This is a genomic window from Brevibacterium sp. FAM 24630 (assembly GCF_049804075.1).
Taxonomy (GTDB): domain Bacteria; phylum Actinomycetota; class Actinomycetes; order Actinomycetales; family Brevibacteriaceae; genus Brevibacterium.
Window position 1 is genome coordinate 1 of record NZ_JBNBZD010000008.1, and the last position, 115,343, is coordinate 115,343.

Consider the following 115,343-nt stretch of genomic DNA (forward strand, 5'->3'; position numbering starts at 1 on the left):
GGCGCCCAGCAACCTCGCGCGAGGTTGCTGGGCGCCCGTCGGGTAGCAAGTGGTGGGGGTTAGCGGATGCGGGCGAGGCGGCTGACCTCGGAGACGAACCATTCGACGGCATACACCGGGTCGCGTCCGCCACCTTTGACGGCCTCATCGGCCTCGGCGGCGGCGATGAGCGACTGGCCCAGCGCCACTTCGTTCCACCGCCTCACCTCGCGTCGGGCGCGGTCGACCTGCCACGGCGCCATCTTCAGCTCCGAGGCCAGCTCCCCGCTGGTGCCGGAGAACCCCTGCACCTTCGCCATTCCGCGCAGCTTCATCGCCACAGCGGCCACGAGCGGAACCGGATCGGACCCTGTCGACAGGGCATGCCGGAGCAGGCTGAGCGCCTTCTTCACATCCCCGGCCACGGCCGCATCGGCGACCTTGAACCCGGTCGCTTCGACCCGCCCGCCGTAGTACTGGTCGACGACTTCGGCGGTGATGGTGCCTTCGGTGTCCTCGATGAGCTGATCGACACCGGCGTTGAGCTCGGCCAGATCCGATCCCAGCGCCGACATGAGCGCAGCCATCCCCGCCTCATCGATCCGACGCTTCGCCGTTTTGAACCGGGTCTGCGCGAACTTCGCCCGATCGCTCTCGTTCTTCAGCACGGCCGCATCGATGCGCGGGAATCCGGCGGCGTCGAGTTTCTTCACCAGCTTCGCACCGCGGTTGCCGCCGGCGTGCAGGAGCAGCACGACGGCATCGTCATTGGGTTCGTCGAGGTAGGCCAACGCATCGTTGAGAAAGTCCTCCGAGCATTTCTCGACGGCGTCGACGACGATGAGCTTCGAGGAGGAGAAGAGGGAGGGTGAGGCCGCCATGGCCAGCTCACCGGCCTGGTACCCGGCCGCGTCGAATTCGATCTCCTCGGGATCGGACTTCCGTGCCGCTGTGACGATCCGGTCCTTGGCCATGCGCACAAGCACCGATTCGCCGCCGGAGATCATGACGACGGGGGCCGGTTTCGCCGAACTCCACGGGACCAGGGTCTTCTTCACTGCCATGGTCCCCAGCCTATCGCGGTCGACAGACGCGAACCGCACGCACCGGCCCGTGCGACCACACCGAGGCGGTCGCCCCCGGAACCAGTCCGCTCCTTCTCATCCCGGGCTCTCCGGGCAGCCGCGGCCCGTGCTGAACCGTCCTTCGGCATAGAGGGCGACCGAACCGCAATGGTCGGTCCGCAGCACCGGCACGGGTCCGAAAGCCCGCAGCGATCTGCCGGTGGGGTGCCCGTAGCTGTTCTCCCCGACGGACACGACACCCAGGCGCGGGTGCGCAGCGGTGAAGAACTCCGTCGCCAGATCGGACGAACCGTGGTGCGGGGCGATGAGCACATCGACCGGTTGCACACTCTGCGCGAGCACGAACTGCTCCTCGGCCCCCACGTCCCCGGGCAGCAGAGTGCTCAGCCCCTCCTGCTCGATGCGCACGACCAGCGAGTCCTCATTGCGCAGCTCCTCGTCGTCTCCAGCAGGCACTTCCCGCCGAGGCGGCCACAGCACCTGCGCCGTAATCGCACCGAAGCTCAGCGTCTGCCCGCGATGGGTCGGGACCACCTCGGCGCCGGTGTCGGCGACCATCCGCTTGGCCTCGGCCGAGTCGGCGACGTTCGCGGACACGAAGAGCCGGTCGATCTGCCTCCCCCAGGTCGTTCCCGCGTACCCGGCGAAGTGGTCGGCGTCGAAGTGGGAGATGAGCAGGTCGAACTCTTCGACCCCGGACTCGTCGAGGCAGATGTCGATGGGTTCGGATTCCTTGCCGGTGTCGACGACGAGCCCCCGACCATCGCCGAGGTTGATGACCGCTCCGGATCCCTGCCCGACATCGCAGACGAGGACGAGCCAGTCGGCGGCGGGAGGTTTCGACCGCACACTGATGACGACGGCGGCGGTGAGGACGAGGCACAGGACGAGGACCGGCAGACCCCATAGGCGACGATGCACGAGCAGCCAGGTCCCCACCGCGGCGATCCCGAGCAGCCCCACAGCCAGCAGGGTCCCCCAGGGTGGGACCGGCCAGTCGAGAGCCGCTCCGGGCAGGCCCGCGCAGAACCGGGCGATGAGGACGATCCACCACGCGGGCAGAGAACCGAGCCCGGCGAGCACGGCCGCGACGAGGTCCGGGCCGAGCAGTCCGGTGGAACCGATTCCGGAGCTCACGAGGCTGAGGAACCCGGCCACGGTCGCCGGAAGAACGGCGGGCGCGGCCAGGGCGTTGGCGGCCACGGACCAGAGCCCGATGCGCGGGTCGATGGCCACGAGCACCGGGGTGCAGGCCAGTTGGGCGACGAACGGGACGATGACAGCGGTGACGAGCACGCTCGGCAGCAGCGGGAAATGGACGGCGAGTCGGCGCAGCAGGATCGGGACGACGAACATGATCGCGGCCGTGGACACCACGGACAGGACGAACCCCACCGAGGTGGCCAGGACCGGGACGAAGGCCAGAAGCAGGCTCGCCGTCGAGCACATCACCGCCACCGGTGAGATCCCTCCCCCGCGCAGGAACACGAGCGCCGCGGCGATGGCCATGCCGGCGGCCCGGATCGCGCTGGGTTCGAAACCGACGATGAAGACGTAGCCGATGCAGGTGAGCACTCCGATGCTCACACGCAGGCGCGGTCCTGCCCGGCAGGCGCCCGCGAGCAGGCCGGCTCCGAGGCTGACGATCGTGACGTTGCTGCCCGAGACCGCTGAGATGTGGGTGAGCGAGACAACTCGCATCTCCTCGGCCATCCGCGCGTCCTGTGGTCCGGTGTCCCCGACGACGAGTCCGGGCAAGAGGCGTCCTCCGTCGTTGCCGGCGGCCAGCGCGTTCGTGCGCAGCTCGGTGCGCAGATGCTCACGCCATTGCCAGGTCCCATTCGGTGCGATGAGCACTTCGGGGGCGGTCTCGGTCGTTCGGATGTCGTCGAGGCGTTCGGTGCGCATCCGCACCTTCGCCCCGTCGTCGACGGCTTCGGGGCTGAGCACCTCGGTGAACCCGGTGCCGCTGAGCAGGGTCAGCCGGGTCCAGCCGGTGGCACCGGGCTGGCTGTGACCGACGACGATGCCGACGCTCTCGTCCTTCCCGTCCGGTCCCCGTGCGGCGGTCAGGGCGGTGATCTGTATCGTCAGCAGGCACGCGAAGACGACGAGACCCACGCCGAGGTGGTGGTGCCGTCGCAGGAGGAGAAACCCGAGGGCACCGAACAGCGGCGTCAGTGTCAGCGCCCAGGGTCCTGGGGCGAAGAGGGCACTGGTCCACAACCCTGCCGCGCAGCACAGGAGCCGGACCGACCCCGGCCACAGTTGAACCCGCGATCGCAGCCAGGCCGACACGGCCGCTGCGCGTTCAGCCCACCGTGACAAGGTCTTTGAGGCTTTCGAAGGTCTTCGGTCCGATGCCTTTGACGAGCAGCAGATCCTCGACGCTTGCGAACGGTTGGCTCTGCCGATGGCTGATGATGGCCTCGGCGGTGACCGGACCGACCCCGGGCAGGGTCTGCAGGGTGGTGAGGTCGGCGGTGTTGAGATCGACCTGTCCTGCCGCTTCAGGGCCACCGGCGGCCCCGCCTGCTCCTGCTGGGTCCGGCCCGGTGCCGCTGGAACCGTCTGCGCCGGTTCCGGCCTCGGCGCCGGCGCCTTCGGCCGCGCCCGCGGTGTTGCCGGCCGACTCCGGTTCTGTCCCGGCGGGTTCTTCTCCTTCCTGCGGAATGTGGATCTGTTCGCCGTCGGCGAGCACCCGGGCCAGATTCACCGATTCGGCGTCGGCCCCCTCTTTCAGACCGCCGGCGGCTTCGACGGCGTCCTCCACTCGGGCCCCGCTGTCGAGAGTGACCACGGACGGTGATCTCACGGCTCCCGTGACATGGACGATGACCTGTCCGGCTGCCTTCGCCGAGGCGGTTCCCGCCTCCCCATTGCCGGTTCCCGCCGCTGCAGCCTGGCCGGACTCATCGTCCCCGGCCGTCGTCGAGGACCCGACCGGTTCGGAGGCTGCTTCCCGACCGTCGGCCTGCTCTGCGGGGTGTTCGCCGGTGGCTGTCGGTGTGTGCCGGTCGGCGGGGCGGAAGAGGAAGAATCCGAGGACGAGCACTCCGACCGTGGCGATGGCGACCGCGACGAGGACAGGCAACCGCACCCGCCGGGGTGCCACAGGCTCTTCTTCACCGGCGGAGTCAGCGGTGAAGACATCGCCCGGCACCCACCCGCCGCGCTCGGCGCTGGCGTTGAGGAGCCCGGCGAATCGATCATCCGGAGACACAGCCATGGTCCGAGGCTAGGACGCGTCCCGGCGGCGAGCGAGACACAGAAAAGGGCCTGTGGACGGCGCTTCTGCGTCCCCAGCCCCCAGGCGCCTGAGTCAGGCGCCCGTCCCCACGATTCGGTGGCGGAGTCGGTGCTGCAACCCTCAGGGGGTCGTCTGGACGCTCACCCCGATCGTGCCGGGCCCCACATGCGCGGTGATGATTGTCGACAGCGTCCGGAACCGGGTGTCGAAGCCGAGCTCGCGCAGGCGGTCGGTCAGGGTCGCGACATCGGCATCGTCGGTCTCACCTTCGGCCTGCTGGATCTCCACGGCCACATGCGCACCGGAGTCGGAGAGCTCATCGGCCGCGGCGACGCTGAGCGCCACCATCTTCTCGAGGGCCTTGGCGCGGGTGCGCACTCGAGCCAGGGGCACGACGACGCCGGCATTGAGACCGAGCACCGGCACGATCTGCAGGGCCCTGCCGAGCAGCGATTCCGCGGCTCCGATGCGGCCGCCTCGGCGAAGGTGTTCGAGGGTGCCGGGGGCGAAGAAGGTGCGGGTCTCCCCCGCACACCAGTCGGCGACGGTCCCGGCGATGGATTCGACGTCGAGTCCCTGCCGGATGCCGGCCACGGCGATGTCCAGGGCTCCGGCCTGCCCCGCCGAGGTGGACCGGGAGTCGACGACGTCGATGAGCATGTCTTCGGCTTCGGCGGCCTTGACAGCCGAGTCGCAGGTTCCCGAGAGCTCACCGGACATGGTGATGACGATGAGGGCTTCGGCCCCGCGGCTGCGGAGACCGGAGAAGGCCTGAGCGAATTGGTCCGGGGTGGCCATCGAGGTCGAGACCTCGGCGCCGGCGGTCATCTTCGCGCACAGCTGGCCGGCGTCGATCTCGCCGTCGGCGAAGGCGACTCCGCCGACGAGGACGGTCAGCGGGACCACAGCGAAGAGACCGTCGGTGGCTTCTTCCAGCGCCTTCGATTCGGCTGGCGACAGCTGTGCCGTGGAGTCGGTGACCAGCCCGATCCTCATGGACGGCCCAGAGCTCGATACGTCCACCCGGCCTCGCGCCAGAGCGCGGGAGTGAGCACATTGCGGCCGTCGACGAGGACGTGCCCGTTGACCAGCTGCGCGGTCTCCGCCGGGTCGAGATCCCGGTATTCGCGCCATTCGGTCAGCAGCAGCACAGCATCGGCACCGGTCAGCGCCTCCGCGGTGTCGGCAACGTAGTTGAGTTCGGGGAACGAGATGCGGGCATTGCCGATCGCCTGCGGATCGGTGACGGTGACGACTCCCCCTTGGGTGGCGATCAGCCGGGCCACGGCAAGTGCCGGGGAATCGCGGACATCGTCGCTGTCGGGTTTGAACGCCGCACCGAGGACCGTGATCTTCTTGCCGATGAATGACCCGCCGAGGGCGTCGCGGGCGATGTCGACCATGCGTACGCGACGACGCATGTTGATCGAGTCGATCTCCTTGAGGAATGCCACCGCCTGATCGGCGCCGAGTTCACCGGCACGGGCCATGAACGCGCGGATGTCCTTCGGCAGGCAGCCGCCGCCGAAGCCGAGGCCGGCGTTGAGGAACTTGCGCCCGATCCGATCGTCCATGCCGATGGCATCGGCCAACTGGGTGACGTCGGCACCGGAGGCTTCGCAGAGTTCGGCCATGGCGTTGATGAATGAGATCTTCGTGGCCAGGAATGAGTTCGCCGCGGTCTTGACGAGTTCGGCGGTGGCGAAGTCGGTGACCATGCGCGGGGTGTCCTCGGCAAGAATTGCCGCGTACACCTCGTCGAGGACCGCCGCCGATTCCTGCCCGGCGGCACCGGGCGCGACGCCATAGACCAGACGGTTCGGGTGCAGGGTGTCTTCGACGGCGTGGCCTTCGCGGAGGAACTCGGGGTTCCACATCATCGCCGCACCCGTGTCGGCGATGACACCGGCCAGTCGGTCCGCCGTGCCGACGGGAACGGTCGACTTGCCCACAACCACGGATGTCGGAGTCAGGTGCTCGTGCAGGGATTCCACGGCGGCGTCGACGAAGGTGACGTCGGCGGCGAACTCGCCGGGCTTCTGCGGAGTGCCGACACAGACGAAATGCACGCGCGCACCGGCCGCGCGGGAGGCATCGGTGGTGAATTCGAGTCTGCCCTTGTCCTGAGCCTTCACGAGAAGTTCACTCAGTCCCGGTTCGAAGAAGGACGGACACCCGGAGGTCAGCGCCTCCACCTTGGCTTCGTCGACGTCGACACCGATGACCTCATGTCCCAGAGAGGCCATGGCCGCCGCATGCACCGCGCCCAGATATCCGCAACCGATGACTGAAATCTTCAAGCTGAGCTCTCCTGCGAATAGGCATGCGTTTTCGCACCACACTATATGCCACCCGGTTGCACGATATGTGGAGGTTGAAACAGTAGGCTGGGAAATGTGAAGCGTTTCCTGGATTTCCTCACCAACTCACCGGCCGCCGTGACGTTTGCGGTGCTCACCGTGCTCGGCATTGTGGCCTTCGCCATCCCCGCACTGCACCCTGCCGCGTGGATCATCGGGCTCGTGCTGTGCCTGGCAGTGATCGTGGCGCTGCTGATGTTCCACGGTGAATGGCGGCGGTCCCAGCGGCAGATCGATGCGCTGCGCCAGCAGCTGAGCACCGAGCGCGGACGGATGGACACACCCGGTCTCACCCCGGTCGAAGACACGATCGAACTGCTTCCCGACGAGCGACGCGCCCGACGGATCCTCGAACTCATCCCGGATTCAGGCGGCCTCGTCCAGTCGCTGCGTCTCGATGCCACCTTCGGCACTCTCGCCGTCGACGAGCTCGAGCCCCTGTACACGTTCTGCGAAGAGTTCAAGAAGACCAGTTTCGACAATCCGCGCTCGCACACCGCGTTCATGAACCTCTACCGGGCCGCAGAAGGTCTGTCGCTGTGGGTCAAGGACGAAACGCAGGTATCGGACGAGGATTCGACGACTCGTGAGATCCGGCCCGGTGACGCCCGGAACGAGGGCTGGCGCGAGTACACGGAAGCTCGCAGCCGCGGCGAACGCCTCAGCGACGAATTCGTCTCCTCCCGCTGGGAGTTCAACCAGACTGCGCTCGAACTCGGACTCGTCTCCGGAACCCCACCGTTCACCGACTGAGTGGGCATCTGCCGGATCCCGACGGCAGCTCCCGACGGCAAAGAGTCCTGACTCCGGAAACATCTGACCGCCGCTGACGCAATCGTCAGCGGCGGTCAGATGTTTCGCCGATGCCTCGGTTCTGCAGAAGTCCTCAGTGCCGGATCCACCAGGTGTCCGTCGGGGCCACCGGGGTGCGCCTCTTGTGTTCGGAGCGCCGGTACTTCTCGATGAGCGCCGAGGCGGCCGCCGCCTCGATCTCCTTGCCTTCGAGGAAATCGTCGATCTGGTCGTAGCTGAGACCCAGCGAGGATTCGTCGGTCTGCCCGGGTTCGTCATCGAGCAGATCCGCCGTCGGGACCTTGACGATGAGGTGCTCGGGAGCGCCGAGGTGGGCCAGCAGGGCCCGACCCTGCCGCTTGTTCAGTCCGGCCAGGGGGACGACATCGGCCGCACCGTCACCGAACTTCGTGAAGAAGCCGGTGACCGCCTCGGCGGCGTGATCGGTGCCGACGACGAGCGCGCGCTTCTCCCCCGCCAGCTCGAACTGTGCGATCATCCGCATCCGGGCTTTGACATTGCCCTTGCCGAAATCCGTGATCGGTGTGCCCGTCGCCTTCTCGTACTCATCAGCGGCCGCATCCGTGGCGGCACCGATGTTGAGGACGACCTCATGGTCGGCACCGATGAAGGACATGGCGTCCTGAGCGTCCTGCTCATCGGTCTGCACATGGTGGGGCAGGCGCACCGCCCAGAATTCGGCCTCGGCACCGCGGCGGCGCAGATCCTCCACCGCCAGCTGACACAGCCGACCGGCCAAGGTGGAGTCCTGGCCGCCGCTGATGCCGAGCACGAGACCCTTCGCACCGGTGGTGAGGACATAGTCGACGAGGAACTCGACCCGGCGTGCCACCTCGGTGGCGGGGTCGATCGTCGGTCTCACTCCGAGCTGAGAACGGATCTGCTCCTGAACGGTTTCGACTCTCATTGACTCTCGATCCTGCGATTGGCCGCGCCGTTTCTCAGGCGTCGGGAACGATGTTGACCAGCTTCGGTGCGCGCACGATGACCTTGCGCACTCCCGCACCGCCGAGCGCCTTCACGGCATTCGGCGATTCGAGCGCCAGCTTCTCCAGGTCGTCGGCGCTGATGTCCGGGGAGACCTCGAGACGGGCGCGCACCTTGCCCTTGACCTGCACCACGCAGGTGACGGTGTCGTCGACGAGGTGCTGCGGGTCCGCTTCGGGGAAGGTCGCATAGGTGACCGTCGATTCGTGACCGAGACGCTGCCACAGCTCCTCCGCCATATGTGGAGCGAAGGGTGCGAGCATGACCGTGAGCGGCTCCAGCACCTCACGGCTGGCCCCACCCTGTTTGGTCGCATGGTTGGTGAGCACGATGAGCTTGGAGATCGCGGTGTTGAACCGCAGATGGTCCATATCGTCACGGACTCCGTCGATGACCTGGTGGAGAACCTTGAGCGAGGCGTCATCGGCGCCGCCCTCCCCGACCACGGACTCACCGGTGGATTCGTCGACGAAGAGTCGCCACACACGCTGCAGGAAGCGGTGAGCGCCGACGACGGCGCGAGTCTCCCACGGACGGTCCTGCTCCAGCGGCCCCATCGACATCTCGTAGACGCGGAAGGTGTCGGCACCGTAGGCGTCGTACATCTCGTCGGGCATGACCGAGTTCTTCAGCGACTTGCCGATCTTTCCGTATTCGCGGTTGACCTGCTCGCCGTTGTACCAGAACGTCAGCTCGCCGTTGCTCTCGGTCCTCTCCTCCACCTCGGCGGCGGGGACGTAGACACCGCGGGAATCGGTGAAGGCATACGCCTGGATGTACCCCTGGTTGACCAACCGGTGGAAGGGCTCCGAGGAGGAGATGTGCCCGAGGTCAAAGAGCATCTTGTGCCAGAACCGGGCGTAGAGCAGGTGGAGCACGGCATGCTCCTGACCACCGACGTAGAGGTCGGCGCCGCCACGCGGCTTCGACTTCCGCGGTCCCAGCCAGTACTTCTCATTGACCGGGTCGACGAGACGCTCGTCGTTGTGCGGGTCGGCGTAGCGCAGCTGGTACCACGAGGATCCAGCCCAGTTGGGCATCGTGTTCGTCTCGCGGTGATAGGTCTTGAGACCATCGCCGAGGTCGAGCTCGACCGTGGTCCAGTCCTGGTTGCGGCTCAGCGCGGGTTCCGGACGGCTGTCGGCGTCATCGGCGGCGTAGGTGCGCGGGGCGAAGTCGTCGACCTCGGGCAGCTGCACGGGCAGCATCTCATCGGGCAGGGCGATGGGCGTGCCGTTCTCGTCATAGACGATCGGGAACGGTTCGCCCCAGTAGCGCTGCCGGGAGAACAGCCAGTCCCGCAGTCGGTACTGCGTCGACTCCGTGGCCAGGCCCTTGTCCGCCAGCCACCGCGTCACCGCGGCCTTGGCCGCATCGATGTCGAGTCCGTTGATGTCGAGCTCGGCGTTCGCCGAATTCACCATCACCCCGGTGCCGGTGTACGGAGTGTCCTCATCGTGGTCGGCCGGAGGCTGCACGGTGCGGATATAGGGCAGGCCGAACGTCTTCGCGAAGTCCCAGTCGCGGGCGTCTTCGGCCGGCACGGCCATGATCGCTCCGGTGCCGTAGCCCATGAGGACGTAATCGGCGATGAACACCGGAACTTCGGCCCCCGTCGCCGGGTTGAGCGCATAGGAGCCGGTGAAGATCCCGGTCTTCTCCCGGCTCTGCTGCCGGTCGGCGTCGGTCTTGGCCGCCGCGGCGCGCTGGTAAGCGGCGATCGCCTCGGCGGGGGTCGCCTCTCCCCCACGCCAAGAGGCGGGTACGGACTCTTCCCAGGCCGCGGCGGTGAGCTCGGCAACCTGCGGATGTTCGGGGCTGAGAACGAGGTAGGTGGCACCGAACAGGGTGTCCGGACGAGTCGTGTACACCTCGATCTGCCGGTCATCTTTCCCGGCCACGGGCAGGCGCAGCAGCGCACCCTTCGACCGACCGATCCAGTTGACCTGCATGGCGTGGATCGCATTCGGCCAATCGAGGCCGTCGAGGTCGTCGATGAGACGGTCGGCGTAGGCGGTGATGCGCATGTTCCACTGGCGCAGCCGGCGAGTGAAGACCGGATAGTTCCCGCGTTCGGACAGGCCCTCGGCCGTGACTTCCTCATTGGCCAGCACGGTGCCCAGACCCGGGCACCAGTTGACCGGGGATTCGGAGACATAGGCCAGCCGGTAGCCCTGCAGGACGTCTTCCTGCTCGGTCCCGCTGAGGGCGGACCAGGCGCGCCCGTCCGGGGTCGGACGGGCACCGGAAGCGAACTGCTCGATGAGAGTTTCGATCGGGCGGGCCGCCCCCTTGGGCTCGCCGTCGGGGGTGGTCGCCTCGGGGTCGTACCAGGAGTTGAAGATCTGCAGGAAGATCCACTGCGTCCATTTGACGAACTCGTCGTCGGTCGTGGCGAAGCGGCGGCGCACATCGTGGGCCAGACCCAGACGACGCAGCTGTTCGGTCATGTTCGCGATGTTCGCATCGGTGGTGATGCGCGGGTGCTGACCGGTCTGGACGGCGTAGAGGTCGGCGGGCAGTCCGAAGGCGTCGTACGACAGGGCGTGCATGACATTGTGCCCGCGCATGCGCTGGTACCGGCCGTAGACATCGGTGCCCAGATACCCCAGAGGGTGGCCGACGTGCAGCCCCACACCAGAGGGGTAGGGGAACATGTCCATGATGTAGAGGGATTCGCGCTCACTGAGATCCGTCGGCGGACTGTAGGGCGAGGAGGCGTCCTGGGAGGCGAGCTCGCCGAGGTCTCCGGTGGGGTTCGGGGTGTGGAACGTGCCCGATTCCTCCCATGTGCGCTGCCACGACTTCTCGATCTTCTCGGCCAGCGCCGCATCATAGCGGAAACCGGTCTCCTCAGGGTTCGTCGTCATTACCTTCCTTCGCTGGACAGACGTGAGCGGGTTCCGACCATCGTACTCTGAACACCCCTCGATTCGACTTGGTTAGACTGCCCACAGAGCGTTCAGTGACGACTTATCACAGCAAACGTGATTGATTTCACTGTGCACCGGTCGAACGGTAGGATAACCGGGCAGTAACTTACGTCCTCGAAGGAGACCCATGAGCCCAACGACAATGCCGCAGGCGACGACGCCAGTCGCCGGATTCGAAGTCGATACCGTCTCGTCGACGACCGATATCTTCCTCAAGACCGTGGCCGACGGACCGCAGCGGCCGCTCGTGGCCACACCGAACGGTGACGGTTGGGACGAGATCCCGGCACAGCAGTTCCTCGACGAAGTGCGCGCTGCAGCCAAGGGACTCATCGCCATGGGGGTCGAAGCCGGCGACAGGATCGCGATCTTCGGCCCCACGTCATATGAATGGACGCTCAGCGACTACGCCGTGTGGTTCGCCGGCGGAATCTCCGTGCCGTTCTACGACACCTCCTCCGAGGAGCAGCTGGCCTGGATGCTCGAGGACGCCGATGTCGCCCACGGCCTCGTCTCGACTCGCGATCATGCGAAGCGTCTGACCACCGCAGCGGCGGCAGCCGGCCTGCCCGAGCCGGAGCTGCGTGTCTGGGATGCGGACGCCTTCGCCGAGCTCGCCGAGGCCGGGCGCGGGATCAGCGATGAACAGCTCGAGTCCGCCCGGTCCCAGGCCACGGGCGACTCGGTCGCCACGATCATCTACACCTCGGGCACCACCGGCAAGTCCAAGGGCTGCGTGCTCACTCACGGCAACTTCGTGCAGACGGTGCAGTCGGCACAGTCGCAGATCCCCGACGTCTTCGCCGAAGGCATGCGCTGCCTGCTGTTCCTGCCGCAGGCCCACGTGTTCGCACGCTTCATCGAGGTCCTGGCCATCAGCTCCGGTGCGGTTCTGGCCCACCAGTCGGATCTCGCCAAGCTCACCGACGCCATGGGCAGCTTCCGCCCGTCGTTCATCCTCGGTGTGCCTCGCGTCTTCGAGAAGGTCTTCAACGCCGCCCTGTCCAACGCTCAGTCCGGGGGCAAGGAGAAGATCTTCCGCCGCGCCGAACAGGTCGCCGTCGCCTACTCGAAGGCGCTCGACACCGGCAAGGTGCCGCTGAGCCTCAAGCTCCAGCACGCCGTCTTCGACAAGCTCGTCTACTCGAAGCTGCGCGCGGTCATGGGCGACAACGTCTCTCATGCCGTCTCCGGCGGCGGCCCGCTCGGCGCGCACCTGGGCCACTTCTTCCGCGGTCTGGGCATCGTCGTCATCGAAGGCTACGGTCTCACCGAGACCACCGCCCCCATCACCGTCAATGTGCCCGACAAGTCAAAGATCGGCACCGTCGGCGTACCGCTGCCGGGAGTCACGGTGGCGATCGCTCCCGATGGCGAGATCCTGGCCAAGGGCGTGCCGATCTTCCGTGAGTACTGGAACAACCCGGAGGCCACGGCCAAGGAGTTCCACGACGGCTGGTTCGGCACCGGTGACCTCGGATCCCTCGACGAGGACGGCTATCTGACGATCAATGGCCGCAAGAAGGAGATCATCGTGACCTCCAGCGGCAAGAACATCGCCCCGGCCCCGCTCGAAGACCGGCTCCGTCGACACCCGATCATCGGTCAGCCGGTCGTCGTCGGAGACAACCGGAAGTTCGTCTCCGCACTCATCTTCCTCGATTCCGAGATGCTGCCGACCTGGCTGAAGAACCACGATCTGCCGCAGATGGAACTGCGCGAGGCGGCTGCCGACGAAGCGATCCGTGCCGAGATCGAGAAGGCCGTGGACTCGGTCAACAAGACGGTCTCCCGCGCTGAGGGGATCAAGAAGTTCACGATCCTGCCCGTCGAGCTCAGTGAGGAGAACGGGTATCTGTCGGCCAAGCAGTCGGTCAAGCGCCATCTGGTCAGCAAGGACTTCGCCGCCGATATCGACGCTCTCTACGCGGACTGACCAGTCCCGCTTCACAGACGCGGTCCGGGCGAGGACTCAGAGGAGTTCGCGCCCGGGCCCGCCTCTGCATTCACTCGGATGCGGTCACACCGCACTTGCCGGATTCGCCGCGACAGGTCGTAAGCTGAGGGCAGAAGTCTCAACTCACCGACATCGACGGAGGGGCACGACATGTCCGAAGACACCGATCACACTCCCGCTTATGTGACCGAAGGGCAGGAGTTCAACCGGGACACGAACTACATCGACGATCGCATCCTCAACGATCCGAATGCGCAGTGGCCGGTCGAACCCGGTCGGTACCGCCTCGTCGCCGCCCGCGCCTGCCCGTGGGCGAATCGCACGATCATCGTCCGCCGTCTGCTCGGCCTCGAGGACGTCATCTCCATCGGCATGCCCGGGCCCACTCATGATGCCCGCTCGTGGACGTTCGACCTCGATCCCGGCGGAGTCGACCCGGTGCTGGGCATCGAACGTCTGCAGCAGGCCTTCTTCGCCCGCTACCCGGACTACCCGCGCGGAATCACCGTCCCGGCCATCGTCGACATCCCCACCGGCGCCGTCGTCACCAACGACTTCCCGCAGATCACCGAGGATTTCTCCACACAATGGTCCGACTACCACCGTGAGGGTGCCCCGGACCTCTGGCCCGAGGAGTCCCGGGAAGAGATGGCCAAGGTGATGCGCCACATCTACACGGAGATCAACAACGGTGTCTACCGCTGCGGTTTCGCCGGCTCCCAGGACGCTTACGAGGCGGCCTTCGATCGTCTGTTCAATGCTCTCGACATCGTCGAAGATCGGCTGAGGCGTTCACGATTCCTCATGGGTGAGACCATCACCGAGGCGGATGTGCGACTGTTCACCACTCTGGTTCGCTTCGACCCCGTCTACTTCGGCCACTTCAAGTGCAATCGTCAGCCGCTGACGGCGTTCGAGAATCTCTGGGGATACGCCCGCGACCTGTACCAGACGCCTGGGTTCGGCGACACCGTCGATTTCGAGCAGATCAAACAGCACTACTACATCGTCCACCAGGATGTGAACCCGACGCAGATCGTGCCCAAGGGTCCGGACCTCTCCGGCTGGCTCAGCGATCACGGCCGTGACCGAAAGTTCGGTGGATCGCCCTTCGGCGACGGGTCTGCTCCCGGCCCGGTCAAGCCCGGCGAAGAGGTCTCAACTGCACATACGGCATCAGCCTGGGTCAGTTGATACCCGGGTGGGCTGATTCCTGGGTGGGCTGATTCCTGGGTGGGTTGATTCCTGGGTGAGCTGAGAACTCGGACTCAGGAATCGAACTGGCCGGCCTCGATATGATCGTCTCCGGTCATATCGAGTCCGGCGGCCTTCTTCCGCCGCTGTTTGCGGACCTTGAACACGACCCACACGATGACGAAGCCGACGACCGCGACGATGACGAGATTCTGGAAGTAGCCGGCGTATTCCTCCACGATGGACCAGTTCTCGCCGAGTGCGAATCCCGCGACAATGAGGATCGTGTTCCAGATCGCACTGCCCACGCTCGTCAGGAGCACGAATTTCGGCAGACGCATGTCCCTCATACCTGCGGGAATGGAGATCAGAGACCTGAAGATCGGGATCATCCGTCCGAAGAAGACCGCTTTGTCACCGTGGCGGTCGAACCAGTCGACGGTCTTGTGCACATCGTCGACATCGACCAACGGCATCTTCACTGCCACACGCGCAATGCGCTCGATGCCGATCCACTTGCCCAGCGCCCACAGCAGAACGGCTCCGACGAGCGAGCCCACAGTGGCGAAGACGATCGCAAGCACGATGTTCATCTGCCCCTGGCTCGCGGTGAAACCGGCCAGGGGAAGAACGAGTTCGCTGGGGATCGGCGGGAAGATGTTGTCGAGGAAGACCATGATCCCGACGCCCACCGGGCCGAGCGCCTCCATAACGGTCACCGTCCATGCCGAGAACCCGCTGAGGTTGTCTGCCGCGCTGCCGCCGGCGGCGAGAGCGTCACCGGCGGCAAGAGTTCGACCGGCAGGATCGCTGCCGCTCGCGGTGAGGGTGAAAACGGCAGGCGAAGTAGTCGAAAAGCTGATCGGCATGGTCAAAAGTCTAGATAAGGGCGCGGCCTGCCGCTCACAGTGCGCTCACAGCGGCTAGTGTGGAAACGGACACCTCCGGGCGGGAATCGAAGGCACCTTCCGGGCAGATATCTATGGGCAGACATCGAAGGAGCAAACACGTGGCACCTGCCAAAGTATTGGCCTCGCGCAACAACGTCGCCGAGGCCGGGCACAAGGCCGTCAACAGACCGGGCCCGGCGCACCTCATGCGCGCGGTCCAACGTTTCGGTCAGCGTCTGGGCAATCAGTTCGGTGCCGCGATCACCTACTTCCTCGTCCTGGCCGTCATGCCGATCGCCATGGTCAGTCTCGCCGGCCTTGGCTTCGTCCTCGACATCGCCCGCCCGGATCTCCTCTCGCAGGTCACCGAACAGATCGAGACGTTCGCCGCCGGCAACTCCTCACTGGCCGAACAGCTTGAGAGCTACCTCCTCCAATGGCAGGCAGTGGGAATCATCGGTATCATCACCGGTCTCTACACGGGGCAGGGTTTCATCGGCAACCTCGGAGCCGCCGTTCGGGCGCAGCTGCATGAAGACTTCGACGATGTCGTGGAGAAGTCGTTCATCAAGAAGATCCTCGGAAACGTTGTCACCCTCATCGGTCTCATCATCGGCCTCCTGCTGGCAGTGGCACTGACCGTCGTCGGCACCGGTCTGCGGTCGATGATCGCTGACTTCCTCGGTCTCTCCGGATTCCTCGCGAGCCTGCTGTTCGTTGTTCCGCTGCTGCTCACGTTCGGTGCCGCCTGGCTGATCTTCTGGTTCCTGTTCACGATGCTGCCGGAGAAGCCGGTGGACAAGCAGGCGAAGAACCGCGGCTCCCTCATCGGCGCCACCGCGTTCCTGCTCCTCATCAACTTCTCCACTGTGCTCGTCAACCTCTTCTCCGGGAACAAGGCCGCCGGCGTGTTCGGATCGATCATCGCGATCATGCTCACCCTCAACGTCTTCGCCCGCATCGTCCTCTTCGTCGCCGCATGGATCGGCACCGCAACCCCGCCCCGCCCGCAGGAGGAAGAGAGCCCCGAGTACCGCTTCGTGGAGCCGAAGGTCCAGGCGCAGAGCCTCGGTGCTCTGTTGGCCGGTGCGGGCATCGTCGCGCTGACTCTGCTCGGATTCCGGCGACTCGAGGAGCACCAGTCCGAAAGCGACTCGGTGAGACGTTAGACTTGGCTCGAATCCGCTAACTGATCGAGGAGACACGACCTTTGACTGATGCAACGACGGCTCGCCTGGACGACTGGGCGAAGAAGCAGACCGCCGCCGAAGAACTCATCCCGCTCGTCGGACGCCTGTACCGCGAGAATGACGTGCTGCTGACACTGTTCGGGCGGTCTCTGCTGAACAAGTCGGTGACCGGCATGATCAAGGCCCACCGCTACGCCCGCCACTTCCTCGGTGAAGACCTCGATATCCAGGTCACGCACCGGATCGTCAAGGCGCTGTCCGGCCTCAATCTGGCGCCGGCTCACATCGATCTGGGCCGCCTCATCGAGAAGCTCGATGATCCGAATGCCGATGTCGATGCCTTCCTCGCAGCCGAACTGGCCGAAGTCGTCGACTCCCAGGCCGGTCAGGGCGAAGTCCGCGACGTCGTCCTCTACGGCTTCGGCCGCATCGGTCGCCTGCTCGCCCGCATCCTCATCGACCGTGCCGGCGGCACCGGAATGCGTCTGCGCGCCATCGTCGTGCGCAAGGGCGGTGAGAACGACATCGTCAAGCGTGCTTCGCTGCTGCGCCGCGATTCGGTGCACGGGTCCTTCGACGGCAGCATCGTCGTCGACGAAGAGGCCAACACCATTCAGGCCAACGGCACCCTCATCCAGGTCATCTACTCCGATGATCCCTCGCAGGTCGACTACACCGCTTACGGAATCAACGACGCGATCATCGTCGACAACACCGGCAAGTGGCGCGATGACGAGGGCCTGTCCAAGCACCTCGCCAGCCCCGGAGCCTCGAAAGTCCTGCTCACCGCACCGGGCAAGGGAGATGTCAAGAACATCGTCTTCGGTGTCAACGACGACGCGATCGCCGACTCGGACACCATCGTCTCGGCAGCTTCGTGCACGACGAACGCGATCACCCCTGTGCTCAAGGCGATCAATGACAAGTTCGGTGTCCGCAACGGACACGTCGAGACGGTCCACTCGTTCACCAACGACCAGAACCTCATCGACAACTTCCACAAGGGCTCGCGTCGCGGACGTGCTGCCGGGCTCAACATGGTGCTCACCGAGACCGGTGCTGCCAAGGCCGTGGCCAAGGCACTGCCGGAGCTCGCCGGGAAGCTCTCGGGCAACGCGATCCGCGTTCCCACCCCGAACGTGTCGATGGCGATCCTCAACCTCAACCTCGAGAAGGCCACGAGCGTCGACGAACTCAACACGTTCCTCCGTGAGGTGTCGATGCATTCGCCGCTGCGCAACCAGGTCGACTACGTCACCTCCCCCGAGCTCGTCTCCACCGACCTCGTCGGCTCCAAACGAGCCGGTGTCGTCGACGGACTGGCCACGATCGTCGACGAGGACCGCGTCGTCGTCTACGTCTGGTACGACAATGAGTTCGGCTACTCCTGCCAGGTTGTGCGCTGCGTGGCCAAGATGGCCGACGTCGACGTACCGGCATATCCCTGATTTCGCCGAGGCGGCCCACCGAATCCTGAGATGATTCCTTGGTGAGATGCTGAGACAGGCGCTCGGAGTCTTCGGACTCCGGGCGCCTTCGTCATTCCCACCGGCGCCGCAACCACCCACCAGCGTCACAACCTCTCGTCGACGACAATGCCTCCCGCAGGACCGGGAGGCATTGCAGCCAGCGGGAGGAATTGCTCACTGAGCGTCGTCGGACTCCATGGCTTCGTGCAGCCAGATCGGGGTGAAGTCAGCGAATCGAGCCGAGAGCTCCTCGTCGCTGTCGAGGATGACGGCCAGCCGGTCATCGGCGCCGCCGAGCTCGCTCGCCCAGATGGGCCCCAGACCGGCGAGCAGCAGACACGCGATGACGACGGCGCCGGCCAGCACCGGTGTCTGTGCCCACAGCAGCGCTGCGAACACGATCCCGATCACGACGAAGCCGATGGCCACGGCCATTCCCGCGTTGCGGGTGCGCGGCGCACGGGCCTTGGCCGGACGGCTCGCCGCGACCGAGTCGAGGATGTCTCGATTGATCCGCGTCCAGGCGATGATCGCGCCCAAGGCACAGACGATGCCGATCATGATGAGACTGAAAGCGGAGAACAGGAGCACGGCGTCGATGTGTTCGCCTTGGGCCTGCAGTGCCGCGCCGAGTCCGGCTACGAGCATCGCCGCGGCCAGGACCAGCATGCTCAGCAGACGGGCACGACGCACGGCGATGAGTTCGGCGAGCACACGGGCCAGGAAGGCGCGCTGGGCGGCGGGGTCGTCCGCCTGGTTCAACGCACGTACCCGAGTTTCTTGTCCACCGTGTGAGGGAACTCCTCACCGGCGAGATACTGTTCGAACAGGCGGTGGAACTGCTGGGCCAGACGCTTCCTCCACCCATCGGTGTCACCGCTCATGTGCGGGGTGATGATGACATCGTCGAGCGTCCACAGCGGATGTCCGGCGGGCAGCGGCTCCTCGTCGAAGACATCGAGTCCTGCTCCGGCGATCTGCCCGGTGCGCAGGGCGTCGACGAGGGCATCGGTGTCGACGGTATCGCCCCGGCCGACGTTGATGAACACGGCGGAGTCATCCATGGCGGCGAACACCTCGGCGCCGATGAGTCGTTCGGTCTTCTCCGTCAGGGGTGCGATATCGATGACCCAGTCGTATCCGGCGACGTGTTCGGCCAGGGTCGCGGAGTCGATGACCTCACCGAAGTCGACATCGCCGCTGCGGGCTCGCGAGCCGGCGCCGGTGACCTCGATATCGACGGCCGTGAGCAGCTGGGCGATTCCCCGGCCGATCGATCCGGTGCCCACGATCATCGCCTTGGTCCCGGCGATGTCGCGGGTCGATCGGCGGTTCCACGTCTCCTGTGCCTGGTCGGCCAATGATCCGATCGAGTTCTTCGCCTGCATGAGGATGAAGCTGAGGACGAACTCGGCGATCGGACGGTCGAAGATCCCCCGCGCATTCGTCACCGTCACCGGTGCCTCGACGAGTTCGTCGAAGAGGAGGGAATCGACACCGGCCGCCGCGGCATGGACCCATCGGAGCCGGTCGGCGCTGCCGTAGGCATCCTTGAGTGCTGTGGAGAAGAAGTCCCACATCAGCAGCACATCGGTGCCCGGCAGCGCCTGGCTCAGCGTGTCCGCCTCGGCGATGCGCAGTTCGATTCCCTCCCGGTCACCCAGCTCAGTGAGCAGGTCGGGAATCTCTGTCCCGGGTGAGTTGAGTATCGTCAGTACCGTCATTCCTCGTCTCCTCCAGCAGTGGGCTTTCTGCCAGACTAACCGATGAGACCGCACCGGGGGCCGAATCGGCTGAGGGGGCCGATTCTGCGATGTCGAGGCTCTGCCTCTTCGTCGGTTCGTTCGACAGCGTCTGCGCCAACGGGGTGTTGGGCAGGAAGCAGAGGAAGACGAAGCCGAGCACGGCCAGCGGAGCCACCCACAGGAACAGCGGCACGAGAGCGTCGTTGTAGGAGTTGATGATCAGCGAGTGCAGCGGATCCGGCAGGTCGGCGACGATGCCCGGAGTCAGTCCCTTAGAGGAGACCTTCGGCAGCGGCGTGTGCGGAGCGGACTTCGCGATGTCGGTGATTCCGGACTTGATGTTGTCCATGAGCCGTTGGGTGAACACCGAGCCGATGAACGCCATGCCCAGGGTCGCTCCGACTTGGCGGAAGTAGTTGTTCGATGCCGTCGCGGTGCCGACCATGGACACAGGGAAGGCGTTCTGGACGACGAGGACGAGGGTCTGCATGCTCAGACCCAGTCCCAGGCCGAGCAGGGCCAGGCAGCCGATGGTCTCCCAAGCCGAGCTCTCGGCCTTCAGCTGCGAGAGCAGCACGAGCGAGGCGGCCATGATGAGGATGCCGGTCAGCGGGTACTTCTTGTACTTGCCGGTGCGGGAGACGATGAACCCGACGAGCGTTGAGGACACGAGCATCGTGCCCATCATCGGCACCATCATGAGGCCGGCGACCGTGGCGTCGATGCCGTGGACCATCTGCAGGTAGGTCGGCATGTAGGAGAGCACACCGAACATGCCGATGCCGACGAAGAGGCCGGCGATCGTGCACAGGATGAAGTCGCGGTTGGCGAACAGGCTCATCGGGATGACGGGTTCGCTGACCCTGAACTCGACGAAGACGAAGGCCACTGCGGCGATGGCACCGCCGATGATGAGGCCGTTGATCTGCCAGGAGCCCCATGCGTAGTCGTGCCCGCCCCATGCGGAGACGAGGACGATGCAGGAGGTGACGATCGAGATCAGAGCCATGCCGATGACGTCGATCTTCGGCCGCGGGCCGGTTCCCTTGGCGCGCTTGGGCACCTTGAGGAAGATCGCGGCGGCGATGAGTGCGATGATGCCCAGCGGGAAGTTGATGGCGAAGGCCCAGCGCCAGCCCGGGCCCTCGGTCAGCCATCCGCCGATGAGCGGTCCGGCCACCGAGGACACGGCGAAGGCGGAGCCCATGATGCCCATGTACTTGCCGCGTTCGCGGGCAGGGACGACGGAGGCGATGATCGACTGCGAGAGGATCATCATTCCGCCGCCGCCGATGCCCTGGAGGACGCGACCGAAGATCAGGGTCGACATCTCGTTCGCGATGAGGGCGAAGACCGAACCGAGCAGGAAGCAGCAGATTGCGAACATGAACAGCGGTTTGCGCCCGAACAGGTCGCCGACCTTGCCGTAGACGGGCATCATGATCGTCGATGCCAGCATGAATGCGGTGGAGACCCACAGCATCTGGTCGACGCCGTCGAGTTCGCCGACGATCGTCGGCAGGGCGGTGGCGAGGACCGTCTGGTTGAGCGAGAACATGAACATTGCGATCATCAGGCCCACGAAGAGCAGGATGATCGCCGAGGTGGCCATCGGCGGCGTGTCATCGCCGTTTGTCGCCGGTGCGGTTGTTCTCTGCGGTGTCGCTGTCATCGTCTCGGGTTCGATATCGTGGTTGCTTCTCATCACGGCTTTCGTTGGATTCGTCGTCTCATTCGTCATTCGCGGCCCGTTCGTCCTGTCACTCACTGCGCTCGGTGCCTCGTCTCGGTCGGTCTCTCACTGCAGTCGGCCGAGGACCTTGAGGAAGAGGCCGAGGGAGTCTTCGAAGATCGCCTTGGTCCCGACTCGCTCGTCGACCGCCTCGGGCGTCTTCTTGATCGTGTGTCCGGCATGGCTGAGCGGCACGCGGCAGAGTTGGGTGAGCATGCGCGCGCTGCGCCACGCCGAGTCCTCGGTGGAGAATTCCTGCCCGAGGTGGCGCAGCCGAGCCAGGACGTGACCGGCGACGATCTCCTCCAGGGCTTCGGCCCGGTCGAAGCTTTTGCTCACAAGCTCCGGGTAGAGCGCGAAGAGGCGACGGCGCCTGGCCGGCAGCTCCGGATCGACGGAGCCGATGAGCAGCGCTTCGCGGACGAAGCGCGCCGTGTCCTCGGCAAGCGTGTCCAGGCCGGCCGGTGAGTGGACGTAGTCATCGGCGAGGGCCTCGTCGACGCCGGCTTCGACTCCGAGGCCGACGATCGCGTCCTCTTTCGTCTCGAAGTAGTTGAAGAACGTGCGGGTGGACACGCCCGCGTCAGCGGCGATGGTCGCCACGGTCGCACAGGCGAGGCCGTCTTCGAGGACTCGGGTGATCGCCGCCTCGTGGAGGGCGCTGCGGGTCAGCCGAGCCTTCTTTGAGCGCAGGGATTCTTCAATGGGCATGAGTACATTTTGCACCTCATGCAAACTTTCATCAAATGCAAATATGCAATTGTGCACTATTTCACTGTGTGCAGAGTTTCACGGGGATGCGGTTCCCACCGCGGGTGCTCACATGAGCAGTTTGAGTCGGGCCCGATGCTGTTCGAGGGTCTGCAGCTGACCGAGCAGCGCCGCCTGCCCCGCCCCGTCGCTGGTGTCCTGCCGTTGCAGACGTGAGTGCAGCTCCTTGGCGATGCGTTCGAGGTCGTAGTCGAACAGGCGTGCGACGATGCCGCGGGCGAACGGCTCGATGCCGGTGCCTTCGATGATCGGCAGCGGAGTCACGATCAGCTGTGCGATATAGGGTTTGAGATCCTCGGCGCTGGCTTCGAGGACGCGTTCGGCCCATTTCGATTGGACGGGTCCCGCCGACCCCAGTCCCCCGGCCGCCTTGATCGCCTCTTGGATCCGCCGGTAGCCGGGGTGTTCGAAGGCCTTGGCCGACAGCGAGTCGAAGAGCTTCGCATTGACGGCTTCCGGGTGCTGCAGGGCGACCATGAGCACGCCCTTCTCCGTCTTCAGACGTGCGGGACTGATCGGGGCCGAGAGGTTCGAGACGTCGGGACGTTCTTCGTAGACGTATTCGATGCCGCGGTCGTCGGTGATCTCCCCCGCCGAGGCGGGACCGGCCCCGCGCGCGTCCCCGCCCGATGCGGGCCCCGTCCCGGCTCCCTGTCCCGGCCCTGATGCCGGTCCCGAGGCAGGTGCGGGTGGTGCCGGTGGCGGACCATTGCGGAAATTCGTCTGCTGTGCCGGTGCCTCGGCGGTCTGGCGGTTCTGCTTCGGCTGCCGCTGTGCGGTGCGCACCGCGGCCTCCACCTCGTCGATGTCGACGCCGATGCGACCGGCGACGAACCGGTAGTAGTGGGTGAGGCTGTTGCGGTCGCGGATTCCGGTGAGCACCTCGGCGGCGGCCTTGACCGCGGAGATCCGGCCTTCGACGGTGTCGAGGTCGAAGCGGGCGATCGCTGTGGTGATGACGAACTCGAACAGAGGTTTGCACTCGTCGATGAGTTCGCGCAGGGCCGCGTCACCCTTCTGCATGCGCAGATCGCAGGGGTCGAGCCCGTCGGCTTCGACGGCGACGAAGGTCTGCGCGGTGAAGAGGTTCTCGAATTCGAAGGCCTTGAGCGCGGCCTTCTGCCCGGCGGCGTCGCCGTCGAAGGTGAAGATGACCTGTCCGGTCGGATCATCGCCCAAGAGCCGCCGGATGATCTTGACGTGTTCGGTTCCGAAGGCTGTTCCGCAGGTCGCCACGGCCTGGTCGACCCCGGCGAGGTGAGCGGCCATGACGTCGGTATAGCCTTCGACGACGACAACGCGTTTGGTCTTCGCGATCGACTTCTTCGCCAGGTCGAGGCCGTAGAGGACCTGGTTCTTGTGATAGAGCGCGGTCTCCGGGGTGTTGAGGTACTTCGGGCCCTTGTCGTCCTCGTAGAGGCGGCGGGCACCGAAGCCGATCGTCCGGGCGGTCATATCCTTGATGGGCCAGATGACACGTCCGCGGAACCGGTCGTAGATGCCGCGACCGCCTTCGCTGGCCAGCCCGCCGGCGAGGATCTCCTCCTCGGTGAAGCCGGCCCGGCCGAGGTGCGAGGTCAGTGCGTCCCAGGATTTCGGGGCGAAGCCGATGCCGAACTCTCGGCTCGATTCGGCGGGAAAGCCGCGCCCGGTGAGGAATTCGCGGCCGATCCGGCCAGCCTCGGACTCGAGCGCCTGGGTGAAGAACCGCTGCGCGACTTCGTGCATCTCGAGCAATCGCTGTCGCCGGCTGGCCTGCTCCCGGTCCGGACCTTTGCCATCCTCGTAGCGCAGATGCATGCCGGCCTTGCCGGCCAGGGTCTCGACGGCTTCGACGAAGCTGAGCTGCTCGACCTTCTGCAGGAAGGTGAACACGTCGCCGGACTCTCCGCAGCCGAAGCAGTGGTACATGCCGACCTGCGGACGCACGGTGAACGAGGGAGTCTTCTCGTCGTGGAAGGGGCACAGCCCCTTGAGCGAACCGATGCCCGCGGTCTTGAGGGTGACGAACTCCCCGATCACCTCGTCGATGCGGGTGCGGGTGCGCAGTTCGTCGATGTCCTCGCGCTTGATGAGTCCGGCCATGGTCTAGAGCCGATCCTCCGCCCCGGCGTTGAGGTGGTGGTACAGGGCCCACGCGGAGTGGTCGGTCAGGGACGCGATCTGGTCGACGATGACGCGCAGACGGGCGGCATCGTCGGCCGCCTCGGCGTGGTCGGCGCGGAACATCGGGTCGAGGTTCTCCGGTTTCTGCGCATACCACTCGGCGAGGTCGCCGATCACCGCGGCCTGGATGTCATGCAGGCGCAGGCGGTCCTCGGCGACCATGACGGTCAGCGTAGCCATGCCCTTGAGCACGGCGATCTCGACCACGGTGGTCTCCGGCACGACGAGAGATGCCGAGTAGCGGGCCAGCGGCTCCCACCCGAACTCCTCGCGCGTCGCCGCTTCCGCTGCCCCGACGAACCGCCCGATGAGCTGGCTGGACATGTGCTTGAGGCTCGCCTGGGCCCGGCGGGACCCGTCGAAGGTCTCGCTGGGCCAGTAGGCGGCGGCCTGGAGTCGGCTCAGCGCCTTGTCCATCTCCGCATCCGTCGTCTCCGGCAGGTACCACTGACGGGTGATCTCGAAGAGCTCGGCCCGACGGGATTCGGAGGCGAAATCGGCAAGCTCGAGGTGGCCGGCGACGATGGCGTCCTCGACGTCATGGACGGAATAGGAGATGTCATCGGCCAAGTCCATGACCTGGGCTTCGATGCATCTGCTGCCGTTGTCGATTCCGGAGCGGTAGAAGTCGAAGACATCCGTGTCGTCATCGTAGACGCCGAACTTCCGCACTCCGGAGTCGCGGCGCCCGGACGTGGCCTCGCTGCGCGGCCAGGGGTACTTCGTCAGCGCGTCGAGGCTCGCCCGGGTCAGGTTGAGGCCTGCCGGGCGACCGTCTGCGGCGATGACCTTCGGTTCGATCCGAGTGACTAGGCGCAGGGTCTGGGCGTTGCCTTCGAACCCGCCGATGTCCTTGCACAGGGCGTCGAGGATCGTCTCCCCGTGGTGGCCGAAGGGCGGATGGCCGAGATCGTGGGACAGACACGCGGTGTCGACGATATCGGGGTCGCAGCCGAGGTAGCGGGCGAGTTCGCGTCCGACCTGAGCCACTTCGAGAGAGTGAGTGAGGCGGGTGCGGACGAAGTCGTCGGTGCCGGGCGCGACGACCTGCGTCTTCGCACCGAGGCGGCGCAGGCCCGAGGAATGGAGGACGCGGGCACGGTCACGCTGGAAGGCCGAGCGCCGTGGATTCTTTGCCGGTTCGCTCACCCACCGTTCCTCGTCCCACGGCGTATAGACCGCCACGGTCCCCGTCCGCACCGAGGTGTGCGGGTGAGTGTCGAAGGGCATTCTCATCCTCCAGAGATGTCGAGTTCGGCCTCCGACAGCAGCGATCGTCCGCTGGGGTCGAAGATACGGGAGTCCAGCCAGCCTTCGGGCAGGTGCGGCTTCTTCGGTCGGGTCGTGCGACCCCGCGATCCTTCTGCGGCCTCCCCCGGATAGGGGGCGTTTTGGTCGAGCTGGGCAAGCAGTCCGGCAAGCTCCTCGAGCGATGACACCATGGCCAGCCGACTGCGCAGGTCTCCCCCGACCGGGTAGCCCTTGAAGTACCAGGCGATGTGTTTGCGCAGGTCCCGCACACCGTAGAACTCGTCTTCGAAGTGATCGACGAGGTATTCGCCGTGTTTGTACACTGCCTGCCCCACCTCGGCGAGGCCGGGACGGTGACGCTCCTCGCTGCCGTTCAGGGCATTCGCGAGATCGCCGAACAGCCACGGACGGCCCTGGCAGCCGCGACCGATGACGACGCCGTCGCAACCGGTCGTGGCCATCATGTCCAGCGCATCCTCGGCCGCGAAGATGTCGCCGTTGCCGAGCACGGGAACGGTATCGCCGAGGTGGTCCTTGAGTCGGGCGATCGCGTCCCAGTCGGCCTTGCCCGAGTAGAGGTCGGCGGCGGTGCGCCCGTGCAGGGCGACGGCGGAGACACCCGCGTCGCGTGCGGTCTCGGCAGCGTCGAGGAAGGTCGTGTGGTCGGCGTCGATGCCCTTGCGCATCTTCACCGTCACGGGAATTCCCCCTCGAGAGGCCTCGTTGACGGCCGTGGTGACGATGGCTTCGAACAGGTCCTGCTTCCACGGCAGCGCGGAGCCGCCGCCCTTGCGGGTGACCTTGGGAACGGGGCAGCCGAAGTTGAGGTCGATGTGGTCGGCCCGGTCCTCCTCGACGAGCATCCGCACGGCCTGGCCCATGGTGACCGGGTCGACCCCGTAGAGCTGCACGGAGCGCGGGGTCTCGTAGGGTTCGTGGTGGATGATGCGCATGGTCTTGGGACTGCGCTCGACGAGGGCCCGGGTGGTGACCATTTCGGTCACGTAGAGGCCGGCGCCGTATTCGCGACAGAGGCGACGGAACGCGGTGTTCGTGATCCCGGCCATCGGGGCGAGCACGACCGGAGAGGACAGCTCGATGGGGCCGATGCGCAGCGGTGCTGCGGCGGCCGGGGACACGGTTTCTGGGCTGGGGCTCATGACACTCACGACCCCATTATCCCAATGCAGTCAAAATCGCACATTCTCGCCCCTCTTCGCCTGTCTCCGATGCCGTGTTTCCGGTGTCCGTTCGGACGTCAGTCTCGCCGGGAGTTCGATTCTGCTCCCCCGCTTTCCGGTTCGGCACTGTCCTGTCCAACGGTCCCCGCACGGAGAAATTCCCGGACGTCCCATTCGGTGTCCACGGCGAGTTCGGCGGCGAGCCGGTCATCGTGGGTGACGACGACCATCGCCCCGCCGAATCCCTCGAGCGCGGTGACGAGCGCCTCGAGCGAGGACAGGTCGAGATTGTTGCCCGGCTCGTCGAGGATGAGCAGCTGCGGGGCGGGGTCCTGGAGCAGCTCGGAGGCGAGGGCGACCCGGAAGCGTTCGCCGCCGGAGAGGGTCGAACAGATCTGGTCGGTGCGACCGGCGCGCAGCCCCATGGCCGCGAGCACTTCATGGACGCGGTGCGGGTTCAGATGCGGATTTCCCGCGCGCACGGCCTCCATGACGGTGAGGTCGGGCGGGAGCCGATACTGCTGGTCGAGGTGGCCGACAGGGACCGAGACGGTGACCGAGAGGTCACCGAAGAGCGCAGCGATCGGAGCGGAAGCCCCGTCACGGCCCGCGGCCGACATCATCGCTGCCAGCAGAGTGGATTTCCCTGCCCCGTTCGGTCCGGTCAGCCGGATCCGTTCGGGTCCGACGATCAACTGCGGTCGCTCCAATCTCGCCGAGGAGGCTTCGAGCACCCGCTTCGAAGCGTGCACCGTCGTCTCCGGCAGGTCGAGGCGCACGCTCGAGGACCGCCGCAGGATGTCTTTGGCCGCCTCGAGAGAATGCAGCGTCTCAGCTTCGTCTGCGGCTGAGTCGCCGCGCCTCTTCGCCGCGGACTTCTCTGCGGAGTTCCTCAGCCCGTTCATCGCGATCTTCGGTCGGCGCTTGTTCTCCTTGTCCTTCGCCGCCTTTCGGCCGGCTCGTGCGAGTTTCGTCTCGAGTTCGATGCGCTGCCGCTTCTCGATCGCATGGGCCTTCTTTGCGTCGATGACTCTCTGCTGCTTCGCTTCCTCTTCGGCCGCGACCATCTGCTCATAGTCGTCGAAGTTGCCGCCGTAGAGCCGCAGGCGATCGGTCATCTCGACGATCGCGTCCATGTGTTCGAGCAGGGTGCGGTCGTGGGAGATGACGAGCGTGGGACCGCGGCGTGCGGTGAGCATTGCACTCAGCAGCTGCCGCCCGTCCTCGTCGAGGTTGTTGCTCGGCTCGTCGAGGATGAGCCACTCGTCTGCGACCATCGCCGCACGGGCCAGTCCGATGCGGCCGGCCTGTCCGCCGGAGAAGCGGCTGAGGCTGCGGTCGAGGTCGGCCGCCTCGAGGTGGAGGCCGAGTTCGGCCGTGGCCGCCAGGGCCTGCTCTTCGATGTCCCAGGCCTCGCCGATGAGTGCGAAATCGGATTCCGCTGCTTCGCCGTTCAGAGCACGATGCAGTGCTGAACGGACCTTCGCGATGCCGAGAGCTTCATCGACGCGCTGAGCCGAATGCGGCAGCAGCTGGTCGATGTAGACGGCGTTGTCCGCGCCGGTGATCGTGCCGGCGGTCGCGGGCAGGTGGCCGGCGAGGAGTTTCGCGAAAGTGGATTTGCCGATCCCGTTGTCACCGACCAGCCCGATGAGTGCGGAGGGGATCGTGGCGGTCAGCTGGGAGAAGATCTCGGTATCGTCGCCGAGGCGGTAGTCCAGTCCGGACACAGTGATTGCTGTAGGCATGAGGATCCTCATTTCGTGGACGCAGAAGCGCTGCGGGCCCGTGGCACCCGCATATCACGGCATGAGGATTCACTTCACTGCGGAGATGTCCTTCGTCGGAAATGGGACAGCACAATGATCGCCGAGGCGGTTCGCCGCGTCAAGAGCACCTCCCGGCGGCGACCGTCGAGGCCGGGCCCGGAGAGCCTCAGACGATGATGAGCATGAGCTCGGCGGGCTCGTCGTGAGGATTCGTCAGCTGGTGCGGGACGTCACCTGGGGCTTGGGCACAGTCGCCGGCGTGGAGAGTGGTGCGGCGATCGATGGTGACGACCTCGATGGTTCCCGACAGAACGAAGAAGCTCTCACGCGAGCCGCTGCGGTGGGCGGCGAAGGCAGAGGTTTCGCTGTGCGGGTCGAGGCGGTAGTGGACGACGTCCATGTTCTCGATCGCCGAGGGCAGATCGCGGCGCCGGATTCCCTCGCCGAAGGTCGTTGTGGTGGGGATCGCCTCGGTGCGGGTGATCGTCACTTCGGGGGCGGCGAGGAGCTGGCCGACGTCGACGCCGAGGGCGCGGGAGAGACCCATCGCATTCGAGACCGAAGTGTCCTGCTCTCCTCGTTCGATCTTCGACAATGCAGCCCGCGAGAGGCCGGCCCTCACGGCCAGCTCGTTGAGCGTGAGGTTGTTGAATTTGCGCCGAGCTCTGATGCGGGCACCGAACACGCGAGCGCCGAGATCCTCTTCTTTCGCCATTGTCGAATCATAATCTATTCTGGGATAGTAGAATACGATCCCTCAAAGGAAATTCGCGTATATGTTGGCGATGCTGGCGCTCGGTCCGATCCTCGTTGCCATCATCCTGCTCCTGTTCAAACAGAGAGCCTGGGTATCAGCGATTGCCGGCACCGTCGTCGCTCTCATCGTCGCCTTCGCCTTCCCCACCCCCGCCTCGGTGTGGGTGGATTCCGGTATCGACTACTTCCCGCTCATCCTCGAGGTCGCACTCATCCTGCTCTTCGGGATGCTCCTGGCCCGGCTGCTCGAGGCGGCCGGTTCGATGTCGCAGATCTCCTCCTGGGTATGGTCCCAATCCCCCAGCCGACCGCTCGGCGTCGCACTCGTCGTCTTCGGCCTCGTCCCCTTCGCCGAATCGGTCACAGGATTCGGCATCGGCGTCACCGTCGGGGTGCCGGTGCTGCGCCACCTCGGATGCACCCTGCGGCAGTCGGCGATCCTCGGACTCCTCGGACTCATCGCCGTCCCCTGGGGCGCCCTCGGGCCGGGCACCACGGTCGCAGCCGCGCTGGCCGGGCTCGATGTCGACGAACTCGGCCTGGCCACGGGATGGCTCAACGCGATTCCGGTCATCATCGTCACGATCGCGGTGGTTGCGATCATGCGCCCGGGTCCTGCCTCGGCGCTGGGCATCATCGGGGCCGCCGCGCTGATGTGGGCGGGCATCCTCGGTGCCAGCATCTTCGTCGGCATGGCTCCGGCGGGAATCATCGGCTCGCTCATCGTCATCATCGCCATGGGCGCCCTCTTCGCTCTCCGTCGTCGCACCACCGGCTTCAGTCGGAGCCTGGGACGGGCCGCACTGCCCTATGCGTCGCTGACCCTCGGGCTGCTGCTGGCGCGGGCGCTGCACTCGGCCCTGCCGTCGCTTGTCACCCAGATCATCGCCTCTCCCCCGTTCTGGCTGGCCGTGGCCTGTCTCATCGCTGCGATCTCCGTCGCCGGGCGACGCAGCGTCGCCGCATCGGCGGCCCGATCGTGGGTGCCCATCGGCGTGGGAACGGCAGCGTTCATGGTCATGGGCTGGATCATGACGACGACGGGAATGAGCGCGGCCATCGGAGCGGCGATTCCCGCCGGCCTCCTCGTGCTCACCCCGCTGCTCAACTCGGCCGGCGCGGTGCTCACCGGGTCGAACACGGGGGCGAACTCGATGTTCACCGGCACGCTGACCGCGGTCGCCACCGCCTCACAGGCATCCGCACTGCAGGTCGTCGCCGCCGGCAATGCGGCCGGCTCACTGGCCGCCCTCGCCGCTCCCCCGCGGGTGGCGATGGCCGTGCAGATGGCCGATTCCTCCGGGCCCGCCTCGGCGCGCGATATCAGCTGGGCGCAGGGTCGGGCACTGGCCGTGGCCGGAATCAACGCCATGTGCCTCGGACTCTGGATCCAATTCTTCGCCTGAGGGCCCCGAACGTGCGGTCGTCGGAGGGGCGGCTCTCGCTCAGACGCGGATGATCTCGCGGGGGAAGTGCGTGAACGGTTCGCACCCGGTGTCGGTGATGAGGACCGGTTCGGACAGTTCGATGCCGTAGCCGTTCATCCACATTCCGCCGATGAGGTGGAAGGTCATTCCCGATTCGAGGATCTGATCATCCTCGGTGCGGATCGAGATCGTCCTCTCGCCCCAGTCGGGCGGGTATCCGATGCCGATCGAGTAGCCCAACCGGCTCGGCTTCTCCAATCCCGACAGCGCGAGCACACGATTCCAGGTGCGGGCGAGCTCGGCGGTGGGCACTTCGGGGGCAGCGACGTCGAGGACCGCGGTGAGCGCCTCGGCGACGACGCCCTCGAGTCGGACGAGCTCCTGCTTCGGTCGACCGGTCACCGCGGTCCGGGCCAAGGGCACGTGGTAGCGCCGGTGGACACCGGCGAGTTCGATGCTCACGGACTCATCGGCCTTGAACTGCCGATCGGTCCAGCTCAGATGCGGGGTGTCCGCGCTCTCTCCGGTGGGCATGAGCGGAACGATCGAGGGATAGTCGCCCCAGACCCCCTCACCGCCGCGGGTCTGCGCCTCGGAGATCGCTGCGGCCACTTCGTGCTGGCCGACTCCGACGCCGATGGTGCCCAGGGCCGCGTCCATGGCTGCCGTGGTCACCTTCGCCGCCTTGCGCATGATCGCGATCTCGGCCGGGGACTTCACCGCACGGATCCAGTTGACGAGTTCGAAGGAATCGACGAGTCGCCATTCCGGCACCCCGTTGACCAGGGCCCGGAAGGCGCGCGGAGAGAAGAAGTGCGAATCCATTTCGACTCCGACCGGTGAGGTCGAGGCGCGGGCGACCTCCCACCGCTGGCGCAGCGCGAACGCCACCCAGTCGAAGGGGTGGATATGGGGGCGCTGCACATAGCGCTCGGGGTAGCCGACGATGTCCTCCGGCGGAAGCCAGGAGGTGTGTGAGGCCCCGCGCGCGTCCATGTCGCGCATGAACAGCGTCATCGGACCCGACGAGGGCACGAAGAGCAGCTGCGGGGTATAGAAGGACCAGGCGTTGTAACCGGTGAGGTAATAGATGTTCGCAGGGTCGGTGACGATGAGTGCGGCCAGGCCCTGATCGACCATCCGGTTGCGCACCGACGCGATCCGGCCGAGGTACTCCTCGGGACTGAACGACAGCTCGTCGGCCCCGATCGTATCGACCTCACCGGGAACCGGCTGCGGGCGAGCTCTGACCTCCTGGCCCGCCTGCCCCTGTTCGGCACCGGGCCGCATACCGTAGACATCCGGGCGATTCTCTTCGCCGCCGTAGAACAGCTCACCCTCATTCATGACACCAGTCTGGTGACCTGTCTCACAGCCTGTCAATCACTGTCGACGCGCGTGTTGTCGGCATCGGTCGAGCCGCGGGTGGTCGATGGCGATTCTCGACATTTCTGACGAATCGAGAATCAATCTTTTTCACTTTCGACGAAATTCGCATCTCGCACGGCGCATTTCAGTCGAATCGGTGATAGATTGGGCCGAGACACACATCACGGAGGTGAAGAATGGACCAGTTCCTGCCGAACGGCAGCGGTTCCCGACTGGGAAATCTCGACGAGAAATCTAAGGCGATCATCGTCGAACTGCAGCACGACGGAAGGAAATCGTATTCGGCCATCGGCAAATCCGTGGGATTGTCCGAGGCCGCTGTGCGTCAGCGGGTCTCAAGGCTCATCGACTCCGGAGTCATGGAGATCGTCGCCGTGACCGACCCGCTGAGTCTCGGTTTCGCCCGGCAGGCGATGGTGGGGCTGAAGATCCGCGGAGACATCACCGCGGTCGCCGATCGGCTCCACGACTACGACGAGATCGACTATCTCGTCGTGACTGCAGGGTCGTTCGACCTCCTCGTCGAGATCGTGTGTGAGTCGGATCGGCATCTGATCGAGTTCGTCAACGAAGAGCTCCGCTCGATCGATGCCGTCGTGGATACGGAGCTCTTCATGTACCTCTCACTGGAGAAGCAGAAATACAATTGGGGGACACGATGACAGAGAATGTCACCAGGGCTGGCACTCCTTATCAGGAGGCCATCCGCAACAACGTGTGGATGCATATGTCACCACACCAGGCACTGTTCAACGGTGGTGAAGCGCCGGTCATCGTACGCGGCGAAGGCCACCACATCTTCGACGACAAGGGAAAGAAGTACCTCGACGGTCTCGCCGGCCTGTTCACCGTCCAGGTGGGCCACGGTCGCGAGGAGATCGCGAAGGCGATGTACGACCAGACGCTCAAGCTGCCGTTCATGCCGCTGTGGTCCTACACCCACCCGCAGGCCATCGAGGTCTCGGAACGTCTGGCCAACTACGCGCCGGGCGATCTCAACCGCGTCTTCCTCACCTCCGGCGGTGGAGATTCGGTCGAGTCGGCGATGAAGCTGGCGAAGAACTACTTCAAGCTCGTCGGCAAGCCGGGCAAGCACAAGATCATCTCGCGTGCCACGGCCTACCACGGCACACCGCATGGTGCGCTGTCGGTGACCTCGCTGCCGGGCCTGCGCGAGCAGTTCGCTCCGCTGGTGCCCGGCGCCCACAAGGTGCCGAACACGAACTTCTACCGGGCTCCCGAGCACCTCGCCCATGACGAGAAGGCCTTCGGCCGTTGGGCCGCCGACCGCATCGGCGAAGCCATCGAGTTCGAAGGCGCCGACTCCGTTGCCGCCGTCTTCCTCGAGCCCGTGCAGAACTCCGGTGGCTGCTTCCCGCCGCCTCCCGGATACTTCGAGCGGGTCCGTGAGATCTGCGACGAGTACGATGTGCTGCTGGTCTCGGACGAGACGATCTGCGCCTACGGTCGCGTCGGCGACATGTTCGCCTGCAACGACTTCGGCTACGTCCCCGACATCATCACCTCTGCCAAGGGCATCACCTCCGGCTACGCGCCGCTGGGTGCGATGATCGCCTCCGATCGTCTCTTCGAGCCCTTCGGCCCGGGTGGGGATGAGACCTTCTACCACGGCTACACCTTCGGTGGACACCCCGTCTCCTGTGCCGCGGCCATGGCGAACTTCGACGTCTTCGAGACCGAGAAGCTCAACGATCATGTGCATGAGAACGCCGCCGCGTTCAAGTTCACGCTCGAGAAGCTCAAGGACCTGCCGATCGTCGGCGATGTCCGCGGTGAGGGATTCTTCTACGGGATCGAACTCGTCAAGGACAAGGACACCAAGGAGTCGTTCACCGAAGAGGAGTCCGAGCGGATCCTCAAGGACTTCGTGTCCGCGAAGATGTACGACAGCGGTCTGTACTGCCGTGCCGATGACCGTGGAGACCCGGTCATCCAGCTCTCGCCCCCGCTGACGGTGGGCCAGAGCGAGTTCGACGAGATGGAGCAGATCATCCGCGGCGTCCTCACCGAAGCCTGGACCAAACTCTGACCCCAATTGCCACCCGACGGCGGCCCCGCAACCTCGCGCGAGGTTGCTGGGCCGCCGTCGGGTAGTTCTGGAGGGTGGAGGAAGAGGACTGCTCAGCGGCCGCGGTCGCGGAGACGGGCTTCACGGCGAGTCATCGGGGCCTGCGACTCGAGTCCGCTGACCGACGTTCCGGGTGCGACCGCCTCGGACACCCCTGCCGGGGCGCCCGCCTCCTCCGCCGGTTCGGAGCGCCGCGGCGGACGCAGGCCGGAACGGACGACGAGGACGCCGAGTCCGGTCGTCAGCGGGATCGCGACGACCAGTCCGATCGAACACACGAGGATGCTCACCACTTCCACGGACATGTCCCCGAGGGTGAACGTGTCGAACAGCGACTGGTCATGGGCGGAGACGATGATGAGCGTCATCAGCGCCGACCCGACATACGCGAAGGTGATCGTGTAGACCGTCGAGGCGATGTGGTCGCGCCCGATGCGCATCGCCCGCGCGAAGAGCTGCGCCGGCTTCATGGTCGGAGCCGCCGTTGCCAGCTCCCACACCGCCGATGCCTGAGTGATCGTGACATCGTTGAGCACCCCGAGACCGGTGATGAGGATCGCGCAGACGATGATGTCGGTCATCGCCAGGTCCGTCGTATCGACGAGGAGGTACCCGTCTTCCGAATAGGCGATGCCCAGATTCGCCCACGACGTCATCCACGCGCCGAGGAGGCCGGTGATGATGATGCCGAGCACCGTGCCGAACAGCGCCGTCGACGTCCGGGCGGAGATGCCGTGGGCGAGATAGAGCGCGACGACCATGATCGCACTCGCTGCGACCAGGGCCACCAGCAGCGGAGGTCTGCCGTCGAGCATCGCCGGAAGCATGAAGACGAACAGCACGGCACCGGCGAAGCCGAGTCCCAGCAACGCCCTCAAGCCCCGGATACCGGCGACGAGGAGGACGACGATCGCATAGATGATCGCCAGTGCCAGCATCGGCACGTTCCGGTCGAAGTCGATGAAGACGTAGTCGGCACCCAGTTCGGCCCGGTCCGGTGAGTCGGTGAAGTCGAGGACCTTGAGCGTGTCACCGACGTCGACGCCGGCTTTGACGGCATCGGGAGTGACGTAGAGGCTGCCTTCGCGGCCGTCGGCTTCGACGGTGTAGGTCGTGCAGTCGGCGCGGACCATCGGGTCCGTCTCCCCCGCCTCGCAAGCGGTGGCGTCGACGGCCGTGACAGTCGCCTCGGTGTGGGAGGTGCCTTCGGCGGAGTTCGTCGTCGGCCCGCCTCCGGGCAGATCCGTGTCCGGGTTCCCGGGCCACAGCAGCACGATTCCGACGATCGTGGCGACCACGAGCGGGATGAGGCAGGCGATCATGATCCGGCGAACGCGCGGCGAGGCATTCGGCTCGGACTGGACAGTCATATGCATGGCGGACCTTCGTTGGGTGGCGAAGCTTGAGGCGAGGCAGTGATGAGACCGGTGGTGAGGGGAGCCCAGATGGGAAGGGCCCGGGCGGCAGAGCTTTCTCCGCCGCCCGGGCCCTCCGCAGACAGATCAGGCTCCGGCGAGGTGGTCGGCCAGGTACTTCTCGACCTGATCGATGCTCACGCGCTCCTGGCTCATATCGTCGCGCTTGCGGATCGTGACCGCCTGGTCATCGAGGGTGTCGAAGTCGACGGTGATGCACAGCGGCGTGCCGATCTCGTCCTGGCGCCGGTAGCGGCGTCCGATGGCACCGGCATCGTCGAAGTCGATGTTCCACCGACGGCGCAGTCGGGCGGCGAGCTCCTTCGCCTGCGGCGAAAGCTTCTCGTTGCGGCTCAGCGGCAGCACCGCGGCCTTGACCGGAGCCAGCCGCGGGTCGAGCTTGAGCACGATTCGCTTGTCCACGCCGCCCTTCGTGTTCGGCGCCTCGTCCTCGGTGTAGGCCTCGACGAGGAACGCCATCATCGACCGCGTCAGGCCGAAGGAGGGTTCGATGACATACGGGGTGTAGCGGTCGCCGCTGGCCTGGTCGAAGTACTGCAGCTTCGTTCCGGACAGCTCGGTGTGGGTGCCGAGATCGTAGTCGGTGCGGTTGGCCACTCCCATGAGCTCGCCCCATTCCGAACCCTGGAAGCCGAAGCGGTATTCGACGTCGATGGTGCCCGATGAGTAGTGGGCTCGGTCGTCCTCGGGCACGTCGAGGCGGCGGACGTTGTCCGCGGAGATGCCGAGGTCGAGGAACCAGTTCCAGCAGTCTTCGACCCACTGCTTGTAATAGTCGTCGGCTTCGTTCGGGTGGACGAAGTATTCGATCTCCATCTGCTCGAACTCACGGGTGCGGAAGATGAAGTTGCCGGGGGTGATCTCGTTGCGGAAGGCCTTGCCGATCTGGCCGATGCCGAACGGCGGCTTCTTCCGGGCGGCGGTGAGCACGTTGTTGAAGTTCACGAAGATGCCCTGCGCCGTCTCCGGACGCAGGTAATGCAGGCCGGCTTCGGAGTCGACGGGGCCGAGGTAGGTCTTGACGAGTCCGGAGAACTCCTGTGGTTCGGTCCACTGCCCGCGGGTGCCGCAGTCGGGGCAGACGATCTCGGCCATGCCGTTCTCCGGGGCCTTCTTGTGCTTCGCTTCGAACGCCTCGAGCAGGTGGTCCTCACGGTGGCGCTTGTGGCAGTTGAGGCATTCGACGAGCGGGTCGACGAAGGTCTCGACGTGGCCGGACGCCTCCCAGACGCGCTTGGGCAGGATGATCGAGGAGTCGAGGCCGACGACGTCCTCGCGACCGCGCACGAAGGTCTGCCACCACTGGGACTTGATGTTGTCCTTGAGCTCGACGCCCAACGGACCATAGTCCCATGCCGAGCGGGAACCGCCGTAGATCTCTCCTGCCTGGAAGACGAATCCTCTGCGTTTGGCCAGGGCGATGACGGCATCCAACTTGGACTGTGCCACGATTTTCTCTCCTTGATTCAGTTCGCCGACGGCCGGCTGCCGTGGCTCGCAGGTACTACCCTAACCGGTCGAGAGCGCCCCTCCTCAACGTCGGCTCTCCACGGGGAGTTGAGTCCGGGAGGCGACTGATCTCACATCGGTTCGGCCCCTTCCGTGCCGCCTCGGCGAGGGTGCAGCATGTAGACTTTGAGTACACCCAAACCTTTCTCCGTACGGACGTCTTGCGCGTCTGTCCAAGCGAGTCCTTGGATCTATTACGGTTTCGGCCCGGATTGCTCACGATGATTGCATAAGCGGCCGCAGGGTAGATCGCCACTACAGTCATCTGCGATCAAGTGTGTGCCGACGTGAGAGAGACAACTCATGACCGATGTGTCCACAACCGACGAAACCACCCCGAAGTTCTCCGAACTCGGACTCCATCCCCTCGTGCTCAAAGCCGTCGAGGCGCAGGGCTATGAGACCCCGACCCCGATCCAGGCCGAGACCATCCCGGCCCTGCTGTCCGGCCGTGACGTCATCGGTCTGGCCCAGACCGGTACCGGTAAGACCGCCGCGTTCGCGCTGCCGGCCCTGTCCGACCTCGCCGAGGCGGGGCGCGCCGCCGATGGCCCGTTCGCTCTCGTTCTCACCCCGACCCGTGAGCTGGCGATCCAGGTCGCCGAGGCGTTCACCTCCTATGCCACCGAGCTGGCCGACTTCTCCGTGCTGCCGATCTACGGCGGTCAGGCCTACGGCCCGCAGCTGGCGGGACTACGCCGCGGAGCGCAGATCGTCGTCGGCACCCCAGGCCGCGTCATCGACCACCTCAAGCGCGGTTCGCTCAAACTCGGCAGCCTTGAGCACCTCATCCTCGATGAGGCCGACGAGATGCTCAAGATGGGCTTCGCCGAGGACATCGAGGAGATCTTCAGCCAGGTCGGTGACAACCGCCAGGTGGCACTGTTCTCCGCGACCATGCCGACGTCGATCCACCGGATCACCGGCAAGTACCTCAACGATCCGCAGGAAGTCCGGATCGCTTCGAAGTCGCAGACCGGCGCGAACATCCGCCAGCGTTACTTCATGGTCCAGCATTCGCACAAGCTCGACGCCCTGACCCGCATCCTCGAGGTCGAGGAGTACGAGGGCATCATCATGTTCGTGCGCACCAAGCAGGCGACCGAGGAACTGGCCGAGAAGCTGCGCGCCCGCGGGTTCAAGGCCTCGGCGATCAACGGCGACATCCCTCAGCAGGCTCGTGAGCGGACCGTGGAGATGCTGCGCTCGGGCAAGGTCGACGTCCTCGTGGCCACCGACGTCGCCGCACGCGGCCTCGACGTCGAGCGCATCACCCTCGTCGTCAACTACGACATCCCGCATGACACCGAGTCCTATGTCCACCGCATCGGCCGCACCGGCCGCGCCGGACGTTCGGGCGAGGCGATCCTCTTCGTCACTCCGCGCGAGCAGCGTCTGCTCGGATCCATCGAACGGGCGACCAAGCAGAAGGTCGAACCGCTGGTTCTGCCCAGCGTCGAAGAGCTGACGAACACCCGGGTGGAGAAGTTCACCAAACGCATCGATGATGTGCTCGCCACGACCGAACTGAGCGAGCTGACTGCCGTCATCGAGCAGTACGAGCTCTCCCGTGATGTCCCGGCGACGAACATCGCCGCGGCCCTGGCCTCGCTCGTGCTCGAGTCGAACACCCTCAAGGCCGAACCGATGCCAGAGCCGGTGCGCGGCAAGCCCGGCCGGGACCGGGACGGCGGCCGCGACGGAGGCCGTCCGGCCCGCGGCGGCCGTGCCCGCGATGAGAACATGACGACCTACCGTCTGGCCGTGGGACGCAATGAGCGACTCCAGCCCGGTGCTGTCGTCGGTGCGATCGCGAACGAGGGCGGAATCACCTCGAAGCAGATCGGCCACATCGACATCCGGTCGAACCACACTCTCGTCGACCTGCCCAAGGACCTCGACCCGTCCGTGCTGCGCAAACTCTCCCACACCGAGATCCAGGGCCGCCCCATCGACATCCGTCCGGATTCGGGCCGCCCGGCGCGTCCGTTCAAGAAGCGCAACTTCGACAAGCAGCCCGGCGACGGCCGCAACTTCCGCAACGATCGCCGAGGCGGGAAGAAGTTCGGAGCTCGCAGCTCCGATCGCTCCCGCGACCGTTTCTGACCCCGGTCTGACGCCCCTGTCGCACTGAGTGCATCGACGGCCCCGCAGCAGTGTGCTGCGGGGCCGTCGATGATTCACGAATGCCAGCGGGCACCCGCAGACAGCTGCCTAGGCCGTTGGGGTGTCGACTGCTCCGCCGAAACGGCGGTCACGGCGCGCGTACTCTTCGATCGCGGCCCACAGCGTGCGCCGGTCGACATCGGGCCACAGCACGTCTTGGAAGACCATCTCGGCGTAGGCGGACTGCCAGAGCAGGAAGTTCGAGGTCCGCTGCTCCCCCGAGGAGCGCATGAACAGGTCGACATCGGGCACTCCGGGCGCGTAGAGCCGCGACCGGATGGTCTTCTCCGAGACCTTCCCCGGTTTGAGCTTGCCGGCAGCCACCTCGGCGGTGATCGCATTGATCGCGTCGACGATCTCCGATCGGCCACCGTAGTTCACGCAGAACTGCAGCACCAGGCCAGTGTTGTGCTTGGTCATCTCGGCGGCGGACTCGAGTTCGTCGATGACCGATCGCCACAGCCGACCGCGCCGTCCCGACCACACGATCCGCACTCCGAGGGCGTTGAGTTCGTCGCGACGGCGACGGATGACGTCACGATTGAAGCCCATGAGGAAGCGCACCTCGTCGGGTGAGCGCTTCCAGTTCTCCGTCGAGAACGCATACGCGGACAGATACTCCACACCGATCTCGATGGCTCCGTGGACGACGTCGAGCAGCGAAGCCTCGCCGGCTCTGTGCCCTTCCGTGCGCGGCAGTCCCCGCTGGTTCGCCCACCGACCGTTGCCGTCCATGACGATGGCCACGTGCTCAGGCACGAACTTCGCATCGATGCGCGGAGGACGCGCTCCGCTGGGGTGGGCCGGTGGTGCGGGATAGCTCATGTGCTCTCCAGAACTCTCAGTGATCGGATATTGCGCTCGAGGTGCCAGGACACCCAGTCGGAGACGAGCTTCGACCCGTCGATCTGATCGTGCAGGTCGGAGGCCTCGGCCCGTTCCCAGTCACCGGAGAGCAGCGCGGCCATGTGCTCGAGCGCATCGGTGTCGGGCAGCGCCGCCCCGGACGGGCGGCAGTGCGTGCACACGGCACCGCCGAGGGACGCGGAGAACGCCCGGTGCGGTCCGGGCCGACCGCATTGTGCGCAGTCGAGCAGGCTGGGTGCCCATCCGGCCACAGACATCGCGCGCAGCAGGTAGGCGTCCAATGACAGCCGCGGCGGGTGTTCGCGATTGCACAGGGAGCGGATCGCGGAGACGAGGAGGAGGAAATGGGTGCGCGATTGGGGTTCGACCTCGGTGATGCTGCGGGCGGTTTCGGCCATCACCGAGGCGGCCGAATAGACATCGTAGTCCGTGGCGATTCCCCGTGCGAAGGGTTCGATGAGTTCGACCTGAGTGACGATGTCGAGGCTGCGCCCGACATGGCACTGGACGTCGATGAGCATAAAGGGTTCGAGTCGTGAGCCGAACCGCGATTTCGTCCGACGCACCCCCTTGGCGACGGCGCGCACGAGGCCGTGGCTGCGGGTGAGCACGGTGACGATGCGGTCGGCTTCGCCGAGCTTGTGCCCTTGGAGCACGATGCCTTCATCACGATAGTTGTGCACCCGCCCATTATCGCAGAGCGCGGCGGGGATTCCTCCCCGCCGCGCTCTGCGACCGCTGTGAGATGGGCCCGGAAGGCCGCCGGAGGCTCAGTCCCGCAGCCTCCGAGGCTCAGCCTCAGGCCCGGGCTCACCCGCTTCAGGCCTGACGGTCCCGAGCGGCGCGGTTGACGGCCGAGACGACGGCTTTGAGCGAGGCCTTTGTGATGTTCGGGTGGAGCCCTGCACCCCAGACGACACGGTCCTCGACGGCGAGTTCGACGTAGGCGGCGGCCATGGCGTCGGCACCGGAGCCGATGGCGTGCTCGGTGTAGTCCTGGAGTCTGATGTCGACGTCGAAGTTCTCGACGAGGATCTTCACGAGCGCATCGATCGGGCCTTTGCCGTGACCTTCGTAGGTGCGTTCCTGACCGTCGACGATGAGGTCGACCTCGACGCGTTCGGACGGGCCGGATTCGCCGACGGTGCCCGAGTCCGTGCGCAGGCCCACGATCTGGAAGCGGCCCCAAGCCTTGTCTTCATCGTCGGAGGGCAGGTACTCATAGTTGAAGATCTTGCGGATCTCCTCGGCGTTGACCTCGCCCCCGCCCTCGGTGTGCATCTGCACGGCGCGGGAGAATTCGACCTGCATCCGACGCGGCAGGTCAAGACCGTACTCGCTCTTGAGCAGGTAGGTCACGCCGCCCTTGCCGGACTGCGAGTTCACGCGGATGATCGCCTCGTAGGAACGGCCCAGGTCCTTCGGGTCGACCGGCAGGTAGGGCATGTCCCATTCCATGAGGTCGACGGGTGTGCCCTGGGCGTTCGCCTTCTTCTCCCGATCGGCGAAGGCCTTGTTGATCGCATCCTGGTGCGAGCCGGAGAACGAGGTGAACACGAGGTCGCCGCCGTAGGGGTGGCGTTCGTGGACACCGATCTGGTTGCATTCGGTGACGGTGTGGATGACCTCGTCGATGTCGGAGAAGTCGAGTTCCGGATCCACGCCCTGGGTGTAGAGGTTGAGCGCGACGGTCACCAGGTCGAGGTTGCCGGTGCGCTCACCGTTGCCGAACAGGCAGCCTTCGATGCGGTCGGCGCCGGCCATCATGCCCAGTTCTGCGGCTGCGACACCGGTGCCCCGGTCGTTGTGCGGGTGCAGTGAGACGGCGACATCGTCGCGGTAGGGAATGTTGCGGCAGAACCATTCGATCTGGTCGGCGTAGGTGTTCGGGGTGCCGCGTTCGACGGTGGCGGGCAGGTTGACGACGGTTTCGCGCCCGGCGGCCGGCTGCCACACGTCGAGCACGGAGCCGACGATGTCGAGAGCGAATTCGGGTTCGGTGTCGACGAAGATCTCCGGCGAGTACTGGTAGCCGAAGTCCGCATCGCCGAGCAGCGACTCCGCATGCTTCATCACCGCCTGCGTGCCCTGGAGCGCGATGTCACGGGTCTGATCGAAGCCGTCGCCGTCGAAGCCGAAGACGACTTTGCGGAAGACCGGAGCCGTCGCGTTGTAGAGGTGGACGGTGGGCATCTTCGCGCCGACGAGGGACTCGACGGTGCGTTCGATGAGATCCTCACGAGCCTGTGTGAGAACGGAGATCCTGACATCGTCGGGGATCGCGTCCTGTTCGATGATCTCGCGGACGAAGTCGAAATCGACCTGGCTGGCGGCGGGGAATCCGACCTCGATCTCCTTGAAGTCGAGCTTGACGAGGAGGTCGAACATCTTGCGTTTGCGGTCCGGGGTCATCGGGTCGATGAGGGCCTGATTGCCGTCGCGCAGATCCGTGCTCAGCCAGCGGGGGGCCTTGCGGATGAGCTGATCGGGCCAGGTGCGATCGCGCATATCGAGGGCGATGCGGTCCTGGAAGGACTTGTATTTGCCGAACGGCATGGGAGAAGGCTTCTGCAGTTTCATGATTCCTCTATCTCAGTTTCTCAACGCTTGACCAGCATAGGAAGACTCCGCGACGAGTGTGCTGTATGTTCAGGACTCGTCGCGGCAAGGAAGGAGGAGGAGGATCCTGTGAGCCACGTGCCCACCGTAATCCGATCCTCGCCGTCCGTCACACCTTTGTCCACATCCTAAGACCACCGAGGCGGTCGCCGTGTTCGCGGATCCGCTCGCTAAGAGACCACCGAGGCGGCCCCGACCCGGTCGCATTCCCTCACTTGAGGAAGTCGACCGAGGCGCGGCGAACGTTGAATCCGACTCCGGAGTCGTCGGACTTGCATTCCATGCCCTCTTCGGTCGAGGTACAGGTCATTCCCTCGGCCGAGACCGAATCGCCGTATCCGAGAACGCGTGCGGCGCCTTCGGACTCGGGCGCTTCGACACAGGAGAATCCTGCCCCTTCATTGTTCGCCACGACGATGGCGCCCCAGTCGTCGAGTCGGCAGTCATCGGGTTTCGCCGGAGGTGAGTAGTCGTAGTCCTTGATCATGCACCTCGCTCGTTCGGAGTCGATGGTGCAGGCGATGTTGCCCGACGGGGACGTGAAGGATTCCTCGGCCACGGGGGGTTCGGAGCTGCCCGAGTCGGTGGGTTCGGGTTCGTCGGTCTGGCCGATCGACGGCTGATCCGTGGGAGCAGCCGAGGTGTCTTCCGACCCTTGGGTGGCGTCCCAGGCGATATAGCCGACGATGCCGAGGGCAAGGACCAGGGCGATCGCGGCGAGCACCCACAGCCAGGCGGGGACCTTCTTCGTCTCGGGCCGCTGCCCGTAGGGCCCACCGGGTCCACCGGGTCCGCCGTATCCGCCCGGGCCCCCAGGTCCGCCCTGGCCACCGGGCCCGCCCGGTCCGTAGCCGCGTCCTGCGGCATCGGCCGGCGCGGCAGCATAGGCGGGAGCGTATCCGGCCGGGGCAGGCTGCCCCCCGCTCGAAGACGGCGCCGGTCCGCCGGGAGGCGTCGCCGCAGTCGGCTGCGCAGCCGCACCCGCGTGTCCGGCCGCCCCGAATTCCTGTCCCCACTGACCCTGCTGCGGGTGAGCTTCGGTCTCGTGCTCGGGTCCTGACGGTGCATCGGAGCTCGGCAGCGGGTTCCACTGCTTCGGCGCCGAGGCGGCTTCGGCAGCGGCGATGTCCTCGGAGTTCGCTTTGCGCGGCGCGGCCGGAAGCCCACCGGTTTCGTATCCGTCGGCAGCGGCGAGCTGGCGCAGCTCTTCGAGGCTGAGGACCTCGGTGGCGTCGGTGCCGTCGGATTCGACCATCGACCGCAGCCTCTGCAGTTCGGTCGGAGTCAGTGCTTGGGTGGAGCCATCCGCGGCCGCGGACTCGTCCTGGCCGATGAACAACTGCGTTGTGATCGACTCGGGAGACTCCTCGGCCGGTTTCCGGCGCCCGGGGCGCGGAGGATGGTTCGGCACGGGTGGAATGCTCATGAGGTCATTTTCGCATAGTCACTACCCGGGAGTTCTCATGTGGCATGAGATGATGGCCTCATGTCCAATGGTGTCCACCGGCGCGCGGGCGTGTCTGCGATCCTCGCCTTCGCCCTGCTGCTCACCGCTTGCGGCGCTGATTCCGATGGCGGCGGCGAGTCCGATGCGACCGTCGATTCCACGGCTCTGGCCGCCCCGGCACAGCAGACGAGCATCGGCGATTTCGCGGCCCCCTCGCAGGTCTCCCCGACCGGTGATGATGCGAGCGGCACCTCGAACGCCTCCGGGTCGACCACGGATTCTGCTGCGGCCAGCACCGAGTCGAACGGTCCCGCCCATGAGGTTCCCCTCCCGGGGCTCGCGCAGGAGTATGCGGACCAGATCCCCGAGGAGACGTCCCAGGTCCTCGTCGCCACGTCGGCCGATGCGCGCTCGGAGACGTCGACGCTGAGTTTCTATGAGTTCGAGGGCAAGAAGTGGAAGAAGCTCAAGACGTTCACCACGCACAACGGCAGCAACGGCTGGCTGAAGGACCGCCATGAGGGCGACAAGACGAGTCCCATCGGCGTGTTCACCCTCAGCGACGCGGGCGGGTACAAAGCCGACCCGGGCACGAAGCTGCCGTACACGCGAGACAGCCGTCTGCCCTCCTCGGCGACGGTGGCCTATGGTGCGGACTATAAGTCCGTGTTCGACTACATCATCGCCATCGACTACAACCGCAAGCCGGGGACTCCGCCCACGGACAAGACCCGTCCGATGGGCTGGGACAAGGGCGGCGGAATCTGGCTCCACCTCGATCATGATTCCGGCACCAATGGCTGTGTGACCCTCGATGAGGCCGATCTCAAGTGGATCCTGCGCACCATCGATCCCGCCGATCACCCGCGCATCGCCATGGGCCCGGCGACTGAGCTGAAGAAGTAGCAGCCGGTGCCTCGCCTCGTCATCTCCCTCGTCCAATCGATCAACGGCTCGTTCGCGCAGGACGGCTGGTCGACCGGGGTGTCGACCGACACGGATTTCCGGAACTTCATCACTCTGCGTCGGCGCGCCTCGGCGCTCATCATCGACCGACGCACCGCTCTCAATCCCCAGCTGCCGGTCATCAACGCCCCAGGCAAGGCCCTCGAGCACACGCCGGTGCACGTGCTCACGGAGTCGGATCCGGCCCCTCTGGCCCGGCAGTTGGCCGAGATCGGTGTGGACTACCGTGCCCAGCAGTTCACCCCGGGCACCATCGCCGAGGTGGTCGCCTCCTTGGCCACGCGCGCGGACACTCCGGCTGGTGAGGAGCTCATCGTCTGTGAGTCAGGCCCGAACCTCGCGTTCCGCCTGCTCGAACACCACCCGGGCGCTGAGCTGCTGCTGAGCATCAGCCCCCGGTACATCCACACCGAGGGCAGTCATTTCTCCCGTCTGCCGGCACAGATCGATCTGCGGCTCATCGATGTCCGTGACGAGGACGATCAGGTCTTCCTCCGCTACCGCCGCGCCTGACTCGAGACATGTCGGTCGCGCCCGACCCAAGACATCACTGCCGCGGCGAGTCTCATCCGTTCTCCCCACCGTGGTCCGGGCCGATCTCCGTGCTCACCTCGAAGCGGTCGGCACCGTCCACGATCGCGGCCGCGGCCGCGGCCACTTCGGCGAGTCCGATGGTCTCCACTCCCCCGGTGAGGTCGTTGCGGTCGTCGCCGCCGATGGGTGCCATGACCCGCAGTTCTCGGAAGTCCACCGTCGTCGATTCGGCGGCGGCGACCTCGATGAGCATCTTCTGCGCCGCCCCGAATACGCTGATCCCTCCGGAGCCGGGCAAGGCCTCGACGCTGGCGACGCCGTTGAACGCGAGATGAGTGAGGCGACCGGTACCCCGGTCTGCCGCCAGTCGCTCGGAGACCGCGCAGGCGGTGAAGTGTCCGCGCAGGTAGGCTTCGTAGTCGGTGTCGAACTTCGCGAGACCGCGGTCGAGTACGGGTGAGTCCATGTACCACCCGCCGATCGCGGCGACGACGGCATCGACCGGTGGTGTCTTCGCGTCGGCGAGCTCGCTGATGACCTCGTCGGCGTCGTCCACCCACCGGGGCACCACCAGCGGCTGATAGCTCGTCTCGGCTGCGGGAGGCCGGCGCACGATCCCGGTGATGCGGTGGTCGGAGCTGAGCAGCTTCGCGAGTCCCGTGCCGACGTGACCGGAGGCGCCGAAGAGGAGAATATGCATGATGCGAGTCTAAGTTGCCGCCGACATCGGGGGCCATCGGCTCGCCTCCCGGTCGGATCGGTCCCGATCTCGTCACGATAGGCTTGCCGTAGACGTCTCACCCGTGACCGCATCCCTTCCCGATCCTCTTCCCCACCGAAGGACCCATGGCCGCACGCAGCGAACTCACCCGCCTCGAAGCCTTCCTCGACGCCTTCGCCGACCGGCTGCTCCCTCGCGCACCCGCCGGCATTCGGGAGTTCCTCGCCTTCGGGATCAAACAGGCGTGGGCGTGCCTGTTCGGCGGACTCATGCTCATCGCCATCATCGGCACGTCCTGGCTCTATCCCGAGGGCGCGGCACTGGCCGGCAACGACTTCCTCGTCATCCTCGCAGTCATCATCCAGATCGGCATGCTCGCCGCACGCCTGGAGACCGGGCGCGAACTCGTCGTCATCATCGTCTTCCACATCGTCGGCACGGGCATGGAGATCTTCAAATCCGCGGTCGGCTCGTGGAACTACGCCCCCGGCGGGTTCCTCCACATCGGCGCCGTCCCCCTGTTCACAGGCTTCATGTACGCCGCCGTCGGGTCCTATCTCGTCCGCGTCTATCGACTGTTCGACTTAAGCTTCACCCATTACCCGCCGAGGTGGCTCACCGCCGTCATCGCCGCCGCCATCTACCTCAACTTCTTCACTCATCACTTCATCATCGACCTCCGCCTGCTCCTCGTGGTTCTCACCGTCGTCGTCTTCTTCCGCTGTCGGATGCATTTCAGCGTTCACCGCACGACACTGTCGATGCCGGTGCTCCTGGCCTTCGTCCTCGTCGCCTTCTTCATCTGGTTGGCTGAGAACATCGGCACCGCGGCCGGGGCCTGGCTGTATCCGAGCCAGGACGACGGGTGGCATCTGGTGCCGCTGACGAAGCTCGTCGCCTGGTTCCTGCTCATGATGATCTCCGTCGTCCTCGTCACCTTCGTCCACAAACCGAAACCGCCTGAGACCGAGACGCCCGAGGCACACGGCTGACCGTCCCGCGACCGACACTCCTGTCGAAAACGTCGATACCCCCGGTCAGGACGGTCGACACTGATACTGTGAACCGAAGGATCTTGGACGGCCGAAGGAGACTCATGGCGGCGCCCGATGCGCAGGACGAGAAGGAATCGAGCGCATTGCTCAAGGTGTTCCGCCCATCCGGCGGTTCGCATCTGTCAGTCAGCACCCGTGTACTGGTGCGTGTGCTCGCCGGCATCCTCGTCCTCGCGCTGCTGCTGACCGTCATCGGTGTCTTCCTCGTCCGCCGGTCCTTCCCCACCACCGACGGTGAGATCTCCCTGCCGGGGCTCGACGCCGCGGTCACCGTCCAGCGTGACGAATCGGGTGTTCCCACCATCGAAGCCGAGACCGCCCATGACCTGTTCGCGGCTCAGGGCTTCGTCCACGCTCAGGACCGTTTCTGGGAGATGGACTTCCGCCGCCATGTCACCTCGGGGCGTCTGTCCGAACTCTTCGGCAGTTCCCAGTTGGGCACCGACACATTCATTCGCACCCTGGGCTGGCGGGAAGTCGCCGAAGAAGAAGTGAAGAGACTCGATCCGACGACCCGGGCCTACTACGAGGCCTACGCGGACGGAGTCAACGCCTACCTCAAGGACAAGTCCCCCAGTCAGGTGTCCCTCGAGTACACCGTCCTCGGGCTGCAGTCGGGAGCGACCACGATCGAGAAGTGGACTCCTGCCGACAGCGTCGCCTGGCTCAAGGCCATGGCCTGGGACCTCCGGTCGAACCTCGAAGACGAGATCGACCGCACCATACTGACGTCCGCACTCGATCAGCAGCAGGTCGAGGATCTGTTCCCCGACTACCCGTATGCCACCCGTCCGACGATTCTCGGCGGCGTCGCCGGACACAAAGCCGCGAAGAACGGAACCCGGCGGGGTGAGGCTCCCCCGACCGCCGAAAAGCCATCAGTTGGTTCGGGCGAGGCAGGTACCGACGACGAGGAGGCGCAGGCCGGGGGCACCGTCCCCGACGTCCCGACCTCGACCGACGACCTCCTCGATCTGAGATCGACGGTCGCCTCGCTGCCGCAGCTGCTGGGCATGAACAGCGACGACATCGGATCGAATTCCTGGGTGATCTCCGGAGAGCATACGAAGTCCGGTTCCCCGCTGCTGGCCAATGACCCGCATCTGGCCCCGGCGATGCCCTCGGTGTGGTATCAGGTCGGTCTGCGCTGCAAGAAGGTCACTGACGACTGTCCCTTCGACGTCTCCGGCTTCTCCTTCTCCGGTCTCCCCGGCGTCGTCATCGGCCACAACCAGTCGATCGCCTGGGGACTGACGAACCTCGGCGCCGATGTCACCGACCTCGTGGTGGAGAAGATCCGTGACGGACGAGTCGTCCACGACGACGGCGATGAGCCGGTGCGCGTGCGCAAGGAGACGGTGAAGATCGCGAACGAAGACCCGCGGGAGATCACCATCCGCTCCACCCGCAACGGACCGCTCGTGTCCAAACTCGACAGCTCCTATCGTCGTGCCCTCGACGCTTCCACGGGTGCCGATGCGACGAACCCGAAGTCCGGTCCCGACGATGAACACTACGGTCTCGCCCTCAACTGGACGGCTCTGCGTCCGGGCACGACCGCCTCGGCGGTGTTCGCGATCAACAAGGCGACGAACTGGAAGGAGTTCCGGCACGCGGCCTCCCTGTTCGATGTTCCGTCCCAGAATCTCATCTACGCCGACGTCGCCGGCAATATCGGATACCAGGCCCCGGGGATGATCCCCCGCCGTGGCACAGCAGATGGGACCGTGCCGCGCCGCGGATGGAAATCCGATGAGGACTGGCAGGGATGGGTCGACTTCGAGGACCTGCCGAGCCTGTACAACCCCGAACGCGGCTGGATCGTGACCGCGAACAATCCGGTTGCCGCCCCCGGTGAGACCGTCGAGCTGGGCCGCGACGTCGACTACGGCGACCGGGCACGGCGCATCACCAAGCGCATCAAGGACGCGGTCAACGAGGGCAGGAAGCTGCGGCCGGTCGATATGTCCGCCATTCAGGGCGACGACCTCAATCCGTTCGCCTCGAAGCTCGTGCCCGCGGTGCTGAAGATCGACGCCGATGGTGATGAGGACATCGCCCGGGCGCAGAAGATGCTCAAGGAGTGGAGTGGCAAGGACGCCGCCAACAGTGCCGGGGCCGCCTACTTCAATGTGCTCTCCACGATCCTCCTCGACCAGGTCATCGCGGACAAGCTGCCCAAGGGGGTCTCCCCCAGCGGCGGTTCACGCTGGTACCTCGTGATGTCGAATCTCCTCGAGGATCCCGATTCGCAGTGGTGGTCGGGCAAGGGCGTCGACGGTCGGGACGAAGCACTGCGCAAGGCGATGAAATCCGCATGGTCGACGACGGAGGATCTGCTCGGGTCCGAACCCGCGACCTGGCGGTGGGGAATCCTGCACCGGCTGACGATCCGCAACGCCAGCCTCGGCGAATCGGGGATCGTCCCGATCGAGAAGCTGTTCAACCGCGGACCCTATGAGGTCTCGGGCGGTTCGGGCGTCGTCCAGGCCACCGGGTGGGATGCTTCGGTCGGCTATGAGACGAACTGGGTCCCGTCGATGCGTCAGACCGTCGACCTGTCGAACTTCGACGCGTCGAATTGGATCAACCTCACGGGTGCTTCGGGGCACGCCTTCCACCCGCATTACGACGATCAGACGAACGACTGGGCGGCCAACGTCAACCGTCCCTGGCCGTACTCGAAGCAGGCGGTCGCTGCGGCGGCCGAAGACACGCTCACGCTCAGGCCCTGAAGCGCACGCTCACGCTCTGCTGAGGATCCGGTCCTCGGCTGGCCGCTCTCTGCGATCAGGGCTTCGGCAGGATCTTCGCCTCGAGGAAGTTCGCGACATCGTCTTCCCAGCGCACCGGGTCGATGTTCCATTCCTTCGTGTGGTGGGCCTTGCTGTAGGTCGGCATCGTCACCAGGTCCCGGCGCACCGAGGCCAGGGCGTGTGAGGGGCCCGAAGGCACGAATTCGTCATCGTCGGAGTGGATGAGCAGGACGGGGACGTCGAGTTCGGCCGCCCGTGTCACCCAATCCATGCGGTCGAGGTCGAGCGGGGTCTCCAGTCCGGTGATCGGGCGTGCCCACGGCTGAGTGATCATCTCGAGGGTGAGTTTCGCGATCGGGGTCGGCAGCAGGTTCTTCTTCGCCTGTCCGTCGAGCACGTTCACCCAGTCGACGACGGGCCCGTCGAGGACGAGGGACGAGACGTAGCGCCGGTTGCGTCCGCGCGAAGCCGCCTGCAGAGCGATCGCCCCGCCCATCGACCAGCCGAAGAGGACGACGTTCTTCGCCCCGCGTGCCACGGCGCAGTCGATGGCCGCGTCGACGTCGATCCATTCGGTGTCGCCGAGGCCGTAGCGGGAGGTGGTCTCCACCCGCACCTCGGCGTCGTTGCGGTAGGACATGGCGATGGCAGGCACTCCGAGAGTGTTGAGCACCGGGGCCGCACGCAGACCCTCGGCGCGAGTGCTGGCGCGACCGTGGATGAGGATCGCCCAGGTCTCCTGCGGTTCCGGGTGATCGGTGGGCAGCAGCCAGGCGGGCAGACGCCCCGCATCGGAGCGGATCTCGATGTCGTCGAAGTTCACTCCCGCGGCCACCGGATCGGGGTAGACGATGCCGGTCCAGCGTCCGCGCCACGCGCGGCGGATGTCTCCGCGGGTCACGGAGAGGATCTCGCGTGAGACGGTGCGAGAACGCGGATCGTACTCGACGATGTCGCCGATCACTGCGTGGCCCGCGCCCTGGTTGAAGTAGAGGCCGTAGGCGCCGGGCACCGTCGTCTCTTCGTCGGCGGGCAGATGGATGCGCATATTCGGAGGGAAACCGTCGATGTGCAGGATGTCGAGTTCTTCCGGCGCATTCTCCGGAACCACGATCCTGCGGGCGAAGTAGGCGGCCAGTCCCGAGGACGCCACGGAGATCAGCGCGCCCAGTCCGGCGCCGACTCCGACAGCAGCCACCAGCAGGCGGGCGGGGAACTTCGTCTCGCGGGTCATGTAAACCTCCTGACTTCATTGTTGCCTAAGGAATGAGCAGGAGCCAAACGCTGTTGTCCCCAGCAGGGGCGAAGATCCTCTCCGCCCATGCGAACAGCAGCCGTCGACGATCACTGGAGGTCATGATGTCACAGGCACCGAACAGCAATACGGGAACCGCGCCCGAGGAGGTCCGCTGGCAGGACGTCCTCTCCCCGGAAGAATTCGCGGTGCTCAGGCAGGGTGCGACCGAACGCCCCTTCACCGGCGAGTACAACGACGAGACCGCGGCAGGAATGTATCAGTGTCGCGCCTGCGGGGCCGACCTCTTCCCCTCGGACACGAAGTTCACCTCCCACTGCGGGTGGCCGTCGTTCTACGCACCGCTGGCCGAGGACCGGGTCCGCTACATCCGCGACACCACTATGGGCATGGAGCGCATCGAGGTCCGATGCGCGAACTGCGATTCCCATATGGGACACGTCTTCGAAGGTGAGGGGTATGACACCCCGACCGACCAGCGCTACTGCATCAACTCGATCTCGCTCAAGCTCAACAACGCCGATGCCCATGGCTGAGGCGGCAACGGAGTCACAGATCGCCGAGGCGGCTGAACCGGTCCGTGCCGCGGCGACAGAGCCTGTCACCACCGCGGCGGTCGAGCCGGTCATCAGGACATTCGCCCAGCTGCAGGCCGAGGAGCTCTACGGGATCCTGCAGCTGAGGTCCCGTGCCTTCGTCGTCGAGCAGGAGTGCGTCTTCCTCGACCCCGACGGAGTGGACACTCTGCCCGAGACGCTGCACATCTTCTACCCCAGGTCGGCCTCGACGATGGCCGACACCCACGGTGCCGCCTTCGGCCGTGACCTGGCTCCATGGGCCTATGCTCGCCTGCTGCCGGCCGATGTCCCCGACGGGCCGGCCGCGCGCCCGGGAGCCCGCAGCATCAGTCGGGTTGTCACTCTCCCCGAGGCACGTGGTCAGGGATGGAGCCGCAGACTGCTGGCAGACATCGTCGATGCTTGGTCGAATTCGCCGCTGACGCTGAATGCGCAGTCGCATCTCGAGGGTCTCTACGGTTCTTTCGGGTTCGCCCCCAACGGTCCGCGCTTCCTCGAGGACGGGATCGAACACACTCCGATGGAACGCCCCGCGGACTGAACTCAGCCGGCGTCATCCTCGGCGGCGTCGACGGAGGCGATGATCTTCTGCATCACCGCGTGAAGATCACGCACTCCGTCGACGTCCATGCCGAGCTTGTCCATCATCTTTCCGGGAATGGTCTGTGCCGTCTCCCGCAGTCGCAGCCCTGTGGGTGTGAGTGTGACCTCGACGATCCGCTCGTCATGTTCGCTGCGCATCTTCGCCACATAGTCAAGCGCCTCGAGCCTCTTGACCAGGGGCGAGACGGTGGCCGGTTCGAGACGCAGCAGTCCCGCGATCTCACGCATCGTGAGCTTCTCGTGCTGCCACAGCGCAAGCATGACGAGGTACTGCGGGTGCGTGAGGTGGATCGGTTCGAGCACTGACCGGTACGCGCCGATCACTCCGCGTGAAGCCACGGCCAGAGCGAAGCAGATCTGGCTCTCCAATGCCAGGGGATTGTCCATTCGTCCCTGAGCGTCATCGGACTCGAGCATCGTCTCTCCTTCGGCCGTCCGTGCGACCGTCCGCGCGGCCTTCAATTAGTGCACTAATGATTAGGGTACACTGGATGTACAGTCGAAATTGTTCAGCAGCCCGCCGCAGCGGTGACTCGTCGATAGGATTCTCTTATGCCGTCCGCCTCGCAGGCTTCTCCCGACGATTCCGACAGACACTCGCGCAGTCACCGCACATCGCAGCGCGGAGTCGGCTGGCTCAACAACTTCTTCCGCAAGATCGTCGGTCCCGCACAGGTCGACAACACGCGTCCCGGTGGGTATTTCGAGGATGAGACCCTGCGCCACAAGCAGCTCGAGGCCATGGGCCTGGAGATGCGCACCGACGCCAGCGGCCATTCCTACGTGGTGAAGAAGACCGCCGACTGACCCGGCAGCCGCTGATCGCTGCGAACGTGCAAGGGCCGCCGCATCTGCGACGGCCCTTGAGCGTGTCACCTCCGGCCGAGGTCGGTGGCGCCCCGGTTCGGTCGGAAGTCGGCTGGGCCCACTCCCGACCGCGGTCGGTCACCGCCAGTCGGAGATGATGTCGACGAGCTCCCGACGCGGTCCCGTGTAGAACGGGATCTCTTCGCGCACGTGCAGCCGAGCTTCGGTATTGCGCAGATCGCGCATGAGGTCGACGATGCGGTGCAGCTCGGGGGCTTCGAAGGCGAGCAGCCACTCGTAGTCGCCGAGGGCGAAGGACGCGATCGTGTTCGCCTTGACGTCCTTGTAAGAGGCGGCGGCCATGCCGTGGTCGCGCAGCATCTTCGACCGTTCGGCGGGATCGAGTACGTACCAGTCGTAGGACCTCACGAACGGGTAGACGCAGATGTAGTCTCCGGGGACCTCGTCGACGAGCAGCGCCGGCAGGTGGCCCTTGTTGAACTCGGCCGGACGGTGGATGCCCACGACCGACCAGATCGGTTCGAGGACTCCGCCGAGCAGGCTGCGACGGATCACCGAGTAGGCGGCCTGGACGAGTTCGATGGTGGGCGCGTGGTACCAGAACATGACATCGGCGTCGGCGCGCAGGGCGGAGACGTCGTAGATGCCGCGGACGACGAGTCCCTGCTCCTTCAGCGGCTCGAGCCCGGTCAGCAGCTCCTCGGCGAGTTCGCCGCGGTCGGCGTCACCGAGCTCACCGGCCGAAGCGTAGACGGAATAGGCGATGTACCTCGTCTCGCTGTTCGCTTCTTCGATCTGGGCATCGGTCGGCTGAGTGTGGTCGCTCATTCCTGCTCCTTCTGTGATCTGTTCGTTCTGTATCGGTGGGTCAGTGTCAGTCGGTGAAGTTCAGTGGCTCGGATCCGTCGGCCGCGGCCCGTCGGCCTGCCGGGTCCGCTGGCGCTGTGCGACCGCCTCGGCGCGGGCGATACAGGCGGGGATCCCCACTCCTGCGAATGCCGATCCGGCCAGGTCGAGGCCGTCCAGCTCGGCGATCTGCGCATCGAGGCCGGCGATGCGCGCGGCGTGGCCGGGCAGGTACTGGGGCAGCGCGGAGTTCCACCGCTGGACTTCGGCAGCGAGGACCCGTGCACTCGAACGAGAGGTGATCGACTGCCAATCGGCGAAGGCCCGGTCGATGAGTTCCTCATCCGACGCCGTGGACCAGACCTCGGGTCCGTCGCCGAAGCGTCCGATGCTCATTCGCACCAGCGCGGTGCCGCGTGGGATGTGTGCGGCCGTCCACGGCCATTTGTTCGACACGAACGTCGAGGCCTTGATGAAGGTGTCCTCGGTCGCCGGAACGAGGAATCCCGACCCTTCCAGCTCGGTTCCGTCGAGGTCGACCAAGGCTGCCACGAGCGCTGTCGAAGCGTAGGGAATGCTCGCGAGAGTCGCTGAAGCGTCGGGAGCCGTTTCGGTGAGCAGCCCGGCACTGATGTGGGCCGGTGTGGCCAGGACCAATCCGTCGGATTCCACCTCGAACCCGTCGCCGGAGACCGTCCACGTGCTGGCCCCACGACGGATTCGTGTGACCCCGGCACCAAGCCTCACCGTCCCACCGTTGGTCTCGAACGCTTCGCGCAGGGCGGGGATGAGGCGGTTGATGCCGCCTTCGAAGCTCATGAACACCGGTTCCTGCTCAGTCCCGGATCTCGCGTTCGCCTCGCGGGCGGCGAGGAGTTCGGCGACGAGGTCGAGCACCGAGGTGCCCTCGACCGCGGCGGGCAGGAGCGCGGGCACCGTTTCGGCCAGAGACAGATCCCGGCAGCGGCCGGCGTAGACCCCGCCGAGGAGCGGATCGACGAGCGAGTCGACGACGGCATCGCCGAGGCGCGCGGACAGGAAGTCTCCCAAGGAGACATCGTCGGTGTCGATCGCCGCAGTGAGCGTTTCGGCCGCCAAACGGTCGGCCGCCTCGGTGCCGATGAGGGCTTCGACTTCTGCGGCGTCGGCGGGCACCCCCATGATGGTGCGCTTCGGAATCGCATGCAGCTGCCCGCGGTTGAGCACCTGGGAGCTGTGGCGGGTGGAGGGGAAGACCGTGTCGAGGCCGAGTTCGCGGGCCAGGCCTTTGGTCTCGGGTCGGCGGTTGAGGCTCGCTTCGGCACCGGAGTCGATGCCGATGGGCACAGCACCGCCGAGGGTGGTCGGCCTGAGGCACCCGCCGAGGCGATCGGCCGCCTCGAGCAGCGTGACTTCGTGGTCGGCGGAGAGACGGTAGGCGGTGACGAGCCCGGAGACGCCTCCCCCGACGACGGTGATGTGCTTCATCGGATCAGCTGCGGCGACCGAGGATCTCTGCCGAGACTCGGTGCACGAGGTCGACGATGCGACCGGGCACCTCGGGGTCGGTGTCCGGCAGCACTCCGTGGCCGAGGTTGAAGACGAATCCGCCGTCGAGTTCCAGCCCCTTCTTCACGATGGCCTCGACTCGCGGAGCGAGTGCTTCCCACGGGGCGAAGAGGAGTGCGGGGTCGAGGTTGCCCTGCAGCGCCCGTCCGGACGGGACTCGGGTGGCGGCATCGGCGAGGTCGACGCGGAAGTCGACGCCGACGGCCGTCGATCCGGCCCGCGACATCGAGCTCAGCAGCTCACCGGTCTGGACGCCGAAGTGGATGCTGGGAACCTCGTGAGCCGCCAGTGCTGAGAACACCGAGGTGGAGTGCTCGAGGACGTGGTCTTCGTAGTCTGCACGGCTGAGATAGCCGGCCCAGGAGTCGAAGAGCTGGAAGGCCTTCGCACCCGCCTGCAGCTGGACGTCGATGAAAGTGGTGGAGATGCGGGCGAGCTTCGCCAGCAGTGCGGAGAAGGATTCGGGGTCGGAGGCCATGAGCGACTTCGTCTTCTCATGGTTCTTGCTCGGGCCGCCTTCGATGAGGTAGCTGGCGAGCGTGAATGGGGCTCCGGCGAAGCCGATGAGCGGGGTCGCCTCGCCGAGTTCGGCAGTCACCCGCTGGATCGATTCGGTGATGTCGGGAATGTCGGCGACGTCGAGTTCGGGCAGGGCGTCGATGTCGGTGCGGCTGCGCACCGGGTGCGCGATGACCGGTCCGACGCCGGGGACGATTTCGACGTCGACGCCTGCGGCCTGCAGGGGGACGACGATATCGGAGAAGAAGATGGCCGCATCGACACCGTGGCGGCGCACGGGCTGGAGGGTGATCTCGGAGACGAGCTCGGGATCGCGGCAGGCATCGAGCATCTTCGTGCCTTCGCGCAGCTTCCGATACTCGGGCAGAGAGCGGCCGGCCTGCCGCATGAACCAGACGGGAGTGTGCGGCACCGGCTCCGAACGCAGGGCGGCCAACAGGGGTGATGTCATGACCCCATCTTCCCATTCTTCGCCAGACGATGACCAACTGCGCTCCGGTTTCAAGACACCGCGTCTTAACCGTCGTCGCGGTGCGCGCGAGCCGAATCTCCGGGGGGCGCCTCGGCGTGGGCGATTCCCCCGCCCGGTGTGCTGATCTATCGTGTCAAGTGTGGTCAACACCTCACCTCTCAATCGCATTCCGGCGGAGTTCTCGGCCGTGACTTCGGTGCTGCGTCAGGCACGCAGCACGAACAATGTGTCGATCTCCGAGATTCCGGCGCCGGCACGGCTGGCGCCCTACTCCTATGCGCTCGGTGCCGAAGTCAGCGCCGACGAGACCTTCCTGCGGGCCAGCGGCGAGACCATCGACGAACTCGCCACCGGCCGCATCGTCGTCCTCTTCGACCCGGCCGCACCCGAGGAATGGGAAGGCCGCTTCCGGGTGGTCTCCTATATTCGGGCAGAGCTCGAACACGAACTCGGCAATGAGACGATGCTCGGTCACGTGGCGTGGAGTTGGCTCGAGGACGCCCTGGAAGCCAACGACTGCCAGGTGCTCGCCGCCGGCGGGACGACGACCCGGGTGCTGTCGGAGAGCTTCGGCACCTTGGCCGATCGTCCGGCCACGATAGACTTGGAGCTGCGCGCTTCGTGGACACCCGTGATTGACGAGCCGGATCTGATCGGCAATCACTTCGAAGCCTGGATCGATCTGCTCAGCACAGTCGCCGGACTGCCACCACTTCCTGAAGGAGTCACTGCCCTGCCCGGGCGCCGTCGATGACATCTGAACTACCGCTTTTGGAAACACCCGCGAATGGCGTCCCCGACGTTGTCGACACCCCGGACGGACTCTCCTCCTCGGTCGCCAGCCTGGCTGCCGCCGATGGGCCGATCGCCATCGATGCCGAACGGGCCTCGGGCATCAGATATGGGCAGCGAGCGTTCCTCATCCAGCTGCGTCGCGAGGGTGCAGGCACGTTCCTCCTCGATTCCGAGACCCTCGGAGACCTCAGCGATCTCAATCCCGCGTTCGGCTCCGACGAGTGGGTCATCCATTCGGTGACTCAGGATCTTCCCTGCCTGCAGGAGCGCGGCATGCGCCCGGCGGCGCTGTTCGACACCGAGCTGGCCGCACGGCTCCTCGGCTGGGAGAAATTCGGTCTGGCGGCGGTCGCCGAACGCACTCTGGGTGTGCGTCTGGCCAAAGAGCATTCGGCCGCCGACTGGTCCACCCGGCCCCTGCCGAAGGCGTGGCTGAACTATGCCGCCCTCGACGTCGAAGTGCTCCTGCCGATCCGTGACATCCTCCATCAGTCGCTGCTCGAGGTCGATCGCTGGGAGTACGCACGCCAGGAGTTCACGCACCTGCTCGACTTCGAACCGAAGCATTTCGACGAACCGTGGCGGCGCACGCACGGCCTGTCGAAACTGCGTTCACGCCGCGATATCGCCCGGGTCCGCGAACTCTGGCGGGCGCGCGACGCCATGGCCTTCGAGTCCGATATCGCCCCGAGCAAGGTGCTGCGCGACCGTGACCTCGTCGCTCTCGCCCAATCCGGAGTGAAGTCCAGCGATGACATCATGACGAAGTGGCGCCGACTCTCCCGTGCCGAGGCGGCCCGCCTCTTCCGCGCCTACCGCAAGGCCTCCCGCCTCACCGCCGAAGAGCTCCCGCCGAAGCAGGAGGGCGGACGGCAGCGACGCAGCCCGTTCAGCCATACCGATCTCAAGGACCGTATCGCGGCACTGAAGGCGGCGATGGCCGAACTGTCGAAGCAGCTGACGATCCCCCACGATGTGCTGCTCCAGCCGGCCCTGGTGAAGTCCCTGGCCGCTCAGCCCGTCGTCGATGTCGCAGACTTCCTCGCCGAGGCGGGCGCGCGCCCCTGGCAGATCGAGCTGAGCACTCCGGTGCTCTCGACGACCCTGGCCGGCCTCCCCCGACCCTGAGGGCGACCTCGTCTGCTCCCCTGGAAGCAACTGCGATCGCTTCCCTGAGGACGACTGCGACCGCTGCCCTCCGATCGACCGTGTCCGCTGCCTGAGTGGAATCGTCACACCGCGCGGCGGGAACTCTGATCGGCACGGTCGGCTACCTCGGCGGGCAGGGCGCCGACGATGTCGGAGACGATCGTGTCAGCGTCGAGTCCCACGTGTGCGAGGATCTCTTCGCGCGTTCCCTGCGGCAGGAATTCGTCGGGCACCCCGAGTTCGAGGACCCCGATCCGCGAGTCCGCCTCGCGCAGGTCGGATCTGATCTGCGAACCGATGCCGCCGATCTTCACCCCGTCTTCGATCACAACGACGAGGCTGTGCTGTGCCGCGAGGTCGATGACGGAATCGGGCACGGGCAGCACCCAACGGGGGTCGACGATCGTGGCGGTGATGCCTCGATCGGCCAGCTTCTCGGCGACGTCCTCAGCCAGCAGGGCGAAGGGACCGACGGAGACGATGAGCACATCCGGTTCGGAACCGGCGGGCCTGTCACGGAGGACATCGACGCCATCGCCGAGCCGCCTCAGCGCGGGGATGTCGGCTCCGACGCCGCCGCGCGGGAAGCGCAGGACCGTCGGCCCGTCGGTGACGGCGACCGCTTCGCTCAGCTCTTCGACCAGTCGAGCGGCGTCCCGAGGTGCGGCGAGTCGGAGGCCGGGAACGATGCGCAGCATGGCGATGTCCCAGATGCCGTGGTGACTGGCCCCGTCGGGACCGGTGATGCCGGCGCGGTCGAGGACGAAGGTGACGCCCTGGCGGTGGAGGGCGACGTCCATGAGCATCTGGTCGAAGGCACGGGTGAGGAATGTCGAGTAGATGCATACGACCGGGTGGAGCCCGCCGTAGGACAGGCCCGCCGCCGAGGCGACCGCATGCTGTTCGGCGATGCCGACGTCGAAGACCCTGTCAGGGAATTCCTCGGCGAATTTCGCCAGTCCCACCGGGGTGAGCATGGCCGCGGTGACGGCGACGATATCGTCACGCTCCTCGGCGAGTTCGCAGATCTGGGTGCCGAACACCGAGGTCCACGACGTCGACTTCGACGGTGTCGCCTTGCCCGTGACCGGGTCGATGATGCCGACGGAGTGGAATTGGTCCGTGTCGTCGTTGACCGCCGGGTCGTAGCCGTGCCCCTTCTGCGTGATCATGTGGACGATGACGGGGCCGCCGTCGTACTGTTTGGCCAGCTGCAGGGCCTTTTCGACCGAGGACAGATCGTGGCCGTCGACAGGGCCCAGATACTTGATGCCGAGTTCGTCGAACATTCCCGTCTGCGGCGGGCTGACCATGTCTTTGAGTCCGCGTTTGACACCGTGGATCGCACTGTAGGCCGCGCGGCCGGGCGCACCGGACTGACGCAGCGTCTCTTTGCCCCAGCTCAGCAGCTTCTCGTAGCCGGAGGTCGTGCGCAGCTCGTCGAGGTGGGCGGCGAATCCGCCGACGGTCGGGGCGTAGGAGCGGCCGTTGTCGTTGACGATGATGACCAGCCGCCTCGGCGGGGTCGACGTGTCGGCGGCGATCGTGTTGAGCGCTTCCCAGGCCATGCCTCCGGTCAGCGCCCCGTCGCCGATGACGGCGACGACGTGGCGGTCCCTCTCACCGGTGAGTTGACGGGCTTTTGCGATGCCGTCGGCCCAGGACAGGGAGGCCGAGGCGTGGGAGTTTTCGACGACGTCGTGGTCGCTCTCTGCCCGGCTCGGGTAGCCGGAGAGTCCCTCACGCTGGCGCAGGGTGGAGAATTCCTCGCAGCGGCCGGTGAGCAGTTTGTGCACATAGGTCTGGTGGCCGACGTCGAAGATGATGGTGTCCCGTGGGGAGTCGAAGACTCGGTGGATGCCCATGGTGAGTTCGACGACGCCGAGGTTGGGGCCCAGATGTCCGCCGGTGCCGGCCACCGTGGTCACGAGGTAGTCGCGGATCTCTTTGGTCAGCACCTCGCACTCGCCGGCGTCGAGCCGGGCCAGATCGCTCGGCGAGTGGATCGTTTCGAGGAAGGTCATCTCACTTCTCACATCATCGTTGACGGGCGGACTCCAATCGCCACATTCTATCGCGCACCTCCCGGAGCGCCCCACCCCACTGCGGATACTTCCTCGCGCCGCGTCCATCTCCTCCCACTGGCCATGCATCATGCACCGCCGCCCGCCCCCGCTCTCCCCGCCGACGGCAGGGCATCCCTCACCCTCAGCGGGACACCGCCCCGGTGCACCACGATGTTGAGACGCTGACGGTGAGGGATGCTCCGCCCACCGTTGCCCGTCGCCCAGGGACGACGAAGGCCGGTGGGAAGAATCCCACCGGCCTTCGTTCACTGCAGGCTGCCCTGTACGTGGCGGTCGCAGCGAGTCACTGACTCACTGAGACCGAGCGCCCGGGCGCATCTCCTGCGATCAGGCGGTTGCCAGCTGACGCAGAACGTACTGCAGGATGCCGCCGTTGCGGTAGTAGTCGGCTTCACCCGGGGTGTCGATGCGCACCACGGCGTCGAATTCGACCTTCGTGCCGTCTTCCTTCTCGGCGGTGACCTTCACGGTCTCGGGGGTCTTGCCCTCGTTGAGTTCCGTGATGCCTTCGATGGAGAAGGTCTCGGTGCCGTCGAGGCCGAGCGACTCGGTCGATTCGCCGGCGGGGTACTGCAGCGGCAGCACACCCATGCCGATGAGGTTCGAGCGGTGGATGCGCTCGAAGCTCTCGGTGATGACCGCTTCGACTCCGAGCAGCTTCGTGCCCTTGGCGGCCCAGTCACGCGAGGATCCCGATCCGTATTCCTTGCCGCCGAGGACGACGAGCGGAGTGCCGGCGGCCTCGTAGTTGACGGAAGCGTCGTAGATCGTCGTCTGCGGTCCGCCCTCCTGCGTGAAGTCGCGGGTGAAGCCACCCTGGACTCCGTCGAGGAGCTGGTTCTGCAGGCGGATGTTCGCGAACGTTCCGCGGATCATGACTTCGTGGTTGCCGCGGCGCGAGCCGTAGGAGTTGAAGTCCTTGCGCTCGACACCGTTCTCGACGAGGTACTTGCCGGCCGGGGTATCGGCCTTGAAGGAACCTGCGGGCGAGATGTGGTCGGTGGTCACCGAGTCGCCGAGCTTCGCGAGCACGCGCGCACCCTTGATGTCCTCGACGGCCTCGGGCTCGAGTCCCATGCCGTCGAAGAAGGTGGGCTTGCGCACGTAGGTCGACTTGTCGTCCCACTCGAAGATCTTGCCCTCAGGGGTGTCGAGCTGCTGCCAGCGCTCGTCACCGTCGAAGATCCGGCCGTATTCGTTGTCGAACATATCGGTCGAGATCGACGAGGCGATGACCGACTCGACCTCCTCCGGCGCGGGCCAGAGGTCCTTGAGGTAGACGTCGACGCCTTCGGAGTCCTTGCCCAGCGGCTGGTTCTCGAAGTCGAAGTCCATCGTCCCGGCCAGCGCGTAGGCGATGACCAGCGGAGGCGAGGCGAGGTAGTTCATCTTCACGTCGGGGCTGATGCGGCCCTCGAAGTTGCGGTTACCCGACAGGACAGCGGTGACCGAGAGGTCGTTGTCCTGAATGGTGTCGGAGATCTCCTGGTCCAGCGGACCCGAGTTGCCGATGCAGGTGGTGCAGCCGTAGCCGACGATGTAGAAGTTCAGAGCCTCGAGATCCTCGATGAGCCCGGCCTTCTCGTAGTAGTTGGTCACGACCTTCGAACCCGGAGCGATCGAGGTCTTGACCCACGGCTTGGAGTTGAGTCCGCGCTTGCGGGCGTTGCGGGCCAGCAGGCCGGCGGCCATCATCACCGAGGGGTTCGAGGTGTTCGTGCACGAGGTGATCGAAGCGATCGCCACAGCGCCGTTGGCCAGCTCGAACTGGTCTCCGTCACCGGTGGTGACGTCGACGGACTTCGACTCCTCGCCGGGTGCGGCGTAGTTGTGGATGTCCTTGGCGAACTGGTTCTTGGCATCGGAGAGTTCGATGCGGTCCTGCGGGCGCTTCGGTCCGGAGATCGAGGGCACCACGGTGGACAGATCGAGTTCGATGTACTCGGAGTACTCGACTTCGTTCTCCGGGTCGTGCCACAGCCCCTGGGTCTTGGCGTAGTCCTCGACGAGCTGGATCTGCTCGTCCGAGCGGCCGGTGAGCTTGAGGTAGTCGATGGTGACCTCGTCGATCGGGAAGATCGCGGCGGTCGAACCGAACTCGGGGCTCATGTTGCCGATCGTCGCACGGTTGGCCAGCGGCACCTCGGCCACACCCTTGCCGTAGAACTCGACGAACTTGCCGACGGCACCGTGCTGACGGAGCATGTCGGTGATCGTGAGCACGACGTCGGTCGCGGTCACACCGGAGGGGATCTCACCGGTGAGCTTGAAGCCGACGACGCGCGGGATGAGCATCGACACGGGCTGGCCGAGCATTGCTGCCTCGGCCTCGATGCCGCCTACGCCCCAACCGAGCACACCGAGGCCGTTGACCATGGTGGTGTGCGAGTCGGTGCCGACCAGGGTGTCCGGGTAGGCCCGGAGGACTCCGTCGACCTCGCGCGGCATGACCACGCGAGCCAGGTGCTCGATGTTGACCTGGTGGACGATGCCCATGCCCGGAGGCACGACCTTGAAGTCTTCGAATGCGGTCTGGCCCCAGCGCAGGAACTGGTAGCGCTCACCGTTGCGCTGGTATTCGATGTCCATGTTCAGTTCGACGGCGTCGGCGGTGCCGAAGCGGTCGATCTGCACCGAGTGGTCGATGACCAGCTCGGCCGGAGCCAGCGGGTTGACCTGATCCGGCTTGCCGCCGAGCTCGACGACCTTCTCACGCATGGTGGCGAGGTCGACGATGCAGGGCACACCGGTGAAGTCCTGCATCACCACGCGGGCCGGGGTGAACTGGATCTCGGTGTCCGGCTCGGCATTGGGGTCCCAGCTGCCGAGCGCCTCGATGTGCTCCGAGGTGATGTTTGCGCCGTCTTCCGTGCGCAGAAGGTTCTCCAGCAGCACTTTGAGGCTGAAGGGAAGCTTTTCCGATCCCTTGACCTTGTCGAGGCGATAGATCTCATAATCCTTATCGCCCACGGTCAGGGTGCTCTTCGATTTGAACGTATCGACGTTGCTCATCGTGATTCTCCTGTTTCATCCGATACTCATCCAAGAAACCGGACCGTTCCGAGTCTGCGGGCAGGCCCTTGCGCCGCGCACCGATTTACGCGACACATATGTTTCCAAAAGTATCTTGACGTCAAGATAAATTCTATCTCATTCGAGGGGCTTTGACCACTGTGGCACACGGAGGTTCGAACCCTCCGGTCGGGTTTTCCCCTCACTCATCTGCGGTCATCACCAGGGACGCCGCCGTGGCGCGGTGCCTAATGTGAGAACCGCGTCGAGGACATCGTCGCATACTCGCATCAGCACCGAGGAGACCCCCATGGACCCGTTCACGCTCGGCGCCGGATTCGGCTTCGGCGCACTGCTCGTCGGCATCATCTTCGCCGTGATCTGCAATTCCTTCGCCAGGGAGAAGGGCCGATCCGCCGGCTGGTGGGGACTGTGGGGATTCCTCACGACGTTCATCGCCCTCATCGTCCTCGTGCTCCTCCCCCGCCGGACCCCGGCCGGATGATCCCTCGCCGAGGCGGCTCCACCACTGACCGCGGCCCTCATCGAGGCGGCGCTGCCGGGGACGTCGACCTCACCTCCGGAGGACGGTGACCGTCTCCAGGTGTGAGGTGAGCGGGAAGAGATCGAAGCCGGTGAGGCTCTCGATCGCGAATCCCCCGCCGGTCAGCTGCGCGAGGTCGCGGGCCAGCGTCGCCGGGTCGCAGGAGACATAGACCAGAGTCCGCGCCGAGGATCCGATGAGCGCCGAGGTCACCGCCTTCCCTGCCCCTGCCCGCGGCGGGTCGAGGATGATGACATCGGATTCGGGCAGGCGGGCCCGATCGACGTCGAGGGTGAGGAACCGGGCGTCGAGATCGGCGGCGTTCGCACGTGCGTGCTCGATCGCCGGTCCGACCCCTTCGACTCCGAACAGCGGTGCTCCCGTCGCCCGTGCCGCGGAGATGCCGAGCAGACCGACTCCGCAGTAGAGGTCGGTGAGCGACTTCACTCGGTCGGGCAGCGCGGCGCTGACTTCCGCGCTGAGCAGTTCGGCCGCATCCCGGTGCACCTGCCAGAACCCGTCGGCGGCGACGGTGAAGTCCCGTCCCGCGACCGTCTCGGTGAGGTTCCGGCGGCCGCGGACGATGGTGAGCTCGGCGGGAGGACGCCTGCGGCCGCGTCCGCGCCCCCTGCGCTTGCCGTGATCGGGCCCGGCCGCCTCGGCGAGCAGAGAGAAGGAAGCGGGCAGCCACGCGTCGATCTCGGCGAGGACCTCAGCGGTGGGGCGCCCGCGGACGATGAGTGCTCCATGGTCTCCGGACCAAGCGAATTCGAGCCTGCGTGCCCCCGGTGCACGCAGCGCTGCGATGTCGAGGTCGTGGAGCGCTCCGGCGGCCAACGGCGGAGTGTTCACGGGAATGACATCGTGTGAACGGGACGCGAGCATTCCCGGCCGGCCCTCGGCGTCGACGGCCAGTTGGACGCGGGTGCGCCAGTCGGTGCCGTCGGTCTCGTGCGGTGCCGGCCGGACCTCGACCTGCCGATCGATGTGGCCGATGCGCGCCAGCTGGTCGGTGAGCACTTCGGCTTTGAGGGTCCGCGAATGGGCGATGTCGACATGTGCGTATTCCATGCCGCCGAAGCCGGTCGCTGCTTCGTCGGCGGCACCGGCCGGACCGCCGGCCTGTCCGTCGAACCGGTAGGCGGCACGACGGTCAGCGACACGGTGGGGTGAGGCTTCGAGCACCTCGGTGACTTCGGCGCGGAGGAATCTCGCGGCCGGTCCCGCGGCGGTGCGTGCCCGGACCCTCTCACCGGGCAGGGCACCCGAGACGAACACGACCTGTCCGTCGTGGCGGGCGATGGAGGTGCCTCCGGCTGCCGGGGACTCGATGTCGAGGGTGAGATCCTGGGCGGGAACCGATGTGTCGCTCATGAGTGTTCTATGCCTGCCTGTACAGAGAGGGGTCGGGGCCGTCTCCGCCGTATTGGCGGGAGAACGACCTCAGCCGCCACGGCACGGAGACCACGACGACGTTGGGGACGAGGAGCAGGCGGGTGCGCAGCTTGAGCGCGACCTGGTTGTGCAGGATGTGCTCCCACCAGCGGCCGACGACGAACTGCGGGATGTAGACGATGACGAGATCTCGCGGAGACCGCCTGCGGATGGCGAGGATGTGCGCAAGCATCGGACGGACGAGTTCGCGGTACGGCGAGCCGAGGACCGTCAGCGGCACCGGCAGCTCCATCGCGTTCCACCGCTTCTGCAGATCGGCTGCGGCATCCTCATCGACGGCCACGGTGACGGCCTCGAGCTGGCTCGACCGTGTGACTCGGGCATAGGAGAGGGCGCGCATGGTGGGTTTGTCGATCTCGCTGACGACGACGATGGCGTGTGTGTTCGACGGGATGGTCCGCGAATTCACATCGGCGTCCGGGGCGAGCTCCCGGGCCACGCGGGAGTAGTGGCGGTGGATGGCACCCATGATGAGGTAGAGACCGGCCATCGCGAACACGGCCAACCAGGCACCGGCGAGGAACTTCGAGACGATGACGACGAAGAGGACTCCGGCGGCCAGCACGCACCCGACTCCGTTGACGGCCCGGTTGAAGTGCATCCGCATCCGGGTCTTCGAGTCGATGACCAAGCGCAGCCGCTTTCGCCAGTGCAGGACCATGCCCGCCTGTCCGAGGACGAAGCTGGCGAAGACCCCGACGAGGTAGAGCTGAATGAGCATCGTCGCCGAGGCGCTCGTGGCGATGACGAGGACGATCGCGGCCCCCGCGAGCAGGAGGATGCCGTTGGAGAAGGTGAGCCGGTCACCCTTCGTCGCCAGCTGTCGGGGCAGGAATTCGTCGCGCGCCAATCGGGAGGCCAGTCCCGGGAAGCCTTCGACGGCGGTGTTCGCGGCGGCGATGAGCACGAGGGCGGTGATGAGCACGACGATGTAGAACATCACGGGTGCGTTATCGAAGATCGCATGTGCAAGCTGAGCGAGCACGGGTTCCTGCTCGTATTCGGCACTGATCGGGCTGCCGTCGCCGCGGACGAGGTAGAGGTGCGGGTCGTCGACGTATTTGATGCCGGTGGCCGAGGCCAGGTAGGTCAGCCCGGTGAGCATGAGGGCGGCGAGCAGGCCGGACAGCAGCAGGGTGTTGCCGGCGTTCTTGCCGCGCGGCTTCTTGAACGCCGGCACCGCGTTGGCTACGGTCTGGACACCGGCCAGGGCAACGGCTCCCGAGGAGAAGGCGCGGAGCACGATGAGGACCGTGGCCAGTCCGAGGGTCGCCTGGTCGCCGACGCTGCCGTGGACGACCGTGTAGTCGGCGGTCTGGGCGTGCGGGGTGTCGCCGAAGCCGACCCTGATGAGGCCCACGCACATGGTGAGGAACACGGCGCCGAGGAACAGGTAGGTCGGCACGGCCAGGAGCATCGGCGTCGCCCGGGATCCACGCAGGCCCGCGAGGCAGATGAGCAGGATGCCGACGATCGCCACCGGCACCCGATAGGGCGCGAGCGGCGGGAAGGCCGTCGTGATGTACGCGGCGAACACCGTCATCGATACGGCCAGGGTGAGCACATAGTCGACGAGCAGGGCCGCGGCGACGACGAGCCCGGCACCGGAGCCGAGGTTCTTCGAGGCCACCTCGTAGTCGCCTCCGCCGGAGGGGTAGGCCCTGACATTGATGCGATAGCAGGCGACGATCACGAGGATGACGATGCCCACGGCCACGCCGATCCACGGGGCCACCGTCAGGGCCACGAGTGAGGTCAGCGACAGTGCCAACAGGATCTCATCGGGAGCGTAGGCCACCGATGAGAGCATGTCGGAGGCGAAGACGGGCATTGCGATGCGCTTCTTCAGCGCCGGCGCACGCCTGTCCTCACTGCGGAAGGGCCGTCCAACGAGTAGTCTTTTGACGGCATCAGAAAAACTGCTGGCCACGGCAACCAATGGTAGATCACTGCGGAGAGGAAAACCGATGCACTTCGTGATTATGGGCTGCGGCCGGGTCGGGGCCTCCCTGGCCAAAGCCCTTGATGCGAATGGACACTCCGTCGCGGTCGTCGATCGGAACCCGGACGCGTTCCTCAAACTCGGTCGCGATTTCAGCGGTTCGACGATCACCGGCATCGGCTTCGACCGAGAGACCCTGTCCCAGGCGAAGACTGCCGAGGCCTTCGCCTTCGCTGCGGTCTCGAGCGGGGACAATTCGAACATCCTCGCCGCGCGTGTCGCCCGCGAGACCTTCGCGGTGACGAATGTCGCGGCCCGCATCTACGACCCGGCTCGTGCGCAGGTCTTCGAACGCCTCGGCATCCCGACCGTGCCGACGGTGCGGTGGACGGCTGAGCAGGTGATGCGCAAGCTCGTCCCGCAGGGTTCGATCACCGAATACCGTGAGCCTTCGGGCAATCTCGTCCTCGCCGAGGTGCATCTCGATCCCGGTTGGGTGGCCCGCCCGATCAAAGAGATCGAATCACGGACGAAGGCACGGGTCGCCTACGTCACCCGCTTGTCCGAGGGCATCGTCGCTCACGAAGATCTGCTCATCCAGGACGGGGATCTCGTCCATCTCATGTGTCCGGTCGACCGCCTCGGCGAGATCGAGCGGATCCTCGATCAGCCCGTGGCAACCGTGGAGGAAGAACAATGAGGGTCGTCATCGCCGGAGCCGGTTCCGTCGGTCGTTCGGTCGCCAGGGAGCTCATCGACAAGGATCATTCCGTTCTGCTCATCGATCAGAACAAGGACGCTCTCGGGCTGGAGCGGATCCCCGGAGCCGAATGGCTGCTCTCCGACGCGTGTGAGCTCGCCGGCCTGGCCGAGGCGGGGCTCGAGGAAGCCGATGTCGTCGTGGCCGCGACCGGAGACGACAAGACAAACCTCGTGCTCTCGCTGTTGGCGAAGACCGAGTTCGGGGTGCCCCGGACGGTGTCGCGGGTGAATAATCCGAAGAACGAATGGCTCTTCGACGACAACTGGGGCGTCGATGTGGCGGTGTCGACTCCGCGACTGATGACCGCTCTCGTCGAGGAGGCGGTGGAGGTCGGCGGACTCGTCCACCTCATGAGCTTCGAACGCGGCCAGGCGGGTCTGCTCGAGTTCACGGTGCATGAGAACGCCGCGCTCGTGGCCGAACGCATCGGCGGGATCACGTTCCCGCTGGATACGGTGTTGGTGGCGATCATCCGCAATTCGCGAGCGTTCGCTCCGAGTGCCGATGACGTCATCGAGGCCGGGGACGAACTGTTCTTCCTCTCCTCCCCCGATCAGGAAGGCGCGCTGCTCGAGCTGCTGCGGGCGACGGCGGCGTCGACCGAGGACTGAGACAATCGGCTGGGAACTGAGCTGGCCGTCCGAGTTGTGGCCGGCCCAGTCGTCCGGTCCGTCTCGAGGCTGGGTCAGTCGTCCGAGTCGTCGCGTGTCTGCAGCAGTTCGTAGACGGGGTTGTGCGCGGTCAGCACACCGTCTTTGCCGCAGAATCGGCCCTCGAGGACGACCAGTGCGCCGGGTCGGATGCCGCTGATCTCCCGACGTCCGAGGAACTGGGCGCGGGCTTCACCGGTGCCGTCGGCCACGGTGATGTCGAGACGGGGGCTGTCGCCGCTGCACGACTGGGTGGTGGCTGAGACGACTCCGGCGATGCGCGAGGTCTTCCGAGCCTCCAAGTCTTCGACCGGGACGGCTCCGGGGATCTGGCTGACGAAGCGCAGATCGGCGCGGGCTTCGGCATCGCGGGAGCCGAAGTCACGCACGAGGCGGCTGATGAGATCCAGCATCCCGGTTCAGCGGACCTCTGTGATCTCGGGACCGCGCTCGAACGGGTTGAGCTCGTCCTCGTCCTTCTCCTCCTCGTCGTCGTTTCCGACCTGCGGCGCGGTGAGGGCGATGAGTTCTCTGGGAGCCATGGCTTCTTCACCGCGGTCGACGACGACTCCGCGCAGGAGAGCGGAGAGTTCGGCGCGGATCTCATCATCGGTCACGGCCTTGCCGGAGAACACGGCGCGGATGAACCAGCGCGGTCCGTCGACGCCGGCGAAGCGCATGGCGCGTTTGCCGGGGCGACCCGATTCCGTCTTCGCGGGGACCTCGATCGCCAGTTCCTTCCCGAGCGAGGTATGCAGCTCGGTCGATTCTCCGCCCTGACCGGTCACGGACTCGGCGAGCTGCTGGCGCACGGTGTTCCACAGTCCTTCGGAGCGTGGCGTCGCGAACGCCTGGAGCTGGATTCCTCCACCGTCGTGGATGAGAGTGACGGCGAGGACGCGCTGCGAATCATCGTCGGTGTCCAGTCGCACCTGCATGCCGTCGACGACGGGCACCTTGAGGGCGCCGAGGTCGAGGCGATCGTGCTCCGGGTAGTCCTCGGAGATGTCGAACGGTCCCTTCTCGGACCGGTCGAAGGGTGCGGACTTCTCCAGCAGCGCCTCTTCTTCGTCGAGGTCTTCCTCCGGCTCTCCGTCCTCGGTTTCGAGGTCGGTCGCCTCGGTGTCTTCGGCGGTGAGTTCCTCTTCTTCTTCGTCGTCGACGGCTTCTTCTGCGCGGACATCGTCATCGGTCGTCGGTGTGGTCTTCTTGAACCGGGAGAACAGTCCCATGAGTCCTCACTTCTCCTTTTCGCTGAGGCCGGCGTCGATACCGCCGGTGGAGCCGAATCCGCCGGCTCCGCGGTCACTGGCGTCAAGGGTGTCGACGATCTCGAAGTCAGCCTGTGCCACTGCTTGGATCACGAGTTGGGCGATGCGGTCACCCCGGGCGATGCGCAGCGGGGTCTTCGCGTCGAGGTTGATGAGCGGCACCTTGATCTCGCCGCGGTATCCGGAATCGATGGTTCCGGGCGCATTGACGATGGTGACCCCATGCTTGCTCGACAGTCCCGAGCGCGGGTGGACGAACGCCGCATAGCCTTCGGGCACGGCGATCGCTATTCCCGTCGGCACCACACGGCGTTCGAAGGGTTCGAGGACGAAGTCGACGGTCGAGCGCAGGTCGGCTCCGGCGTCGCCCGCGTGCGCGTAGGCGGGGGCGTTCATGCCCGCGTCGAGGAGCTGGAGGTTGATCTTCAGGGTTTCCGTCACAAAGATGCACTCTAACGCTCCAGCCTGAGCGCGGCCAAACTTTTCGCTGTGGGACAATGGGGACATGGCAACAACGCAATCCGGCACCCAGGTGATCTTCCAGGAGAAACTCCGTCCGTCGATCGGCATGTGGTTCTTCATCGTGGTGGCCGCGGCATCGACCGCGCTCATGGTCGCCCCCGTCTGGCCCGTGGGCACCATCATCCTGCCCATCATCAGCTTCGCCCTCTTGGCATGGTGGCTGACCTCCCTGACCGTGACGATCATCGTCACGGAGCAGCAGCTGTTCGTCGGCGAGGCCCATATCGACCGGAAGTTCGTTCCGAGTGCGCAGGCCTTCGACGGCGAGGCGGCCCGCCAGGCCCGCGGCGTCGACCTCGATGCGCGAGCATTCCTCAAGATCCGCCCCTGGGCGAAGGCGGTCGTGCGGATCGATCTCGATGACGATTCGGACCCCACTCCCTACTGGCTCGTGTCCACGCGCCGCGCCGACGATCTCGCTGCGGCCCTCAACGGCTGAACGGACTGCAGGCATCTCATCTGCCGCAGAGTCAGAAATACGCAACGCGCCCTTCATTGCGAAGGGCGCGTTGCGTATATCTGGAGAGAAGCGAATCAGCCTGCACAGTCCGTGCAGATCGGCACGCCGCCCTCTTCGGTCGCAAGCTGCGAACGATGGCGGACCAAGAAGCATTCCATGCAGGTGAACTCGTCGTTCTGTTTGGGGAGAACACGAACGGAGAGCTCTTCGTTCGACAGGTCCGCGCCCGGAAGTTCGAAGCCTTCGGCGACCGCGGTCTCGTCTTCATCGATCTTGCTTGCCTGCGCCTGTGAGCGCTGAGCCTTGAGCTGTTCGATCGAATCGCTCTTGATCTCATCGTCTTGCTTGCGAGGTGCGTCGTAGTCTGTTGCCATATGGCCTCATCGCTCTCTGTCCAGGGGGTGCCGAAGAGGATCATCGTATCCTCCGCGTGACGTGTCCCCAGCATTGTGCACTGTATGCTTGCCGTTGGCAAGATGGAATGCGTACCCTATACGGTGATTCTCATCACCAGTTTGTCGACACATGTCGATCACACATAGAGTTCTCGAGAAGCTCTGCAAGAATGCTTGTGATGGACAGCACCGACAGTCCGCTCTGCCGGTAGAACACCGGGTTCGTCCCCACCGGAGGCGACCCCAGGAAGGACGGATCCACAATGAGTGAATTCGCTGATCAGCTCGATACTCGAATCGATGATGTCCGTCATCGCATTCACGAGGCCCGGTCCGCCGGTGACGACTTCCTCGTCGAAAATCTCATCGACGACCTGCAGAACCTCATGGAACTCGCCGATCGCAACGACGTCGATACCGGACCTATCGCCGAGGTGATCCAGGCCGAGACGGGCGCTCTGCCCGTCATCCCGAGCCCGGAAGACGCCTGAGGATCTGAGAACGAAGAACCCTCCCCCACCGAATCGGTGAGGGAGGGTTCTTCATGTTCTGGAATCAGTTCGCGTGCGCCCAGTTCGGGACCGTGGCGCGTTCGATACGACCGCGACAGCACTCGATGCTGCACGCTCCGCTGCCGGGCACCAGCGCCACCGTTCCGGGCAGCGCGGGGGCTTCGACCTCTTCACCGCGCAGCTGTGCGACTCGCTCCATGACGAGGTCGACGAGACCGGACACGAACGCTTCATGAGTGCCGACGGTGGCGGCGCGGGTGAACGCGAACCCGAGTTCGTCCGCAGTCTCCTTCGCTTCGGTGTCGAGGTCGAATGCGACCTCCATATGGTCGGAGATGAAGCCGATGGGCACGAGCACGACACCGCTGACCCCCTCCTCGGCGAGTTCGGCCATCCGGTCGTTGACGTCTGGTTCGAGCCAGGGCACCTCCGGCGAGCCCGACCGGGAGCAGTAGACGAGTTCGGCGGGAATGCGCTCGGATTCGTCCATGCGACCCATGAGGTGGTCCATGAGCTCTTCGTGCTGGGCGAGGTAGCCGTTCGTCGTCGCCGCCGACGCATCCTGCATGACGTTCGGAATCGAGTGGGTGACGAAGAGAATACGGTGTTCGGCCGCGTCGAGCTCACCGACCTGCTTCTTGAAGTCCGTCAGGGCCTGCCTCAGGCAGGCGGCACAGGCGTCGGCATAGCCGGGATGGTTGTAGAACTGGCGGATCTTGTCGATCGAGACTGTGAGCCCCTCCCCGGCGAGCGTGTCGATCGTCTCCGCGAAGTCCTCACGGTACTGCCGGCATGAGGAGTACGAGGAGTAGGCGGAGGTGTCGATGGAGAGGAACGAGGAGGCACCGTTCTGGGCGAGGGCGCGCACCTCATCGGTGAGATAAGGATCCCAGTTGCGGTTGCCCCAGATCAGCGGGGTGTCGATTCCGCGGCGGTCGAGTTCGGCCCGCAGCGCGGCGAGCAGAGCCTTGTTCTGGTCGTTGATCGGGGACTTGCCTCCGAAGCCGAAGTAGTGCTCCCCCACCTCCTCGAGTCGCTCCTCCGGGATCCCGCGGCCGGCGGTGACGTTGCGGAGGAAGGGAACCACTTCTTCTGGGGCCTCGGGTCCTCCGAATGACATGAGGATCAGGGCATCGATGGGTGCAGTCTTATTCACGGTTTCGATTTTACAGGCTGTAGAGCGTCTCGGCCCGATGTCCGCAGAGTGAGCGCGCCCCACTCACGGAGCAGACGCCGCGCCGGCGCGGCCCGCCTCGCCGGCGGCAAGTGACGCTCCTGCGTGTCAGAATTCACAGTTTCACCCGCACGGATCCCGAACCGGCCCGTGATTTCGCGACTCGCGTGCAAATCTGCCCGGCGCGAGAGGCCGAACGTGACACGATTCAGATGAGACGCGACAAAGGAGCTTAAGGCAATGCGTGAACTGATCTTGAACGGAGTCGACGCAGATGGCACCCATCTGCTGTTGAACGACGAGAACGGGCTTCAGTACCGAGTCGTCCTCGACGAGGCTCTCACCGCCGCGGTGCGCAGGGAACGCACCCCATCCAAGTCCGATGCTCCCGTACGGCCCAAGGACATCCAGGCCATGATCCGCGGCGGCATGGACGCCGAAGAGGTCGCCGCCTCCACCGGCGCCGACATCGACTACGTGCGCACCTATGAGAGCCCGGCCATGGCCGAACGCGAACGTACCGCCTACCTGGCCAGTCGTCATCCGATCTACTCCGATCACGATCCCAACGGTGATCCGACCCCGCTCATCGAGCTGTGCCGGGAACGTCTGGCGATGCGCGACGTCAACATCGACACGATGGAATGGGACTCCTGGAAGCAGCAGGACGGCAACTGGTACGTCCAGCTCACCTTCACTGCCGCCGACCGCGTCCGCACCGCGAGCTGGCACTACTACCGCCGCTCGCTGACCCCGATCGACGACGAAGCCAAATGGCTCGCCGATTCCGGTCCGACCGACACCGGCCCGATCCCGAACTATGGGTCCGGAGCCGAACGGCAGGTCACCACCGAGGAGGTCGACGTCTTCCCGCAGTCGGGCGCGTCTGAGTCGATCGCCTCAGACGGACCCGTGCGGCCGACGGCCGGTTCGGCGCCGTCCCAGCAGGCCCGCGACCACCAGGCCGAGACCGGGCGGATCCTGGAGAACCTGCGCAAGCGTCGCCATCATGAGGCGGAGGAGGAGCCGCGCACTCGTCTGCGTGCGGTCACCGAGGATCCTGAGACGCACCCCCAGGGCGCTCACACTGCTCCCGGCCAGCCCGAGGCTGCCACCGATGATGAGGTCTTCGCTTTCGAAGATCCCGCACCGGCGGAAGACGACCCGCAGGAGCCGACCGAGAAGGTCGGCGTCTTCGACGACGAGAATCAGCTGTCCCTGCTCAATGAGCCCGGTGTCAGCGACCACTCCGATCAGCACAAGGATGCGTCTGCGGCCAAGGAAGCGAAGCCGAAGGCGAAGAAGAACTCCCGCGCGTCGATCCCGAGCTGGGACGAGATCATGTTCGGCTCGAAGCGGGACTGACTTCGGCCCTGCCGTCTTCCGGGGCGTTCCGGCCCAGATCGACGACCGTGTCCCCGACGTTGATGAGTCGACGGTCGTGAGTGACGATGACGACGGTGCGTTCCACGAGGCTCCTGCGCAGATCGTCGATGAGGTCCCTCGCGGTCTCATCGTCGAGGTGTGCCGTCGGTTCGTCGAGGACGATGACACCGGCTCCGGTGAGCAGGGTCCTCGCCACCGCAAGGCGCTGTCGCTGACCTCCGGAGACTTCCGTACCGTGATCGCCGACCCAGCGGTCGAGGCCGGCGGCATCAGCCCATTCGCCCAGCCCTGCGGCACGCAGAGCCTCGAACATCTCCGCGTCAGCGGGCAGGCTCGGCCGGGCCAGCGCCAGGTTGCCGCGCACGGTGGAGCGGAAGACGTGCGCTTCCTGCGGACACCAGGCTAACTGCCCGACCAGGTCTTCGGGTGAGCGCGTGAGCATATCGTGGCCCTCACCCTCGCTGTCGCGGGCGGTATAGGACCCGGACCAGGGGTCGAGGAATCGCAGCAGCACGCTCAGACTCGTCGTCTTCCCGGTGCCGCTGTCTCCGCACAGAACGGTCCAGCTGCCGCGTTCGGCCTGCAGACGAAGTCCCTCGAGCACCGCCTGCTCATCCCACCCCACGGTGATTCCGTCGAGTTCGAGTGACTCGATTCCCGCCCGAGCGCTCACGGTCCGCGATGGCGCTGCCGATGATTCTGCGTCTGCGGTGTCGTCCTCGCGCTCCGGCTCTGAAGCCCGCGGCTGCCGGGCCCTCGTGCCGCGCTGTGCAGCCGGCAGCGCGTCGAGTGCCGCGGCCAGTCCCGGCAGCTGCCGGAATGCCTCGAGTGCGGAGGCGAACACGTCGTTGAGCCCGAGCGCCATGAGGGTCAGGACTGCGAGGATCTCCGTCGGAGTCTCCGACGTCACTGCCAGCACCAGAGCTGTGGCGAAGGTACTCAGCTGCAGCCATACCTGGGCCAGTCCGAAATTCCGTGCCGAGGCGGCCTGTTTCGCGGCCAGTCTCTTCTCCGAGGCGGCCAGCAGGCCGAGGACGCGGTCATCGGCCCCATTCGTATGCAGATCGTCTTTGGCGCTCAGCGCCCTGGTGAGCAGGGAGAGGATCCGGTTGTGGTCATCGCGGATGCCGCGTGCCAGTCTGCTCTCGGCACGGATGACGATGATCGGGACGATGATGAGATCGATCCCGGCGAGCAGCAGGATCCACGGCAGCGCGCCGAAGTCGAGCAGGGCTGCGGTGATGCTCACACCGATGACGACCATCGCGGACACGAGCGGCGGGAACAGGGTGCGTGGGACGAGGTCGCGCACATCGTCGGCGTCGGCGACCATGGCCCGCAGGGCGGAGTCCGAGGTGCGCAGTCTCCGGTCGCTCATGCCCACGGATTCGAAATGCTCCCACACGGTGGTGCGGAGTCGGGTGAGCGCGGCGAAGATCGCCGAGTGCAGCCGCAGGCGACTGACATAGAGGAGCACTGAACGGCTGAGGCCGAAGAACCGGACACCGACGATGGCGACCATGAGCAGCATGATCGGCGGCTGGTACGAGGCTTCGACGATGAGCCAGGCCGAGACCGCGGTCAGGGCGATGGCCGCCAGGCTCGAGGCACAGGCCGTGAGGGCGGCGAGCAGCATCGACGGAGTGAACAGCGGCAGGCTCGAGGAGAGGATCGACCATCGCCTCCGCAGCGCAGCCGGCCACGGTTCCGAGGCGGGCGGGATTTCCGAAGCAGACTCCTCGCCGAGTTCTGAGTCGGGCTCCGAACCGCGCTTCGAGACCGCCTCCCCTGCGGACTCCGGTCCCCGCGAGGACGAGGATTCACTGACGCCGTCGCCACCGGCGCAGACCGCCTGCGGCGAATCCTGGATGCTCGCGTCCGCTTCGGCGACCGTACCTCTGGCACCGGTGCGCACGTGCGCCTGCGCTTCGGCATCTGTTCTCTCTGCCGCCGGGGTCTTCTCCGGGCGGATCTCGGTCTCGGCCAGAGCGCGAACCCGCTCGTCATGGCTGGCCAGGACGACACGATGGGTGGCGGCCGCCTCGGCGATCATGGCGATGACGATTTCGGCATTGTCGGCGTCGAGGTGCGCGGTCGGTTCGTCGAGGACGAGGATATCGGCTCCCCCGCCGAGGCGGTGCAGCACCCGCACCAACGCGAGACGACGCTGCTGGCCGGGGCTGAGCGCGGCCGTCTGGGTGGACAGTTCCGTGGGCAGACCGGCGGCGGCCAAGGCGGCCCGTGCCTGTTCACGATCGAGTCCGAACAGGCCGAGTTCGGCACCGATGGTGGCGGAGAACATCCGCGGCGCCTGCGGCACATAGGCCGCAGACACAGGTGCGACGGTGGTCCGGGCCCCGGCGGGCAGGCTGCCGACCAGGGCGCTCAAGACGGTGGTCTTCCCCGCGCCCGAGCGTCCGCTGATCGTGGTCACTCCCGGGGCGGTGTCGATGGTGCCCGACCAGGAGACGAGTGTGCCGTCACCGTAGATGACGTGCTGGCTCGATGACTCGCCGATGGCCGACACCACCTCGCCGGGCACCGGTGCAGCGCCGGGCACCTGTCCCTCGTCACGCACCGGCGTCTCACTCGCCGCCTGTGCTTCGGCAAGCAGCCCCTGCGCCCGTCCGCGAGCTTCGCGCCCGTTCTCGCTGGCATGGAACCCGGAGCCGAGTTCACGCAGAGGGATGAAGCATTCGGGGGCGATGAGGAGGATGAAGAGCCCCGCACTGAGATCCATCGTCCCGTTGACCAGGCGCAGCCCGATGACCACGGCGACCAGCGCCACCGAGATCGTGGCGATGAGCTCGAGCGCCAGGCTCGAGAGGAAGGCGATGCGCAGCGTCGAGAGGTTCGCATCGTGGTAGCGCTGCCCGAGCTCGCGCAGACGGCGCGCATGATCACGGGACCGGCCGAGACCGATGAGGACGGGGAGCCCCTCGGCGAGTTCGGCCAGATGATCGGACAGACGTTCCAGAGCACCGAGCGTCTCACGCGTCGATTCGGCCGTGTACCGACCGATGAGCACCATGAACACGGGCACCAGCGGCAGGCACACGGCGATGATCACCGCCGAGAGCACATCGCTGAAGACGATCCGCACAAGCAGGACGACGGGGACCACGGCGGCGGCGCTGAGCGCGGGCACCACCGTGGTGAAGTAGTCGTCGAGGTCGTCGATGCCGCGGGTGACCGTGACCGCTGTCGTGGTCTTCGGCCGTCCGCGGCCGCGCAGCAGGGTGCCGAGGATCCCCGCGCGCAGATCGCGTTTCGATTCGGCGGCCAGGGAAGCGCCCAGTCGCCTGTCCAGCCACAGCCCGCCGCCGCGCAGCAGCGCACCGAGGATGCCGAGGACCACCCACAGTCCCGGTGCGCTGTGGCCGACGATGGCACGCACGAGCGCTTCGGCGACGAGCACGATCCCTGTTGCCCGCGAGAGCGCGGAGCACACCGAGAGCACGAGTCCCCGCCGACCGTTCGGCAGCTCGAGCAGGATCGACAGGGGTGAGCTCACGACCGGATCGCCACCGGCACCTTGTGTGCTTCGGGGATGTGGGTCTCAGCGATGCGACCGAGGAACATCCGGTAGCTGAAGATCTGATAGCCGATGATCACCGGGAGAATGACCACGGTGACGATGAGCATGACGGTCAGGGTGTAGTCCGAGGACGAGGCCGTGGCCACCGTCAGCGAATTCGCCGCATCGAGCGTCGACGGCAGCACATTCGGGTACGCTCCGGCGAAGACCGAGCCGAGTCCGGTCAGCAGGTAGATCCCGTGGAGGACGAAGGCGCGCTTCTCAGCACCGGCCCGCACCGCGAAGAACGCGGTGATGAGAGTGATGAGCCCGATGAGCACGGGGACGATGAGCCAGGTGCGGTGCGTGACGGACAGAGCGAACCAGATGACGAACGGGATCGCCGCAGGCAGCATGGCACGCGCGGCCCACCGCTGAGCCCGGGCCCGGATCTCTCCCTGCGTCTTGAGTCCGAGGAAGACGAGCCCGTGGACGAGGGTGAACCCGATCCCGCCGAGTCCGCCGAGCAGAGCCGGCCAGGACACCCAGGCGAAGGGACCGCCGACGATGTCACCGTGGCCGTTGAGCGGCAGCCCGGTCGTCGTCATTGCCAACATCGCACCGATGCAGAACGCGGTGACGGCCGAACCGACCGCCATCGCCCAGGTCCAGAACGACTTCCACGCCTGTGTGTGGCCCTTTCCGCGGTACTCGATCGACACGGCACGGAAGATGAGGCCGAGCAGGCACAGGGTGAGCGGAATGTAGAGGGCGGAGAACAGCGAGGCGTACCAATGCGGGAACGCGGCGAACATCGCGCCGGCCGCGGTGATCAGCCACACCTCGTTGCCGTCCCACACGGGACCGATCGAGTTGAGCAGCACGCGTCTGCCGCGTTCGCTGCGGGACAGGAACGGCATCATCATGCCGACGCCGAGGTCGAAGCCGTCGAGGAACATGTAGCCGATCCACAGGACGACGATGAGAACGAACCAGATCGTGGCGAGGATTTCCATCGTGATTCTCCCTCAGTAGGCGAACGACAGCACATCATCGCCGTCGTCGGTGATCGTGGGTTTGGATTTGGGCGCCGCGAGCTCCGGCATCGCCGAGGCGACTCCGCCCTTGACATAGGTCGTCAGCAGCCGCAGCTCCACGACCATGAGCACCCCGTACACGAGGGTCAGGCTGATCAGTGAGAACAGCAGCATTGCGGGTGTGACCTCGGGTGAGAGCGCCGCCTGGGTGTACATGAACACACCGTCGAGCTGGGCGGGGTTCGGGGCCACGACGAAGGGCTGACGGCCCATCTCGGTGAAGATCCATCCTGCCGAGTTCGCGATGAACGGTGCCGTGATGGCCAGGACGAAGCCCCGACTGAGCCATTTCGACTGCGGAACCGTGCCCTTGCGAGAGAGCCAGAGTCCGATCGCGCAGACACCGGCGGCGAGAGCACCGAAGCCGATCATCATGCGGAATCCCCAGTAGGTGACGATCATGATCGGCTGGTAGTCGATCGGCTCACCGGCGTGTTCGCCGTATCTCGGGTCATCGGGGATATGGGTGCCGTAGCGCTCCTGGTATTCCGGGAGCAGGGTCGTCACGCCGTGGACCGGGGTGTCGAAGTCGCCGTTGGCGAGGAAGGACAGCAACCCGGGGATCTCGAAGATGTTCTGGACGCCGTCGCAGTCGTTCGACGCCGGGTCGGCGATGGTGAGGACGGAGAATTCGGTGCCGTCGTGGCAGGCCGCCTCGGCGGAGGCCATCTTCATCGGCTGCTGTTCGAACATCAGCTTCGCCTGGACGTCACCGGTGATGGAGACTCCGGCGAAGGCGATGATGCCGACGATGGCGCCGATGCGCAGCGACTTGATCCACACCGTGTGGTCGGCCGCGTCGCGCCCGGGCAGTTCGGGTGTGGACCCGACGATGACCTTGCCGTCGGCGCCGACGGTGTCGATGCCGTCCTTGCGTCGATGGTAGAGGTGGTACCAGGAGATGCCGAGCAGGAACGAACCGCCGACGGCCAGGGCACCGAAGAGCGTGTGCGTATAGGCCGCGATGGCGGTGTTGTTGCCGAGCACGGCCCACACATCGGTCATCACCGGTCGACCGTCGACGAGTTCGACGCCGACGGGGTGCTGCATCCACGAGTTCGCGACGATGATGAAGTAGGCCGAGATCCACGATCCGATGACCGCGCACCACAGCGCCCCGAGGTGGACGGCCCGGTGCAGCCGGCCCCAGCCGAAGACCCAGAGGCCGATGAACGTCGATTCGAGGAAGAAGGCGAGAAGCGCCTCGAGAGCCAAGGGCGCGCCGAAGACATCGCCGACGAAGCGGGAGTACTCGCTCCAGGCCATGCCGAACTGGAATTCCTGGACGAGGCCGGTGGCCACACCCATGATGAAGTTGATGAGGAAGAGTTTGCCGAAGAACTTCGTGCTCCGCAGGTAGACCTCGTTGCCTGTGCGGTGGTAGATCGTCTGCAGGATCGCGACGAGCATCCCGAGCCCCAGCGTCAGCGGCACCATCCAGAAGTGGTAGACCGTGGTGATTCCGAATTGCCATCGTCCGATGAGGACCGGGTCCAATTCCATGGGCTCTCCGTTCAGGTTCGGCAATGTTTCTACGCTGCGTAGAATTCTACACTCCGTAGAACCGGCACCGTCACCGTTTCGTCATTCAAGATTCCCTGTACCAAGTATGCCCCTCCCCTGCCGCGGGAGACCAGTGTCGACCAGCGGGCGCCACACAGCCGCCTGCCTGGAATTCGACAGACTGTAGAGATATACTCTTGTTGTACTGGCCGACGAAGAAGACTGAGGACTTAAGAACTGTGGGAACACTGGGTGAACTCGAACGCAGCGTCATGGACGCCATCTGGGTCCATGACGACGGATTGAGTGCCGCCGAGCTCCGCGACGTACTCTCGGATCGAGAGCTCGCTCTGACGACGGTCCATACTGTCCTCTCCCGCCTGGAGAAGAAGGGCTTCGTCACTCGCGACCGGAGCATTCGCCCGCATCGCTACCTCGCGGTATCCACTCGCGAAGACCACGTGGCGGAGCTGATGACCGAGATGCTCTCGCAGGCCCCGGACCGTCAGGCCGTCCTCGCACGCTTCCTCGGCACCGTCACGGAAGCCGACACCAAGGCGCTGCGCAACCTGCTCGGACGCAATCACTCGACGCAGTCCTGACCCAGATCGGTCACCTCAATGACCATCGTGGGCTTGATTCTGGCCGTGCTGGCGTTTCTGCTGGCATGGCCGATTCCTGCGGCTCTCGCGTGCTTTCGCGGTGATCCGATCTCGGAAGTCGTCCTCTGGCAGGCTGTCGGCCTCTCCGGTGGGCTGTCCCTCATCGGAGCCGCACTCGCTTTCGCCGTTGCTCCCGGAACGACCAGTCTGCCTCAGGGACTCCTCGAACTGCTGCGCGGTGAAACCCATACTCAGCTTTCGCTGGTGGCATGGGTCTTCCTCATCATCGCCGTCCTCCTCATCGGCCGACTGCTCGGCTGCCTGGTTCTGACCTTCTATTCGGCGAGGAAGGCGCGCTTGCGCCACGATGAGATCCTCCACCTGCTCAGCGAGCCCTCGGCGACCTACCCCGATACGCGGATCATCAGCACCGACGAAGTGGTCGCCTACTGTCTGCCGAAAGGACCGCGGAAGGGCACGGCTGTGCTCTCCACCGGCCTGATCAAGGCCCTGGATGAGAACGAACGCACCGCGGTCATCGCGCACGAGCGGGCGCATCTGGACTTCCGGCACGACGTGCTCGTCATTCCCTTCGCCGCTTGGCACCGCGCTCTGCCCTACTTCTCTGCCACGGCGATCGGTCTCAACTCGGTGAATCGGCTCATCGAGCTCATGGCCGATGATCAGGCACGAGAGCGCGTGGATCCGCAGATCCTCGCTCAGGCCGTGCAGTCGGCGGCGGAGATGAACCCCGAGCACCGCGGTGGCCTCTCGGCACAGCGCATCCGCAGGCTCTCCCATCCCTTGGACTCGACACGGATCCCCGTGCGGCTGATGTCGATCGGATTGGCCGCAGTGCTGCTGCTCGTCCCGACCCTTCTCATCCTCACGCCCGCTGCCTTCGGCATCTGATTACGGGCGCGGGCGATCGTCCGCGACGGCGGGCGGACAGCGGCGGTTCAGCTGTCGATGCGCTCGGCGTCGAGGACGGCGGCACCGGAGACGATGAATTCCTTGCGCGGCCCCACGGAGGAGCCCATGAGGAGTTCGAACGTGTTCTCCGCCGCCTCGGCGTCGGCCATCGTCACTCGCCGCAGCGTGCGCATCCCCGGGTCCATCGTCGTCTCGGCCAGCTGGTCGGCGTCCATCTCCCCCAGGCCCTTGTAGCGCTGGATCGGCTCCTTGTACACCTTCTTCTGCTTCTCGAGCTTCTTCAGCAGAGCATGCAGCTCGGCCTCCGAGTAGGTGTAGACGACGTCATTCGGGGTGCCGCGCTTCGTGACGACCTCCACCCGGTGCAGCGGCGGCACGGCTGCGAAGACCCGCCCCTGCTCGACCAGCGGCTTCATGTACCGGAAGAAGAGGGTGAGCAGCAGAGTGCGGATGTGCGCCCCGTCGACGTCGGCATCGGTCATGATGATCACTCGTCCGTACCGGGCCGACTCGAGGTCGAAGCTGCGTCCGGAGCCGGCACCGATGACCTGGATGAGGGCCGAGCATTCGACGTTGGCGAGCATGTCCGCCAGGGTCGCCTTCTGCACGTTGAGGATCTTTCCGCGGATGGGGAACAGTGCCTGATGGTCGGAGTTCCGTGCGGCCTTGGCGGTGCCCATCGCCGAATCGCCTTCGACGATGAACAGTTCGGTGTTCTCCACTCCGTTGTCGCGGCAGTCATAGAGCTTCGCCGGCAGCGAGGAGGCCTCCAGCGCGGTCTTGCGGCGCTGGTTCTCCTTGTGGGTGCGAGCGGAGATGCGCGACTTCATCTCCGCGACGACCTTCTCCAAGAGGACCGCGGCCTGCTGCTTCTCCGCCCGCTTCGTCGACGAGAGCACATCGCCGAGCTGGGATTCGACGGTCTTGGCAACGATCTGCCGAACTGCGGCCGTGCCGAGGACCTCCTTGGTCTGGCCCTCGAACTGGGGCTCGGCCAGCTGCACGGTGACCACAGCGGTGAGCCCGGCCATGACATCGTCTTTTTCGAGTTTGTCCTTGCCGACCTTGAGTTTCCGCGCATTGGCCTCGACGGCCTTGCGCATCGCCTTCAGGCAGGCCTGTTCGAACCCCGCGAGGTGGGTGCCGCCGTGCGGCGTGGCCACGACGTTGACGAAGGTCTTGAGCTTCGTGTCATAGCCGGTACCCCAGCGCAGTGCGATGTCGATGCCGACCTCGCGTTCGACCTCCTTGGATTCGAGGTGCCCCGAGGCGTCGAGCACCGGCACCGTTTCCTTGAAGGTGCCCGTGTTCTGCAGCCGCCACGTGTCGGTGATCGGCGGGTCGATGGAGAGATGGTCGACGAACTCCGTGATGCCGCCGTCGAACTTGAAGATCTCCTCGCGCTCGGCGATGACGGCACCGGTCTCGTCTCGGGCGACACCGCGACGGTCGACGATGCGGATCTCGAGCCCGGGAACGAGGAAAGCGGTCTGCCGAGCTCGTTCGACGAGGTGCTGATAGTCGAACTGGGCCTTGGCCAGGAAGATCTGCGGATCCGCCCAGTACTGCACACGCGTGCCGGTGACACCGCGCTTGGCCTTGCCGACGACGTCGAGACCCGTCGGCTCGTGGAACTCTTCGAAGGGGTTGTCCGGACTCGTGGTCCCGGCGGAGTCGTCGAAACGACCGGGCACACCACGCCGGAAAGACATCTTGTGGACCTTCGACCCGCGCGTGACCTCGACGTCGAGGCGTGCGGACAGGGCGTTGACGACTGAGGCGCCGACGCCGTGGAGGCCACCGGAGGCCGCATAGGAGGATCCGCCGAATTTGCCGCCGGCGTGGAGCTTGGTCATGACGACCTCGACTCCGGTCAGTCCGGTCTTCGGTTCGATGTCGACGGGGATGCCGCGGCCCTGGTCGGTGACGGCGACCGATCCGTCGGGGGCGAGTTCGATGAGGATGCCGGATCCGTGCCCGCCGAGAGCCTCATCGACGGAGTTGTCGATGATCTCCCACAGGCAGTGCATGAGACCGCGGGAGTCGGTCGTGCCGATGTACATTCCCGGGCGTTTGCGCACCGCCTCGAGACCGGACAGGACCGACAGATGTCTGGCGCCGTAGCTTTCGTCTTCCACAGATTTCCTCTCGTTCGATTAAATTCTAATCGTTGCGGGCTCTGCGCCCTATTCCCTGCGGGCCGTGTCGAGATGAGTTTCGCTCATTTCCGGTGCGCGACCGGGTTCGGCTGAGACAATGGGGCTCATGCGTCGTCGCCTTCTCTCTGCCGCCCTCGTCCTGTCCGCCGCACTCTGCCTGCCCGGTCTCGTCGCCTGCGGGGAGGAGACCACCCCCGGTGCGGACACGACGACCCCGGCATCCGGCACGGCCGCAGCGACCGAACCGGCAGGCGTGCGCACGTCCGGCACCGAGGCCGGGGCCGCCTCGGCGAGTGACCCGGCCGAGGTCGACCTCAGCGGGAAGACGATCGCCGTCGATCCCGGCCACAACGGCGGCAATGCCGCCGCCCCCGCGAAGATCAATCGGGCCGTCCCCGATGGTCGCGGCGGCACGAAGCCGTGCAACACCACGGGCACCTCGACGAACTCGGACTATCCGGAGGCCGACTTCACCTGGGCGGTGGCGAAGAAGCTGCGGCACTCCCTCGAACAGGCTGGGGCGACGGTCGTGCTCAGCCGCAAGGACAACAAGGGGGTGGGGCCGTGCGTGGATGAGCGCGGCACCTTCGCCGATGACGCCGATCTGCTCGTGAGCATCCACGCCAACGGCAGCGAATCGAGTTCGGTCCGGGGCTTCCACATCATCGTGGCCGACCCCGGCGAAGACGAGAAGACCGAGAAGGCCTCCGTCTCTCTGGCGAAGTCGCTGGGCTCGGCGATGGGTGAGACTTTCATCCCGAATCAGGCCTACGGGAAGGATGCGATCAGCCGTCGCCCCGATCTGGCGGGCCTGAACAATGCCTCCGTGCCTGCCGTCATCGTCGAATGCGGGGAGATGCGCAACCCCGCCGAGGCGAAGCTCATGGAGTCGAAGTCCGGGCAGTCGAAATACGCGGCGGCGCTCTTCGACGGCATCGTCGACTGGTTCTGACTTCACGGAGGTCGACGGTCAACAGCTTCTGACTTCACCGAGGTCGCCGGGTTCTGGCTTCGCGAACAGGGCCCTCGGACGCCGAACGCCCCGAGGGGCGTCCCCGGGGCGTGCGGTCTCGTGTGGGCGGGCTCAGCCGCTCATCAGTCGAGGTAGTCGCGCAGCACCTGCGAGCGTGACGGGTGGCGCAGCTTCGCCATCGTCTTCGACTCTATCTGGCGGATGCGTTCACGGGTGACCCCGTAGACCTTGCCGATCTCGTCGAGGGTCTTCGGCTGTCCGTCGTTGAGTCCGAAGCGCATGGACACGACACCGGCTTCGCGCTCGGAGAGCGTGTCGAGGACCGAATGCAGCTGCTCCTGCAGGAGTGTGAAGCTCACCGAGTCCGAGGGCACGACCGCCTCGGAGTCTTCGATGAGGTCGCCGAACTCCGAATCGCCGTCTTCGCCCAGGGGCGTGTGCAGCGAGATGGGCTCACGCCCGTACTTCTGCACCTCGACGACGCGCTCGGGCGTCATGTCGAGTTCCTTCGCGAGCTCTTCCGGGGTCGGTTCGCGTCCGAGATCCTGGAGCATCTGGCGCTGCACACGAGCGAGCTTGTTGATGACCTCGACCATGTGCACGGGAATGCGGATGGTGCGAGCCTGGTCGGCCATGGCGCGGGTGATGGCCTGGCGGATCCACCACGTGGCATAGGTCGAGAATTTGAAGCCCTTGGTGTAGTCGAACTTCTCAACGGCGCGGATGAGGCCCAGGTTGCCTTCCTGGATGAGGTCGAGGAACAGCATGCCGCGTCCGGTGTAGCGCTTGGCCAGGGACACGACGAGGCGGAGGTTGGCTTCGAGGAGGTGGTTCTTCGCGATCCGACCGTCGTGGATGATCCACTTGTAGTCCATCGTCTCGCGCGGATCGCTGACCTCACCGGCGTCGAGGAGGTGCTCGGCGTACATGCCGGCCTCGATCCGCTTGGCCAGGTCGACCTCCTCGGCGGCGTTGAGCAGGGCCACCTTGCCGATCTGTTTGAGGTAGTCCTTGACGGGGTCCGCGGTCGCACCGGCGGACACGACCTGCTGTGCAGGAGCGTCTTCCTCGTCGGCGTCGGAGACGATGAAGCCGCCGGCTTCGGCGACGGCTGCGTTCTTCTCCTTCTCCTCCGAGTTCTTCGTCTCGGTTGCCTCCGCGGGGCTCTCCTCGGTGGCGAGTGCGTCCGCGGCCGGCTCGACCTCTTCGGTGGTGTCGATGTCTTCGACGGTCTTCTTCGCCTTGGTCGCCTTCTTCGCGTCCTTGGCTGCGGCCGCCTTCGTGGTGGTCTTCTTCGGTGCCGCGGTCGACTTGGCCGCGGTGGCCTTCGCTGCCGTGGTCTTCGTCGCGGCGGATTTCGCAGCGGCCGGCTTCTTCGCGGCGGTGGTCTTGGCCTGCGCGGCCTTCTCAACCTTCGCCGCGGTCGCCTTCGTCGTCGCCTTCTTCGCTCCGGCGGTGGTCGACGCCTTCGTCGTCTTCTTCGCGGTGGACTTCGACGCCGCAGTGGTCTTGGATCCACCGGTCGAGGTCTTGCCGGCCGTTCCCTCCGACTTCTCTGTCACCGTTGTGGTTTCCTTGTCGACTCTCGGCACGTGTTCACCTTTCGCGAGCGTTGAAACTTCCCCATGCATTCGGACAGTACTAAGACCCAAGTCAAGTGGTCCGAGTACGGTCCGGAGCGAACGCAGAGTCCGCCCATCATGCTATGACTGGGTCAACGCCTAATTTTCGCACGTTATTCCCGGCATTGCGAATCGGGGCTGCGCAAGTCCCGGGCACCGTGCCGACGCGCTGTCTGGGCGAACACCGCGCCCGTCGGTTCTGTTCCCTCTTTCCTCCGCGCCGGTCTGTCGTCGGCGCCGGACTTTCCTGTGCGGCGGTCGCTCCTCCGCGCCGGCTTTCCTCCGCGCCGGTCGTTCCTCCCCGCCGGTGCGCCCGTTCACAGGGGTGCGCCCTCGGTGTCCATGAGCCAGCGCGGCAGGAAGCCCCTCTTCACAGCGTTCGCGATGAGCCCGGCCAGCCCGTGCTCGGGTTCGAGGTCGAGGGCGGCCAGAGCGTAGTTCTCTGCCATCGTCGACCCGCCCAGTGCCCATTCGAACCATGCGATGACCGAATACGCCGTGGCTCGCACCTGGGGGTGACCGACCGGCAGGTATTCCTTGAGGAAGGCGATGGACAGCAGCACATCGCGCGGGTGCGGAGCACGTTCGGAGAGCCCGATGAGCTCCCGCGCCGCGTCGGCCCGGCGACTCGAGTCCCAGCAGAGTTCGCGCAGTCGGTCGCCGTCGGCGTCGAGGACGCGAGCGGGCGGGAAGTCCGGGTGGTCGAAGCTGAGGATCATCTCGAGTGCGTCCCTCGACCACTTCTCAGCGAGGAGGGTGTCGAGAGCCATCACCGTCGGCAGCTCCATGAAGGCGTGCAGCCGGGCGATGTCGAAGGGCTCCTCACCGGCGCGCATCGCGTTCAGGCGGGGATAGAGTTCGGCGAAGATCGTGAAGGCCTCCCCCATGCCCATCCATTCCTCTTCGCGTCCGCGCCTGCTGTCGGCGAAGGCTGCGGCCGACAGCGGAGCGATGACGAGCTCCTCGGGGGCGCTGACCGGATTGGATCCGCCGGCCACGAGTTCCGTCGCACACGCCGAGGTGGTCGCTGCGATCAGGGGTGTGCTGTCGTACCCGTCGTGGTCGATGCGCCCGAATCGGTCCCTGCTCACCCACCAGGCGCTGAGTGTGTCGATCCCTCTGGCGTCGAAGGTCAGTGCCAGCTCGTCGATGGCGGCACGGATGAGGCTGCGATGGACCGCGGCGTATTCGTCGTCCCGGCCGGCGGCGCCGAGGTCGCCGGTCGGTCCGCAGCCGCCGGTCGGTTCGCTGCCACCGTTCGGTTCGCACTCGGCGACCGGTTCGTAGTCGTCATCGTAGAGAACGAAGAAGATGCCGGTCACTGCGCAGGCGCGGGAGACGAGATCCGCATACCAGGTTCCTCCTTCGGAGATGATCCGCGCCGCGGTCTCCCGGTCGAAGTCGGTACGCAGGGTCGTCGAACTCGTCTGGGTCCCACCGGTCTCGGTGCCGACGATGAGCGCCACGAGACTGCGGCGAGGCGTGTAGCCGAGAGTGTGGGGGATGATTCCGATGATGTCTTCTGGTGAGCGGGCTGGTGTTCTCATGATCTGTCCTCGCCTGTTGTGTCCTCGTTGTGGTCTGGCAGTGTGGTCCGAGCTCGATGGTGCGGTCCGAACTCGTTGGTGCGGTCGAGGTTCCACTCCATCCGATCGGCTCTGCCGACGACCAGACCTCTTCCCGTGGCTGTGGACAGCGGGAAGCGATCCACAGGCCCCCGGTGTCCGAGTCGCGGCCTTCGTCCCCACGCGGATTCGGACCGAATTGCCACGCGGGCTCCACTGACATACAAGTGAGGGGTGGCGAAGAGACGGATTTACACAGCACCGGGGTCCCAAGTGGTCGACATCTCGACGGGGACGGCCCGCCTGGAGAAGCTCGACGGGGAGGCCGATTCCTATGTCCTCCACGTCAATGGCGTTCCCTCGTCGTCGATCACCCTCAGTGATCCCACCCGCCTGGACTTCGAGTACCTCGACTGGATGCGCCGCGCGATCGACGTCGTCCTCCCCGCCGGGTCTCTGCGGGCCGCACATATCGGTGCGGCCGGCTGCGCGCTCGCGCGTGCGCTCGACGCGACGCGGCCGGGATCGAAGCAGACGGCGATCGACATCGACGCGGCGCTGCTCGGCTTCGCACGCGAGTGGTTCGATCTGCCCCGCTCCCCCGCCCTGGCCCTGCGAGCCGGTGACGGGGCCGCGGAGATCGGGACGTTCCGGCCCGACACCCTCGATGTCCTCGTCCGTGACGCCTTCGACCACGATTCGGTGCCCCCGGCCCTGCAGAGCCCAGACTTCTTCGCGTCCTGCGCCGAGGTGGTCAAGGACTCCGGTCTCTATGTCGCCAATGTCCCCGATTCCGGTGACCATGGGGTGCTGAAATCCGAGCTCAATGCTTTGGGGGAGCATTTCGCGCACCTCGCCGCGGCCACGGAACCGGCGATCCTCAAGGGACGTCGGCGCGGCAACGTCGTCGTGCTCGCATCGAACACACCGTTGGATACGGCCGGACTCGACCGCAGTCTGCGGACAGCCGCTTCGGTCGCGACGTTCCTGTCCGGAAAGGGTCTGCGTTCCCGCCTGGGCCTGTGAACTCGCGAGACTCCGACGGCGAACCGGCCCCGTTGCGGTCCTGACCACCCGTCCTGGTGGGGAATGTGAGGTACGCCCCGATCCGAAATGACCCTGCGACTACAGACACCGAGGAAAGTTCGGCATAATTGAATGCCGACCCAAGAAGGTGAGATGACCGAAACTTCAGAAATTCGCGTCGAGCAGGCCAAGCTCGACGAGCTCTATGCCCGACTCGATGAGCTGCGGGAGGAGACGACAGCGCGCCTCGGAACCGTGAGGATCTCCGAGGTCGGAGGCAACCACCAGCACCGCACCGAACGTGATGCCTTCGCCACCCTGTACGAAGATCAGCTCATCCGCCTCGACGGCGCCGAGGAGGGACTGTGCTTCGGTCGCCTCGACCTCGTCGACGAGGACGACCCCACCTACATCGGCCGCATCGGTCTCACCGATGCGCAGCGTCAGCAGATCCTCATCGACTGGAGAGCACCGGCCGCGGAGCGTTTCTACCAGTCGACCGCGGCCACCCCCGAAGGCGTCGCCCGCCGCCGTCACCTCGTGACCGCCAACCGGAAGGTCACCGGGATCGAGGACGATGTGCTCGACATCGAGGCCCTCGACGATGATCAGCGGTCGAACCTGCAGGGCGAAGGAGCCCTGCTCGCGGCTCTGTCCAGTCATCGCACCGGCCGGATGGGCGATATCGTCGCCACCATCCAGGCCGAGCAGGACGCCATCATCCGCCGCCCGCTCTCCGGCCTCCTCGTCGTCCAAGGCGGTCCGGGCACGGGGAAGACCGCGGTCGCCCTCCACCGTGCCGCGTTCCTCCTCTACCGTCACCGGGAGAGGATCGCCAAGTCGGGTGTCCTCCTCGTGGGTCCGTCGACGGTGTTCCTCAAGTACATCGAGAAGGTGCTGCCCAGCCTCGGCGAGACCGGAGCCGTCCTCCTCACCCCCGGTCAGCTCTACCCCGGACTCGACACCGATGCCACCGACGATCCGGCGGTCGCGGAGATCAAGGGCCGCGGAGTCATGGCCACGATCCTGAAGAATCACATCGCGAACTATCAGCGCGTGCCCGAGCACGACGAGGAGCTGCGCGTCGGTTCGCACACCATCGTGCTGCGACGCAAGGACGTCCGGTCGGCCCGCGACCGAGCACAGCGCAGCGGAGATGCGCACAACGCGGCTCGCACCGGATTCGTCACCGGTCTGCTGAAGATCCTCGCCGAGGATCTCGCCCGCGAGATGGGCCTCGATGCCGCCGGTGAGCGCCTGCCCGAGCTGTTGGAGGAGCTGAGGTCGAGCGTCGACGTCCGTCGTGCCCTCAATCTCGCCTGGTTCCCCATCGGTCCCGCCGGTGCGCTGCGCGCCCTGCTGGGCAAACCGCACAAGCTGCGTGCCGCCGCCGGCAGGCTCCTCACCCCGGCCGAGCAGTCGACCCTGCTCGAGCACCGTCAGCAGGAATTCACCGTCGAGGATGTCCCGCTGCTCGATGAGCTGGCCGAACTCCTCGGCTCCAGCCCGCAGCAGACCCAGGCCCGCGACGATGCGGCCCGCGACTACGCCGAGGCCGTCGTGGATATGACCGAGACCGGCGGAATGGTCACCGCTGAGATGCTCGCCGAACGGTGGGAGGAGCAGGGTCCGACGATGACCCTGGCCGAACGCGCTCTGGAGGACCGAGAGTGGACGTACGGTCACCTCGTCGTCGATGAGGCCCAGGAGCTCTCCCCCATGCAGTGGCGGGTGCTCTTCCGCAGGGTTCCTTCGAAATCGGCGACCGTCGTCGGTGACCTCGCGCAGTCTTCGCAGGTCGACAACGCCCGCACCTGGTCCTCGATCCTCTCCGAGTTCGTCGGAGACCGCTTCGCTCTCCAGGTGCTCACGGTCTCCTACCGCACCCCGCAGTCGGTGATGGATCTGGCCAACCGATACCTCCACCGTCATTTCCCGCAGCTCGAGCTCGTCGAATCGGTGCGTCAGGGAGGTGTCGACCCCCGCCTGGATACCTTCGCCGACGAAACCGAGGTCCTCGATGCCCTGGTGACCACGACCGCTGAGGAAGTGGCTGCCGCAGAAGGCGGAAAGATCGCCGTCATCGCTCCGTCGGAGCTCATCGACCCCATCGCCGAGGTGCTCGCGGACTTCGACTTCGGACGTTCGGTCACCGGCCTCGACCATCAGATCGCCCTCATCACCCCGCAGCAGGCCAAGGGCCTCGAGTTCGACTCGGTGATCATCGTCGAACCCGGTTCCATCGCTCCTGCCGGCAGCGAAACCGGCATCGGCGGGCTCTATGTGGCACTGACGAGGACCACGGAGCGTCTGCGCGTCCTCGCCTCGGCGACCACGGAACTCGTCGAGCTCTTCGCCGCTGAATCCGTGCGCCGCGCCGGCTGATCAGCACCGAATCGGCTTCGGCCCCGTCCGAGTCGAACAGCCCGGTCTCACACGTGGGCGTTTCGACTCGGACGGGGCCGTTGCTGTACGCGCTCTTCGGCCTCAGACCCGCCGTTTCCGTGAGCGTGAATGTGAAAGGCCGCTTGGGTTCGGCTTCCCCTCCGAACCGCAAGCGGCCGCGCGCCGTAGCGCGCACTGTCAATACTACACAACTATTTATGCACCGCGGTACTCGAGACGAAGATTTCCGCAGGGATTTTTCAACGGTCTCAGGATCCGGTCAGTCCGCGAAATCCTCCGGGGTCGGTTCCCGGGTCTGGCCGGCCTGCAGAAGCGCATCGGCACGCAGCGAATCGATCGCGGCTTCGAAGTCTTCGAGCGAGTCGAACCCCTGATAGACGCTGGCGAAGCGCAGGTAGGCGACCTGGTCGAGCTCGCGCAGCGGATCGAGGATGGACAGTCCCACCTCGTCGGCATCGATCTCGGCGATGCCCTTCGAGCGGATGTTCTCCTCGACCTTCTGCGCCAGCTTCGCAAGATCATCGTCGCTGACCGGTCGGCCCTGGCAGGCCTTGCGCACGCCCGACATGATCTTCTGCCGCGAGAACTCCTCGGTGACCCCGGAGCGTTTGATCACCGACAGACTCGTGGCCTCCATCGTGGTGAAGCGGCGACCGCAGTGGCGGCATTGTCGCCGTCTGCGGATCGCTGCGCCGTCTTCGCTGGTCCTCGAGTCGACGACGCGGGAATCGGACTCACGGCAGAACGGACAACGCATCTCTACTCCTCGAACCTGATATCCACGGCGCGACCATGGGCCGGCAGCTGTTCGCTGGCGGCGAGAACATCGATGTGTTCGGCCACCTCGGACAGCGCCTGGCGATCATAGTCGATGACCTGGCTGACTTTGATGAATGAGTGCACCCCGAGGCCCGAACCATGAGCGGCGGTGCCCATCGTCGGGAGCACGTGGTTCGAACCGGCGCAGTAGTCGCCGAGCGAGACCGGTGCAAAGTCGCCGAGGAACACCGCTCCCCCGCTGGTGATCCGTTCGGCCACCGCGGCGGCATCGGCGGTGTGGACCTCGACGTGTTCACCCGCGTAGCCGTTGACCACGGTGATGCCCGCGTCGAGGTCGTCGACGAGGACGATGGCCGACTGCCGTCCGGACAGGGCCGTGGAGATCCGTTCGGAGTGCATTGCGGCAGGCACCTGCACCTTGAGCTCCGCCACGACCGCTTCGGCGAGGTCCGCAGAATCGGTCACGAGCACCGAGGCGGCCAGTTCGTCGTGTTCGGCCTGGCTGATGAGGTCGGCGGCGACGAATCGCGGATTCGCGCTCGCGTCGGCGAGGATGATGATCTCCGTCGGGCCGGCGACCGCATCGATGCCGACCCGGGACCTCACGAGTGATTTCGCGGCCGCCACATAGGCGTTCCCGGGTCCGGTGATGAGGTCGACGGGTTCGAGTCCCTCCCCGTCGTCGAAGCCGTATGCCAGGGCACCGATCGCCTGGGCGCCGCCCATCGCCCACACCTCATCGACACCGAGGATGTGGGCCGTGGCCAACACCGTCGGGTGCGGCAGTCCGTCGGCCTGCGGCGGGCTGGCGATCGCCAGCGAGTCTGCCCCTGCGGTCTGGGCGGGCACGACGTTCATGATCACCGTCGAGGGGTAGACGGCGAGACCGCCGGGCACATAGAGTCCCACACGCTCGACCGGCAGGTGGCGAGTGGTGACGAAGGCCCCGGAGGCCAACTGGGTGCGGACATCGGCAGGGCGCTGATCGGCCGCGACCTTCCGAGCCCGGTCGATCGACTCGACGAGCGCGGACTTGACCTTCGGGTCGAGTTCGGCCGCGGCGGTGGCCAGGCTCGCTGCGGGCACCCGCAGGGTCTCGGGGCGCACCCCGTCGAAGCGTTCGGTGTAGTCGAGCACGGCGGCCGCTCCGCCTTCGGCCACGGTCTCGAGCAGCTCTGCCACGCGACGTTCGATATCGGCATGCGTATCGGCGGCACGGGGAAGCGCCTGCGCCAGGAATCGCTTGTTCAGGGTCTCGCCACGGTAGTCCAGAATGTTCACCTGCACCATTCTAGTCGCCGTCGCTGCGGGCCAGACGCCCGGTCCGCGGTTCGAGCCGTTCAGCGGGCAGCGGAGACGGCACCTCGCCCACCCGCGGGCCACCGGCCCCGTTTCTGCCGGCCCCCGCGGCTCAACCGCTGAGGCAGCGCGATCCCAGCAGCGCCTTGAGGTCGCCGTAGAGGCTCGGATTCGGATCGACGCGGATCGACCGGTCGAGCCGCATCACGGTCTGACGTCCCGGCTGGGACAAGATCACGTGGACATCGGTCTGGCCCCTGTTCGACTCGAGGATCCGTTTGAGCTTCGTCGCCATCTCCTCGGTGGCCTTCTCCATCGGCATGAGCAGGTTGAGCGGCCGATCCTTGGGGTCGGTGACATCCGGGATCGTCATCGACATCGCCATCAGCGAGGTCGGGCGGTCTTCGGAGGTGCGGATGCGCCCGGTCAGCGAGATCACAAGGTCGGTAGCCAGCAGGCTCGCCACGGGCTCGTAGGTGTCACCGAAGAACATCACTTCGATCTCGGCTTCGAGGTCCTCGAGCGTGACGATCGCGTAGGGGCGTCCGGAGTTCTTCGACACCTTGCGGGTGACCTGCGTGATCATTCCGCAGACCTTGATCTGGGATCCGTCGTGGCGCTGCGATTCGGGGTCGGCCACCTCGGCGATGGAGGCCTCGGATTCTGCGGCGAGCACCCCTTCGAGCCCGTTGAGCGGGTGATCGGAGACGTAGAGGCCGATCATGTCGCGTTCGAAGGACAGCTTCTCCTTCTTCTCCCATTCCGGACGGTCCGGGATCGTCACGGAGAAGCCCGGCGAATCGTCTCCCCCGCCGAACCCGGCGAAGAGGTCGAACTGGCCGTTGGCTTCCTGCCGTTTGACGCCGATGACCGAATCCACGGCTTCTTCGTGGATCTCGACGAGGGACCGCCGTGTGTGTTCGAGCGAATCGAAGCCACCGGCCTTGATGAGCGATTCGATGGTGCGCTTGTTGCACACGTGGCTGGGCACTTTGTCGAGGAAGTCCGTGAACGAGGTGTAGGCGCCCTTCTCCCCGCGGGCCTCGACGATGCCTTCGACCACATGGGAGCCGACATTGCGCACAGCGCCCATGCCGAAGCGGATATCGGTGCCGACCGGGGTGAAGTGCAGAGCCGAGTCGTTGACATCGGGGGGCAGCACGGTGATGCCCAGACGACGACACTCGTTGAGGTAGATCGCCAACTTGTCCTTGTTGTCACCGACCGAGGTCAACAGCGCAGCCATGTACTCGGCGGTGTAGTGGGCCTTGAGGTAGGCGGTCCAATAGGACACGACTCCGTAGGCGGCCGAGTGAGCCTTGTTGAACGCGTAGTCGGAGAACGGCAGCAGGATGTCCCACAGAGCTTGGGCGGCGGCCTCGGAGTAGCCGCGTTCCTTCATGCCGCCGAAGAAGCCGACCTGCTGCTTGTCGAGCTCCGACTTCTTCTTCTTGCCCATCGCACGACGGAGGATGTCGGCCTGACCGAGCGAATATCCGGCGACCTTCTGCGCGATCGCCATCACCTGCTCCTGGTAGATGATGAGGCCGTAGGTCGTGTCGAGGATGTCCTTGAGCGGTTCCTCGAGCTCGGGGTGGATCGGGGTGACGTCCTGCAGTCCGTTCTTGCGCAGGGCGTAGTTCGTATGCGAGTCGGCACCCATCGGGCCGGGGCGATAGAGCGCAAGCGTCGCGGAGATATCCTCGAAGTTGTCGGGCTTCATCATCCGCAGCAGGGCGCGCAGTCCGCCGCCGTCGAGCTGGAAGACGCCGAGGGTGTCGCCGCGGGCCAGCAGCTCGTAGGCGTCGGGGTCGTCGAGGGTCAGGTGCTCGAGGTTGAGGTCGAGGTCCCGGTTGGCCTTGATGTTCTCGACCGCGTCGGAGACGATCGTGAGGTTGCGCAGCCCCAGGAAGTCCATCTTGATGAGCCCGAGACCCTCAGATGTCGGGTAGTCGAACTGGGTGATGACCTGTCCGTCTTGGAACCGCCGCATGATCGGGATGACGTCGATGATCGGATCCGAGGACATGATGACGCCCGCGGCGTGGACGCCCCACTGCCGCTTCAGCCCTTCCAGGCCCTTCGCGGTCTCGAAGGTCTCCCGGGCTTCGGGATCGGTGTCGACGAGTTCGCGGAACTCTCCGGCTTCCTTGTACCGCTTGGAGTCCGGGTCCTCGATGTCCTTGAGCGGGATGTCCTTAGCCATCTCGGCCGGCGGCAGCGCCTTCGTCAGACGTTCACCCATGGAGAAGGGTTTGCCGAGGACACGTGCGGAGTCCTTGAGCGCCATCTTCGTCTTGATCGTGCCGTAGGTCACGATCATCGCGACACGTTCGTCGCCGTACTTCTCCGTCACGTATTCGATGACCTCGCCGCGGCGACGATCATCGAAGTCGACGTCGAAGTCGGGCATGGACACACGGTCCGGGTTGAGGAAGCGCTCGAAGAACAGTCCGTGCTGGAGCGGGTCGAGGTCGGTGATGCGCATGGCATAGGCGACCATGGAGCCGGCACCCGAACCACGGCCGGGCCCCACCCGGATGCCGTGGTCTTTCGACCAGTTGATGAAGTCGGCGACGACGAGGAAGTAGCCGGGGAAGCCCATCGAGATGATGACGTCGAGCTCGTAGTCGGCCTGCCTGCGGACATCGTCGGGCACACCGTCTGGGTACCGGTAGTCGAGTCCCTTCGCGACTTCCTTGATCAGCCACGAGGTCTCGTCCTCGCCGGGCGGGCAGGGGAACTTCGGCATGTAGTTCGCCGAGGTGTCGAAGGAGACTTCGCACTTCTCAGCGATTTCGAGGGTGTTGTCGCACGCCTCGGGGAATTCCTTGAACAGGGAGCGCATCTCGGCCGCGGACTTGAGGTAGTAGCCGGAGCCGGAGAAGGCGAAGCGGGAACCGCCCTGATCGTAGGTCGGTTCGATGAGTTTGGAGCCGGACTGGATGGCCAGCAGCGCTTCGTGCGCCTTCGCATCGGATTCGTGGGTGTAGTGCAGGTCGTTCGTCGCGACCAGCGGAATGTCCATCTCCTTCGACAGACGGATGAGATCCTTCGTCACGCGCTTCTCGATGGACAGCCCATGGTCCATGAGTTCGACGTAGTAGTTCTCCTTGCCGAAGATCTCCCGATACTTGCCGGCGGCGGCCCGGGCCTCTTCGTACTGCCCCAGACGCAGCCGCACCTGGATCTCGCCCGAGGGGCAGCCCGTCGTGGCGATGAGCCCATCGGAGTAGGTCTCGAGCAGTTCCTGGTCCAGCCGGGGCCACTTCGCGGTCACTGAGTCGAGAGAGGCGTACGAGGAGGCTTTGAACAGGTTGCGCATCCCCGTGTTGTTCCGCGACAGCAGGGTCATGTGCGTGTAGAGACCACCGCCGGAGAGGTCGTCGCTCTTCTGCGATTCGTCGGTGCGCCACTTCACTCGCGTCTTGTCCCGCCGGTCGGTTCCCGGGGTGACATAGGCTTCGACGCCGATGATGGGTTTGATGCCGGCCGCCGTGGCTTGGGACCAGAAGTCGAAGGCACCGAAGAGGTAGCCGTGGTCGGTCGTGGCGATCGCGGACATGCCCGAAGCCTTCGTCGCCGCCATGAGGTCGGCGAGGCGGGCCGCACCGTCCAACATGGAGTATTCGGTGTGGACGTGGAGGTGGACGAAGTCCTCGTTCGGCACTGGGCGCCGCCTTCCTGAAGTGGCCGGTATTGCCCATCCAGCTTAGTCCATCAGCTGCGTTTCGACAGAGGCCCACAGGCTGTCATTCGGGCCACGGTCATAGCCCGTCAGACCGTGCTCAGTTCGGTCGGATGCCGTCGAGAGCGACCTGCAGATCCTCGGGGTAGCCGCTTTCGAATTCGACCCACTTCTGCGTGTCGGGATGGTGGAATCCGAGCTTGACCGCGTGCAGCCACTGCCGTTCAAGCCCGAGTTCTTTGGCCAGCACCGGATCGGCACCGTAGGGCACGTCGCCCACGCAGGGATGCTTGGTCGCGGAGAAGTGGACGCGGATCTGGTGCGTGCGCCCGGTTTCGAGGTGGACTTCGACGAGCGCGGCACGGCGGTGGGCCTCGATGACCTCGTAGTGGGTGATCGCGTTCTTGCCTTCCGTGCGCACGGCGTAGAGCCCGTCGTGCTTCGGGTGCCGTGCGATGGGGGCGTCGATGGTTCCGAGCACCGGGTCGGGAAGCCCCTGGACGACCGCATGGTAGGTCTTCTCCACCGTGCGCTCCTTGAACGCACGCTTGAGCATGCTGTAGGCGTATTCGCTCTTCGCCACGACCATGAGACCGGAAGTGCCCACGTCGAGGCGCTGAACGATGCCCTGACGTTCGGGAGCACCGGAGGTCGCGATCCGGAAACCGGCTGCGGCGAGTCCGCCGACGACGGTTCTTCCGGTCCAGCCGATGGCCGGATGGGCCGCGACGCCGACGGGTTTGTCGACGACGACGAAGGCATCCTCGTCGTGGACGATCCGCATGCCCGGCACCGGGTCGGCCACGACTTCGAGGGGCCGTTTCGGTTCGGGCATCATGATGTCGAGGCGTTCGCCGGCGATGACCCGGTCGGATTTGATCACGGGACGTCCGGACATCTGCACACCCCCGTCGGCGCAGATGTCTGCGGCGGCGGTGCGGGAGAGTCCGAGAAGCTTCGACATCGCAGCGTCCACGCGCTGGCCTTCGAGCCCCTCAGGGACGAGGATGGAACGTTCGGTCATTGAGAGTCCTCTTTCACACGGGTGGAGTCCGAACCGTCGAGTTCGATGCCTTTGAGGCTGGCGATGATGAGCACCACGGCAGCGGCGGAGATCGCAATATCGGCGACATTGCAGATGAACAGCGACAGATCGATGAAGTCGACGACGGCCCCGTGGAGGAATGCCGGTTCCCGGAACAGCCGATCGACGAGGTTGCCGAAGAGCCCGCCCAGCAGCAGGCCGAGTCCGATCGCCCACGCCCGAGAACCGAGTTTGCGGGAGAGCAGGAGGATCGCGATGAACACGCCGACGGCGATGAGCGGGAACACCCAGGTCACACTCGAACCGAGTCCCAGGGCGGCACCGGGGTTGCGGTAGAAGTTGAACCCGGCCAAGGACCCGATCACGGGCACCGGCGGTTGCCCTTCGAGCAGAGTGACGGCGAGGAATTTTGTGACCTGATCGATGACGAGCACGATCGCCGCGATCGAGAACAGGAGGACCAGCTTGGCGGCACGAGGTCTGTTCACCCGTGGGGCAGGATCGTTCATTCGGTTCATTCTAGTCCACCGTCATCGACGTCGAACGCGCACGACTGAGGTCCGGGACCTCCGCGGAGTTCCCGGACCTCTGCCGTGCGCTGTGGATCAGAGCTTGTGGTTCGACGAACCGCCCAGCGGATTGTTTCCGTCGAGGGTCTCCGGAGCCAGGCTCGTGGAGTTCTCGAGGTCCCGCAGCTGATCGTTGAGGTAGCTCTTCAGACGTGTGCGGTACTGACGTTCGAAGTTCGACAGCTGGTCGATCGACCGCTCCAGCGTGGACTTCTGCGACTCGAGGGTCGACAGGGTCTCATCCCGCTTGGTCTCGGCCTTGCCGACGATATCGGCGGCTTCCTTCTCGGCGCCCTGGATGAGCTCGTCGCGCTTGCGCTCACCTTCGGCAACGTGCTCGTCGTGGACGCGCTGGGCCAGTGCGATGAGGCCGTGGGCATCTCCGTCGCCGCCGACTGCACCGAGGCCCGCGCCCGCTGCTCCACCGGCTGCGCCGGCAGCGACTGCGGGTGCAGCCGAGGACTCCTGCGGAGTCGGTGCGGCTTCCTTGACCACCGGAGCGGAGGTCTGAGCCGGGGCTTCTTCGACCGGTGCCGGAGCGGCAGGTGCTTCCTGGGGTGCCGGCGCCTCGGCCTGCTCCTCGGGAGCCGGAACCGCGGCAGGCATGGCCTGGGTAGCGTCGATGTCCTGCGCCGGAGCGGCGGAGGCGCCGCCGGCTTCGAGTTCCTTCACACGCTGTTCGGCGGTGGAGAGCTTCTGACGCAGTTCGTCGTTCTCCTGGTAGAGACGGCGGATCTCAACGACGACCTCATCAAGGAAATCGTCGACTTCATCCTGGTCGTACCCGTCGCGGAACTTCACATGCTGGAACCGCTTGTTTACTACGTCTTCAGGCGTGAGCGCCATGAGGTCACCTTCGGTCGATCTACAATCATTACGCTGCCGCCCGGAAGGACGGCTTCAACGTCACATTAGCGTAACACCTGCAGTTTTGTCGTGCAGTTAAGGCGTGTCACGCATTCGATGACGAATTTTTACCTATCCGAGGCTAACAAGGTCTCCACACGCTCGGCCAATTTCGGTGAGTATATTCACCATTTATCGCCTATTGGGACAATCGAATCCCGATATTCGCATTGCACTTCGTTGAGGCATTTCACGAGGCACAATCAGCATTTCGGGCTATTCGCCGCAAACACCGGTCTCCGCTCTCCTGTGAGCGTGGGACCCTCCGCGCCAGGGATCAGGCCGTGGTGTGCGAGAGGTTGAAGAACACCGAGGCGATGATCTGGATGCCGATGAGCAGAACGATGAAGCCGAGATCGAGCGAGATCTGCCCCAGCCGCAGTGGTGGGATGACCTTGCGCAGCAGCTTCAGCGGCGGGTCGGTGAGTGTGTAGACGATCTCCGCGAGGACGAGGAAGAAACCGGCCGGCTTCCAGTCACGGGAGAACACCTGGACCAGGTCGAGCACGACTCGGGCCAGGAGCACGTAGACATAGAGGCTCAGCGCAGTGCCGAGGATGTAGAAGATCATGGCCACGGGGGTCCCTCGCGCCTTTCGTTGGTGCTTGAGTGTCGGAGCCCCAGCCTAACGGCTCGAGCTGAAGAGGAGTTGAGAGAAGTTCCCGAACCGCTCAGCTCTGGTTGAAGAAGCTGGCCTGAGTGTCCGAATCGGCTTCGTTCTCGCCTGCGACCTCGATGTTCTCCGGGGTGAGCAGGAAGACCTTGTTCGTCACCCGTTCGATCGAACCGTGCAGACCGAAGATGAGGCCGGCGGAGAAGTCGACGAGCCGCTTGGAGTTGTTCTCGTCCATCTCCGAGAGGTTCATGATCACCGGGGTGCCTTCGCGGAAGGCCGATCCGATGACCATGGCATCGTTGTAGCTGCGCGGGTGGATGGTCCTGATGCGATTCATTGAGGTTCCTGGAGCCGGGGTGTCTACGGGACGAATCGGTGACGGGTGGATCGGCGTCACCGGAGCGGGGCTGCGATCCTCTGCCGTTTCGGGTTCTTCGTGCCGGTCGACGTCGTCGAAGGTTTCGATGACTTCACGGTCCCGGTATGCGGGTTCGCGACGCTCGGACTCATGGCGCTCGGTGGTCTCGTCCTCTTCTTCGACGAAACCCAGGTATTCCAGCGTCTTCTTGATTGCTGACATGTCTTAAGCTCCTCGGACTTCGGCACTTGCTCACCTGTGGCCCAAACTATCGCACGTGGGCATACGGAAGGGTGAGTCCTACGGGTGTGTCGTGGGGTTTTCTTCCTGCAGCCAGATGATCCCGGCGAACCGGCCCGTCCGCTGGTGCCTGCGATAGGAGAACAGATCTTCGGATTCCTTGGTGCAGGTGCGGGAGAAATGGTCGATGATCACGCCTTCCCGGCGCAGCTGTTCGGCGACTGCTCCGGCGACATCGAGAGCAGGGGTTCCCGTCACCGACACCGAGGCGGCCGTGGGCTCGATCTCGGCGACTTCGGTGCGCAGTTCGGCTGAGACCTCGTAGCAGCGAGGGCACACCGAGGGCCCGATGACGGCGTGGATCTGACCGGCTCCCGCGTCCCGCATGCGCGCGATCGTGCCGGGCAAGACTCCTGCGGCCATTCCCTGCCGGCCGGCGTGGATACCCGCGATGATCCCGGTGTCGGCATCGGCGAGCATGATCGGGGTGCAGTCGGCGACCATGATCGCCAGTCCGATGCCGCCGAGGTTCGTCATCTGCGCATCGGCTTCGACGGGAGCCTGCCGCAGTTCGGTCTCGGCGGCGATGCTGTGCACCGTGGTGCCATGGACCTGGGAGACGAAGGACAGACGTTCGCCGCTCAGACCCAGGACCTGGGCCAGAGCGGCGCGGTTGGCTGCGACGAGTTCGTCATCATCGCCGACATGGCGGGCGAGGTTGAACGAGGCGAAGTCCCCGCTCGAGTACCCGCCGTGCCGGTCGGTGAAGGCGACGTGGGCGGTGCGCCTGCCGGGGATGACGAACCTCGAGCGCAGCATGTTACTTGAGGAAGTCCGGGATATCGAGGTCGTTGTCGACGTTCGAGCTGCTGCGTTCGTTGGGCAGCGTGGCCGGAATCTGGTGGTCCTCGCTGCGGCGAGTCGGCTGCGCCTGCGTGGCTTCGGCTTCCTCGGCCTCCGGTTCGGAGATCACGGGCGATTCGTTCTCGGTCTCCGCCGGGGCGGCGGCCGGGATGGAGGCCGGGACCGCTTCGGCACCCGCGGATTCGGCGTTCGGGGAGGTGTTGTCGAAGCCGGCGGCGATGACGGTCACGCGGCATTCGTCGCCGATGTTGTCGTCGATCACGGCGCCGAAGATGATGTTCGCTTCGGGGTGGGCCGCTTCCTGGACCAGTCGCGCTGCCTCGTTGACTTCGAAGAGACCGAGGTCGCCGCCGCCGGTGATGCAGAAGAGCACGCCGTGGGCTCCGTCGATGCTGGCTTCCAGCAGCGGGGAGGCGATGGCGGATTCGGCGGCCTGCACGGCGCGGTCGTCTCCGGTGGCCGCACCGATGCCCATGAGCGCGGTGCCGGCATCCTGCATGACGGACTTCACGTCGGCGAAGTCGAGGTTGATCAGGCCCGGGACCGAGATGAGGTCGGTGATGCCCTGGACACCGGAGCGCAGGACTTCATCGGCCGAGCGGAAGGCTTCGACGACGGAGACGCTGCGATCGGAGATCGACAGCAGTCGGTCGTTGGGAATGACGATGAGGGTATCGACCTCTTCGCGCAGAGCGGCGATCCCGGCTTCGGCCTGCGCGGAACGACGGCGCCCCTCGAAGGTGAACGGGCGGGTGACGACGCCGATGGTCAGGGCGCCGAGCGAACGGGCCACTCGAGCGACGACGGGGGCCGCACCGGTTCCCGTGCCGCCGCCTTCGCCGGCGGTGACGAAGACCATGTCGGCGCCCTCGAGGGCATCGCGGATGGCCTCTTCGGACGAGTCGGCGGCCTTGCGTCCGATCTCCGGGTCGGCTCCGGCGCCGAGGCCGCGGGTCTGGTCACGGCCGATCTCCAGCTTCACATCCGCGTCGGAGAGGACGAGAGCCTGGGCATCGGTGTTGATTGCGATGAACTCCACGCCGCGCAGGCCGACGTCGATCATCCTCTGCACAGCGTTGACACCGCCGCCGCCGGTTCCGGCAACCTTGATATCCGCTCCGGATTGTGGGAATTCAGCCAAGTCGGTTCCTCGTCTCAAGCGCTTCAGTCACGCAGGGTCTGCGTGCGCATTCGGTCTGTGTTCTCTGCCCTGAGGCTATTGGGCGGGGCAACATCACTGCAACCATTCTCCCCGGAGTGTCGGGCTTCGGCCAAACTTCCCACCCGGTGTGTCGGAGCCAAACAGAGGCAATCGTCGGCGATTCGTGCCGTGGCGCAGACGTGGGCGCCTCCCACGCGAGAACTGCCTCAGTTGGTCACGGGCACCGAGGGCACGGAGACGTCGATCTCGGTGCGGCCCTCGGCGGCCAGCTGGGCGGCTGTGCGCACCTTGAGGCTGGCGTTCGAGGAATCGCCGAGGACGACCGTGGCATGGTCGTCGCCGGTGTCGAGGTCGGCTTGGAGACTGTTCGCGTCCTTCGCCTCGATGGTCGTCAGCTGGCCGCGCAGCTCGGGCCGCAGGTGGCCGAGGAAGCGGATGACTGCGGAGACCGTCGACTTGTCGGGTTCGTCTCCGGAGTCTCCGAGCACCGTGAGCTTCTTCGGCGCTTTGTCCACGACGCCGAGGTCGACGGCCGCGGCGTCGTAGAGGCGATAGCCCGAGGAGCCTTCGATCGCAAGCACGGGAGTCCGGTCGGTGATCGTGATCTGCAGCGACCGGGGCCCGGCGTAGCGGACCGCGGCCTCTTGGGCCTTCGGGAACTTCTTGAGCACGGACTTCTCCACCGTCCCGGGACGCACCTGAGGCAGTGGGGTGCCGCCTTCCCCATCGAGGACGAAGGAGCTCACCGAGTCGTGGTCGACGAGTTCGCTGCCTTTCACGTTCACCTTCTGCAGGGCCAGCAGCGGTGAGAACCATGCGATGGCGGCGACGGCGAGCACCCCGAGGACGAGGCCGATGGCGATGAGGCGTCTGCGCCACAGCTGCCGGCGGCGGGCCCGGATGATCCCGGTGAGGTCCGCGGTGGAGTTCTCGCCGGCGCGGGCTGGGGGAAGCGGCACCATCGGTCTCAGCTCTCCAGTGCGCTCAGCAGCTCGGGCCCGAGGATCGTCACATCCCCGGCGCCGAGAGTGAGCACGAGGTCGCCGGGACGCACGCGCTCGGCGACGAAGGGAACCGCCGCGGCGAACGACTCTTCGAAGGTGACGTGATCGTGCGGGACCCGATCGGCGATGAGGGCGCCGGTGACACCGGGAACCGGGTCTTCGCGGGCGGGGAAGACGTCGAGCACGACGACTTCGTCGGCCAGGCCCAGAGCTCGGCCGAACTCCTCCCGGAACTCCATGGTCCTCGAATACAGGTGGGGTTGGAAGATCGCCCAGACGCGTCCGCCGTCGGTGACGACTCCGCGGGCGGCGTTGAGAACGGCCCGCAGCTCCGTCGGGTGATGGGCGTAGTCGTCGATGACGCGCACTCCGGCGGCGATCCCGCGCTCTTCGAAGCGGCGGCGTGTGCCTCCGTATTCGGCCAGGCCCGTCGCCGCACGATCGACATCCGCGCCGAGGCAGTGCGCCACGGCGATCGCGGCAGTGGCGTTGAGCGCGTTGTGCAGTCCCGGCTGCCGCAGTTCTACGCTCAGAGGTGTCTCGCGTCCAGGCAGGTCGAGGTCGAAGCGTGAGCCGATCCCGGAGTCGAGGTTGTTCAGCAGGACGTCGGCGTCGTCTCCCGTGCCGTAGAACACGACGTCGGCGCCTTGGGCTCGGGCCGCCGTGGCCACGTCGTGGGATCCGGCATCGTCGGCGCAGGCGATGATGGTGCCGCCGCGGGACTGGATGCCGTTGCAGAATTCGATGAACGCCTCGCGGACCTTCTCCGGTGTCCCGTAGTGGTCGAGGTGGTCGGCTTCGACGTTCGTGAGGATGCCGATGGTCGGTTCGTAGAGGAGGAAGGATCCGTCGGATTCGTCCGCCTCGGCGACGAAGACATCACCGGTGCCCAGGTGCGCGTTCGTGCCCGTCGTCGACAGCACTCCCCCGATGACGAACGAGGGGTCGATGCCGCAGGCCTGCAGGGCAACGGTCGCCATCGAGGTCGTCGTGGTCTTTCCGTGGGTGCCGGCCACGGCCACGGCGCGTTTGTCGACCATGAGCGAGGCGAGGGCACCGGAGCGGTGGAGGATGCGCAGTCCCCGGCGCTGCGCCTCGACGAGTTCGGGGTTGTCCTTGCGGATGGCGGAGGAGATGACGAGGGTATCGGCGTCGCCGAGGTTGTCCGCCGAATGTCCGATCGTGACGGTGGCGCCGAGGGTTCGCAGAACGTCGACGACGTTGGATTCCTTCGCATCCGATCCCGAGACGTCGACTCCGTTCATGACCATGATCCGGGCGATTCCGGACATTCCCGATCCGCCGATGCCGATGAAGTGGACGGCACCGAGTTCGGTGACGGGGACGATATTCGCTTGGGACATGTTCAGCCTTCCAACGCGCGGGTGACGATGCCGGCCATTCGGGCTGCGGCGTCGGTGGGATAGTTCAGTGCAGAAGCGGCGCGGCTCATCTCCTCCAGCCGCGGCCGGTCGCCGAGCAGCGGCAGGATGGTCTCGGTGACCGTCGCAGCGGAGAATTCGGCGTTGTCGACCATGAGCGAAGCTCCGGCCTCGACGCTGCCGGCCGCGTTCAGTCGCTGTTCGCCGTTGCCGATGGCCAACGGCACGTAGAGGGCGGGCACGCCGACGACGGTCGTCTCGGAGACGGTGGCGGCTCCGGACCGGGCGACGAGGAGATCGGCCACGGAGTAGGCCCGGTGCATGCCGTCGACATAGTCGACGACATGGTAGTCGGGCAGCTGAGCGGTGGCGGACCGCAGCTCCTCACCTTTTCCGGCTCCGGTGATGTGGAGGACCTGGACGCCTGCCTCCTGGCAGGCATCGGCGGAGGCGAGGAAGGCTGCGTTGATCTTCTGTGCGCCCGAGGACCCGCCGGTGACGACGAGCACGGGAGCGTCGTCACGCAGCCCCAGGTCGGCGCGGTGAGCGGCCCGCTGGTCGGCATCGCTGCGGTCGAGCGCGGTGATCTCCGCGGGCATCGGCATGCCCACGAGCGTCGAGTTGCGCAGCTGCGTGTCCGGGAAGGTGATGCCCACCCGCCCGGCGGTCGTCAGTCGCGCGCCGAGGCGGTTGGCCATTCCGGGTTTCGCATTGGCTTCGTGGACGATGAGCGGAATCTTCGCCTGCTTCGCGGCGAGGAATGCCGGCGGGCAGACGTAGCCGCCGACACCGACGACGGCGGAGACGTTCCGGGAGGTGATGATCTTCCTGACCGCGGAGATGTTTCCGGCGAAGCGCCCGGGGAACCTCAACAGGGACGGACTGATCGATCGGGGCATGGGCACCTTGTCGATGGTGAGCAGTTCGAAGCCGGCGCGGGGCACGAGCTCGGCTTCGAGTCCGTCGGGGGTGCCCAGGGCGATGATGTCCCAGTCCGGGTGCTTCTCACGCAGTTCCCGGCCGATCGCCAGCATCGGCGAGATATGACCGGTGGTGCCTCCACCGGCCAGGAGGATACTCGTCATCTCATTTCCTTCTCTTGCGGGCGAGCACGGCGAACGATGATCGCATGCGATCTCTGTGGACGATGATGGCTTCTTCGGCTCCGGGTTCCGTGCGGGCGAACGACAGGAGCACGCCGATGGCCAGGAGCGAGGCGATGATCGACGAACCTCCGTAGGACACGAAGGGCAGGGGCAGGCCGATGACGGGCAGCAGTCCGGTGACGACACCGATGTTGATCGCGGCCTGTCCGATGATGAGGGCGAAGAAGCCGGCAGTGGCGACCTGGACCATGAGGTTGTCCGAGCGCAGGATCACCCGGACCATCCCGTAGCCGAGGACGGCGAAGACGAAGACGACGACGAGCGAGCCGACGAGGCCGAGCTCCTCGCCGATGATGGCGAAGATGAAGTCGTTGTGGGCTTCGGGCAGCCAGGACCACTTCTCGCGGCTGGCGCCCAGTCCGACGCCGAACCAGCCTCCGGAGGCCAGGGAGAACAGGCCGTGGTTGGACTGCCACGCTTGGCCCATCGTGTCGGCGGCGGTCTGGTCGGCGTGGCCGGTGAGCATCGCCTTGATGCGGTTGAGGCGGTTCTCCGACGTGAGGACGAAGAAGACGACTGCGGCGGCGAGGATGCTGCCGAGCAGCAGGAAGTACTTGATCGGGAAACCGCCGATGAACAGGCACACCACAGCCATAGCGATGAAGACGAGGCCGGTCCCGAGGTCGTTGCCGCCGACGACGAGGCCGACGGCGGCGAGCACACCGGGTACGACGGGGACCATGGCGTGGCCGAAGGTGGTGAGCCTGCCGAACTTCTGGGCGAGCGTGAAACCGAGCCACAGGGCCAAGGCGACCTTGAGGAATTCTGAGGGTTGGATCTGGAATCCGCCGAGGCCGATCCAGTTCGCATTGCCCTTCGCGGACTTGCCGAGGCCGGGCACGTAGACCGCCGCCTGCATGGCGAGGCCGACGAGCATCGCCGGCCAGGCGAGCCTGCGCCATACGCTCAGGGGCATGAAGCTGGCGACGACCATGAGGGCGAGGCCGACGCCGGCGAACAGTGCCTGCTTGTTGAAATAGGCGAAGGAGGAGCCCGCTCCCCCGGCATAGGAGGTGATCGACGAAGCCGAGAGCACCATGACGAGTCCGAGGCCGGTGAGGGCGAGCACGGACACGAGGATGATGTAGTAGGTCGTCAGCGGGTAGGCGGAGAAACGCGAATAGTCCTCACGCAGGGCCGTCCAGACCCTTTTGACCACCGAGGGATTCTTCGCCGATGGCTTCTTCCCAGCGCCTGTCTGTCTGCTCTCAGCGGAGGCGGCGGACTTCTTCGCACCGGTTGCCTTGGCCGAGGGCTGAGCCGAGGTTCTCGCCGAGGCGGCCCGCTTCGTCGATTTCGCGGCCGACTTGGGCGCGGTGGTCTTCCGTCCCGTGGTTGTCCGCCCGGCGGTCTTCCGCCCCGAGGTCTTCGCGGGGGCGGTTCGAGGTGCGGCAGTCTTCGTCGCCGCTGGCGCAGATGCCGACGTGGTCGACCTCGCTGGCGCAGATGCCGACGTGGTCGTCTTCGCGAGCTTCCGGCGACGGCGTTCATCCGCCTTCGCGGTGGTCTGCCGGCCCATCTCAGCGTCCCAGTCGGTTCTGGACGGCTTCGGTGAACAGTTCGCCGCGAGTGTTGTAGTTGAGGAACTGGTCCATGCTCGCGGCGGCTGGAGCCAGCAGCACGGTGTCGCCTTCTTCGGCCAGAGCCGCCGCGGCATCGACGGCGGCTGCCGCGACCGCTTCTCCGCGACGCTTGGGCACGCCGGAGTCGACGGCCAGTGCCGGTTCGATGCGGACGACTTCGAGGTCGGGGACGGTGGCGGCGATGGCTTCGCGGTAGGCGGAGTCATCGGCTCCGATGAGCACGAGCGCCTTGATCCGCTCCTGGTGAGCGGTGAAGAGCTCGGTGAAGTCCGCCCCCTTGGGCAGTCCTCCGGCGATCCACACGATGGAGTCGAAAGCGGCCAGGGAGGCGTTCGCTGCGTGGGTGTTCGTCGCCTTCGAATCATCGACCCAGCGGACTCCGTCGGCGTCGGCGACGGTGACCATTCGGTGGGCGCCGAGCGCATGACTGCGCAGGCCGGCCGAGATCGCCTGTCCCGGCACGTCGATGGCCCGTGCCAGGCAGGCGGCGGCAAGAGCGTTGGAGACCTGATGCGGTGCGGGGTCGCTGCCGTCGACACCGGTGGCGACCGCCACGTCGGCGAGGGAGGCGATCTCCGCGGCCGAGGAATAGCGCTGCGGGATGAATGCGCGGTCGACGAGCAGCTCCTCGACGACGCCGAGCTCACCGGGCCGCGGCACACCGGTGGTGAAGCCGATGGCCTTGGCACCTTCGATGACGTCGGCCTCTTCGACCATGTGCAGGGTCGCCTCGTCGGCGCAGTTGTACACGCACGCGAGCTTCGCATTATGGAAGATCTTCGCCTTGTCGGCGGCATAGGCCTCGGCGCTGCCGTGCCAGTCGAGGTGGTCCGGGGCGATGTTGAGCACGGCCGCGGCGTCAGCGCTCATCGACTCCTGCCAGTGGAGCTGGAAGCTCGAGAGTTCGATCGCGAGGACTTCGAGTCCCGGTTCGAGCACGGCTTCGAGCAGCGGAGTGCCGATGTTTCCGCAGGCCTTGGCCTTGAGTCCGGCGGCGAGGAGCATCGACTCGAGCATCGTCGTGGTCGTCGTCTTGCCGTTGGTGCCGGTGATGGCCAGCCATTTCGCGTCATTGGTCCCACGGATGCGCCACGCGAGCTCGACTTCGCCGATGACGGGGATGCCGGCCGCAGCCGCCGCGGCGAGCACCGGCTGGTCCGGTCGCCAGCCGGGAGAGGTGACGACGAGGTCGATCTGACCCTCGGGCAGGGCCTCCACGTGCTCGGGTCCGCGGCGGATGTCGACGTCGAAGACCTCGAGGATCTGCGCCTTCTCACTGACGTCGGCCTGATCATCACCGTCGATGACGATGACATCGGCACCGCGTTCGCCGAGGTGGACCGCCGCGGGGAATCCCGTGACCCCGAGCCCGGTGACGAGGATCCGCAGGCCGGCCAGCGACGAGTTCGGTCCGGTCAGCGCGGCCGGGACCTGCCCGACAGCCACGGTGTCGGAGGCCTGTGCAGCGGACCGGTCGTCTGCGGTCGGGTTCTGCTCATCAGCCAACGCGAGCCACCCAGTCGGCGTAGAAGAGGCAGATTCCGGCGATGACGAAGAGCGCGGCGATGATCCAGAATCTCACCACGATCGTCACTTCTGCCCACCCCTTGAGTTCGAAGTGGTGCTGCAGCGGTGCCATCCGGAACACGCGTTTGCCGGTGGTCTTGAAGGAGGCGACCTGGATGATCACCGAGAGGGTGATGATGACGAAGAGTCCGCCGAGGACGATGAGCAGCAGCTCGGTGCGCGACATGATCGCGAGTCCGGCGAAGGCGCCGCCGATGGCGAGCGAACCGGTGTCTCCCATGAAGATCTTCGCCGGTGAGGTGTTGAACCACAGGAAACCGAAGCAGGCAGCGGCCATGGCTCCGGCGACCATCGCGAGGTCGCGGGGGTCGCGCATGTAGTAGCAGGCGTTCGTGGCCTCGGACATGAGGTTGCAGTTCTGGGTCGACTGCCATGTGCCGATGACGACATAGGCGGCGAACACCACCACCGAGGCGCCGGTGGCCAGGCCGTCGAGCCCGTCGGTGAGGTTGACGGCGTTCGAGACCGCGGTGACGATGAGGTTCGCCCAGATGATGAAGAGGATGAGGCCCAGCACGGCCGAACCGAAGGCGAGGTCGAGGTTCGTGTCCCGAATGAAGGAGATCTTCGTCGACGCGGGGGTCTCTCCGAACGAGTTCGGGAACTGCAGGGCCAGGACGGCGAAGGAGATGCCGACGAAGGCCTGACCGATGAGCTTGGGCACCGGGCGCAGACCCAGTGACCGCTGCTTCTTGATCTTGATGAAGTCGTCGAGGAATCCGACGACGCCGAGTCCCGCGGCCAGCCAGAGCACCAGCAGCCCCGAGGCGGTCGGCACCGAACCGGTGAACAGGTGTCCGAGCAGGTACGCCAGGACCGCGGCGCCGATGATGACGACGCCGCCCATGGTCGGGGTGCCGCGTTTCGTCGCGTGCGAGGTCGGTCCGTCGTCACGGACGAACTGGCCGTAGCCCTGTTTGACGAGCACCCGGATGAACAGCGGAGTGCCGACGAGGGTGAGGATGAGAGCCAGGCAGGCTGCGAGCAGTACGGCAATCATTGGGCCCCCGATACTCCGGCGATTTCGTCCCCGAGGTAGCGCAGACCCGCGTCTCGGGAGGATTTGAACAGGACGATGTCGCCCGGGGCGAGTTCGGAGCTCAGCAGATCCCGCGCCTCCGCGGCGGTGGCCACCCAGATCGCCTCGTTGCCCCAGGAGCCTTCGAGGTTCGCGGCGTTGAAGATCGGCTTCGCGCCTTCACCGACGACGATGGTGCGGGTGATGTTCAGGCGCACGACGAGCTCGCCGATGTCTGAATGCGCGGACACGGACTCCTCGCCGAGTTCGAGCATCTCACCGAGAACGGCGAAGGTGCGGCGGGGCCGGTTCTCCTCATCGCCGCGGCCCATCGAGGCCAGGGTCTTCAAGGAGGCTCGCATGGATTCGGGGTTCGCGTTGTAGGCGTCGTTGAGCACGGTCACGCCCGAGGGCGAGTCGATGAGCTCCATCCGCCAGCGGCTGGCCGCCGAGGAGGTCGACAGTGTGGTCACGATCGACTTCGTGCCGACTCCGCAGGCGTGGGCGATGGCCGCGGCCGCCAGGGCATTGCCGACGTGGTGTTCGCCGATGAGGGCCAGTCGCACCTCAGACGGTTCCTCACCCGGCAGGGTGAGCGTGAACGTCGGGTGCCCGGAGGAGTCGGTGGTCACTGCGGTGCCGCGCACGATCGCATCTTCGGCGCCGACCCATTCGGGCAGGGACTCACGCTGGGAGAACCACAGGGTGGTCACTTCCGGGGTAAGGACTTCGCGCATTCCCGCCACCCGGGAGTCGTCGGCGTTGAGCACCGCGGTCGATCCTGCCGGCAGCGACTCGACGAGCTCGGCCTTGGCACGGGCGGTGTTCTCGATCGATCCGAAGACTCCGGAGTGAGCGGTGCCCACGGCGAGTTCGACGGCGATGTCCGGTCGGATGAGGCTGGTCAGGTAGGCGAGGTTGCCGATCGACCGGGCGCCCATCTCGAGGACGAGGAAGCGGGTGGACTCGCTTGCCCGCAGCGCGGTCAGCGGCACCCCCACCTCGTTGTTGTACGAGTTCGGCGGCCACACCGTCTCGGCAGCACCTGCGAGCAGGTCCGCGGCGAGGTCCTTGACCGTGGTCTTGCCCACGGAGCCGGTGATCGCGATGACGGTGAGCTCACCGTCGGCACGCAGTCCTTCGATGCTGTGCTTGGCCAACAGGCCCAGCGCCTCGGTGGCATCGGCCACGACGACGGTGGGCAGGGGCTGTTCATCGACGGTGGGGACGGATTCGCCGATGATCAGGGCCGCGCCCGCCTCGACGGCGGCTGCGGCGAATTCGATGCCGTCGAAGCTCGCGCCTCGGCGGGCGACGTAGATATCGCCGGGTCCGACTTCTCGCGAGTCGGTCACCACACCGGCGGTCAATGGGGTCTCGGGGTCGATGCCGTACAACTCGCCGTTCAAGGCGGTTGCGATCTCGGCTGCAGTCAGTCGCTTCATATCATCTGTGAACTTTACCTGGTTGTTCGCCGCCCAGTCGCATGGACAGCGCCGAGCGTGTCCGCGCCCGGTCGTCGAATTCAGTCACCGTGGTGCCCACGGTCTGGCCCGTCTCATGCCCCTTGCCCGCAATGAGCACGGTCGTGGACGGGTCTGCGGAGGCGATCGCCTCGTCGATGGCCCGGCCCCGATCGGGGACTTCGATGATCTTTTTCACACGCGCCTGGCCGGCGCTGACGGCGGCATCGACGCCTTCCCTGATGGCGGCGCGGATCGCGGCGGGATCCTCGGTGCGGGGATTGTCGTCGGTGAGAACGATCACATCGGCTTCTCGTGCCGCCGCCTGGCCCATGCCGAAGCGTTTGCCGCGGTCTCGGTCGCCGCCGGCGCCGAAGACGATGACGAGTTCCTCGGAGTCCGCGTGCAGGGTTGCCAGGGCCTTGGCGATCGCGTCGGGGGTGTGCGAGTAGTCGACGATGGCGCGTGGGAGCAGTTCGGGGTGGGATTCCTCGAGCGCCCTGGGCCCGGACACGTCGATGATCTCCATCCGGCCCGGCACCGAGGTCACGAAGCTGCGTCCGATCGCATCGATGTCTTCGGCTGCGACCCCGGATTCGATGAGCATGGCCGCGGCCAGTGCGGTGTTCGTGACGTTGAAATCGCCCGGCAGCGGCGACCGCAGCCGGATCGACCGGAGAGTGTGGGCGCTCTGGCCGTCGGCGCGGTTCGGTCCTGCGGACTCGTCGTCGCCGAGGTGGAGGACGAACTCGGATTCCCCCGGGGTGTGGTCGATGCGCCACTGGCTGCGCTCGTCGCGGCCGAGGGTGCGCACGGGCACCTGTGCGGCGTCGACCATCCGCTCGCCCCATTCGTCTTCGACGACGATGACCGCGCGGTCGGAGAAGGTGCGGGTGAACAGCTGCGCTTTGGCCTCGAAGTACTCCTCCATCGTGTTGTGGAAATCGAGGTGGTCCTGGGAGAGGTTCGTGAATCCGGCCACGGAGAAGTGGGCACCGTCTACGCGGTGCTGGCTCAGGGCGTGGGACGAGACCTCCATCGAGCAGGTGTCGACCTCAGCGGTGCGCATCTTCGCGAACAGGGCATGCAGCTCCGGGGCCTCCGGGGTCGTGCGCACGCTCGGGACGGTGTCACCGGCGATGAGGATGGCGACGGTGCCGATGACGGCCGTGCGGTGGCCGAGGGCTGCGAGCATTCCGTCGACGAGGTAGGTCGTCGTCGTCTTCCCGTTCGTTCCCGTGACGCCGATGAGTTCGGGCACCGAGGTGGTCCCGTAGACGGCGGCGGAGACGAATCCGAGCACCGCGCGGGGGGCTTCGACGATGAGGGCGGTGACCCCGTCGAGGAGTGCCCGGTCGGACTCGGTTCCACCGAGTGCCTCGGTGACCTGCGTCCAGCCGTGCGAGTCGGTGAGGATCGCGTCGACGCCTGAGCGGATGAGCTCGGGGGCGAATTTCGCTCCGTGGACATTGGCTCCCGGCAGCGCGGCGTAGAGCTGGCCGGGTGCGACCCCACGCGAGTCATGGGAGACTCCCGTGACCTCCTTCTCGGGATCGCCGTGGAGGGTGCCGGGGGCGATCGGCAGCAGCTGTGAAAAACGCATCATTTCCATTCTCGGGCAGGCAGCTCGGGTTTCTCGGTCGACGGCGGGATCTTCAGGTGCCGCATCGCGAAGCCTGCGACATCGGAGAAGACTGGGGCAGCGGCCTGACCACCGTAGTAGCCCTTTCGCGGCCGCTGCAATGTCACGGAGATCGCGAGTTCGGGGTCTTCTGCCGGGAGCACACCGACGAAGGACGCGGTGTATCCGTCGTAGCCGCCGCCTTCGGCCGCCGGCGCCTGCGCGGTGCCAGTCTTACCGGCCACCCGGTAGCCCGAGACCTGCGCGGACTGGCCGGTGCCTTCGGCGACGACGCCTTCGAGGATGCGCAGGGTCTCATCCGCGGCCTTCTCGCTCACGACTCGCTGCGTCTTCCCGGGCGGGG

The 115,343-nt window shown here is 65.9% G+C and carries 93 protein-coding genes (1 of these 93 running past the window's edge); 29 read left to right on the forward strand and 64 right to left on the reverse strand.

The annotated features are described in order from the left end of the window. Nucleotides 1-59: 59 nt before the first annotated feature. The 5 genes from holA to ACPUD7_RS07940 form a co-directional block, all read right to left on the reverse strand. Entirely contained in the window at nt 60-1,043 is a 984-nt protein-coding gene (holA, locus tag ACPUD7_RS07920; protein WP_425119556.1) for a DNA polymerase III subunit delta, read from the reverse strand. Nucleotides 1,044-1,139: 96 nt separating this feature from the next. Beyond that, on the reverse strand, nt 1,140-3,290 hold the full coding sequence (locus ACPUD7_RS07925) for a ComEC/Rec2 family competence protein (protein ID WP_425119557.1): 2,151 nt from the start codon (nt 3,288-3,290) through the stop codon (nt 1,140-1,142). 85 nt (nt 3,291-3,375) lie between these two features. After that, nucleotides 3,376-4,293 (reverse strand): helix-hairpin-helix domain-containing protein, encoded by a 918-nt coding sequence (locus ACPUD7_RS07930; RefSeq protein WP_135541157.1) that lies wholly within the window; start codon nt 4,291-4,293, stop codon nt 3,376-3,378. A 141-nt stretch (nt 4,294-4,434) separates the two neighbouring features. Beyond that, nucleotides 4,435-5,310: a DegV family protein gene (locus ACPUD7_RS07935; RefSeq protein ID WP_425119558.1), complete on the reverse strand. Its 876-nt coding sequence runs from the start codon at nt 5,308-5,310 to the stop codon at nt 4,435-4,437. Further along, the gene (locus ACPUD7_RS07940) at nt 5,307-6,614 is read right to left on the reverse strand and encodes a UDP-glucose dehydrogenase family protein (protein WP_425119560.1); all 1,308 of its coding nucleotides are present in this window, start codon (nt 6,612-6,614) and stop codon (nt 5,307-5,309) included. The genes ACPUD7_RS07935 and ACPUD7_RS07940 overlap by 4 nt, the downstream gene beginning before the upstream one ends. A gap of 96 nt (nt 6,615-6,710) precedes the next feature. Between ACPUD7_RS07940 and ACPUD7_RS07945 the strand changes: the two genes are divergently transcribed. Beyond that, nucleotides 6,711-7,427 carry a hypothetical protein gene (locus ACPUD7_RS07945; protein WP_425119561.1) on the forward strand — a complete coding sequence of 239 codons (717 nt, stop codon included), beginning with the start codon at nt 6,711-6,713 and terminating at the stop codon, nt 7,425-7,427. Between the two features lie 133 nt (nt 7,428-7,560). On the opposite strand, the gene nadE is transcribed toward ACPUD7_RS07945, so the two are convergent. Both nadE and leuS read right to left on the reverse strand, forming a co-directional pair. Then, nucleotides 7,561-8,394 (reverse strand): ammonia-dependent NAD(+) synthetase, encoded by an 834-nt coding sequence (gene nadE / locus ACPUD7_RS07950; protein ID WP_425119562.1) that lies wholly within the window; start codon nt 8,392-8,394, stop codon nt 7,561-7,563. Nucleotides 8,395-8,428: 34 nt separating this feature from the next. After that, nucleotides 8,429-11,344: a leucine--tRNA ligase gene (leuS, locus tag ACPUD7_RS07955; protein WP_425119563.1), complete on the reverse strand. Its 2,916-nt coding sequence runs from the start codon at nt 11,342-11,344 to the stop codon at nt 8,429-8,431. Nucleotides 11,345-11,534: 190 nt separating this feature from the next. Between leuS and ACPUD7_RS07960 the strand changes: the two genes are divergently transcribed. Next, nucleotides 11,535-13,343, forward strand: a complete 1,809-nt coding sequence (locus ACPUD7_RS07960; protein WP_425119564.1) for an AMP-dependent synthetase/ligase — start codon at nt 11,535-11,537, stop codon at nt 13,341-13,343. Nucleotides 13,344-13,514: 171 nt separating this feature from the next. After that, the gene (locus tag ACPUD7_RS07965) at nt 13,515-14,558 is read left to right on the forward strand and encodes a glutathione S-transferase family protein (RefSeq protein ID WP_425119565.1); all 1,044 of its coding nucleotides are present in this window, start codon (nt 13,515-13,517) and stop codon (nt 14,556-14,558) included. Between the two features lie 74 nt (nt 14,559-14,632). On the opposite strand, the gene ACPUD7_RS07970 is transcribed toward ACPUD7_RS07965, so the two are convergent. Then, complete coding sequence (locus ACPUD7_RS07970; RefSeq protein WP_425119630.1) at nt 14,633-15,268, reverse strand: DedA family protein; 636 nt, start codon at nt 15,266-15,268, stop codon at nt 14,633-14,635. A 299-nt stretch (nt 15,269-15,567) separates the two neighbouring features. On the opposite strand from ACPUD7_RS07970, the gene ACPUD7_RS07975 reads away from it, so the two are divergent. Together ACPUD7_RS07975 and ACPUD7_RS07980 are read left to right on the forward strand one after the other, a co-directional pair. Then, nucleotides 15,568-16,617, forward strand: coding sequence for a YhjD/YihY/BrkB family envelope integrity protein (locus ACPUD7_RS07975; protein ID WP_425119566.1), 1,050 nt, complete (start codon nt 15,568-15,570; stop codon nt 16,615-16,617). Between the two features lie 41 nt (nt 16,618-16,658). Beyond that, the gene (locus ACPUD7_RS07980) at nt 16,659-18,086 is read left to right on the forward strand and encodes a glyceraldehyde-3-phosphate dehydrogenase (protein ID WP_425119567.1); all 1,428 of its coding nucleotides are present in this window, start codon (nt 16,659-16,661) and stop codon (nt 18,084-18,086) included. Nucleotides 18,087-18,281: 195 nt separating this feature from the next. Here the strand turns inward: ACPUD7_RS07980 and ACPUD7_RS07985 are convergent, their stop codons facing one another. The 9 genes from ACPUD7_RS07985 to ACPUD7_RS08025 all read right to left on the reverse strand — a co-directional run bounded on the left by ACPUD7_RS07985 (nt 18,282) and on the right by ACPUD7_RS08025 (nt 29,437). After that, nucleotides 18,282-18,869, reverse strand: a complete 588-nt coding sequence (locus ACPUD7_RS07985) for a hypothetical protein (protein WP_425119568.1) — start codon at nt 18,867-18,869, stop codon at nt 18,282-18,284. Then, complete coding sequence (locus tag ACPUD7_RS07990; RefSeq protein ID WP_425119570.1) at nt 18,866-19,831, reverse strand: D-2-hydroxyacid dehydrogenase; 966 nt, start codon at nt 19,829-19,831, stop codon at nt 18,866-18,868. The genes ACPUD7_RS07985 and ACPUD7_RS07990 overlap by 4 nt, the downstream gene beginning before the upstream one ends. After that, nucleotides 19,773-21,557, reverse strand: coding sequence for an MDR family MFS transporter (locus ACPUD7_RS07995; RefSeq protein WP_425119571.1), 1,785 nt, complete (start codon nt 21,555-21,557; stop codon nt 19,773-19,775). Before ACPUD7_RS07995 ends, ACPUD7_RS07990 begins: the two co-directional genes overlap by 59 nt. Nucleotides 21,558-21,650: 93 nt before the next feature. Continuing rightward, complete coding sequence (locus ACPUD7_RS08000) at nt 21,651-22,295, reverse strand: TetR/AcrR family transcriptional regulator (RefSeq protein ID WP_425119572.1); 645 nt, start codon at nt 22,293-22,295, stop codon at nt 21,651-21,653. 108 nt (nt 22,296-22,403) lie between these two features. Then, nucleotides 22,404-24,440: a DNA primase gene (gene dnaG, locus ACPUD7_RS08005; protein ID WP_425119573.1), complete on the reverse strand. Its 2,037-nt coding sequence runs from the start codon at nt 24,438-24,440 to the stop codon at nt 22,404-22,406. A 3-nt stretch (nt 24,441-24,443) separates the two neighbouring features. Next, nucleotides 24,444-25,751, reverse strand: coding sequence for a deoxyguanosinetriphosphate triphosphohydrolase (locus tag ACPUD7_RS08010; protein ID WP_135541184.1), 1,308 nt, complete (start codon nt 25,749-25,751; stop codon nt 24,444-24,446). A 2-nt stretch (nt 25,752-25,753) separates the two neighbouring features. Next, the gene (gene dusB, locus ACPUD7_RS08015; RefSeq protein WP_425119574.1) at nt 25,754-26,932 is read right to left on the reverse strand and encodes a tRNA dihydrouridine synthase DusB; all 1,179 of its coding nucleotides are present in this window, start codon (nt 26,930-26,932) and stop codon (nt 25,754-25,756) included. A gap of 98 nt (nt 26,933-27,030) precedes the next feature. Further along, nucleotides 27,031-28,701 carry an ATP-binding cassette domain-containing protein gene (locus ACPUD7_RS08020; protein ID WP_135541188.1) on the reverse strand — a complete coding sequence of 557 codons (1,671 nt, stop codon included), beginning with the start codon at nt 28,699-28,701 and terminating at the stop codon, nt 27,031-27,033. Nucleotides 28,702-28,888: 187 nt separating this feature from the next. Continuing rightward, entirely contained in the window at nt 28,889-29,437 is a 549-nt protein-coding gene (locus tag ACPUD7_RS08025; protein ID WP_135541190.1) for a helix-turn-helix domain-containing protein, read from the reverse strand. Between the two features lie 61 nt (nt 29,438-29,498). On the opposite strand from ACPUD7_RS08025, the gene ACPUD7_RS08030 reads away from it, so the two are divergent. Continuing rightward, a complete protein-coding gene (locus ACPUD7_RS08030) occupies nt 29,499-30,884 on the forward strand; it encodes an L-lactate permease (RefSeq protein ID WP_135541192.1) in 1,386 nt (461 codons plus the stop codon). Between the two features lie 39 nt (nt 30,885-30,923). Here ACPUD7_RS08030 and ACPUD7_RS08035 read toward each other — a convergent pair whose 3' ends face one another. Then, nucleotides 30,924-32,252 (reverse strand): M24 family metallopeptidase, encoded by a 1,329-nt coding sequence (locus ACPUD7_RS08035; protein ID WP_205683369.1) that lies wholly within the window; start codon nt 32,250-32,252, stop codon nt 30,924-30,926. Between the two features lie 218 nt (nt 32,253-32,470). On the opposite strand from ACPUD7_RS08035, the gene ACPUD7_RS08040 reads away from it, so the two are divergent. Further along, nucleotides 32,471-32,956: an Lrp/AsnC family transcriptional regulator gene (locus ACPUD7_RS08040; protein WP_135541194.1), complete on the forward strand. Its 486-nt coding sequence runs from the start codon at nt 32,471-32,473 to the stop codon at nt 32,954-32,956. Continuing rightward, on the forward strand, nt 32,953-34,344 hold the full coding sequence (locus ACPUD7_RS08045) for an aspartate aminotransferase family protein (RefSeq protein ID WP_135541196.1): 1,392 nt from the start codon (nt 32,953-32,955) through the stop codon (nt 34,342-34,344). Before ACPUD7_RS08040 ends, ACPUD7_RS08045 begins: the two co-directional genes overlap by 4 nt. A 92-nt stretch (nt 34,345-34,436) precedes the next feature. On the opposite strand, the gene ACPUD7_RS08050 is transcribed toward ACPUD7_RS08045, so the two are convergent. Together ACPUD7_RS08050 and ACPUD7_RS08055 are read right to left on the reverse strand one after the other, a co-directional pair. Beyond that, on the reverse strand, nt 34,437-35,753 hold the full coding sequence (locus ACPUD7_RS08050; protein ID WP_425119575.1) for a YibE/F family protein: 1,317 nt from the start codon (nt 35,751-35,753) through the stop codon (nt 34,437-34,439). A 132-nt stretch (nt 35,754-35,885) separates the two neighbouring features. Beyond that, complete coding sequence (locus tag ACPUD7_RS08055) at nt 35,886-37,271, reverse strand: glycine--tRNA ligase (protein WP_135541199.1); 1,386 nt, start codon at nt 37,269-37,271, stop codon at nt 35,886-35,888. Between the two features lie 360 nt (nt 37,272-37,631). On the opposite strand from ACPUD7_RS08055, the gene ACPUD7_RS08060 reads away from it, so the two are divergent. Beyond that, nucleotides 37,632-39,434: a DEAD/DEAH box helicase gene (locus ACPUD7_RS08060; RefSeq protein ID WP_425119576.1), complete on the forward strand. Its 1,803-nt coding sequence runs from the start codon at nt 37,632-37,634 to the stop codon at nt 39,432-39,434. A 108-nt stretch (nt 39,435-39,542) separates the two neighbouring features. On the opposite strand, the gene ACPUD7_RS08065 is transcribed toward ACPUD7_RS08060, so the two are convergent. From ACPUD7_RS08065 to ACPUD7_RS08080, 4 genes are all read right to left on the reverse strand, one after another. Continuing rightward, nucleotides 39,543-40,319: an isoprenyl transferase gene (locus ACPUD7_RS08065; protein WP_425119577.1), complete on the reverse strand. Its 777-nt coding sequence runs from the start codon at nt 40,317-40,319 to the stop codon at nt 39,543-39,545. Then, nucleotides 40,316-41,044, reverse strand: a complete 729-nt coding sequence (recO, locus tag ACPUD7_RS08070) for a DNA repair protein RecO (RefSeq protein ID WP_135541205.1) — start codon at nt 41,042-41,044, stop codon at nt 40,316-40,318. Before recO ends, ACPUD7_RS08065 begins: the two co-directional genes overlap by 4 nt. A 136-nt stretch (nt 41,045-41,180) precedes the next feature. Further along, on the reverse strand, nt 41,181-42,941 hold the full coding sequence (gene leuA, locus ACPUD7_RS08075) for a 2-isopropylmalate synthase (protein WP_425119578.1): 1,761 nt from the start codon (nt 42,939-42,941) through the stop codon (nt 41,181-41,183). Nucleotides 42,942-43,191: 250 nt separating this feature from the next. Then, nucleotides 43,192-44,406: a DUF6636 domain-containing protein gene (locus ACPUD7_RS08080; RefSeq protein WP_425119579.1), complete on the reverse strand. Its 1,215-nt coding sequence runs from the start codon at nt 44,404-44,406 to the stop codon at nt 43,192-43,194. Nucleotides 44,407-44,466: 60 nt separating this feature from the next. Between ACPUD7_RS08080 and ACPUD7_RS08085 the strand changes: the two genes are divergently transcribed. Next, on the forward strand, nt 44,467-45,333 hold the full coding sequence (locus tag ACPUD7_RS08085; protein WP_425119580.1) for a L,D-transpeptidase family protein: 867 nt from the start codon (nt 44,467-44,469) through the stop codon (nt 45,331-45,333). Nucleotides 45,334-45,339: 6 nt separating this feature from the next. Beyond that, nucleotides 45,340-45,906 carry a hypothetical protein gene (locus tag ACPUD7_RS08090; protein ID WP_425119581.1) on the forward strand — a complete coding sequence of 189 codons (567 nt, stop codon included), beginning with the start codon at nt 45,340-45,342 and terminating at the stop codon, nt 45,904-45,906. 52 nt (nt 45,907-45,958) lie between these two features. Here the strand turns inward: ACPUD7_RS08090 and ACPUD7_RS08095 are convergent, their stop codons facing one another. Further along, the gene (locus ACPUD7_RS08095) at nt 45,959-46,627 is read right to left on the reverse strand and encodes an NAD(P)-dependent oxidoreductase (RefSeq protein ID WP_425119582.1); all 669 of its coding nucleotides are present in this window, start codon (nt 46,625-46,627) and stop codon (nt 45,959-45,961) included. 146 nt (nt 46,628-46,773) lie between these two features. Between ACPUD7_RS08095 and ACPUD7_RS08100 the strand changes: the two genes are divergently transcribed. Both ACPUD7_RS08100 and ACPUD7_RS08105 read left to right on the forward strand, forming a co-directional pair. Next, the gene (locus ACPUD7_RS08100; RefSeq protein ID WP_425119584.1) at nt 46,774-47,640 is read left to right on the forward strand and encodes a DUF817 domain-containing protein; all 867 of its coding nucleotides are present in this window, start codon (nt 46,774-46,776) and stop codon (nt 47,638-47,640) included. A gap of 104 nt (nt 47,641-47,744) precedes the next feature. Next, nucleotides 47,745-50,438, forward strand: a complete 2,694-nt coding sequence (locus ACPUD7_RS08105; RefSeq protein ID WP_425119585.1) for a penicillin acylase family protein — start codon at nt 47,745-47,747, stop codon at nt 50,436-50,438. A 55-nt stretch (nt 50,439-50,493) separates the two neighbouring features. On the opposite strand, the gene ACPUD7_RS08110 is transcribed toward ACPUD7_RS08105, so the two are convergent. Further along, nucleotides 50,494-51,693: an alpha/beta hydrolase family protein gene (locus ACPUD7_RS08110; RefSeq protein ID WP_425119586.1), complete on the reverse strand. Its 1,200-nt coding sequence runs from the start codon at nt 51,691-51,693 to the stop codon at nt 50,494-50,496. A gap of 125 nt (nt 51,694-51,818) precedes the next feature. Between ACPUD7_RS08110 and msrB the strand changes: the two genes are divergently transcribed. Next, complete coding sequence (msrB, locus tag ACPUD7_RS08115) at nt 51,819-52,250, forward strand: peptide-methionine (R)-S-oxide reductase MsrB (RefSeq protein WP_135541345.1); 432 nt, start codon at nt 51,819-51,821, stop codon at nt 52,248-52,250. After that, on the forward strand, nt 52,243-52,833 hold the full coding sequence (locus ACPUD7_RS08120) for a GNAT family N-acetyltransferase (protein ID WP_425119587.1): 591 nt from the start codon (nt 52,243-52,245) through the stop codon (nt 52,831-52,833). Before msrB ends, ACPUD7_RS08120 begins: the two co-directional genes overlap by 8 nt. Before the next feature lie 2 nt (nt 52,834-52,835). Here the strand turns inward: ACPUD7_RS08120 and ACPUD7_RS08125 are convergent, their stop codons facing one another. Then, on the reverse strand, nt 52,836-53,312 hold the full coding sequence (locus ACPUD7_RS08125; RefSeq protein ID WP_240689973.1) for a MarR family winged helix-turn-helix transcriptional regulator: 477 nt from the start codon (nt 53,310-53,312) through the stop codon (nt 52,836-52,838). A gap of 135 nt (nt 53,313-53,447) precedes the next feature. Between ACPUD7_RS08125 and ACPUD7_RS08130 the strand changes: the two genes are divergently transcribed. Further along, the gene (locus ACPUD7_RS08130; RefSeq protein ID WP_425119588.1) at nt 53,448-53,702 is read left to right on the forward strand and encodes a hypothetical protein; all 255 of its coding nucleotides are present in this window, start codon (nt 53,448-53,450) and stop codon (nt 53,700-53,702) included. A 138-nt stretch (nt 53,703-53,840) separates the two neighbouring features. Here ACPUD7_RS08130 and hemQ read toward each other — a convergent pair whose 3' ends face one another. The 3 genes from hemQ to hemE are packed head-to-tail and all read right to left on the reverse strand — an operon-like array spanning nt 53,841 to nt 57,087. After that, entirely contained in the window at nt 53,841-54,551 is a 711-nt protein-coding gene (gene hemQ / locus ACPUD7_RS08135; RefSeq protein WP_135541226.1) for a hydrogen peroxide-dependent heme synthase, read from the reverse strand. Between the two features lie 60 nt (nt 54,552-54,611). Then, a complete protein-coding gene (gene hemG / locus ACPUD7_RS08140) occupies nt 54,612-56,036 on the reverse strand; it encodes a protoporphyrinogen oxidase (RefSeq protein ID WP_425119589.1) in 1,425 nt (474 codons plus the stop codon). Between the two features lie 4 nt (nt 56,037-56,040). Continuing rightward, on the reverse strand, nt 56,041-57,087 hold the full coding sequence (hemE, locus tag ACPUD7_RS08145) for a uroporphyrinogen decarboxylase (protein WP_425119590.1): 1,047 nt from the start codon (nt 57,085-57,087) through the stop codon (nt 56,041-56,043). 160 nt (nt 57,088-57,247) lie between these two features. Between hemE and ACPUD7_RS08150 the strand changes: the two genes are divergently transcribed. Then, nucleotides 57,248-57,862: a DUF3000 domain-containing protein gene (locus ACPUD7_RS08150; RefSeq protein ID WP_135541232.1), complete on the forward strand. Its 615-nt coding sequence runs from the start codon at nt 57,248-57,250 to the stop codon at nt 57,860-57,862. Between the two features lie 17 nt (nt 57,863-57,879). Then, nucleotides 57,880-59,031 (forward strand): ribonuclease D, encoded by a 1,152-nt coding sequence (locus ACPUD7_RS08155; RefSeq protein ID WP_240689975.1) that lies wholly within the window; start codon nt 57,880-57,882, stop codon nt 59,029-59,031. A 104-nt stretch (nt 59,032-59,135) separates the two neighbouring features. Here the strand turns inward: ACPUD7_RS08155 and dxs are convergent, their stop codons facing one another. Together dxs and acnA are read right to left on the reverse strand one after the other, a co-directional pair. After that, nucleotides 59,136-61,076, reverse strand: a complete 1,941-nt coding sequence (dxs, locus tag ACPUD7_RS08160; RefSeq protein ID WP_425119591.1) for a 1-deoxy-D-xylulose-5-phosphate synthase — start codon at nt 61,074-61,076, stop codon at nt 59,136-59,138. 390 nt (nt 61,077-61,466) lie between these two features. After that, complete coding sequence (acnA, locus tag ACPUD7_RS08165; RefSeq protein WP_135541238.1) at nt 61,467-64,151, reverse strand: aconitate hydratase AcnA; 2,685 nt, start codon at nt 64,149-64,151, stop codon at nt 61,467-61,469. Nucleotides 64,152-64,461: 310 nt separating this feature from the next. On the opposite strand from acnA, the gene ACPUD7_RS08170 reads away from it, so the two are divergent. Continuing rightward, on the forward strand, nt 64,462-64,656 hold the full coding sequence (locus ACPUD7_RS08170) for a hypothetical protein (protein WP_135541240.1): 195 nt from the start codon (nt 64,462-64,464) through the stop codon (nt 64,654-64,656). 69 nt (nt 64,657-64,725) lie between these two features. Here the strand turns inward: ACPUD7_RS08170 and ACPUD7_RS08175 are convergent, their stop codons facing one another. Beyond that, nucleotides 64,726-66,069, reverse strand: a complete 1,344-nt coding sequence (locus tag ACPUD7_RS08175; RefSeq protein ID WP_135541242.1) for a class I SAM-dependent RNA methyltransferase — start codon at nt 66,067-66,069, stop codon at nt 64,726-64,728. 7 nt (nt 66,070-66,076) lie between these two features. Further along, nucleotides 66,077-67,981, reverse strand: a complete 1,905-nt coding sequence (locus ACPUD7_RS08180) for an APC family permease (protein WP_425119592.1) — start codon at nt 67,979-67,981, stop codon at nt 66,077-66,079. 136 nt (nt 67,982-68,117) lie between these two features. On the opposite strand from ACPUD7_RS08180, the gene ACPUD7_RS08185 reads away from it, so the two are divergent. Together ACPUD7_RS08185 and ACPUD7_RS08190 are read left to right on the forward strand one after the other, a co-directional pair. Continuing rightward, nucleotides 68,118-68,792 carry a potassium channel family protein gene (locus tag ACPUD7_RS08185; RefSeq protein ID WP_425119593.1) on the forward strand — a complete coding sequence of 225 codons (675 nt, stop codon included), beginning with the start codon at nt 68,118-68,120 and terminating at the stop codon, nt 68,790-68,792. Next, nucleotides 68,789-69,466, forward strand: a complete 678-nt coding sequence (locus ACPUD7_RS08190) for a potassium channel family protein (protein WP_425119594.1) — start codon at nt 68,789-68,791, stop codon at nt 69,464-69,466. The genes ACPUD7_RS08185 and ACPUD7_RS08190 overlap by 4 nt, the downstream gene beginning before the upstream one ends. A gap of 74 nt (nt 69,467-69,540) precedes the next feature. Here the strand turns inward: ACPUD7_RS08190 and ACPUD7_RS08195 are convergent, their stop codons facing one another. Genes ACPUD7_RS08195 through dut form a run of 3 tightly spaced genes read right to left on the reverse strand, consistent with a single transcriptional unit; the run spans nt 69,541 to nt 71,217 of the window. Then, nucleotides 69,541-69,918 carry an OB-fold nucleic acid binding domain-containing protein gene (locus tag ACPUD7_RS08195; RefSeq protein ID WP_425119595.1) on the reverse strand — a complete coding sequence of 126 codons (378 nt, stop codon included), beginning with the start codon at nt 69,916-69,918 and terminating at the stop codon, nt 69,541-69,543. A gap of 6 nt (nt 69,919-69,924) precedes the next feature. After that, nucleotides 69,925-70,737 carry a DUF3710 domain-containing protein gene (locus ACPUD7_RS08200; RefSeq protein WP_425119596.1) on the reverse strand — a complete coding sequence of 271 codons (813 nt, stop codon included), beginning with the start codon at nt 70,735-70,737 and terminating at the stop codon, nt 69,925-69,927. Nucleotides 70,738-70,743: 6 nt separating this feature from the next. Beyond that, nucleotides 70,744-71,217, reverse strand: coding sequence for a dUTP diphosphatase (gene dut, locus ACPUD7_RS08205; protein WP_425119597.1), 474 nt, complete (start codon nt 71,215-71,217; stop codon nt 70,744-70,746). Between the two features lie 64 nt (nt 71,218-71,281). Here dut and ACPUD7_RS08210 point away from each other — a divergent pair, with 64 nt between their 5' ends. Continuing rightward, nucleotides 71,282-71,737, forward strand: coding sequence for a DUF3093 domain-containing protein (locus ACPUD7_RS08210; RefSeq protein WP_135541256.1), 456 nt, complete (start codon nt 71,282-71,284; stop codon nt 71,735-71,737). 95 nt (nt 71,738-71,832) lie between these two features. Here the strand turns inward: ACPUD7_RS08210 and ACPUD7_RS08215 are convergent, their stop codons facing one another. Continuing rightward, entirely contained in the window at nt 71,833-72,132 is a 300-nt protein-coding gene (locus ACPUD7_RS08215; protein ID WP_135541258.1) for a DUF4193 domain-containing protein, read from the reverse strand. Between the two features lie 284 nt (nt 72,133-72,416). Here ACPUD7_RS08215 and ACPUD7_RS08220 point away from each other — a divergent pair, with 284 nt between their 5' ends. Beyond that, on the forward strand, nt 72,417-72,644 hold the full coding sequence (locus ACPUD7_RS08220) for a hypothetical protein (protein WP_135541260.1): 228 nt from the start codon (nt 72,417-72,419) through the stop codon (nt 72,642-72,644). Between the two features lie 64 nt (nt 72,645-72,708). Here the strand turns inward: ACPUD7_RS08220 and ACPUD7_RS08225 are convergent, their stop codons facing one another. Then, nucleotides 72,709-73,821 (reverse strand): ferrochelatase, encoded by a 1,113-nt coding sequence (locus ACPUD7_RS08225; RefSeq protein ID WP_425119598.1) that lies wholly within the window; start codon nt 73,819-73,821, stop codon nt 72,709-72,711. 258 nt (nt 73,822-74,079) lie between these two features. Between ACPUD7_RS08225 and sepH the strand changes: the two genes are divergently transcribed. Next, nucleotides 74,080-75,204, forward strand: coding sequence for a septation protein SepH (sepH, locus tag ACPUD7_RS08230; protein WP_425119599.1), 1,125 nt, complete (start codon nt 74,080-74,082; stop codon nt 75,202-75,204). Here the strand turns inward: sepH and cydC are convergent. Genes cydC through ACPUD7_RS08245 form a run of 3 tightly spaced genes read right to left on the reverse strand, consistent with a single transcriptional unit; the run spans nt 75,179 to nt 81,336 of the window. Then, a complete protein-coding gene (gene cydC, locus ACPUD7_RS08235) occupies nt 75,179-78,739 on the reverse strand; it encodes a thiol reductant ABC exporter subunit CydC (protein ID WP_425119600.1) in 3,561 nt (1,186 codons plus the stop codon). The two genes, sepH and cydC, sit on opposite strands and share 26 nt — an antisense overlap. Beyond that, on the reverse strand, nt 78,736-79,758 hold the full coding sequence (gene cydB / locus ACPUD7_RS08240) for a cytochrome d ubiquinol oxidase subunit II (protein WP_135541268.1): 1,023 nt from the start codon (nt 79,756-79,758) through the stop codon (nt 78,736-78,738). Before cydB ends, cydC begins: the two co-directional genes overlap by 4 nt. Before the next feature lie 12 nt (nt 79,759-79,770). Then, entirely contained in the window at nt 79,771-81,336 is a 1,566-nt protein-coding gene (locus tag ACPUD7_RS08245; protein WP_425119631.1) for a cytochrome ubiquinol oxidase subunit I, read from the reverse strand. 245 nt (nt 81,337-81,581) lie between these two features. On the opposite strand from ACPUD7_RS08245, the gene ACPUD7_RS08250 reads away from it, so the two are divergent. Then, entirely contained in the window at nt 81,582-81,944 is a 363-nt protein-coding gene (locus ACPUD7_RS08250; RefSeq protein ID WP_135541270.1) for a BlaI/MecI/CopY family transcriptional regulator, read from the forward strand. An 18-nt stretch (nt 81,945-81,962) separates the two neighbouring features. After that, nucleotides 81,963-82,856: a M56 family metallopeptidase gene (locus ACPUD7_RS08255; protein ID WP_425119601.1), complete on the forward strand. Its 894-nt coding sequence runs from the start codon at nt 81,963-81,965 to the stop codon at nt 82,854-82,856. Nucleotides 82,857-82,903: 47 nt separating this feature from the next. On the opposite strand, the gene ACPUD7_RS08260 is transcribed toward ACPUD7_RS08255, so the two are convergent. Then, a complete protein-coding gene (locus tag ACPUD7_RS08260; protein WP_135541274.1) occupies nt 82,904-85,015 on the reverse strand; it encodes a DNA gyrase/topoisomerase IV subunit B in 2,112 nt (703 codons plus the stop codon). 127 nt (nt 85,016-85,142) lie between these two features. Here ACPUD7_RS08260 and ACPUD7_RS08265 point away from each other — a divergent pair, with 127 nt between their 5' ends. Next, complete coding sequence (locus tag ACPUD7_RS08265) at nt 85,143-85,988, forward strand: N-acetylmuramoyl-L-alanine amidase (protein WP_425119602.1); 846 nt, start codon at nt 85,143-85,145, stop codon at nt 85,986-85,988. A gap of 143 nt (nt 85,989-86,131) precedes the next feature. On the opposite strand, the gene ACPUD7_RS08270 is transcribed toward ACPUD7_RS08265, so the two are convergent. Then, on the reverse strand, nt 86,132-87,640 hold the full coding sequence (locus ACPUD7_RS08270) for an RNA polymerase sigma factor (protein ID WP_425119603.1): 1,509 nt from the start codon (nt 87,638-87,640) through the stop codon (nt 86,132-86,134). Between the two features lie 308 nt (nt 87,641-87,948). Continuing rightward, a complete protein-coding gene (locus ACPUD7_RS08275; RefSeq protein ID WP_425119604.1) occupies nt 87,949-89,178 on the reverse strand; it encodes a DUF4192 family protein in 1,230 nt (409 codons plus the stop codon). A gap of 252 nt (nt 89,179-89,430) precedes the next feature. Here ACPUD7_RS08275 and ACPUD7_RS08280 point away from each other — a divergent pair, with 252 nt between their 5' ends. Both ACPUD7_RS08280 and ACPUD7_RS08285 read left to right on the forward strand, forming a co-directional pair. Further along, a complete protein-coding gene (locus ACPUD7_RS08280) occupies nt 89,431-90,222 on the forward strand; it encodes a spermidine synthase (RefSeq protein ID WP_135541282.1) in 792 nt (263 codons plus the stop codon). A gap of 153 nt (nt 90,223-90,375) precedes the next feature. Next, complete coding sequence (locus ACPUD7_RS08285; protein WP_135541284.1) at nt 90,376-92,607, forward strand: HelD family protein; 2,232 nt, start codon at nt 90,376-90,378, stop codon at nt 92,605-92,607. Between the two features lie 280 nt (nt 92,608-92,887). Here the strand turns inward: ACPUD7_RS08285 and nrdR are convergent, their stop codons facing one another. The 19 genes from nrdR to ACPUD7_RS08380 all read right to left on the reverse strand — a co-directional run. Continuing rightward, nucleotides 92,888-93,385 carry a transcriptional regulator NrdR gene (nrdR, locus tag ACPUD7_RS08290; protein ID WP_135541286.1) on the reverse strand — a complete coding sequence of 166 codons (498 nt, stop codon included), beginning with the start codon at nt 93,383-93,385 and terminating at the stop codon, nt 92,888-92,890. A 2-nt stretch (nt 93,386-93,387) separates the two neighbouring features. Further along, nucleotides 93,388-94,698: a histidinol dehydrogenase gene (gene hisD / locus ACPUD7_RS08295; protein ID WP_135541288.1), complete on the reverse strand. Its 1,311-nt coding sequence runs from the start codon at nt 94,696-94,698 to the stop codon at nt 93,388-93,390. A gap of 121 nt (nt 94,699-94,819) precedes the next feature. After that, nucleotides 94,820-98,329: a DNA polymerase III subunit alpha gene (dnaE, locus tag ACPUD7_RS08300; protein ID WP_240689981.1), complete on the reverse strand. Its 3,510-nt coding sequence runs from the start codon at nt 98,327-98,329 to the stop codon at nt 94,820-94,822. 166 nt (nt 98,330-98,495) lie between these two features. Further along, the gene (locus tag ACPUD7_RS08305; protein ID WP_135541292.1) at nt 98,496-99,419 is read right to left on the reverse strand and encodes an RluA family pseudouridine synthase; all 924 of its coding nucleotides are present in this window, start codon (nt 99,417-99,419) and stop codon (nt 98,496-98,498) included. Then, nucleotides 99,416-99,949, reverse strand: coding sequence for a signal peptidase II (locus tag ACPUD7_RS08310; RefSeq protein WP_135541294.1), 534 nt, complete (start codon nt 99,947-99,949; stop codon nt 99,416-99,418). The genes ACPUD7_RS08305 and ACPUD7_RS08310 overlap by 4 nt, the downstream gene beginning before the upstream one ends. 96 nt (nt 99,950-100,045) lie before the next feature. Continuing rightward, nucleotides 100,046-100,855, reverse strand: a complete 810-nt coding sequence (locus tag ACPUD7_RS08315) for a DivIVA domain-containing protein (RefSeq protein WP_135541296.1) — start codon at nt 100,853-100,855, stop codon at nt 100,046-100,048. Nucleotides 100,856-101,192: 337 nt separating this feature from the next. Further along, the gene (locus tag ACPUD7_RS08320; RefSeq protein WP_135541297.1) at nt 101,193-101,492 is read right to left on the reverse strand and encodes a YggT family protein; all 300 of its coding nucleotides are present in this window, start codon (nt 101,490-101,492) and stop codon (nt 101,193-101,195) included. A 94-nt stretch (nt 101,493-101,586) separates the two neighbouring features. After that, on the reverse strand, nt 101,587-102,111 hold the full coding sequence (locus tag ACPUD7_RS08325) for a cell division protein SepF (RefSeq protein WP_135541298.1): 525 nt from the start codon (nt 102,109-102,111) through the stop codon (nt 101,587-101,589). Between the two features lie 78 nt (nt 102,112-102,189). Further along, on the reverse strand, nt 102,190-102,948 hold the full coding sequence (gene pgeF / locus ACPUD7_RS08330; protein WP_425119605.1) for a peptidoglycan editing factor PgeF: 759 nt from the start codon (nt 102,946-102,948) through the stop codon (nt 102,190-102,192). A 1-nt stretch (nt 102,949) separates the two neighbouring features. Beyond that, on the reverse strand, nt 102,950-104,134 hold the full coding sequence (gene ftsZ, locus ACPUD7_RS08335) for a cell division protein FtsZ (RefSeq protein WP_425119606.1): 1,185 nt from the start codon (nt 104,132-104,134) through the stop codon (nt 102,950-102,952). Nucleotides 104,135-104,361: 227 nt separating this feature from the next. Next, nucleotides 104,362-105,117: a cell division protein FtsQ/DivIB gene (locus ACPUD7_RS08340; RefSeq protein ID WP_425119607.1), complete on the reverse strand. Its 756-nt coding sequence runs from the start codon at nt 105,115-105,117 to the stop codon at nt 104,362-104,364. A 5-nt stretch (nt 105,118-105,122) separates the two neighbouring features. Next, the gene (gene murC / locus ACPUD7_RS08345; protein WP_425119608.1) at nt 105,123-106,523 is read right to left on the reverse strand and encodes a UDP-N-acetylmuramate--L-alanine ligase; all 1,401 of its coding nucleotides are present in this window, start codon (nt 106,521-106,523) and stop codon (nt 105,123-105,125) included. A 2-nt stretch (nt 106,524-106,525) separates the two neighbouring features. Then, nucleotides 106,526-107,626 (reverse strand): UDP-N-acetylglucosamine--N-acetylmuramyl-(pentapeptide) pyrophosphoryl-undecaprenol N-acetylglucosamine transferase, encoded by a 1,101-nt coding sequence (locus ACPUD7_RS08350; RefSeq protein WP_425119609.1) that lies wholly within the window; start codon nt 107,624-107,626, stop codon nt 106,526-106,528. A gap of 1 nt (nt 107,627) precedes the next feature. Further along, nucleotides 107,628-109,226 (reverse strand): putative lipid II flippase FtsW, encoded by a 1,599-nt coding sequence (gene ftsW, locus ACPUD7_RS08355; RefSeq protein ID WP_425119610.1) that lies wholly within the window; start codon nt 109,224-109,226, stop codon nt 107,628-107,630. 1 nt (nt 109,227) lies between these two features. Next, nucleotides 109,228-110,736, reverse strand: a complete 1,509-nt coding sequence (murD, locus tag ACPUD7_RS08360) for a UDP-N-acetylmuramoyl-L-alanine--D-glutamate ligase (RefSeq protein WP_425119632.1) — start codon at nt 110,734-110,736, stop codon at nt 109,228-109,230. A 52-nt stretch (nt 110,737-110,788) separates the two neighbouring features. Beyond that, on the reverse strand, nt 110,789-111,877 hold the full coding sequence (mraY, locus tag ACPUD7_RS08365; RefSeq protein ID WP_135541318.1) for a phospho-N-acetylmuramoyl-pentapeptide-transferase: 1,089 nt from the start codon (nt 111,875-111,877) through the stop codon (nt 110,789-110,791). Further along, nucleotides 111,874-113,340, reverse strand: a complete 1,467-nt coding sequence (locus ACPUD7_RS08370) for a UDP-N-acetylmuramoyl-tripeptide--D-alanyl-D-alanine ligase (protein ID WP_135541320.1) — start codon at nt 113,338-113,340, stop codon at nt 111,874-111,876. Before ACPUD7_RS08370 ends, mraY begins: the two co-directional genes overlap by 4 nt. Nucleotide 113,341: 1 nt before the next feature. Continuing rightward, the gene (locus ACPUD7_RS08375) at nt 113,342-114,961 is read right to left on the reverse strand and encodes a UDP-N-acetylmuramoyl-L-alanyl-D-glutamate--2,6-diaminopimelate ligase (protein ID WP_425119611.1); all 1,620 of its coding nucleotides are present in this window, start codon (nt 114,959-114,961) and stop codon (nt 113,342-113,344) included. Further along, nucleotides 114,961-115,343, reverse strand: the end of a protein-coding gene (locus tag ACPUD7_RS08380; RefSeq protein WP_425119612.1) for a peptidoglycan D,D-transpeptidase FtsI family protein. Its footprint extends 1,399 nt past the window's final position; the window shows 383 of its 1,782 coding nt (coding positions 1,400-1,782); its start codon lies beyond the right edge, outside the window; the stop codon is at nt 114,961-114,963. The genes ACPUD7_RS08375 and ACPUD7_RS08380 overlap by 1 nt, the downstream gene beginning before the upstream one ends.

What these genes read in the sequence shown, in the direction of transcription:
- holA (WP_425119556.1), bottom strand. Translation starts at nt 1,043, where the DNA reads ATGGCAGTGAAGAAGACCCTGGTCCCGTGGAGTTCGGCGAAACCGGCC.
- ACPUD7_RS07930 (WP_135541157.1), bottom strand. Translation starts at nt 4,293, where the DNA reads ATGGCTGTGTCTCCGGATGATCGATTCGCCGGGCTCCTCAACGCCAGC.
- ACPUD7_RS07935 (WP_425119558.1), bottom strand. Translation starts at nt 5,310, where the DNA reads ATGAGGATCGGGCTGGTCACCGACTCCACGGCACAGCTGTCGCCAGCC.
- nadE (WP_425119562.1), bottom strand. Translation starts at nt 8,394, where the DNA reads ATGAGAGTCGAAACCGTTCAGGAGCAGATCCGTTCTCAGCTCGGAGTG.
- leuS (WP_425119563.1), bottom strand. Translation starts at nt 11,344, where the DNA reads ATGACGACGAACCCTGAGGAGACCGGTTTCCGCTATGATGCGGCGCTG.
- ACPUD7_RS07960 (WP_425119564.1), top strand. Translation starts at nt 11,535, where the DNA reads ATGAGCCCAACGACAATGCCGCAGGCGACGACGCCAGTCGCCGGATTC.
- ACPUD7_RS07965 (WP_425119565.1), top strand. Translation starts at nt 13,515, where the DNA reads ATGTCCGAAGACACCGATCACACTCCCGCTTATGTGACCGAAGGGCAG.
- ACPUD7_RS07970 (WP_425119630.1), bottom strand. Translation starts at nt 15,268, where the DNA reads ATGGAGGCGCTCGGCCCGGTGGGCGTCGGGATCATGGTCTTCCTCGAC.
- ACPUD7_RS07990 (WP_425119570.1), bottom strand. Translation starts at nt 19,831, where the DNA reads ATGACGGTACTGACGATACTCAACTCACCCGGGACAGAGATTCCCGAC.
- ACPUD7_RS07995 (WP_425119571.1), bottom strand. Translation starts at nt 21,557, where the DNA reads ATGAGAAGCAACCACGATATCGAACCCGAGACGATGACAGCGACACCG.
- ACPUD7_RS08000 (WP_425119572.1), bottom strand. Translation starts at nt 22,295, where the DNA reads ATGCCCATTGAAGAATCCCTGCGCTCAAAGAAGGCTCGGCTGACCCGC.
- dnaG (WP_425119573.1), bottom strand. Translation starts at nt 24,440, where the DNA reads ATGGCCGGACTCATCAAGCGCGAGGACATCGACGAACTGCGCACCCGC.
- ACPUD7_RS08010 (WP_135541184.1), bottom strand. Translation starts at nt 25,751, where the DNA reads ATGCCCTTCGACACTCACCCGCACACCTCGGTGCGGACGGGGACCGTG.
- dusB (WP_425119574.1), bottom strand. Translation starts at nt 26,932, where the DNA reads ATGAGCCCCAGCCCAGAAACCGTGTCCCCGGCCGCCGCAGCACCGCTG.
- ACPUD7_RS08020 (WP_135541188.1), bottom strand. Translation starts at nt 28,701, where the DNA reads ATGCCTACAGCAATCACTGTGTCCGGACTGGACTACCGCCTCGGCGAC.
- ACPUD7_RS08025 (WP_135541190.1), bottom strand. Translation starts at nt 29,437, where the DNA reads ATGGCGAAAGAAGAGGATCTCGGCGCTCGCGTGTTCGGTGCCCGCATC.
- ACPUD7_RS08030 (WP_135541192.1), top strand. Translation starts at nt 29,499, where the DNA reads ATGTTGGCGATGCTGGCGCTCGGTCCGATCCTCGTTGCCATCATCCTG.
- ACPUD7_RS08035 (WP_205683369.1), bottom strand. Translation starts at nt 32,252, where the DNA reads ATGAATGAGGGTGAGCTGTTCTACGGCGGCGAAGAGAATCGCCCGGAT.
- ACPUD7_RS08040 (WP_135541194.1), top strand. Translation starts at nt 32,471, where the DNA reads ATGGACCAGTTCCTGCCGAACGGCAGCGGTTCCCGACTGGGAAATCTC.
- ACPUD7_RS08045 (WP_135541196.1), top strand. Translation starts at nt 32,953, where the DNA reads ATGACAGAGAATGTCACCAGGGCTGGCACTCCTTATCAGGAGGCCATC.
- ACPUD7_RS08050 (WP_425119575.1), bottom strand. Translation starts at nt 35,753, where the DNA reads ATGACTGTCCAGTCCGAGCCGAATGCCTCGCCGCGCGTTCGCCGGATC.
- ACPUD7_RS08060 (WP_425119576.1), top strand. Translation starts at nt 37,632, where the DNA reads ATGACCGATGTGTCCACAACCGACGAAACCACCCCGAAGTTCTCCGAA.
- ACPUD7_RS08065 (WP_425119577.1), bottom strand. Translation starts at nt 40,319, where the DNA reads ATGAGCTATCCCGCACCACCGGCCCACCCCAGCGGAGCGCGTCCTCCG.
- leuA (WP_425119578.1), bottom strand. Translation starts at nt 42,941, where the DNA reads ATGAAACTGCAGAAGCCTTCTCCCATGCCGTTCGGCAAATACAAGTCC.
- ACPUD7_RS08080 (WP_425119579.1), bottom strand. Translation starts at nt 44,406, where the DNA reads ATGAGCATTCCACCCGTGCCGAACCATCCTCCGCGCCCCGGGCGCCGG.
- ACPUD7_RS08085 (WP_425119580.1), top strand. Translation starts at nt 44,467, where the DNA reads ATGTCCAATGGTGTCCACCGGCGCGCGGGCGTGTCTGCGATCCTCGCC.
- ACPUD7_RS08095 (WP_425119582.1), bottom strand. Translation starts at nt 46,627, where the DNA reads ATGCATATTCTCCTCTTCGGCGCCTCCGGTCACGTCGGCACGGGACTC.
- ACPUD7_RS08100 (WP_425119584.1), top strand. Translation starts at nt 46,774, where the DNA reads ATGGCCGCACGCAGCGAACTCACCCGCCTCGAAGCCTTCCTCGACGCC.
- ACPUD7_RS08105 (WP_425119585.1), top strand. Translation starts at nt 47,745, where the DNA reads ATGGCGGCGCCCGATGCGCAGGACGAGAAGGAATCGAGCGCATTGCTC.
- ACPUD7_RS08110 (WP_425119586.1), bottom strand. Translation starts at nt 51,693, where the DNA reads ATGACCCGCGAGACGAAGTTCCCCGCCCGCCTGCTGGTGGCTGCTGTC.
- msrB (WP_135541345.1), top strand. Translation starts at nt 51,819, where the DNA reads ATGTCACAGGCACCGAACAGCAATACGGGAACCGCGCCCGAGGAGGTC.
- ACPUD7_RS08120 (WP_425119587.1), top strand. Translation starts at nt 52,243, where the DNA reads ATGGCTGAGGCGGCAACGGAGTCACAGATCGCCGAGGCGGCTGAACCG.
- ACPUD7_RS08125 (WP_240689973.1), bottom strand. Translation starts at nt 53,312, where the DNA reads ATGCTCGAGTCCGATGACGCTCAGGGACGAATGGACAATCCCCTGGCA.
- ACPUD7_RS08130 (WP_425119588.1), top strand. Translation starts at nt 53,448, where the DNA reads ATGCCGTCCGCCTCGCAGGCTTCTCCCGACGATTCCGACAGACACTCG.
- hemQ (WP_135541226.1), bottom strand. Translation starts at nt 54,551, where the DNA reads ATGAGCGACCACACTCAGCCGACCGATGCCCAGATCGAAGAAGCGAAC.
- hemG (WP_425119589.1), bottom strand. Translation starts at nt 56,036, where the DNA reads ATGAAGCACATCACCGTCGTCGGGGGAGGCGTCTCCGGGCTCGTCACC.
- hemE (WP_425119590.1), bottom strand. Translation starts at nt 57,087, where the DNA reads ATGACATCACCCCTGTTGGCCGCCCTGCGTTCGGAGCCGGTGCCGCAC.
- dxs (WP_425119591.1), bottom strand. Translation starts at nt 61,076, where the DNA reads ATGACCTTCCTCGAAACGATCCACTCGCCGAGCGATCTGGCCCGGCTC.
- acnA (WP_135541238.1), bottom strand. Translation starts at nt 64,151, where the DNA reads ATGAGCAACGTCGATACGTTCAAATCGAAGAGCACCCTGACCGTGGGC.
- ACPUD7_RS08170 (WP_135541240.1), top strand. Translation starts at nt 64,462, where the DNA reads ATGGACCCGTTCACGCTCGGCGCCGGATTCGGCTTCGGCGCACTGCTC.
- ACPUD7_RS08175 (WP_135541242.1), bottom strand. Translation starts at nt 66,069, where the DNA reads ATGAGCGACACATCGGTTCCCGCCCAGGATCTCACCCTCGACATCGAG.
- ACPUD7_RS08180 (WP_425119592.1), bottom strand. Translation starts at nt 67,981, where the DNA reads ATGCCCGTCTTCGCCTCCGACATGCTCTCATCGGTGGCCTACGCTCCC.
- ACPUD7_RS08185 (WP_425119593.1), top strand. Translation starts at nt 68,118, where the DNA reads ATGCACTTCGTGATTATGGGCTGCGGCCGGGTCGGGGCCTCCCTGGCC.
- ACPUD7_RS08190 (WP_425119594.1), top strand. Translation starts at nt 68,789, where the DNA reads ATGAGGGTCGTCATCGCCGGAGCCGGTTCCGTCGGTCGTTCGGTCGCC.
- ACPUD7_RS08195 (WP_425119595.1), bottom strand. Translation starts at nt 69,918, where the DNA reads ATGCTGGATCTCATCAGCCGCCTCGTGCGTGACTTCGGCTCCCGCGAT.
- ACPUD7_RS08200 (WP_425119596.1), bottom strand. Translation starts at nt 70,737, where the DNA reads ATGGGACTGTTCTCCCGGTTCAAGAAGACCACACCGACGACCGATGAC.
- ACPUD7_RS08210 (WP_135541256.1), top strand. Translation starts at nt 71,282, where the DNA reads ATGGCAACAACGCAATCCGGCACCCAGGTGATCTTCCAGGAGAAACTC.
- ACPUD7_RS08215 (WP_135541258.1), bottom strand. Translation starts at nt 72,132, where the DNA reads ATGGCAACAGACTACGACGCACCTCGCAAGCAAGACGATGAGATCAAG.
- ACPUD7_RS08220 (WP_135541260.1), top strand. Translation starts at nt 72,417, where the DNA reads ATGAGTGAATTCGCTGATCAGCTCGATACTCGAATCGATGATGTCCGT.
- sepH (WP_425119599.1), top strand. Translation starts at nt 74,080, where the DNA reads ATGCGTGAACTGATCTTGAACGGAGTCGACGCAGATGGCACCCATCTG.
- cydB (WP_135541268.1), bottom strand. Translation starts at nt 79,758, where the DNA reads ATGGAAATCCTCGCCACGATCTGGTTCGTTCTCATCGTCGTCCTGTGG.
- ACPUD7_RS08255 (WP_425119601.1), top strand. Translation starts at nt 81,963, where the DNA reads ATGACCATCGTGGGCTTGATTCTGGCCGTGCTGGCGTTTCTGCTGGCA.
- ACPUD7_RS08265 (WP_425119602.1), top strand. Translation starts at nt 85,143, where the DNA reads ATGCGTCGTCGCCTTCTCTCTGCCGCCCTCGTCCTGTCCGCCGCACTC.
- ACPUD7_RS08270 (WP_425119603.1), bottom strand. Translation starts at nt 87,640, where the DNA reads ATGCATGGGGAAGTTTCAACGCTCGCGAAAGGTGAACACGTGCCGAGA.
- ACPUD7_RS08275 (WP_425119604.1), bottom strand. Translation starts at nt 89,178, where the DNA reads ATGAGAACACCAGCCCGCTCACCAGAAGACATCATCGGAATCATCCCC.
- ACPUD7_RS08285 (WP_135541284.1), top strand. Translation starts at nt 90,376, where the DNA reads ATGACCGAAACTTCAGAAATTCGCGTCGAGCAGGCCAAGCTCGACGAG.
- nrdR (WP_135541286.1), bottom strand. Translation starts at nt 93,385, where the DNA reads ATGCGTTGTCCGTTCTGCCGTGAGTCCGATTCCCGCGTCGTCGACTCG.
- hisD (WP_135541288.1), bottom strand. Translation starts at nt 94,698, where the DNA reads ATGGTGCAGGTGAACATTCTGGACTACCGTGGCGAGACCCTGAACAAG.
- dnaE (WP_240689981.1), bottom strand. Translation starts at nt 98,329, where the DNA reads ATGTTGGACGGTGCGGCCCGCCTCGCCGACCTCATGGCGGCGACGAAG.
- ACPUD7_RS08305 (WP_135541292.1), bottom strand. Translation starts at nt 99,419, where the DNA reads ATGACCGAACGTTCCATCCTCGTCCCTGAGGGGCTCGAAGGCCAGCGC.
- ACPUD7_RS08310 (WP_135541294.1), bottom strand. Translation starts at nt 99,949, where the DNA reads ATGAACGATCCTGCCCCACGGGTGAACAGACCTCGTGCCGCCAAGCTG.
- ACPUD7_RS08315 (WP_135541296.1), bottom strand. Translation starts at nt 100,855, where the DNA reads ATGGCGCTCACGCCTGAAGACGTAGTAAACAAGCGGTTCCAGCATGTG.
- ACPUD7_RS08325 (WP_135541298.1), bottom strand. Translation starts at nt 102,111, where the DNA reads ATGTCAGCAATCAAGAAGACGCTGGAATACCTGGGTTTCGTCGAAGAA.
- pgeF (WP_425119605.1), bottom strand. Translation starts at nt 102,948, where the DNA reads ATGCTGCGCTCGAGGTTCGTCATCCCCGGCAGGCGCACCGCCCACGTC.
- ACPUD7_RS08340 (WP_425119607.1), bottom strand. Translation starts at nt 105,117, where the DNA reads ATGGTGCCGCTTCCCCCAGCCCGCGCCGGCGAGAACTCCACCGCGGAC.
- murC (WP_425119608.1), bottom strand. Translation starts at nt 106,523, where the DNA reads ATGTCCCAAGCGAATATCGTCCCCGTCACCGAACTCGGTGCCGTCCAC.
- ACPUD7_RS08350 (WP_425119609.1), bottom strand. Translation starts at nt 107,626, where the DNA reads ATGACGAGTATCCTCCTGGCCGGTGGAGGCACCACCGGTCATATCTCG.
- ftsW (WP_425119610.1), bottom strand. Translation starts at nt 109,226, where the DNA reads ATGGGCCGGCAGACCACCGCGAAGGCGGATGAACGCCGTCGCCGGAAG.
- mraY (WP_135541318.1), bottom strand. Translation starts at nt 111,877, where the DNA reads ATGATTGCCGTACTGCTCGCAGCCTGCCTGGCTCTCATCCTCACCCTC.
- ACPUD7_RS08370 (WP_135541320.1), bottom strand. Translation starts at nt 113,340, where the DNA reads ATGAAGCGACTGACTGCAGCCGAGATCGCAACCGCCTTGAACGGCGAG.
- ACPUD7_RS08375 (WP_425119611.1), bottom strand. Translation starts at nt 114,961, where the DNA reads ATGCGTTTTTCACAGCTGCTGCCGATCGCCCCCGGCACCCTCCACGGC.